Origin of the sequence: Kitasatospora sp. NPDC088351, assembly GCF_040685575.1 — a bacterium.
Taxonomy (GTDB): Bacteria; Actinomycetota; Actinomycetes; order Streptomycetales; family Streptomycetaceae; genus Kitasatospora.
On sequence record NZ_JBFBIL010000017.1, the window covers coordinates 1 to 115,343 of the forward strand.

98 protein-coding genes and 3 pseudogenes (1 of these 101 running past the window's edge) are annotated in these 115,343 nt (G+C 72.5%); 73 read left to right on the forward strand and 28 right to left on the reverse strand.

Annotation, left to right across the window (positions count from 1 at the left end; genetic code table 11):
• Window positions 1-749 (reverse strand): DDE-type integrase/transposase/recombinase (locus tag AB0P06_RS15035; RefSeq protein WP_363607691.1); only part of this gene is annotated, 749 nt, incomplete at its 3' end.
• A 188-nt stretch (window positions 750-937) separates the two neighbouring features.
• Between AB0P06_RS15035 and AB0P06_RS15040 the strand changes: the two genes are divergently transcribed.
• From AB0P06_RS15040 to AB0P06_RS15050, 3 genes are all read left to right on the forward strand, one after another.
• A complete protein-coding gene (locus AB0P06_RS15040) occupies window positions 938-2,449 on the forward strand; it encodes a hypothetical protein (protein ID WP_363607692.1) in 1,512 nt (503 codons plus the stop codon).
• Window positions 2,450-2,505: 56 nt separating this feature from the next.
• Window positions 2,506-3,165: a hypothetical protein gene (locus AB0P06_RS15045; protein ID WP_363607693.1), complete on the forward strand. Its 660-nt coding sequence runs from the start codon at window positions 2,506-2,508 to the stop codon at window positions 3,163-3,165.
• Between the two features lie 495 nt (window positions 3,166-3,660).
• The gene (locus AB0P06_RS15050) at window positions 3,661-3,819 is read left to right on the forward strand and encodes a hypothetical protein (protein ID WP_363607694.1); all 159 of its coding nucleotides are present in this window, start codon (window positions 3,661-3,663) and stop codon (window positions 3,817-3,819) included.
• Between the two features lie 43 nt (window positions 3,820-3,862).
• Here AB0P06_RS15050 and AB0P06_RS15055 read toward each other — a convergent pair whose 3' ends face one another.
• Window positions 3,863-4,291: a helix-turn-helix domain-containing protein gene (locus AB0P06_RS15055; RefSeq protein ID WP_363607794.1), complete on the reverse strand. Its 429-nt coding sequence runs from the start codon at window positions 4,289-4,291 to the stop codon at window positions 3,863-3,865.
• Between the two features lie 38 nt (window positions 4,292-4,329).
• Between AB0P06_RS15055 and AB0P06_RS15060 the strand changes: the two genes are divergently transcribed.
• From AB0P06_RS15060 to AB0P06_RS15080, 5 genes are all read left to right on the forward strand, one after another.
• Entirely contained in the window at window positions 4,330-5,154 is an 825-nt protein-coding gene (locus AB0P06_RS15060; protein WP_363607695.1) for an SAM-dependent methyltransferase, read from the forward strand.
• Between the two features lie 915 nt (window positions 5,155-6,069).
• Window positions 6,070-7,053, forward strand: a complete 984-nt coding sequence (locus tag AB0P06_RS15065) for a hypothetical protein (protein ID WP_363607696.1) — start codon at window positions 6,070-6,072, stop codon at window positions 7,051-7,053.
• Window positions 7,050-8,435, forward strand: a complete 1,386-nt coding sequence (locus tag AB0P06_RS15070) for a cytochrome P450 (RefSeq protein WP_363607697.1) — start codon at window positions 7,050-7,052, stop codon at window positions 8,433-8,435. Before AB0P06_RS15065 ends, AB0P06_RS15070 begins: the two co-directional genes overlap by 4 nt.
• Window positions 8,432-10,009 (forward strand): prenyltransferase, encoded by a 1,578-nt coding sequence (locus AB0P06_RS15075; protein ID WP_363607698.1) that lies wholly within the window; start codon window positions 8,432-8,434, stop codon window positions 10,007-10,009. Before AB0P06_RS15070 ends, AB0P06_RS15075 begins: the two co-directional genes overlap by 4 nt.
• A gap of 601 nt (window positions 10,010-10,610) precedes the next feature.
• Entirely contained in the window at window positions 10,611-10,937 is a 327-nt protein-coding gene (locus tag AB0P06_RS15080; RefSeq protein ID WP_363607699.1) for a putative quinol monooxygenase, read from the forward strand.
• A 290-nt stretch (window positions 10,938-11,227) separates the two neighbouring features.
• Here AB0P06_RS15080 and AB0P06_RS15085 read toward each other — a convergent pair whose 3' ends face one another.
• On the reverse strand, window positions 11,228-11,518 hold the full coding sequence (locus AB0P06_RS15085; protein ID WP_363607795.1) for a DUF2716 domain-containing protein: 291 nt from the start codon (window positions 11,516-11,518) through the stop codon (window positions 11,228-11,230).
• A gap of 177 nt (window positions 11,519-11,695) precedes the next feature.
• On the opposite strand from AB0P06_RS15085, the gene AB0P06_RS15090 reads away from it, so the two are divergent.
• The 24 genes from AB0P06_RS15090 (at window position 11,696) to AB0P06_RS15205 (ending at window position 45,693) form a co-directional block, all read left to right on the forward strand.
• The gene (locus AB0P06_RS15090; protein ID WP_363607796.1) at window positions 11,696-13,180 is read left to right on the forward strand and encodes a Dyp-type peroxidase; all 1,485 of its coding nucleotides are present in this window, start codon (window positions 11,696-11,698) and stop codon (window positions 13,178-13,180) included.
• Between the two features lie 16 nt (window positions 13,181-13,196).
• Window positions 13,197-15,308, forward strand: a complete 2,112-nt coding sequence (locus AB0P06_RS15095; RefSeq protein ID WP_363607700.1) for an FAD-dependent oxidoreductase — start codon at window positions 13,197-13,199, stop codon at window positions 15,306-15,308.
• Window positions 15,305-17,137 (forward strand): thiamine pyrophosphate-binding protein, encoded by a 1,833-nt coding sequence (locus AB0P06_RS15100; RefSeq protein ID WP_363607701.1) that lies wholly within the window; start codon window positions 15,305-15,307, stop codon window positions 17,135-17,137. Before AB0P06_RS15095 ends, AB0P06_RS15100 begins: the two co-directional genes overlap by 4 nt.
• A gap of 833 nt (window positions 17,138-17,970) precedes the next feature.
• Window positions 17,971-19,455, forward strand: coding sequence for a sugar transferase (locus AB0P06_RS15105; RefSeq protein WP_363607797.1), 1,485 nt, complete (start codon window positions 17,971-17,973; stop codon window positions 19,453-19,455).
• A gap of 73 nt (window positions 19,456-19,528) precedes the next feature.
• Window positions 19,529-20,845, forward strand: coding sequence for a nucleotide sugar dehydrogenase (locus AB0P06_RS15110; RefSeq protein WP_363607702.1), 1,317 nt, complete (start codon window positions 19,529-19,531; stop codon window positions 20,843-20,845).
• Window positions 20,835-22,115 carry a glycosyltransferase family 4 protein gene (locus AB0P06_RS15115; protein ID WP_363607703.1) on the forward strand — a complete coding sequence of 427 codons (1,281 nt, stop codon included), beginning with the start codon at window positions 20,835-20,837 and terminating at the stop codon, window positions 22,113-22,115. Before AB0P06_RS15110 ends, AB0P06_RS15115 begins: the two co-directional genes overlap by 11 nt.
• Window positions 22,112-23,500 carry a Wzz/FepE/Etk N-terminal domain-containing protein gene (locus AB0P06_RS15120; protein ID WP_363607704.1) on the forward strand — a complete coding sequence of 463 codons (1,389 nt, stop codon included), beginning with the start codon at window positions 22,112-22,114 and terminating at the stop codon, window positions 23,498-23,500. The genes AB0P06_RS15115 and AB0P06_RS15120 overlap by 4 nt, the downstream gene beginning before the upstream one ends.
• On the forward strand, window positions 23,497-25,017 hold the full coding sequence (locus tag AB0P06_RS15125) for a Wzz/FepE/Etk N-terminal domain-containing protein (RefSeq protein WP_363607705.1): 1,521 nt from the start codon (window positions 23,497-23,499) through the stop codon (window positions 25,015-25,017). The genes AB0P06_RS15120 and AB0P06_RS15125 overlap by 4 nt, the downstream gene beginning before the upstream one ends.
• Window positions 25,018-25,020: 3 nt before the next feature.
• Window positions 25,021-26,955 carry an asparagine synthase (glutamine-hydrolyzing) gene (gene asnB, locus AB0P06_RS15130; RefSeq protein ID WP_363607706.1) on the forward strand — a complete coding sequence of 645 codons (1,935 nt, stop codon included), beginning with the start codon at window positions 25,021-25,023 and terminating at the stop codon, window positions 26,953-26,955.
• A 28-nt stretch (window positions 26,956-26,983) separates the two neighbouring features.
• A complete protein-coding gene (locus AB0P06_RS15135; RefSeq protein WP_363607707.1) occupies window positions 26,984-29,200 on the forward strand; it encodes a bi-domain-containing oxidoreductase in 2,217 nt (738 codons plus the stop codon).
• Entirely contained in the window at window positions 29,197-31,146 is a 1,950-nt protein-coding gene (locus AB0P06_RS15140; RefSeq protein WP_363607708.1) for an alginate lyase family protein, read from the forward strand. Before AB0P06_RS15135 ends, AB0P06_RS15140 begins: the two co-directional genes overlap by 4 nt.
• 8 nt (window positions 31,147-31,154) lie before the next feature.
• A complete protein-coding gene (locus tag AB0P06_RS15145; RefSeq protein WP_363607709.1) occupies window positions 31,155-32,696 on the forward strand; it encodes a right-handed parallel beta-helix repeat-containing protein in 1,542 nt (513 codons plus the stop codon).
• A 1-nt stretch (window position 32,697) separates the two neighbouring features.
• The gene (locus tag AB0P06_RS15150; protein WP_363607710.1) at window positions 32,698-34,038 is read left to right on the forward strand and encodes an O-antigen ligase domain-containing protein; all 1,341 of its coding nucleotides are present in this window, start codon (window positions 32,698-32,700) and stop codon (window positions 34,036-34,038) included.
• A gap of 2 nt (window positions 34,039-34,040) precedes the next feature.
• A complete protein-coding gene (locus AB0P06_RS15155) occupies window positions 34,041-35,318 on the forward strand; it encodes a glycosyltransferase (protein WP_363607711.1) in 1,278 nt (425 codons plus the stop codon).
• Window positions 35,315-36,550, forward strand: a complete 1,236-nt coding sequence (locus tag AB0P06_RS15160; RefSeq protein ID WP_363607712.1) for a class I SAM-dependent methyltransferase — start codon at window positions 35,315-35,317, stop codon at window positions 36,548-36,550. The genes AB0P06_RS15155 and AB0P06_RS15160 overlap by 4 nt, the downstream gene beginning before the upstream one ends.
• A complete protein-coding gene (locus AB0P06_RS15165; RefSeq protein WP_363607713.1) occupies window positions 36,547-37,389 on the forward strand; it encodes a glucose-1-phosphate cytidylyltransferase in 843 nt (280 codons plus the stop codon). Before AB0P06_RS15160 ends, AB0P06_RS15165 begins: the two co-directional genes overlap by 4 nt.
• On the forward strand, window positions 37,386-38,033 hold the full coding sequence (locus tag AB0P06_RS15170; RefSeq protein ID WP_363607714.1) for a PIG-L deacetylase family protein: 648 nt from the start codon (window positions 37,386-37,388) through the stop codon (window positions 38,031-38,033). Before AB0P06_RS15165 ends, AB0P06_RS15170 begins: the two co-directional genes overlap by 4 nt.
• 3 nt (window positions 38,034-38,036) lie before the next feature.
• The gene (locus tag AB0P06_RS15175; protein ID WP_363607715.1) at window positions 38,037-39,062 is read left to right on the forward strand and encodes an SDR family oxidoreductase; all 1,026 of its coding nucleotides are present in this window, start codon (window positions 38,037-38,039) and stop codon (window positions 39,060-39,062) included.
• A complete protein-coding gene (locus AB0P06_RS15180) occupies window positions 39,050-40,333 on the forward strand; it encodes a DUF4910 domain-containing protein (protein WP_363607716.1) in 1,284 nt (427 codons plus the stop codon). The genes AB0P06_RS15175 and AB0P06_RS15180 overlap by 13 nt, the downstream gene beginning before the upstream one ends.
• Before the next feature lie 5 nt (window positions 40,334-40,338).
• Window positions 40,339-41,664 carry a hypothetical protein gene (locus AB0P06_RS15185; RefSeq protein ID WP_363607798.1) on the forward strand — a complete coding sequence of 442 codons (1,326 nt, stop codon included), beginning with the start codon at window positions 40,339-40,341 and terminating at the stop codon, window positions 41,662-41,664.
• The gene (locus AB0P06_RS15190) at window positions 41,661-42,608 is read left to right on the forward strand and encodes a glycosyltransferase family 2 protein (protein WP_363607717.1); all 948 of its coding nucleotides are present in this window, start codon (window positions 41,661-41,663) and stop codon (window positions 42,606-42,608) included. The genes AB0P06_RS15185 and AB0P06_RS15190 overlap by 4 nt, the downstream gene beginning before the upstream one ends.
• Window positions 42,605-43,816 (forward strand): polysaccharide pyruvyl transferase family protein, encoded by a 1,212-nt coding sequence (locus tag AB0P06_RS15195; protein WP_363607718.1) that lies wholly within the window; start codon window positions 42,605-42,607, stop codon window positions 43,814-43,816. The genes AB0P06_RS15190 and AB0P06_RS15195 overlap by 4 nt, the downstream gene beginning before the upstream one ends.
• Window positions 43,813-44,361, forward strand: a complete 549-nt coding sequence (locus AB0P06_RS15200; protein WP_363607719.1) for a dTDP-4-dehydrorhamnose 3,5-epimerase family protein — start codon at window positions 43,813-43,815, stop codon at window positions 44,359-44,361. Before AB0P06_RS15195 ends, AB0P06_RS15200 begins: the two co-directional genes overlap by 4 nt.
• 6 nt (window positions 44,362-44,367) lie before the next feature.
• On the forward strand, window positions 44,368-45,693 hold the full coding sequence (locus AB0P06_RS15205; protein ID WP_363607720.1) for a glutamate-1-semialdehyde 2,1-aminomutase: 1,326 nt from the start codon (window positions 44,368-44,370) through the stop codon (window positions 45,691-45,693).
• Between the two features lie 12 nt (window positions 45,694-45,705).
• Here the strand turns inward: AB0P06_RS15205 and AB0P06_RS15210 are convergent, their stop codons facing one another.
• Window positions 45,706-46,395, reverse strand: a complete 690-nt coding sequence (locus tag AB0P06_RS15210) for a phosphatase PAP2 family protein (protein WP_363607721.1) — start codon at window positions 46,393-46,395, stop codon at window positions 45,706-45,708.
• A gap of 427 nt (window positions 46,396-46,822) precedes the next feature.
• Here AB0P06_RS15210 and AB0P06_RS15215 point away from each other — a divergent pair, with 427 nt between their 5' ends.
• Window positions 46,823-46,954 carry a hypothetical protein gene (locus AB0P06_RS15215; RefSeq protein ID WP_363607722.1) on the forward strand — a complete coding sequence of 44 codons (132 nt, stop codon included), beginning with the start codon at window positions 46,823-46,825 and terminating at the stop codon, window positions 46,952-46,954.
• A gap of 256 nt (window positions 46,955-47,210) precedes the next feature.
• A complete protein-coding gene (locus AB0P06_RS15220; RefSeq protein WP_363607723.1) occupies window positions 47,211-47,996 on the forward strand; it encodes a 4'-phosphopantetheinyl transferase superfamily protein in 786 nt (261 codons plus the stop codon).
• A gap of 554 nt (window positions 47,997-48,550) precedes the next feature.
• On the opposite strand, the gene AB0P06_RS15225 is transcribed toward AB0P06_RS15220, so the two are convergent.
• A complete protein-coding gene (locus AB0P06_RS15225) occupies window positions 48,551-49,177 on the reverse strand; it encodes a hypothetical protein (protein ID WP_363607724.1) in 627 nt (208 codons plus the stop codon).
• A gap of 724 nt (window positions 49,178-49,901) precedes the next feature.
• Between AB0P06_RS15225 and AB0P06_RS15230 the strand changes: the two genes are divergently transcribed.
• Complete coding sequence (locus AB0P06_RS15230; RefSeq protein WP_363607725.1) at window positions 49,902-50,777, forward strand: methyltransferase domain-containing protein; 876 nt, start codon at window positions 49,902-49,904, stop codon at window positions 50,775-50,777.
• A 65-nt stretch (window positions 50,778-50,842) separates the two neighbouring features.
• The gene (locus AB0P06_RS15235) at window positions 50,843-53,317 is read left to right on the forward strand and encodes a LuxR family transcriptional regulator (RefSeq protein WP_363607726.1); all 2,475 of its coding nucleotides are present in this window, start codon (window positions 50,843-50,845) and stop codon (window positions 53,315-53,317) included.
• 86 nt (window positions 53,318-53,403) lie between these two features.
• Here the strand turns inward: AB0P06_RS15235 and AB0P06_RS15240 are convergent, their stop codons facing one another.
• Together AB0P06_RS15240 and AB0P06_RS15245 are read right to left on the reverse strand one after the other, a co-directional pair.
• A complete protein-coding gene (locus AB0P06_RS15240) occupies window positions 53,404-53,685 on the reverse strand; it encodes a phosphopantetheine-binding protein (protein ID WP_363607727.1) in 282 nt (93 codons plus the stop codon).
• 37 nt (window positions 53,686-53,722) lie between these two features.
• Window positions 53,723-54,754 (reverse strand): ketoacyl-ACP synthase III family protein, encoded by a 1,032-nt coding sequence (locus AB0P06_RS15245; RefSeq protein WP_363607728.1) that lies wholly within the window; start codon window positions 54,752-54,754, stop codon window positions 53,723-53,725.
• Between the two features lie 578 nt (window positions 54,755-55,332).
• On the opposite strand from AB0P06_RS15245, the gene AB0P06_RS15250 reads away from it, so the two are divergent.
• The 9 genes from AB0P06_RS15250 to AB0P06_RS15290 all read left to right on the forward strand — a co-directional run bounded on the left by AB0P06_RS15250 (window position 55,333) and on the right by AB0P06_RS15290 (window position 65,413).
• On the forward strand, window positions 55,333-56,091 hold the full coding sequence (locus AB0P06_RS15250) for a response regulator transcription factor (protein WP_363607729.1): 759 nt from the start codon (window positions 55,333-55,335) through the stop codon (window positions 56,089-56,091).
• A 324-nt stretch (window positions 56,092-56,415) separates the two neighbouring features.
• The gene (locus AB0P06_RS15255) at window positions 56,416-56,904 is read left to right on the forward strand and encodes a PhzA/PhzB family protein (protein ID WP_363607730.1); all 489 of its coding nucleotides are present in this window, start codon (window positions 56,416-56,418) and stop codon (window positions 56,902-56,904) included.
• Window positions 56,905-56,936: 32 nt separating this feature from the next.
• Window positions 56,937-58,112, forward strand: coding sequence for a 3-deoxy-7-phosphoheptulonate synthase (locus AB0P06_RS15260; RefSeq protein WP_363607731.1), 1,176 nt, complete (start codon window positions 56,937-56,939; stop codon window positions 58,110-58,112).
• Between the two features lie 54 nt (window positions 58,113-58,166).
• A complete protein-coding gene (locus AB0P06_RS15265; RefSeq protein ID WP_363607732.1) occupies window positions 58,167-58,790 on the forward strand; it encodes an isochorismatase family protein in 624 nt (207 codons plus the stop codon).
• Window positions 58,787-60,667, forward strand: coding sequence for an anthranilate synthase family protein (locus AB0P06_RS15270; protein WP_363607733.1), 1,881 nt, complete (start codon window positions 58,787-58,789; stop codon window positions 60,665-60,667). Before AB0P06_RS15265 ends, AB0P06_RS15270 begins: the two co-directional genes overlap by 4 nt.
• On the forward strand, window positions 60,664-61,527 hold the full coding sequence (locus AB0P06_RS15275; protein WP_363607734.1) for a PhzF family phenazine biosynthesis isomerase: 864 nt from the start codon (window positions 60,664-60,666) through the stop codon (window positions 61,525-61,527). The genes AB0P06_RS15270 and AB0P06_RS15275 overlap by 4 nt, the downstream gene beginning before the upstream one ends.
• 57 nt (window positions 61,528-61,584) lie before the next feature.
• The gene (gene phzG / locus AB0P06_RS15280) at window positions 61,585-62,232 is read left to right on the forward strand and encodes a phenazine biosynthesis FMN-dependent oxidase PhzG (RefSeq protein ID WP_363607735.1); all 648 of its coding nucleotides are present in this window, start codon (window positions 61,585-61,587) and stop codon (window positions 62,230-62,232) included.
• Window positions 62,233-62,360: 128 nt separating this feature from the next.
• Window positions 62,361-63,974: an amino acid adenylation domain-containing protein gene (locus AB0P06_RS15285; protein WP_363607736.1), complete on the forward strand. Its 1,614-nt coding sequence runs from the start codon at window positions 62,361-62,363 to the stop codon at window positions 63,972-63,974.
• A gap of 53 nt (window positions 63,975-64,027) precedes the next feature.
• A complete protein-coding gene (locus AB0P06_RS15290; RefSeq protein ID WP_363607737.1) occupies window positions 64,028-65,413 on the forward strand; it encodes an FAD-binding protein in 1,386 nt (461 codons plus the stop codon).
• 76 nt (window positions 65,414-65,489) lie between these two features.
• On the opposite strand, the gene AB0P06_RS15295 is transcribed toward AB0P06_RS15290, so the two are convergent.
• Entirely contained in the window at window positions 65,490-65,846 is a 357-nt protein-coding gene (locus AB0P06_RS15295; protein WP_363607738.1) for a hypothetical protein, read from the reverse strand.
• Window positions 65,847-66,034: 188 nt separating this feature from the next.
• Here AB0P06_RS15295 and AB0P06_RS15300 point away from each other — a divergent pair, with 188 nt between their 5' ends.
• From AB0P06_RS15300 to AB0P06_RS15360, 13 genes are all read left to right on the forward strand, one after another.
• Window positions 66,035-67,147, forward strand: a complete 1,113-nt coding sequence (locus tag AB0P06_RS15300) for a phenazine antibiotic biosynthesis protein (RefSeq protein WP_363607739.1) — start codon at window positions 66,035-66,037, stop codon at window positions 67,145-67,147.
• Window positions 67,147-68,559, forward strand: coding sequence for an aldehyde dehydrogenase family protein (locus tag AB0P06_RS15305; RefSeq protein ID WP_363607740.1), 1,413 nt, complete (start codon window positions 67,147-67,149; stop codon window positions 68,557-68,559). The genes AB0P06_RS15300 and AB0P06_RS15305 overlap by 1 nt, the downstream gene beginning before the upstream one ends.
• Before the next feature lie 279 nt (window positions 68,560-68,838).
• Entirely contained in the window at window positions 68,839-69,174 is a 336-nt protein-coding gene (locus tag AB0P06_RS15310; protein WP_363607741.1) for an acyl carrier protein, read from the forward strand.
• Window positions 69,167-71,956: a beta-ketoacyl synthase N-terminal-like domain-containing protein gene (locus tag AB0P06_RS15315; RefSeq protein ID WP_363607742.1), complete on the forward strand. Its 2,790-nt coding sequence runs from the start codon at window positions 69,167-69,169 to the stop codon at window positions 71,954-71,956. Before AB0P06_RS15310 ends, AB0P06_RS15315 begins: the two co-directional genes overlap by 8 nt.
• Window positions 71,953-72,747, forward strand: coding sequence for an alpha/beta fold hydrolase (locus tag AB0P06_RS15320; protein WP_363607743.1), 795 nt, complete (start codon window positions 71,953-71,955; stop codon window positions 72,745-72,747). The genes AB0P06_RS15315 and AB0P06_RS15320 overlap by 4 nt, the downstream gene beginning before the upstream one ends.
• 9 nt (window positions 72,748-72,756) lie before the next feature.
• Window positions 72,757-73,812, forward strand: a complete 1,056-nt coding sequence (locus AB0P06_RS15325) for an aldo/keto reductase (RefSeq protein WP_363607744.1) — start codon at window positions 72,757-72,759, stop codon at window positions 73,810-73,812.
• Window positions 73,813-73,862: 50 nt separating this feature from the next.
• Window positions 73,863-76,211 carry a type I polyketide synthase gene (locus tag AB0P06_RS15330; protein WP_363607745.1) on the forward strand — a complete coding sequence of 783 codons (2,349 nt, stop codon included), beginning with the start codon at window positions 73,863-73,865 and terminating at the stop codon, window positions 76,209-76,211.
• 72 nt (window positions 76,212-76,283) lie between these two features.
• A complete protein-coding gene (ccrA, locus tag AB0P06_RS15335) occupies window positions 76,284-77,528 on the forward strand; it encodes a crotonyl-CoA carboxylase/reductase (RefSeq protein WP_363607746.1) in 1,245 nt (414 codons plus the stop codon).
• A gap of 63 nt (window positions 77,529-77,591) precedes the next feature.
• The gene (locus tag AB0P06_RS15340) at window positions 77,592-79,328 is read left to right on the forward strand and encodes a fatty acyl-AMP ligase (RefSeq protein WP_363607747.1); all 1,737 of its coding nucleotides are present in this window, start codon (window positions 77,592-77,594) and stop codon (window positions 79,326-79,328) included.
• A 130-nt stretch (window positions 79,329-79,458) separates the two neighbouring features.
• On the forward strand, window positions 79,459-80,340 hold the full coding sequence (locus AB0P06_RS15345) for a LysR family transcriptional regulator (protein WP_363607748.1): 882 nt from the start codon (window positions 79,459-79,461) through the stop codon (window positions 80,338-80,340).
• A 61-nt stretch (window positions 80,341-80,401) separates the two neighbouring features.
• The gene (locus AB0P06_RS15350; protein ID WP_363607749.1) at window positions 80,402-81,727 is read left to right on the forward strand and encodes a cytochrome ubiquinol oxidase subunit I; all 1,326 of its coding nucleotides are present in this window, start codon (window positions 80,402-80,404) and stop codon (window positions 81,725-81,727) included.
• A 45-nt stretch (window positions 81,728-81,772) separates the two neighbouring features.
• Window positions 81,773-82,756 carry a cytochrome d ubiquinol oxidase subunit II gene (locus AB0P06_RS15355; protein WP_363607750.1) on the forward strand — a complete coding sequence of 328 codons (984 nt, stop codon included), beginning with the start codon at window positions 81,773-81,775 and terminating at the stop codon, window positions 82,754-82,756.
• 80 nt (window positions 82,757-82,836) lie between these two features.
• Entirely contained in the window at window positions 82,837-83,484 is a 648-nt protein-coding gene (locus AB0P06_RS15360) for a maleylpyruvate isomerase family mycothiol-dependent enzyme (RefSeq protein ID WP_363607751.1), read from the forward strand.
• A 78-nt stretch (window positions 83,485-83,562) separates the two neighbouring features.
• Here AB0P06_RS15360 and AB0P06_RS15365 read toward each other — a convergent pair whose 3' ends face one another.
• The gene (locus AB0P06_RS15365; protein WP_363607752.1) at window positions 83,563-84,396 is read right to left on the reverse strand and encodes a helix-turn-helix domain-containing protein; all 834 of its coding nucleotides are present in this window, start codon (window positions 84,394-84,396) and stop codon (window positions 83,563-83,565) included.
• 769 nt (window positions 84,397-85,165) lie between these two features.
• Here AB0P06_RS15365 and AB0P06_RS15370 point away from each other — a divergent pair.
• The 6 genes from AB0P06_RS15370 (at window position 85,166) to AB0P06_RS15395 (ending at window position 92,400) form a co-directional block, all read left to right on the forward strand.
• Window positions 85,166-86,461 carry a cation:proton antiporter gene (locus tag AB0P06_RS15370; protein WP_363607753.1) on the forward strand — a complete coding sequence of 432 codons (1,296 nt, stop codon included), beginning with the start codon at window positions 85,166-85,168 and terminating at the stop codon, window positions 86,459-86,461.
• A 60-nt stretch (window positions 86,462-86,521) separates the two neighbouring features.
• On the forward strand, window positions 86,522-86,845 hold the full coding sequence (locus AB0P06_RS15375; RefSeq protein WP_363607754.1) for a helix-turn-helix transcriptional regulator: 324 nt from the start codon (window positions 86,522-86,524) through the stop codon (window positions 86,843-86,845).
• Window positions 86,842-87,519 (forward strand): hypothetical protein, encoded by a 678-nt coding sequence (locus AB0P06_RS15380; protein ID WP_363607755.1) that lies wholly within the window; start codon window positions 86,842-86,844, stop codon window positions 87,517-87,519. Before AB0P06_RS15375 ends, AB0P06_RS15380 begins: the two co-directional genes overlap by 4 nt.
• Window positions 87,520-87,884: 365 nt before the next feature.
• Entirely contained in the window at window positions 87,885-90,119 is a 2,235-nt protein-coding gene (locus AB0P06_RS15385; protein WP_363607756.1) for an MMPL family transporter, read from the forward strand.
• Window positions 90,120-90,256: 137 nt separating this feature from the next.
• Window positions 90,257-91,927: a tryptophan 7-halogenase gene (locus tag AB0P06_RS15390; RefSeq protein ID WP_363607757.1), complete on the forward strand. Its 1,671-nt coding sequence runs from the start codon at window positions 90,257-90,259 to the stop codon at window positions 91,925-91,927.
• On the forward strand, window positions 91,924-92,400 hold the full coding sequence (locus tag AB0P06_RS15395) for an ester cyclase (RefSeq protein ID WP_363607758.1): 477 nt from the start codon (window positions 91,924-91,926) through the stop codon (window positions 92,398-92,400). The genes AB0P06_RS15390 and AB0P06_RS15395 overlap by 4 nt, the downstream gene beginning before the upstream one ends.
• On the opposite strand, the gene AB0P06_RS15400 is transcribed toward AB0P06_RS15395, so the two are convergent.
• Together AB0P06_RS15400 and AB0P06_RS15405 are read right to left on the reverse strand one after the other, a co-directional pair.
• Window positions 92,381-93,019 carry a response regulator transcription factor gene (locus AB0P06_RS15400; RefSeq protein WP_363607759.1) on the reverse strand — a complete coding sequence of 213 codons (639 nt, stop codon included), beginning with the start codon at window positions 93,017-93,019 and terminating at the stop codon, window positions 92,381-92,383. The genes AB0P06_RS15395 and AB0P06_RS15400 overlap by 20 nt on opposite strands.
• 293 nt (window positions 93,020-93,312) lie before the next feature.
• Window positions 93,313-94,509, reverse strand: coding sequence for an acyltransferase (locus AB0P06_RS15405; RefSeq protein ID WP_363607760.1), 1,197 nt, complete (start codon window positions 94,507-94,509; stop codon window positions 93,313-93,315).
• A 262-nt stretch (window positions 94,510-94,771) separates the two neighbouring features.
• Here AB0P06_RS15405 and AB0P06_RS15410 point away from each other — a divergent pair, with 262 nt between their 5' ends.
• Entirely contained in the window at window positions 94,772-95,539 is a 768-nt protein-coding gene (locus AB0P06_RS15410) for an SDR family oxidoreductase (protein WP_363607761.1), read from the forward strand.
• Window positions 95,536-95,985: a nitroreductase family deazaflavin-dependent oxidoreductase gene (locus AB0P06_RS15415; protein WP_363607762.1), complete on the forward strand. Its 450-nt coding sequence runs from the start codon at window positions 95,536-95,538 to the stop codon at window positions 95,983-95,985. The genes AB0P06_RS15410 and AB0P06_RS15415 overlap by 4 nt, the downstream gene beginning before the upstream one ends.
• A 176-nt stretch (window positions 95,986-96,161) precedes the next feature.
• Here AB0P06_RS15415 and AB0P06_RS15420 read toward each other — a convergent pair whose 3' ends face one another.
• The 14 genes and pseudogenes from AB0P06_RS15420 to AB0P06_RS15485 form a co-directional block, all read right to left on the reverse strand.
• Complete coding sequence (locus AB0P06_RS15420) at window positions 96,162-97,865, reverse strand: tryptophan 7-halogenase (protein ID WP_363607763.1); 1,704 nt, start codon at window positions 97,863-97,865, stop codon at window positions 96,162-96,164.
• Window positions 97,866-98,041: 176 nt separating this feature from the next.
• On the reverse strand, window positions 98,042-98,584 hold the full coding sequence (locus tag AB0P06_RS15425; RefSeq protein WP_363607764.1) for a cupin domain-containing protein: 543 nt from the start codon (window positions 98,582-98,584) through the stop codon (window positions 98,042-98,044).
• Between the two features lie 136 nt (window positions 98,585-98,720).
• Window positions 98,721-99,554 carry an SDR family oxidoreductase gene (locus AB0P06_RS15430; protein ID WP_363607765.1) on the reverse strand — a complete coding sequence of 278 codons (834 nt, stop codon included), beginning with the start codon at window positions 99,552-99,554 and terminating at the stop codon, window positions 98,721-98,723.
• Window positions 99,555-99,665: 111 nt separating this feature from the next.
• On the reverse strand, window positions 99,666-100,130 hold the full coding sequence (locus AB0P06_RS15435; RefSeq protein ID WP_363607766.1) for a DUF1772 domain-containing protein: 465 nt from the start codon (window positions 100,128-100,130) through the stop codon (window positions 99,666-99,668).
• 9 nt (window positions 100,131-100,139) lie between these two features.
• Entirely contained in the window at window positions 100,140-101,375 is a 1,236-nt protein-coding gene (locus tag AB0P06_RS15440) for an FAD-dependent monooxygenase (protein WP_363607767.1), read from the reverse strand.
• A gap of 14 nt (window positions 101,376-101,389) precedes the next feature.
• Entirely contained in the window at window positions 101,390-101,710 is a 321-nt protein-coding gene (locus tag AB0P06_RS15445; protein WP_363607768.1) for an antibiotic biosynthesis monooxygenase family protein, read from the reverse strand.
• Window positions 101,707-102,030, reverse strand: coding sequence for an antibiotic biosynthesis monooxygenase family protein (locus tag AB0P06_RS15450; protein WP_363607769.1), 324 nt, complete (start codon window positions 102,028-102,030; stop codon window positions 101,707-101,709). The genes AB0P06_RS15445 and AB0P06_RS15450 overlap by 4 nt, the downstream gene beginning before the upstream one ends.
• 20 nt (window positions 102,031-102,050) lie before the next feature.
• On the reverse strand, window positions 102,051-102,800 hold the full coding sequence (locus AB0P06_RS15455) for an SDR family NAD(P)-dependent oxidoreductase (protein WP_363607770.1): 750 nt from the start codon (window positions 102,798-102,800) through the stop codon (window positions 102,051-102,053).
• Window positions 102,797-103,276 (reverse strand): SRPBCC family protein, encoded by a 480-nt coding sequence (locus AB0P06_RS15460; protein WP_363607799.1) that lies wholly within the window; start codon window positions 103,274-103,276, stop codon window positions 102,797-102,799. Before AB0P06_RS15460 ends, AB0P06_RS15455 begins: the two co-directional genes overlap by 4 nt.
• Window positions 103,277-103,315: 39 nt before the next feature.
• A pseudogene (locus tag AB0P06_RS15465) lies at window positions 103,316-103,516 on the reverse strand (acyl carrier protein); the annotation flags it as partial.
• A 48-nt stretch (window positions 103,517-103,564) separates the two neighbouring features.
• Entirely contained in the window at window positions 103,565-104,815 is a 1,251-nt protein-coding gene (locus AB0P06_RS15470) for a beta-ketoacyl synthase N-terminal-like domain-containing protein (RefSeq protein WP_363607771.1), read from the reverse strand.
• On the reverse strand, window positions 104,808-106,085 hold the full coding sequence (locus tag AB0P06_RS15475; protein WP_363607772.1) for a beta-ketoacyl-[acyl-carrier-protein] synthase family protein: 1,278 nt from the start codon (window positions 106,083-106,085) through the stop codon (window positions 104,808-104,810). Before AB0P06_RS15475 ends, AB0P06_RS15470 begins: the two co-directional genes overlap by 8 nt.
• Window positions 106,082-106,471 (reverse strand): cupin domain-containing protein, encoded by a 390-nt coding sequence (locus AB0P06_RS15480; RefSeq protein WP_363607800.1) that lies wholly within the window; start codon window positions 106,469-106,471, stop codon window positions 106,082-106,084. The genes AB0P06_RS15475 and AB0P06_RS15480 overlap by 4 nt, the downstream gene beginning before the upstream one ends.
• Window positions 106,472-106,574: 103 nt before the next feature.
• Complete coding sequence (locus AB0P06_RS15485; protein ID WP_363607773.1) at window positions 106,575-106,901, reverse strand: TcmI family type II polyketide cyclase; 327 nt, start codon at window positions 106,899-106,901, stop codon at window positions 106,575-106,577.
• Window positions 106,902-107,383: 482 nt separating this feature from the next.
• On the opposite strand from AB0P06_RS15485, the gene AB0P06_RS15490 reads away from it, so the two are divergent.
• From AB0P06_RS15490 to AB0P06_RS15500, 3 genes are all read left to right on the forward strand, one after another.
• Window positions 107,384-107,866 (forward strand): flavin reductase family protein, encoded by a 483-nt coding sequence (locus AB0P06_RS15490; protein WP_363607774.1) that lies wholly within the window; start codon window positions 107,384-107,386, stop codon window positions 107,864-107,866.
• Window positions 107,863-108,705, forward strand: a complete 843-nt coding sequence (locus tag AB0P06_RS15495; protein WP_363607775.1) for an AfsR/SARP family transcriptional regulator — start codon at window positions 107,863-107,865, stop codon at window positions 108,703-108,705. The genes AB0P06_RS15490 and AB0P06_RS15495 overlap by 4 nt, the downstream gene beginning before the upstream one ends.
• A gap of 73 nt (window positions 108,706-108,778) precedes the next feature.
• Window positions 108,779-109,000, forward strand: coding sequence for a DUF6059 family protein (locus AB0P06_RS15500; RefSeq protein ID WP_363607776.1), 222 nt, complete (start codon window positions 108,779-108,781; stop codon window positions 108,998-109,000).
• Here AB0P06_RS15500 and AB0P06_RS15505 read toward each other — a convergent pair.
• Window positions 108,949-109,437 (reverse strand): DUF1772 domain-containing protein, encoded by a 489-nt coding sequence (locus tag AB0P06_RS15505; RefSeq protein ID WP_363607777.1) that lies wholly within the window; start codon window positions 109,435-109,437, stop codon window positions 108,949-108,951. The two genes, AB0P06_RS15500 and AB0P06_RS15505, sit on opposite strands and share 52 nt — an antisense overlap.
• Window positions 109,438-109,775: 338 nt before the next feature.
• Here AB0P06_RS15505 and AB0P06_RS15510 point away from each other — a divergent pair, with 338 nt between their 5' ends.
• Window positions 109,776-111,008, forward strand: coding sequence for a histidine kinase (locus tag AB0P06_RS15510; RefSeq protein WP_363607778.1), 1,233 nt, complete (start codon window positions 109,776-109,778; stop codon window positions 111,006-111,008).
• Window positions 110,996-111,658 carry a response regulator transcription factor gene (locus AB0P06_RS15515; RefSeq protein WP_363607779.1) on the forward strand — a complete coding sequence of 221 codons (663 nt, stop codon included), beginning with the start codon at window positions 110,996-110,998 and terminating at the stop codon, window positions 111,656-111,658. Before AB0P06_RS15510 ends, AB0P06_RS15515 begins: the two co-directional genes overlap by 13 nt.
• Window positions 111,659-111,821: 163 nt before the next feature.
• On the opposite strand, the gene AB0P06_RS15520 is transcribed toward AB0P06_RS15515, so the two are convergent.
• Complete coding sequence (locus AB0P06_RS15520; RefSeq protein ID WP_363607780.1) at window positions 111,822-112,031, reverse strand: hypothetical protein; 210 nt, start codon at window positions 112,029-112,031, stop codon at window positions 111,822-111,824.
• Window positions 112,032-112,246: 215 nt separating this feature from the next.
• Window positions 112,247-112,669 (reverse strand): annotated as a pseudogene (locus tag AB0P06_RS15525) (aldehyde dehydrogenase family protein); the annotation flags it as partial.
• A 45-nt stretch (window positions 112,670-112,714) separates the two neighbouring features.
• Between AB0P06_RS15525 and AB0P06_RS15530 the strand changes: the two are divergent.
• Together AB0P06_RS15530 and AB0P06_RS15535 are read left to right on the forward strand one after the other, a co-directional pair.
• Window positions 112,715-113,074: pseudogene (locus AB0P06_RS15530) on the forward strand (TetR/AcrR family transcriptional regulator); the annotation flags it as partial.
• Between the two features lie 226 nt (window positions 113,075-113,300).
• Window positions 113,301-115,343, forward strand: the 5' portion of a protein-coding gene (locus AB0P06_RS15535; RefSeq protein ID WP_363607781.1) for a hypothetical protein. It continues 594 nt past the right edge of the window; the window shows 2,043 of its 2,637 coding nt (coding positions 1-2,043); its start codon is at window positions 113,301-113,303; its stop codon lies beyond the right edge, outside the window.

Genomic DNA, 115,343 nt, shown 5'->3' on the forward strand with positions numbered 1-115,343 from the left:
GCGTGGGCCAGGGAGTCGAACCGCTCGGGGTAGTCGGACATGTACTTGGTGGTCTTGAACTGGGCCTCGCTGGAGGGGTTGTCGTTGGAGACCTTGGGTCGTGAGTGGCTTCGGGTGACGCCGAGGTCGGTCAGCAGCTGGGAGACCTTCTTGGAGGTCATCGAGGTGCCCCGGTCGGCGTGCACGGCCTCGGGGGCGATGCCGTTGCGCGCGATGGTCTCGCGGATCAGCTCCTCTGCCCGCTCGGCTGATTCGGCCGGTTCGACGGTGTGGCCGACGATGTAGCGGCTGAAGATGTCGATGATGACGTAGGCGTGGTACCAGATGCCCTTGCTGGGGCCGGCGGCTTCGGTGATGTCCCAGGTGAAGACCTGGGAGGGTCCGTCGGCGACGAGTTCGGGCACCGTCCTGGCCGGGTGGGCGGCCTGGCGGCGGCGCTCACCCGACGGCCCGTGTGCGCGCAGGATCCGGTACATGGTGGAGACCGAGCAGTGGTAGCGCCCGGTGTCCAGTTCGCGGGCCCAGATCTGCGCGGGCGCCAGCTCGGCGTACTCGGGGCTGTTCATCAACTCCAGGACCGCATCGCGTTCTTCTGCCGTCAGAGCCGACGGCTGAACCTGTGGCGGCCTGGGCTCGCGCACGGGCAGCGGCTTCAGCCTGCGGTAGTGGGTGGCCCGGGAGCGGCCGGTCAGCCGGCACGCGGCCGTGATGCCCAGCTCGTGTTCGAGGCCGGTGAACGCCTCGTCCACGACGGGATCCGCGGCGTGCGTCAGTCCGCGCTCTCGGAGATCATTTCCAAGAGCGCCGACGCTTTTCCCAGGACCTCCAGCGGCTTCAAGCGTCTGGACGAACTGCTTCCCGGTGCTGGCCGGCGGAAGGCTGGGCGGGCAAAGAATTCAGGGGACACTCCGCGGCGCGCACAGCAGGATGACGCACTGTGAATCCCGCGCTGCTCGGCCTCGCCGTGAACCCCGCCCTCCCGCCCGACCTGGTTGACCGGCTGATCGACGCTGCGGACGAGGAGCTCGCAAGTGAGCTGGCGCTGCGTCCGGACCTGGACCGCGATCAGGTCCGCGCGCTGGCAGCTCGATCTGTCACGGTTGCCGTCCAGCTCGCCTACGGCTGCCGGCTGCAGCCGGAGGATGTCGATCCGGTCTCCCAGCCGTTCGCCGCACTCGCCCTGCTCGACCAGGGGGTCGGCCTGCCACAGTGGGCCCGGCACTTTGCCGCAGATCCGTGCGTGGAACACCGGGAGAAGCTGGCCGCGTGTCCCGGGCTCCAGCCGGACGTGGCCCGAAGCCTCGCCGACGACCCCGGCACCCGGGTCGTCGCCGAACTCGCCCGATGGGCCCCGACGTACCTGGCCGCCGAACTCGCGTGCCATCCGCATGCAGAGGTCCGCCGCGCGGTCGCCGGCAATGAGGCGACGCCAGCGGAGCTGCTGGCGGCGCTGCTCACCGGCGAAGGCCTGCCTGCGGTGCGGTTCTGCCGAGTCTGCGACCAGGAGGAGGTGCCCTTCGTCCATGCGCCGGACTGCCCTCATGGCGATTGCGTGCTGTTGCCCGGGGACGCGTGTGATGGATCCCATCAGTCCGCCGTGCACGACATTCAGTGGCAGGCGCTGCACAACGCGGCCACCCCGGCGCCGGCCGTGGCCCGGTTCACCGACCACCCGTCGGCGCTGCTGCGTGAACTCGTCGCCGCACGCGAGGGTCTGCCGCGGCACGCCTACGCGCAACTGGCCGGGGACCCTGTGCCGTGGGTCCGCGCGGCACTGGCGAAGAACCCGTCGATCGACGAGGCCCTGGTCCGCAGGCTGGCCCAGGACCACGGCCACGACGTCCAGCGGTCCCTCGCACACCATCCGGGCCTGCCGCTGGACGTGTTGGCACAGCTCACCCGCTCCACCAAACTCGGCTCTCCGCTGCTCCCACGCATCGCTGCGGCCACGCTTGCGGAGGTTGTCGACCTCGCCACGGCCGCCGACCCGACCCGGCGCATGCTGGTCGCCCTGCGCCGGGACCTGCCGGACGCGATCCGCGACATGCTCGTCCGCGACTGCGACGCGAAGGTCCTCAAAGCAATCGCCCCGCACCCGGGTCTCACCGAGGACCAGCTGCTCGCCATGATCGACCGTCACGGTCTCCGCGTGGCCGCCAAGGCCGCCACGAACCCTGACGCGACCGCGCTCGTCCTGGAGGGACTGACCCGTCAGCCCGTCTCCGCGCGCAAGGCCTTTCGGGAGGTCGCCCGCCACCCGAACGCCTCGCTCGCGGCGCTTCTCGCATGTCTGGCGGACCCGCAGGCCCGCCGCGTCGCCGCCGCGCGTCCAGAGATCCCTTCCGCAGTCCTCGTCGGCCTTCTGGCCGACGAGGACTGGCAGGTCGTGACGGCGGCCGCCGCCAACCCTTCCCTCCCCGCTGATGTCATGACCGGGCTCCTGCCCTGAGGCGCAGACTGCTCTCGATCGTCCGGCTGTCGGCGGTGGCCTGTTCAATGACCGTCATGAACGTTCAGGAGCTCGTGACTGTGCTTCCCGACCCCGGTGTCCTGCGTGCCCGCTGCCGGGCGCTGGCGCTGCTCGACATCGTGCTCGACGGCTTCGCCCCGAGGCGCGGCTATGTCCCGGGCTGGCGTGCGGGCGTGGACCTGGCCACGATGGAGAACGGTTCCGGTGATCTGTACGGGATCGTCTTCGATCCGGCCGGGGTCTTTCTCTACGGCTTCGACCATGAATGCGACGCCACGCCGTGGCGGGAGTGGCCCAGGGCGCACTGGCCTGGGCTGCTGGAGGGCCTGCCCGCCGCGCTGGCGCACTACCCGGCTGATCCGGAGCTGCAGTTCGAGGGCTTCTTCGACGTGACGGTGTGTGCCTGGCGCGAGACGGGCGCGACCTCGTGGCAGTGCGGTCCTGTGGTTTTCGAGCCGGGGGAGTCCGATGGCGCCGGTTGGCTCTTCGGGGTGCTGACCGACGGCAGTGCCGAGGCCGTCTGCAGTGACGCGGAGGACTACTACGAACGGCCCGTCGACCGGCAGGCTGTCGACGCGCTCCTGGCGGGCGCCCCGCTGAACCCTCGGACGGTCGGTGCGCTCAATCCGGCGGCGGACTTCGAGGTGATGGCCGAGCGTGCCGGCCTACTCGGCTACGCGGTGGCGGATGCCTGAACGGGCGGCCGGCTGTGCCTCCTCTTGTCGGTGCTCGTGAGTAGGGTGCGACCCCAACGCGGCTTCACTGCAAGGAGGATCCTTGGGCGCGAAGACTGGTCTGCTGGTGTACGCCGACGGGGACGTGCCTCGTCGCCTGGGGCAGGTGGGTGGGGCGGACCTGGGGCGGACGGCCGCCATGATGCGGCGCCTGTACCCGGGTTGGGTGATCGAAGCGGCTGGCGGTTCGACCTTGTGGGACGGGGTCTACCCTCCGGACGATCGGGCCTACGCGGCTGTGAGCTGCTCTGGCCTTCTTGGGGTCCAGAATGTCACCGTAGGTCGGTAAGGGGCCAGATGGGGTCGGCCCCGGTGGGTGGGGTGCCGGGGCCGACTCTTCACTGCTCACCAACCCGCGGCGGTGGTCGCCGTTCAGTCCTGATCGGAGAACTCGTAGTTCTTTCGACGGTAGGGGCTGGAGATGGCGGCAAGGCGGCTCGGCGGTCAGATGTCGCCGTGCTCGCTCAGGCTCGGCTCGCCGTCCAGCCGTACCAGCCAGACCGCCTCCGACTGGAAGTGCAGGACCGCGTCACCGGGTACCTGGGCCAGTTCGTCCGCCGGGACCTGACCGTGCCCAAACCCCGTCTGTGCGCCCAGGGTTACTGGCGCCCCTGACCCCCGGCCGACCGGGCCGACGGTGCGCCGGGCCCGGGGTGCGTCAGGGCAGCAGCAGGGCGGCGAGTTCGTCGAGCAGTTCCACCGCCCGGCGCGCCCGCTGATCGTCCGGCACCGCCCGGGCGATCACCGGTTCCACCGGTTCGGCGACCCAGCCGTGGACGGCCTGGCGGGCCATCGCGGAGACGGTGAGCAGGGTGCGCCGGCCGTCCGACGGGTCGGCGGCCGCGTCCAGCAGCCCGCGTTCGCGCAGCCGCGCGACCGACCCGGAGACGTGGCTCTGCGCGAAGCCCGTCCGCACCCGGATCTCCTGGACGGAGCTGGCGGGGTGGCCGAACACGTCGGCGATCACCGCGACCTCGCCGGGGGTGAGGGTCTGCGAAGCCGGGTCGGTGACCATCTCCCGGCCGAGTTCGGTCAGCCGCTTGCCGAGTCTGAGAAGCCGTACGCCGTCCACCCCGAAAGAATACATCTTCACAGATGCATCGGTGCCGATGTAAGTTCTCGGCCATGACGCCCCAGACCCCCGAGGCCCTGAGCCCGGTGTCCCGCACCGCCCTGTCCGTCGCCCTGGTGCGGGCCTACGAGAGCGCCCGGCCCGAACCGCTGTTCACCGACCCCTACGCCGCCGCCTTCGTCGCCGCCGCCGGGATGCCGCTGCCCGACGGGCCCCACGGACCTCTCGCCAGGCGCCTGGTCGCCCAGGGCATCCTGCGCACCCGCTTCTACGACGACCGCCTCCTCGCCGCCGGAACCGGCCAGGTCGTGCTGCTCGCGGCCGGCCTGGACACCCGCGCCCACCGGCTCGCGTGGCCGTCCGGCACCCGACTGTTCGAACTCGACCTCGCCCCGGTGCTGGCCTTCAAGCAGCGGGTCCTGGACGGGCTCGGTGCCGCCCCCGCCTGCGAACGCGTCCCGCTGGCCGCCGACCTGGTCGACCCCGACTGGCCCGCCCTGCTCACCGCGGCCGGGTTCGACCCCGGGCGGCCCACCGCCTGGCTGGCCGAGGGCCTGCTGGTCTACCTGAGCGCCGACGAGGCGGCCGGCCTGCTCGCTGCCGTCGGCGCGCTCTCCGCCCCCGGCAGCCGCCTGCTGCTGGAACAGGGCCGCGACGTCACCGGCACCCCGCAGGACCCGGCGCTCGCCCACATCACCGCACTGTGGCGGGGCGGCCTCGGCCCCGGCACCCACGACTGGCTCGCCGCCCGCGGCTGGACCACCCACCTCACCTCCCTCGACCACCTCGCCACCACCCACGCCCGCCCCCTCCCGCCCGCCGCCGGCCCCGGCGCCCCCGGCTTCATCGAAGCCCACCGCACCGGGCCCGCCGCATGACGGCATAGCTCTGACCTGGCGTGATCCCTTGACCTGCGCTCAGATCGCCTACGGCTCCCTTCAGCGGCTCGCGGCCTTGTGGATCACGTTCGGCGGGGCAGGCGCCGACGGCCTGGGTGAACGTGCGGTTGCCGACAGGTCGACGGCTGTCACGCGGAGTCGCCGAGGGGAGCGGGTGGTCAGAGCCCTCCGTTGTCACCCTGGGTGATTGTCGAGGGGATGCGTCGTGTGTCCGGGCGGGTGGTCTCGGTGGCGGGTCAGGTGAGCCGGTCGCGGTGTCGGGCGGCGGTTTCGGGGACGAGGTGGGCGAAGCGTTCGCGGCCGTGGCCCTGGTGCTGTTCGGCCTGTTCGTCGTCCCGGTCCTCGCCTCGTCGGCATCGGCGTCCTCGTGGTCGGGGTCGTCGTATTCCTCGTGGAGGAGCTGGCAGGCGTGGATGCCGGTGAGGAGGTCTTCGAGGAGGTCGCGGGCGGGGCGTTTGGGGTCGAGGGGGTGAGGCGCAGGCCGGTGTCCTCGGGGTCGGTGTCCGGGCCGGTGTGTTCGGTGAGGTCGTCGTCGAGGTCTTCGAGGTGTTCGCGCACTTGAAGGACGCAGGCTGGCGCCGCGGGTCGTCGGCAGCACCCCCACCGCGCCTGGTCCCGGGCGCGATGGCACGCCGTCGCAGGCCGTCGGCCCCGCCATGTCCGCAGGGTTGCAGCAGTCGTCCCACCGTGCGACATGCGGGAGTCAGTCCCAGGAGGTCGGCCGTCACCGGAGCCCGCACCCGACCCGAAGGCCGCGAAGGGGCGGGGAAGCGGTGGAAGCGTGGGTGTGGCGGATGGGACGGCGGGTATCAATCGCGCGTCGGACAACGCAGTTTGATGCTGTGACACAACGGCGCGGGCCAAGGGAGTGAATGTGCGCGGCGAGGACGTCGGGTGACGGCGGCGAACGCGACGGGCCGTCCGGTGAGCGCCGGTGGCACCGGTCTCGCGGGGCCCGAAGTCGCTGTCGCCGCGTTCCTGCACCGTTGGGGCATGGTGCCCGAGGGCGAGGTGAGGGACCGTCTGCTGCGCACGGGGATCGGCGGCAGTGTGGCCCGGTGCTTTCCGGCGGCCGACGCGGACGGCAAGCGGATCATCACCGAGGCCTTCACCTGGTTCACGGCCTTCGACGACCTCCACGAGCCCGGGACCGGCCCCGGGGCTGCGGACACGGCCGCCGCGATCGCCGGCCTCGTCGCCGTCCTGGACCTGGACGGCGCCGGCGAGTCGCCTGCCGGCTGCGGCACCGGGCAGGGCGCGGCGGTCGCCGCGTTCGCGGCGGTGAGCGCCGAACTGCGCCGCCGGCTCACCCCTGCGCAGTTCGGCCGGCTGGCGGACGCGGTCCGCGGCTACCTCCTCGCCGTGCTGTGGGAGCACTCGGCCCGCGACGTCCGCGCGGCCGACTACCTCGCCATGCGGCGCCACCTGAGTTTCGCCCGTCTGCTCCCGCCGCTGCTCGAATGGACGACGGGCCGCGAACTCCCGGCCGGCCTGCACGACGCCCCGGTGACCCGCCGGCTGCTGACCGAGTTCTGCGACGTCGTCCTGATCCACAACGACCTCGTCTCCTTCGCCTGGGAACAGGCGCACCGGGGACGGGCCGAGGACCTGTCCAACCTGATCACGATCACCGCACGCGACACCGGGCGCCCGAACGCGGAAGCCGCCGCGGTCGTGCGAACGATGCTCGACACGGCGCTCGACCGGTACCGCGTACGGCGCGCCGCCGTGGCGGTCGGCGCCCCACAGGCCGGCGCCTACCTGGGCGCGCTGGACGACTTCCTCGCCGGGCTGCTCTCCAACGGTCTGCCGGGCCGCTACGGAACCGGGCCGGCGCCGCGCGCACCACTTTCCGGCGACGACGGGCGGCACGCATGAGCGGGGGCCCGGTACTGCCCCAAGTGCCCGGCGCGCTACCGCTCCTGGGACACACCGTCGCCCTCCTGCGCGCGCCGCTGGCGTTCCTGGAGCGGCTTCCGGCGTACGGCGAAGTGGTGGAGGTCCGCCTCGCCGGCCGCAGGATCGTCGTGGTGTGCGACCCGGAGCTGACCCGGACGATGCTGGTCCACGACCGGGTCTTCGACAAGGGCGGCCCGCTCTACCAGCGGCTGCGCGAGGCGGGCGGGCACGGTGTCGCCAGCTGCCCCGCGAGCGACCACCGCCGCCAGCGCCGCCTCGTCCAACCGGCGTTCCACCAGCCCCGACTGCCCGGCTACGCCCAGGTCATGACCGACCGCGTGGAGAAGGCTCTCGGCAGCTGGCGCAGCGGGCAGCGGATCGACCTCACCCAGGAGGCCCGGAAGATCACCGCCGGCGTGGTCATCGCCGCCTTCTTCGGCACCGGCCTGGACGAGGCCGCCCACGCCCGCCTGGCCGCCGACTTCACCGTCATGATGGCGGGCTTCTCCCGGCGCATCCTCATGCCCGAGGCGCTGTGCGCACTCCCCATCCCCGGAAACCTGCGCCACCGGAGAGCCACCGAACGCATCCGCCAGGAGCTGGGCCGGCTGATCGCCGACCAACGCAGCGCCGACACGGCCGCGGACGCCGCCCCGAACCTGCTGTCCCTGCTGCTGGCGGCCCGCGACCCCGACAGCGACGCCGACGCCTTCACCGACCACGAACTCGTCGACCAGGCCATCACCATGTACACCGCGGGCACCGAGACCACCGCGGGCGCGGTCTGCTGGGCGCTCCACCTCGCCGCCACCCACCCCGACGCCCAGGAGAAGCTGCGCACCGAGGCGCGCACCGTCCTCGGCGGACGCGCCGCGACCTGGGAGGACCTGCCCCGACTCGGCTACACCCGGCAGGTCCTCACCGAAGCGATCCGGATGTACCCGCCGGGCTGGTTCCTCACCCGGGAGACCACCGGCGCCACCGAACTCGGCGGACACCACCTGCCGGCCGGCACGACCGTCGCCTACAGCCCCTACCTGATCGGGCGCCTGCCCGCGCTCTACGAGGACCCCGGCCGCTTCGACCCCGACCGCTGGCAGGCAGGAGAACGGACTCCGCAGGCCCCGGCCACCGTCTTCGGCGGCGGCGCCCGCTCCTGCGTCGGCGACCGGTTCGCCATGGTCGAGGGCGTCCTGCTGCTCGCCTCCATGGTCGGCCGCTGGCACCTCGAACTCACCCCCGACAGCCTCGCACTGCCCCGGCTCCCGCAACTCACCCTCAACCCCGGCCGCATGAGGGCCACCGTCACCGTACCCAGCGGGATCGACACCCCGCCGCAGCGGCAGTGCCCGGCGTCATGAACCACACCGTCGCCAGGCCCGCCCTGCCCGGCCCCGGCGCCCTGCCCGGCCCCGGCGCCCTGCCCGGCCCCGGCGGAGCCGCGCAGCGCGCCGAGCGGGCGCGGCACCTCCTCGAACAGGTCGACGCCGACCCGTGGGGGCAGTTCACCCCGTCCGTCTACGAGACCGCACGCGTCCACGCCCACCTGCCCCGCCTGCCCGGCGCCGCGAAGAGAGTCGGATGGCTCCTCGACCAGCAGAGGGCCGACGGCCGGTGGGGCACCGGCTCCACCGGACACCAGGTGCTTCCGACCCTCAGCGCCACCGCCGCGCTGCTGTCCCACCTGCACGACGAGCCGCCACAAGGCCGGATCCCGGCAGCCGTCACCCGTGCCCTGGCCGCCCTGCGGCACATACCCGGCCACGGCGCACCACCGGACACCGCAGCCGTCGAACTCCTCGTCCCCGCCCTGCTGGCCGAGGTCAACCGGCTCCTCGACGCCCCGGCCACCGGCCGGTACCCCGCACTGCACCACTCACCCCGCCTCGGCCCGCTCTGCGGCCAACCCGCCGACCTTCCCACCGCGCTCACGCACCGGCTCCACCGGCTGCCGCAACTGCCCGTCAAATGGCACCACTGCTACGAGGCACTGGCCGCCCGGATCCCCGACCGCCTCGTCCCGCCGCCTCCCACCGGGCTGCTCGGCGCCTCGCCCGCCGCCACCGCCGCCTGGCTCGCCACCACACCCGCCTCCCCCTCCCACCGCCCGGCCGCAGCCGCCCTCGAAGCCACCGCGCACCGCTACCGCGGCCTGCTGCCCGAAACGGCCCCACTGGCGGCGTTCGAACGCCTCTGGGTCCTCTCCGCGTTCGCCAAGACCGGACTGCTGACCGGAGCCGAACACCTGGCCCGACGATGGCTCGAACCCCTCACCGAGCACGGCAGCGTGCGCGGCGCACCCGGACTCGCGCCGGACGCCGACGACACCGCCATGGCGCTCTTCGTCGCCGCCGAACTCGGCCTGCCACACGACCACGACGCGCTCGCCCCGTTCCGGACCGGCGACCACTTCGCCTGCTACCTCGGCGAGGACACCGGCTCCCTTTCCGCCAACGCCCACGCCCTGCTCGCGCTCGGCGCCTGCCTGCCCCACCACCCGGCCCACCGCGAGGCAGTCGCCGCACTGCGCACCTGGCTCACCTCCCAGCAGACCCCCGCCGGCCACTGGACCGACAAGTGGCACGCCTCACCCCTGTACGCGACCAGCCGCGCCGCCACCGCACTGGCCCGCCACGGCGGCCCCACCGCCCGCCCCGCACTGCGCCGCGCCGCCGAATGGGCGATGCGGACCCAGCACCCCGACGGCTCCTGGGGCATCTGGGGCCCCAGCGCCGAGGAAACCGCCTACGGCAGCCAGATCCTGCTCGCCGCCCCGACCACCCCCACCGAGCCCCTCACCCGCGCCCGCACCTACCTCGCCGACCACCTGACCGACGCCCCCGCGAACCCGCCCCTGTGGCAGGACAAGACCCTCTACACCCCCACAGCCGTCGTCGAGGCCGAGCTCCTCGCCACCCTCCACACACTTCCCTGAACAACCCCGGCCACCAGTTGGGCCGGACGGACACCCCGAACCCCACCGAGAGGAGCACCACGCCACCCGTCGCCACGCCGGGTACGGCGCGGGCACAGCGGCGATCCGACGTAGCCTGCGCCGACCTGACCCATCGTCAACCACCCCTCCGTCATCCCGTCGAGGACCGTGCTGATCGACATCGGGCGGTGACGGCGGCGGTCTCCCGGGATCGCAACCGGGGGACTTTCCCGGCGGCCGGCGGCCGGTGGCCTGTTGGCGGGCCGGCCGCGCCGGTGGACGGCGTCGCGGTGGCGCCGCTCGGTCGCCTCCAGCTCGGCGCGGGCCTCGGTGACCTGCCGGTGCCGAGGTTCGCCGCCTCGTCGGGCGTGGCGGCAGAGCGCGCGGGGCGGTGCGCGAAGCACGTCAGAACCACGCGGTGGTGATCGTGTACGAGTCCGGTCCGGTGGTGTCGGGGTCCACCGGCTGACCGGCCTGGGGCGCGTGTCGCCTCCCGTGTCGCAGACCACCCGTCTGACCTGCGACGATTGCCACCGTGCTCGCTGAGCAGCCTGCCCTTACCCGCACTGCCACGTGTGAACGTGGAGCGAAAGGAAGTCCCATGATCTTCATCACGGTCAAGTTCGCGGTCCGCCCCGAGCGCGCCGACGACTGGCTCGGCCTGGTCGACGACTTCACCCAGGCCACCCGCAACGAGCCCGGCAACCTCTTCTTCGAGTGGTCCCGCAGCGTCGACAACCCCGACGAGTTCGTCCTGGTCGAGGCGTTCCGCGACGGCGACGCGGGCAAGGAGCACGTGGAGTCCGCGCACTTCACCAAGGCCATGGACGACCTGTCGTACGCGGTGGCCACCAAGCCGCAGATCGTCTCGATCGAGATCCCCGGCATGGACGGCTGGGGGGAGATGGGCGAGATCACCCCCCGGTGACCTCCGAGGGCTGCTGTGCCCGAGGAGCGCAGGAGCCGGGGAGAGGAAGGGACCGTGTCGGTTGACCACGGGGAACGGCCGGTCGATCCGAGGATCGACCGGCCGTTCGGTGTCCGTGGACGCGGCTGAACGCCGATGGGGACAGCAGGCCTCACCTGCGGGGTGGTGCGGGAGACGCTGGAAACGTTCCGCTCGATCAGGTCCAGCAGGCGTCGGACGGCCTCGTCCGCGTCGGGCCGGTGGACGGCGACGATGCGGCTGTACGGGCAGGGGGAGGAGCCCAGTGGGCTTCACCCCGGACTATCGGTCTTCGGGAGATCCGGACGGAGCCCGTAACAGGTGTGCTGCCAGTCCAGTATCCGGAGCGACTCCCCTGGCTTGCTGCAGCCGGCGAGGCCGTCCCGCACGACGTCGACCAGACGGTCGAGCTTTCGGTAGCCGGGGTCGTCGTTCAGCTCGTCGAGACTCCACGTGATCGAAGGCGAGGGCTCCGTGATGCCCGGGAACTCGTAAATGCTGGGCCGGAAGTCGAACTTGGCATCGAAGCGGTCCCAGGTCCCGGCGTATTCGGGGTCGTACAGCCGGGCGGCGCCGGGTGACCCCGCCGAGGGGCTGACCTCCGTTTGACAGGTCCCGTCGGCGACAGCGAACCTACTCTAGGTATCCGATTCGTCACTTCTTGTGATCGATGGCGCCACACCGTCCGTGTGCGAATCCGCTGCCGCCCGCCACCTCACGCGAGGAGCCCCACCGTGACCATGACTCCCATCCGTCCCACGGCCGTCCCATCCGTCGAGCAGCTGCCCCAGCCGGAGCTGCGTGGGTCCACCGACATCCAGGGCAACATCCTGGCCGCGTTCAACAAGGACTTCACGGACTTCCGCTACCTGCACTTCCCTGACGCCGCCAGGGGCCGCGGCTGGCTCTCCGCGATCCTCAACACCGTCGCGACGACCAATGAGACGGAGGACTTCAACGAGCAGTTCTCGCTGGCCCGCCGGGCCTTCGGCCGCGACCCCGCGATCACGGCCGTCCGCTGCGGGGTCTCCCTCACCTTCGAGGGCCTCGTGACGGTCGCCAACAAGCCCGACCAGATCAAGAAGGACCTCAGCGCCTTCGCGTCGTTCTGCGCGGGCGCGGCCGCGCGGGCCCAGGATCTCGGGGACACCGGCGAGAGCGACCCCAAGACCTGGCTGTTCGGGGCCGGGACCGGCGACAAGGTCGTGCACGCGGTCCTCGTCGTCGCCGCGGACACCGAGGAACTGCTGAGGGAGAAGCTGAAGAACCTCGACACGGTCGAGCAGACCCACCAGATCACGCGCGTCCATGTCGACGAGGGCCGCACCCTGACGGGCGACCTGAAGGGCCACGAGCACTTCGGCTACAAGGACGGCATCTCCCAGCCCGGCGTCAAGGACTTCCACCGCGAGGACGCGGGCCGCAAGGGCTTCCGCGACAACCACGCCGGGACCGAGCTGATCGAACCCGGCGAGTTCGTCTTCGGCTACAAGAGCGAACAGGGCGACCGGAAGGCGCCGGCGTGGATGAAGAACGGCTCCCTCCAGGTGGTGCGCCGCCTTCGCCAGGACGTCGCCGGCTGGAACAAGGCCGTGGTGGACGGCGTCAAGGACTTCACCGGGAACATGGACGCCAACCGGCTCGGTGCCTGTCTGGTCGGCCGGGCCAAGGACGGCACACCGCTCGCCCCGCCGTGCAGCGCCGTGACCGGCCTCGGCTCGGACCGCAACGACTTCGACTACGTGAACGACGCCATCGGCCAGCACACCCCCTGGGCCGCGCACATCCGCCGCACCCATCCGCGCGCCTTCGCCGGCATCGTCGACAACAAGCCGAAGAGCCACCGCCTGATGCGCCGCGGCATCCCGTACGGCCCTGAGTTCAAGGGCGGCCCGGACGACGGCAAGGACCGCGGGCTGATGTTCGTCTGTTACGGCAGCTCGCTGGAGGAGCAGTTCGAACTGGTCCAGCAGCACTGGTCCAACTCCGACACGTTCCCCCCTGGGGAGAGCCGGCCCGACCAGGTGGTCGCCAACGGCTTCGACAAGGTCATCGGTCTCGCCGGCCAGGCCTCGATCGAGCTCGCGGACGGTACCTCCGGCACGGTCGACATGAAGCGCTTCGTCCGTACCACGGGCGCGCTCTACGCCTTCACCCCCTCGATCAGCACGCTGCGGCTGCTCGCCGAGGGCAAGGACCTCCCCGACAAGTCGATCGGCTCCTGAGCGGCGAGGAGAAGCCATGAGCGAGAACCCCACCGTCGAGGGCACGGCCAACGACCGCGCCCGCCGGCGAACCTGCCAGGAGCTGGCCCGCGAGCTGCTGCTGGTCGGTCCGGACGACAAGGACCTGAAACTGCGCTACCTCGACGTCCTGATCAAGGAGGGCGTCCCGAAGACCGACCAGCCCAAGGACGTGCTGATCGTCGGCGCCGGGATCGCCGGTCTGGTCGCCGGGAAGCTGCTCAAGGACGCCGGGCACAACGTCACCATCCTGGAGGCCAACGCCAGCCGGGTCGGCGGGCGGATCAAGACCTTCCGCTCCACCGGCGACGAGCAGGACGGCCCGTTCTACGACCCGGAGCAGTACGGGGAGGCCGGGGCGATGCGGCTGCCCAGCTTCCACCCGCTCACCCTGGCCCTGGTCGACAGCCTCGGCCTGCGCAGGCAGCTGTTCTACAACGTCGACGTCGACCCCGACACCGGCAACCAGAACGCGCCCGTCCCGCCGGTGGTCTACGAGTCCTTCGAGGACGACAAGGTCTGGAAGTACGGCGAGGACAGCCCGGACTTCCGCGAGCCGGTCAAGCGCTTCAACAGCTGGATCCGCACCAACCGGATCCAGGCCCGCCGCAGCGAGTACGCCGCCGACCCGAGCGGCATCAACGAGGGCTTCCACCTCACCGGCGACGAGGCGCGGATCACCGCCGCCGAGATGGTCAACCAGGCACTGGAGCCGGTCCGCGACTACTACTCGTACATTGAGAACGGCAAGCGGGTGCGCAAGCCGTTCGCCGAGTGGCTGGACGGCTGGGCCCGGGTGATCCGCGACTTCGACGGCTACTCGATGGGCCGCTTCCTGCGCGAGTACGCGGGCTTCAGCGACGAGGCCATCGAGGCGGTCGGCACGATCGAGAACATGACCTCGCGGCTGCACCTGTCCTTCTTCCACACCTTCCTGGGCCGCAGCGACATCAACCCGGACGCCACCTACTGGGAGATCGTCGGCGGCAGCTGGCAACTGCCCTACGCCCTCGCCGAGGACCTCCGGGACGAGCTCGAAATGGGCGAGCGGATGATCCGAATGGAGTACTGGGACCCGCGCCGCGACGGCGGGGCCGGCCAGGACGTCGGACCGAACGGGCCGCAGGTCGCCGTCCACACCGTGCCCGAGGGCAACCCGGAGGCCGAACCCACGGTCTGGAAGGGCGACTTCGCGATCGTCACCGTCCCGTTCTCCGCGCTGCGGTTCGTTCAGGTCGCACCCCCGTTCTCGTACAAGAAGCGCAGGGCGATCATCGAGACGCACTACGACCAGGCCACCAAGGTGCTGCTGGAATTCTCCCGCCGGTGGTGGGAGTTCACCGAGGCGGACTGGAAGGCCGAGCTCGACTCCATTGAGCCGGGCCTGTACGAGTACTACCAGCGGGCCGGCGAGGAGGACGCCGAGGCGGCCGTCGCGGCCGCGCACAACGGGCACCGGCCCCCGCCCAACCTGCCGAAGGTGCTGCTCGGCGCCCACCGGAGCGTGGACTCCAACCGGATCGGCCAGGACCAGTTGGAGGCCTACCGGCACACCCCGCTGCACCGGGCGAGCGTGCGCCCCGCCACCAACTGCATTGGTGGCGGCTCGACCACCGACAACCCGAACCGCTTCATGTACTACCCCTCGCACCCGGTGCCCGACAGCGACGGCGGCGGCGTGGTGCTGGCCAGCTACAGCTGGTCGGACGACGCGGTGCGCTGGGACTCGATGGAGGACTACGAGCGGTACGTCTACGCGCTGCGCAACCTCCAGTCGGTGCACGGCCGGCGGATCGAGGTGTTCTACACCGGCTACGGGAAGACCCAGAGCTGGCTGCGCGACCCGTACGCCTTCGGCGAGGCAGCCGTCTACACCCCGCACCAGATGACCAGCTTCCACCTCGACGTGGTCAAGCCGGAGGGCCCGGTGCACTTCGCCGGCGAGCACGTCTCGCTCAAGCACGCCTGGATCGAGGGCGCGGTGGAAACCGCCGTCCGGGCGGCCATCGCCGTGCACGAGGCGCCACCACCGCCACCCCCGGCGGAGCCGGAGATCCGGCCCGAGGCGCAGGTCCGCCGGGAACGCCGAGAGGAGATGCTGAGCAGATGAGCGGCGATGACGATTGGACAGTGGGCCGTTACCTGGCCACCAGGTTGGAGCAGTTGGGCATCCGGTACCTGTTCGGGGTGCCGGGCGACTTCCTCGGCCCGTTCCTGACGATCATGCACGCCACCACCGGGGTGCGCTGGATCGGAACCCCGACCGAGATGGGTGGCGGCTACGCCGCGGACGCCTACGCCCGGGTGCGGGCCGCCGACGCCGACCTGGACAAGGGTGAGCAGGGCATCGGCGCCGTCGCGGTGACCTACGGGGTGGGCGCGTTCAGCCTGCTCAACACGATCGGCGGCGCGTACGTCGAGGACGTGCCGCTGATCGCGATCAACGCGGCGCCCTCGTACGAACAGTGGCTCAACTACCAGGCGGTCGGCCTGCTCACCTCGCACATGAGCCGGCGCCGGGAGAGCAACCTGGACATCTACCGGCAGGTCACGGTGGACGCGCAGGTGCTCTCCAACCCGGGGCTCGCGCCCTGGCAGATCGACAGCGCGATCACCGCGTGCCTGACCGGGCGCAAGCCGGTCTACCTGGAGGTGATGGAGGACCTCTGGCACGCGCCGTGCGATCCTCCGCAGGGTGAACTCCGGGCTCGTGAGCGGACGTTCACCAAGCGGAATGAGGAGATGCTGGCCAAGGCGGTCACGGCGGCGGTGGAGCTGATCAGTGAGTTCGGCACGCCGATCGTCTGGGCCGGCGAGGAACTGGTCCGCCAGCGGCTGGAAGGCGAACTGCTGGAGTTCGTCCAGAGCACCCGGATGCAGTTCTGCACCACGGTCGGCGCGAAGTCCGTGGTCTCCGAACGGCATCCGCAGTTCGCCGGCGTCTACAACGGCAAGGCGAGCCTGCCGGAGATCCGGAAGACCTTCAAGAACGCCGGGTGCCGGATCGGACTGGGGACCTGGTCCACGTCCAAGAACCTCGGCGGCGAGCAGTCGATCGGCGATGACTGGATCGTGGCGGCCCGCGACGGCGTCAGCGTCGGCGCCAGGTACTTCCCCGAGGTCCAACTGGGGCGGTTCGTACCGGCGTTGCGCAACGCACTGGCGGGACAGACGTTCGCGGCCGACCACTTCGCGCTGGCGCACGCGGCGGGCCTGGACGTCCCGGCCAGCACGTCCGATTTCCTGGACTCGCTGAGCTCCGCCCGGTATCCGGCGGAGCTGACGTACGACAGCTTCTTCCAGCACGTCAACTTCTTCCTGGAGCACCAGGCCACCGGCGGGGACCCGCAGGCCCCCTCGCCGTTCACGGTGGTCTCGGACGCGGCGTTCGCGCTGCTCGGGTCCATGAACCTGCGGATCACCGAACGGGCCGGCTTCCTGGCGCAGAACAGCTGGCTGTCCATCGGCTACTCGGTCGGCGCGGCCACCGGCGTGGCGCTGGGCCGACAGCAGCCGATGAAGCGGCCGCTGGTGTTCGTCGGGGACGGCTCGTTCCAGGAGATCTGCCAGGAGCTGTCCACCCAGGTGCGCCACCACCTGCGGCCGGTGGTCTTCGTACTGGACAACGAGGGCTTCTACGGCATCGAGCAGATGCTGGTCAGCCCCTGCTACTACAAGGAGAAGCCGTCCGACGGGGCCGACTTCTACAACGTGCTGCACCCGTGGCGGTACGAGAAGCTGGCCGAGGTCTTCGGTACGGAAAAGGACCGGATGCACGGGTACGAGGTCACCACCCACGCCGAGCTCGATTCACTGCTGCTCGACATTGCCGATCCGGGCAACGACATCAACCACGCCCCGATCCTGGCCCGGGTCCGGCTCAGCCGGCACGACTACCCGCGGGCACTCCAGTACAAGATCGACGAGAAGTGCAAGTAACCGCCGTACGGCGCACCCGCCCCGGTCCGAGACCGGGGCCGGTGCGCGCCGCACCGCCCCCCCTACCTGCTCAAGACCCGGTGAACGCCGGCGCGGCTGTGCTGCCAGTCTGGATCCGACCCTTTGAAGACGGTCTCCAGTGTCTTGCGGATCTCGCCGGGGCCCGCGCCGCCAGGCGCGCATCCTCGCCGCGCGGCGCCGGCGGACAGGTGGCTTCGCCCATGCCCTGAGCGCGGCCCGGGCGGCAGTGGCGGGACGCCTCGGGATTGCCGGTGCCGGCAGCCCGGAGAGCTCCCGTCATCACAGGTCACAACGCGGGTCTTCGTCTTCAGGGCACCCGTCGGCAGTCATCGTTCGGTAGATCCACTTCAAATCTCGAGCACGCGTTTCACATATCCCCCTCTTTGGGCGGCCTCGATGCTCTAGATTGATTTTCGCCTCGCATGGTCGGACGCGAGGCGACAAATAATGATCTACAGGTCCGGTGCTGCGGACGGCCGGTAGTCGCGTCCCCGGCGGCAGACGTGGGGTGATCAATTCTTGGCGCCCGAGAGGGGGCTTTGAGTGTGGAGAGCAACCGTCGACGGTTTCCCGCGCATCTCGGGACTCTGGCAGGACATTCGGGTCCGCCGGCGCCTGGGCGGGATGTTCGAGTAGCGCTGCAATAGCCGGTTTGCCGTCCGCGGGGGGTGGGGCCTCCCGGGGGTAGGAACAGCGCGGCACGGGAGGCGGGGCCTCCCAAGGGGAGGAACAGTGCGGGAGGCGCGGGCCTCCCGGGGGGAGGAACCGTGTGGAGCGAACACGTCGAACCCACTGGTGACCTGGAGCGGGCTGTGGAGCAGGGGGAAGAGGAATTAGTCAGCCCGTTTCTATCGGCGCGGGGGCGCCCGATGAACGGGATAATCAGCCGGCCCGAGATCGACTGGGAGCAGCAGTACCGCCGTACTGTGATCATCAGCGATACCGTGGCCACCGCCTTCGTGGTAGCGGCGATAGGCGGCTTCTTCGGGGTTCGGGACGCGGCCAACTGGCACGAGAAGTGGGGAATTCTCGCCTTCGGCACCGAGCTGCTGGTGCTGGGAGCGCTCGCGATGACCCGGTCGTGGGCTCCGGCCGTGCTCGGCCAGGGCGCCGAGGAATTCCGCCGGCTCGGACGCTCACTGTTCACGGCGGCCGTCGTACTGGCGCTCGGCGGGATCGCCCTCACCTCGCGCAACATCAAGCTCTGGATCTTCGTCGCGATCCCGGCGATCACGCTCGTCACCATGACCGAGCGGTATCTGCTGCGCCTCTGGCTGCATAAACGGCGGAAGGAAGGACGGTGCCTGCGCCCGGTGCTCGCTGCCGGGAGCCCGGCCACCGTGCGCGACCTGATCACCCGGACCCGCAAGTTCCCGCACCTCGGCTGGCGGGTGGAGGCGGTGTGCACGCCGTACGCTCTCGGGGACAACGGTGGCCGACTGGACGGAGTGCCGGTCGTCGGCCGACTGACGGACGTCGCCAACCACGTCCGCCGCGACGGCTACCGTGTCGTTGCGATCACACCGGACCCGCACTGGTCACCGGACCGGCTGCAGCGGCTGGCCTGGAACCTCGAAAACGGCGATGCCGAGATGGTCGTGGCCCCCGTGCTGATGGAGGTGGCCGGCCCGCGGCTGCACGTCGACGCGGTGCTCGGGATCCCGATGCTGCGGGTCAGCATGCCGACCTTCACCGGGGGCCGCCGGGTGGTCAAGGAGGTCGTCGACCGGCTGGGCGCCGCGGCCCTGCTGATCCTGTTCGCGCCGCTGATGGTGCTCGTCGGGCTGCTCGTACTGGTGGACAGCCGGGGTGGGGCGTTCTTCCGACAGCACAGGGTCGGCAAGGACGGCCGCGAGTTCACCCTGGTCAAGTTTCGCACCATGGTCGCCGGGGCCGACCGGGCACGTGCCGGGCTGGCCGACCGCAACGAGGGCGCCGGCCTGCTGTTCAAGCTCCGCCGGGATCCGCGGGTGACCCGGGTGGGAGGAGTGCTGCGCCGGTACTCGATCGACGAGCTCCCGCAGCTTCTCAACGTGGTCACCGGCTCGATGTCGCTCGTCGGTCCGCGGCCTCCGCTACCGGAGGAGTCCGCCGCGTACGGCCCGGACATCCGGCGGCGGCTGCTCGTCAAGCCCGGGCTCACCGGCCTGTGGCAGATCAGCGGGCGCAGCGACCTGCCGTGGGAGGAGGCGGTCCGGCTGGACCTGCGGTACGTGGAGGACTGGTCGCTCGCCCTTGACGCGGTGATTCTGTGGAAGACGCTGCGTGCGGTGCTTCAGGGGCAGGGGGCCTACTGATGCGCGGGGGGCGTCGTCCGATCGGCGCGCGGATGGCCGGCCAGAAGGGCCTGCCCGAGGGGAGGAACGGGTCATGAGGGTCAGCGTCCTGGGGCTCGGCTACGTGGGCTGCGTGTCGGCCGCGTGCCTGGCCAGTCTGGGGCACGAGGTCATCGGGGTGGACGTGAACCAGGTGAAGGTCGACCTGGTCAACGACGGCAAGGCCCCGGTGGTCGAGGAGCGGATCGGCGAGCTCATCGCCGAGGTCGTGCGGGCCGGAGCGCTACGCGCCACCGCCGACGTCCGCGAGGCGATCACGGGCAGCGAGGTGTCGCTGGTCTGCGTGGGCACGCCGTCGGAGCCCAACGGCAGCCTGTGCACCACTTACCTGGAGCGGGTCACCGAGCAGATCGGTGCCGCGGTGGCCGAGCGGGGCGGGCGGCAGACCGTCGTGTTCCGCAGCACCATGCTCCCGGGCACCTGCCTGAACCTGCTGGTACCGATCCTGGAGAAGTACGCCGGCGGCACGGCCGGCGTGGACTTCGGGGTCGCGGTCAACCCGGAGTTCCTGCGCGAGGGCACGAGCGTGCGGGACTTCTTCGACCCGCCCAAGACCGTCATCGGTGAGCTCGACCCGGCGAGCGGCGACGTGGTCGCGGCGCTGTACGAGGGATTGCCCGGCGAGGTGTTCCGGGTGCCGGTCCCGACGGCCGAGGCGATCAAGTACGCGGACAACGCGTTCCACGGCCTCAAGATCGGCTTCGCGAACGAGCTGGGCGCGGTGTGCCAGGCGCTCGGGGTGGACTCGCACCAGGTGATGGACGTGTTCCTGGCCGACCGCAAGCTGAACATCAGCCCCGCCTACCTGCGGCCCGGCTTCGCCTTCGGCGGCTCCTGCCTGCCCAAGGACCTGCGCAGCCTGGTCCACGCGGCGCAGCGGGCCGACGTCTCGGTGCCCATCCTCTCCCACGTGCTGCCCTCCAACTCCGAACACCTGCAGCGCGCGGTGGAGTTGGTCGAGCGCACCGGCAGGCGTCGGGTGGGCCTGTTCGGTCTGTCCTTCAAGCCCGGCACCGACGACCTCCGCGAGAGCCCGCTCGTCGAGCTGGCGGAGAGGCTCTTCGGCAAGGGTTACGACCTGCGGATCTACGACCCCAACGTGAACCTCTCCCGGCTGCTCGGCGCGAACCGGGAGTACATCGAGACCCGGCTGCCGCACCTCGCGCAGCTGCTCGCGGAGTCCGTCGGCGAGGTGCTCGAGCACGCCGAGGTGTGCGTGGTCGGGACCAGGGATCCGGCCGTGCTGTCCGCGCTGCCCCATGGCGACGGCCCGGTGATCGTCGACCTCGTCCACCTTCCCGACGCCGAGGCGCGCCGGACCGAACGGGGGTACGTGGGCCTTGCCTGGTGACACATCGTTCGGTGACACGGTCAGTGGCGACGGGCCGGCCCGTCGCGCGCTGATCCTGGTGGAGAACCTGTCGGTGCCGTTCGACCGGCGGGTGTGGCAGGAGTGCACGACGCTGCGCGACGCGGGCTGGGAGGTGCACGTCATCTGTCCCCGGGGGAGCAAGCGGGACACGGAACCGGAAGCGGAGATCGACGGGGTGCGGATCCACCGCTATCCGTTGCGCGCGGCCACCGGAGGGCCGGCCGGCTACCTGCGTGAGTACGGGTCGGCGTTGTGGCACACGGTCCGGCTGGCCCGCAAGGTCGGCCCGGTCGACGTGGTCCACGCCTGCAACCCGCCCGACCTGCTGTTCCTGCCGGCACTGTGGCTGAAGCGGCGCGGCGCGCGGTTCGTGTTCGACCAGCACGACCTGGTACCCGAGCTGTACCTCTCCCGGTTCGACCGCGGCGAGGATCTGCTCTACCGCGCCGTGTGCGCGCTGGAACGGCTGACCTACCGGGCCGCGGACATCGTGCTCGCCACGAACGAGAGCTACCGGGACGTCGCGCTGCGCCGTGGCGGTCAACGGCCGGCGGACGTCTTCGTGGTGCGCAGCGCGCCCGACACCGACCGGTTCCAGCCGGTACCGCCCGAGCCGGAGCTGAAGCGCGGCAAGCCTCATCTGCTGTGCTACCTCGGCGTCATGGGCCCGCAGGACGGCGTCGACTACGCCTTGCGGGCCCTCGCGAAGCTGCGCGACGAGCTCGGGCGGACCGACTGGCACGCGGTGTTCGTCGGCGCCGGCGACGCCTTCGACGCGATGGTGGAGCTGTCCCGGCGGCTCGGGCTCTCCGAGCAGGTGCAGTTCACCGGGCGCGTTCCGGACGCCGATCTGGCGCGCTACCTGTCCACCGCGGACGTGTGCCTTTCTCCCGACCCGCGCAATCCGCTCAACGACGTGTCGACCATGAACAAGGTCCTGGAGTACATGGCGATGGGCCGGCCGATCGTCTCGTTCGACCTCCGGGAGGCCCGGGTCTCCGCCGGTGACGCCGCCGTCTACGCGCCCGCCAACGACGAGGCCGGGTTCGCCGGGCTCATCGCGCTGCTGCTGGACGATCCGGAGAAGCGGGCCTTGATGGGCAAGCTCGGCCAGGAGCGGATCAACGGGCCGCTCTCCTGGCGGAACTCCCAGCGATCGCTGCTCGCCGCCTACGCCGCCGCCTGTCGTGACCACGCTCCGGCGTCGGCGGGCGACCAGAACCGGCCAGGGGGAAGGCCGCGCCGTTGAGCGATGAAACGATACGCCTGGTCACGATCGGTCGGATCCTCCGTCGGCGCTGGCGGCTTCTCGCCGTCCTCGCCGTGGTGGGTGCGCTCGTCGGCTACGGCAGCTCCCTGCTGTTCCCGCCGAGTTACACGACGTCGGCATCGGTGCTGCTGCCTGGGGTGTGGCAGGAGCGCGAGCTGATGACCCAGGCGGAGATCGCGACCAGTTCGGTGGTGATCGACCGCGCGGCCGCCGCGCTCGGCTGGAAGGGCGTCGACGGCACCCAGCTGCGGGACCGGGTGAGCGCCACGGCCTCGGACGGGAACATCGTCAAGGTCTCGGGTACGGCCGAAACCCCGGAGCGCGCACAGCAGCTGTCCGATCAGATGGCCAAGCAGTTCGTCGCGTTCAGCGCGCGGATAGCGGGCGACGGCACCGACCCCGGAGCGGCGCAGCCCGAGGCGCTTCGGCAGATGGTGGTTCAGGCCAGCCGGCGCATCACCGAACTGGCCGATTCGGCCAATCCGGGGCAGACCGTGGAGAGCGTGCAGACCCGCACCGAACTCGCGAAGCTGCGCACCGCGCTGGAGGAGGCCGTCAAGAAGCTGGACCAGGTCGACCCGGCCTCCACCAAGGCCGCCATGGTCGTCATGGGGCCGGCGGCCCGGCCGACCGGCGCGGTGGCGCCGACGAGGATTCAACTCATCGTCGGCGGTGCGCTGTTGTTCTTCCTGGCCACGGTCATCGGCCATCTCACCGCCGCCCGGATGGGTCGCCGGCTGCGCACCGAACCGGAGATCGCCGCAGCGCTGGGCTCGGCGTTCCTCGGCACCGTCGACGTACCCGCCGACCTGCCCGGGCACCGGCCGGAAGGCCGTGGCCCGCGGGCCCGGATCCGCCGGCTGCTGGGCATCGACGTCCGGTGGGACCTGCCGGTCCCGCAGGCCTCCGGTGACGAGGCCAGCCGGCGGATCCGCTTCCAGCGGGTGTGCGCCCGCCTGCGGGACCGGCTGCCGTCCCCCCGGCGGCTGCTGGTCGTCGTCCCGGACGGCGACGAGCCGGCCCGCCTGGCCGCCGGGCAGCTCGCGGCCGAGGCGGGCGGCGATCCCTCCCCGAGCTCTTCGAGCAGGGGATACCCCATGCTGCGGGTGGTGGGGGTTTCGGTGTCCCGGCCGCTGGTGCCGGACCGTGACGACGAGTCCGGTGCCCTGGTCGTGCTCAGCGCGGGCAGCTGGACCGCGGCGGAGCTCGCCGGCATCGCCGGGGCGTGTGCGGACGCGAAGCACGAGGTCGTCGGCATCGTCCTCGCGGCCCCGGTCCGGGCCCGTACGACGCAACCCTCCGACCGTCAGGGCGCCACGCCGGCGCTCGCGGTCGGCGACGATGCGAGGAGAGGTTCGGAGTGACGACGAGCAGGACCGCGGAGTCGTCGGCCGCCCCTCCCCTGGTGGACCTCCAGTCGCTGGTGGTCGCGGTGCGCAGGCGCCGCCGCCTCTGGTGTTCCCTGGCCCTGATCGGGCTGCTGCTCGGCGCCGCCGCGGCCGTCCTGCAGCCCGCGCCGCCGAGCGCGGTGACAACGGTGCTGGTCGCGCATCAGGCGGACCAGCCGAACGACCCCGGAACGCTGATCCGCACCGACGCCGCCCTGCTGCACACCGTGGGGATCGCCGGCCAGGCCCTCCAGTCCCTCGGGTCCTCGGAGAAGCCGGAGGACTTCCTGAAGGACTACGGGGGCCTCGGCCTGACCAACAACCTGCTGCAGATCACCGTGACCGGACACAGCGACACGGAGGCGGTGGCCCGCGCCAAGGCGCTCGCCGAGGCGTTCGTCGCAAGCCACGTGAAGCGGATACAGCAGGCCGCGGACGCCGAGGCCAAGGCCCTGCTCGACGAGCGCGACCGGATGAAGGACGAACTCGCCCAGGTCAACAAGGCGATCGGGGACGGATCGCAGCAGAGCGGGCCGAAGACATCGGCGAACCTGGAGTCGCTCTACGCCAGCAGGGCCGATCTCACCTCGCGGATCACCGACTTCGGCCAGCGCGCCGCGGCGGCTGGGGCCGGCACGCCCCGGCTCGTCGCCGGCACCCAGATCGTGGACGCCCCGCACGCGGTGAAGCAGTCCCTGCCGAAGACCGCCGCGACCGACGCCGCCATCGGCCTCGTCCTCGGCCTCGTCCTCGGGCTCGCGGTGGCCTCGGTCGGCGCGGTGGTGGCGGACCGCCCGGTGCTGCGCCGGGAGATCGCGGCGGACCTCGGCGCCTCGGTCATCGCCGAGCTGCCCCACCGGCCGGCCGCCCGGTGGCAGCGCAAACGGACCCGGGAGGCCCGGGCCAGGCTCACCACGACCCTGGCCCGTACCGTACGCGGCTCCGAGGAGGCGGTGTCGCTGCTGGAACTGGGCTGTGCGCGCAACGCGAGCGCCATCGCCCTGGACCTCGCCGGGGCACTGGCAGCCGAGGGGCCGGTGGCCGTCGTGGACGGTCTGCCCGGCTCGCAGCTCGCCGGCCGCCGCCGCAAGGCCGGAGGCCCGACCGTGGTCGACGGCGGGGGCGCCGAGTCCGTACCGGGTGAGCAACACCGGCTCGGCGTCGGCTCGGTGGCACCCGGCACGGCGTGGACCGACCTTCGCCACCTCGGCACCCGGACGGTGCTCGTCGTGCGGGCCGGGCACGGCAGCGCCGCCTGGCTGCACACCGTGGCGCGCCAACTCGCGGACCAGCACATCGCGGTGATCGGGGTGGTGCTGATCGACCCCGATCCGCGTGACCGGACCGACGGCACGCTGTGGGACAGGACCGACATCGCGCCGAGCGGCCGCAACGAGCGGCCGGCCCGGCAGATCGGCACGGGCCGGCGGCGGACGGAACGACTACCGGTGTGGACCGCACGGGTCCCCGACAGCGACCAGGAGGCGAGGTAGGACATGTGTGGCATCGCAGGCACGTACCGATGGCCGGACGGGAAGGCCGTGACCGACCTGCTCACCGAGACCCTCGCCCACCGCGGTCCGGACGGGGCGGGCCGGTACAGCCACCCCGTCGGTGACGGCGAAGTGCACCTGGGGCACCGCCGGCTGGCCATCGTCGACCTGTCGGAGACCGGCGCCCAGCCGATGGTCTCGGACGGCCTCGTCCTGACGTACAACGGCGAGCTGTACAACGCGCCCGAGCTGCGCGCCGAACTGGCGGCCGCTGGAGTGCGCTTCCGTGGCACCTCCGACACCGAGGTGCTGCTGGAGGCCTGGCGGCGCTGGGGCACGGACTGCCTGCCCCGGCTGCGCGGCATGTTCGCGTTCGGGATCTTCGACGAGCGAACCGGTGAGCTGGTGCTCGCCCGCGACCAACTCGGCATCAAGCCGCTGTTCCTGGTGCGGCGCGGTGAGGGCCTGGTGTTCGCCTCCGAGCTCAAGGCGCTGGCCGCCGCCACCGGGGGCTCGCTGGAGGTGGACCACGCGGCGCTGGTGGCCTCGCTGCTGTACTACTGGGTGCCGGACACGCGGTGCGCGTTCCGCGAGGCGGAGAAGCTGCCGCCGGGCAGCTGGCTGCGGTGCCGGCCCGACGGCCGGGTGGAGCGCGGCCGGTTCTGGCACCTGCGCGACGTCGCCGCCGAGGGCCGGGAGCGGGCCCGGGCCGGCGAACTGCCGGACCTCGCCGCCATCGTCGAGGAGTCGACGAGGCGTCACCTGCTCTCCGACGTTCCCGTGGCGACCTTCCTCTCCGGCGGGCTGGACTCCAGCTACCTGACCGCGCTGGCGGCCCGCGACCACCCCGGGATCTCCGCCTACACGATCGGGTTCCGCGCCGAGGACGCCAGGTTCGAGGCGATGCCGGACGACCTGCGCTACGCCCGGCAGGTGGCCGAGCGGTTCGGCGTCGACCTGCACGAGATCGAGATCGCCCCGGACGTGCTCGACCTGCTGCCGCGGATGACGTACCACCTGGACGAGCCGATCGGCGACCCGGCCGCGATCAACACGTTCCTGATCTGCTCGGCCGCCCGGGAGGCCGGGGTCAAGGTGATGCTCTCGGGGATGGGGGCCGACGAGCTGTTCGCCGGCTACCGCAAGCACCTGGCCAACCTGATCGCGCTGCGTTACCAGCGCGTCCCGCGACCCCTGCGGCGCGGCCTGTCCGCGGCCGTGGACCGGCTGCCGGTCGCCACGGCCCGCCGGGGGTACCGGTCGGTGCGGTTCGCGAAGCGGTTCCTCTCCTTCGCCGATCTGCCGGAGGAGACCGCGTTCCGGCGCAGCTACACCATGTACGACCAGGAGGAACTGCTCGCCCTGGTGAATCCGGACCTGGCCGGGACGGTCCAGGACGTGCTGACCGAGCACGCGGACGTCTACCAGGACAACGACCTCGACGACTTCGTCAACCGGATGTGCCTGGGCGACGCGCGGATGTTCCTGCCGGGCCTGAACCTCGCGTACACGGACCGCTCCAGCATGGCCGCGTCGACCGAGGTGCGGGTGCCGTACGTGGACGTCGAGGTGGTCAAGGCGGCGTTCACCGTGCCCGGCGACCGCAAGATCGTCGGACGGCAGGGCAAGGCCGTCCTCAAGGAGGCGGCCACCTCGATCCTGCCCCGGGAGATCGTGTACCGGCCCAAGGGTCTGTTCAGCGCCCCGCTGCGGGCCTGGATGAGCCGGGACCTGGCACCGCTGGTGCGCGAGGTGGTGCACGACGGCGTGCTCGTCAACTCCGGTCTCCTGCGCCGCGACGCGCTCGCGCGCATGGTCGCCGAGGACGCCGCCGGGCAGCGGGACTTCTCCAAGCATCTGTGGCACGTGCTGACCCTCGAGTACTGGTACCGCGACGCGACCTCCGGGTCCGGCCGGAGCACTCGCCCGGCAGCGTAGAAGACGGCTTAGAAACAAGGGGACTTCGGTGAAACAGGTCGTGCAGAACTACAAGAGCGGCGAGCTGGCGGTGCTCGACGTGCCGGTGCCGGGGTGCAAGCCGGGCGGCGTGCTGGTCCGCACCGCCTACTCGCTGATATCCACCGGGACCGAGCTCATGAAGGTCTCCGAGGCCGGCATGTCGATGCTGGGCAAGGCCCGCTCCCGGCCGGACCAGGTGGCCAAGGTCATGCAGAGCGTGGCCACCAACGGGCTGCCCGCCACCTACCGCAAGGTGATGGGCAAGCTGGACTCCTACACGCCGCTGGGCTACTCGCTGTGCGGGGTGGTCGAGCAGGTCGGCGCCGGGATCGACGATGTGAAGGTCGGCGACCTGGTGGCCTGCGCCGGCAATGAGCACGCGCTGCACGCCGAGCTGAACTGGGTGCCGAAGAACCTCTACGCCCCGGTGCCGGACGGCCTCGCGTCGCGGCACGCCGCCTTCGGCACCGTCGGGTCCATCGCCCTGCAGGGCGTGCGCCAGGGCGAGCCGCAGCTCGGCGAGGTGGCGCTGGTCATCGGCCTCGGGCTGATCGGGCAGCTGGTGGTGCAGCTCCTCACCGCCGCGGGGGTGCGCGTCGTCGGGGCCGACCCCGACCCGGTGCGCTGCGAGCTGGCCGAGCGCCTGGGTGCCGTGGCCTGCGGCGATCCCGGGTCCGCGGCCGTGGAGACCGCCGTCGCCGAGCTGACCGACGGGCACGGCGTGGACCAGGTGTACCTGGCCGCCGGCGGCGGCAGCAACCAGCCCGTCGAGCTGGCCGCCCACCTGGCCCGGGACCGCGGCCGGGTCGTCGACATCGGCAAGTGCCGCCTGGACCTGCCGTGGAACGCGTACTACGAGAAGGAGTTGGACGTCCGGTTCTCCCGTTCGTACGGCCCCGGGCGCTACGACCCGTCGTACGAGCTGGAGGGGCGGGACTACCCGGTCGGCTACGTGCGCTGGACGGAGCGCCGCAACCTGGCCTGTTTCCTCGGCCTGATGGCCCGCGGCCGCGTCGACGTGGACCCCCTGGTCTCCCACATCGCCGACTTCGACGACGCCGTCGAGACGTACCGGCGCCTGAAGGACGGCGACCTGAAGGCCGTGGCCGTGCTGTTCCGGTACCCCGAAGCCGCGGGGGACGAGAAGGCGCAGGCCCCGGCGGTGGCGGTGCCCGCGGTGCGACGCGACGCCAGGACGGCCGCCCCGGCCCGGTCCGCGCCCGCCCGATCCGCGGGGGCGCCGGTGCGCCTCGCGTTCATCGGTGCGGGCAACTACGCGACGTCGATGCTGCTGCCGCACCTGGCTCAGCGCGAGGGCGTCTCGCTGTCCACGGTCGTCACCACGACGGCGCTGTCCGCGGCCAACGCGCAGCGCAAGTTCGGCTTCGCCCGGGCGACCACCGATCTCGACGCCGTGCTCGGGGACTCGTCCATCGACGCGGTGTTCGTGGTCACCCGGCACAGCTCGCACGCCGAACTGACCCGGCAGGCGCTGCTGGCCGGCAAGACGGTGTTCGTGGAGAAGCCGCTGGCCCTCACCGAGGACGAGCTGGCCGGTGTGCTCGCGGCGGTGGAGGAGTCCGGCAACGACCGGTTGCAGGTGGGCTTCAACCGCCGGTTCGCGCCGCTGCTGCGGGAGGCCAGGACCCGGTTCGGCACCCGGACCGGTCCGGCGAGCCTGCGCTACCTGGTCAACGCGGGCCGGCTGCAGCACGGCAGCTGGTACCTCCAACAGGGCACCGAGGGCTCGCGGTTCGCCGGCGAGGGCGGCCACTTCATCGACACGGCGAGCTGGCTGCTGGAGGCCGACCCGGTCTCGGTGTACGCGGTCGCCACGTCCGGCAACGAGGACCTGCAGGTCGTGCTGCGCTACCCGGACGGCTCCACCGCCACCCTCAGCTACGTCACCACCGGCGCGCCCGGCTTCCCCAAGGAGACGCTGGACCTCGTCGCGGACGGCAAGGTGCTGAAGCTCGACGACTTCGTCCGCGCCTCGGTGTATTTCGAGAACACGGTCGGCCGCAAGCGGTGGGTCAGCTCGCGGCTGCCCAAGGCCCGGGACAAGGGCCAGTCCGCCGAACTGGCCGCGTTCATCAAGGCCGTGCGGACCGGCGGGCCGATGCCGGTGCCGCTGGAGTCGCTGGTCGCCACCACGGCGGCCACCCTCGCCGTGCAGGCCGGCCTGGCCGGCGGCGCGCCGGTGGCGCTGGCGAGGTCGCTGTGACCATGAGCCCGGGGTGGTACCTGCGGCGGCTGTCCCGGATGGGACCGCGGGAGGTCGGCGGCCGGGTGGGCGACGCGGTGCGCAGGCGGCGGTGGCGGTCGGCGCCGCCGCAGGGCCCGAGCGTGGCCGGCGCCCGGTTCACCGCCGTCCTGCCCGCCGGGACGATCGCCGCAGTGCCACCGGACGCCGCGAAACGCCTCGTCGCCGAGGCGGACCGGCTGATGGACGGGCACGCCGAGTTCTTCGGGGTGGACCGCGACGACCTGGCCGCCCCGGACTGGTGGTCGGACCCGAAGACCGGGCGCCGGGCGCCGTCCGGCTACGCCTTCGACGTGCCGTACCGGAACGAGGACGCGGTCGGGGACATCAAGCAGATCTGGGAGCCGTCCCGGCACCAGTACCTGACCGTGCTCGCCGCCGCCTACGCGATCACCGGGAACGAGCGGTACGCCGAGCGCGTGGCCGAGCATCTGCGGTCGTGGTGGGCGGCCAACCCGCCGCTGCGCGGCGTGCACTGGATCAGCGGCATCGAGCTGGGCATCCGGCTGCTGTCCTGGGTGTGGATCCGCCGGCTGCTCGACGGCTGGCCGGGCGCGGCCGGGCTGTTCGAGGGCAACCCGGTGGCGCTGAACCAGATCTGGCACCACCAGCGCTGGCTGGCCGCCTTCCCCAGCCGGGGGTCCTCGGCGAACAACCACGTCATCGCCGAGGCCGCCGGGCAGTTCGCCGCGGCCTGCGCGTTCGGGTGGTTCCCCTCCTCGGCGCGCTGGCGAGCCGGCGCGCTGCGGTCGCTGGAGCGGCACCTGCGCGGCAACACCTTCCCTTCCGGCCTCAACCGCGAGCTGGCCACCGAGTACCACGGACTCGTCCTGGAGCTCGGCCTGGCCGCGCTCGCCGAGGCGGACGCCGCCGACGTGCCCGTCCCCGCGACCGTCCGGCTGGTGCTGCTGCGGATGACCGACGCGCTCGCGGCCGTCGTGGACAACCGGCTGCGGCCGCCGCGCCAGGGGGACGCGGACGACGGGCACGGTCTGGTCGTGGACGGCGCGGGCACCGACCGCTGGGCCTCGCTGCTGGCCACCGGCAACGCCGTGTTCGGCCGGCTCCCCTGGTGGCCGGCGGCGACCGGCACCGATGTGCGCACCCCGCTGCTGGCCGCGCTCCTGCGGCCGTACGGAACGAACGGAACCGTGACCCGCCCGGCGAGCCGGCCGGTCCACTTCCCCGACGCGGGGATGAGCATCCTGCGCGCCGGGGAGGAGATCTGGTGCCGCTGCGACGGCGGTCCGCACGGGTTCCTGTCCATCGCCGCGCACGGCCACGCGGACGCGCTGTCCGTGGAGGTCCGGCACGACGGGGTCGACGTGCTCGCCGACCCGGGGACGTTCTGCTACCACGGGCAGCCCGAGTGGCGGCGGTACTTCCGCTCGACCCTGGGCCACAACACCCTGGAGCTGGACGGCGCCGACCAGTCCGTCTCCGGCGGCCCGTTCCTGTGGATCAGGCACGCCCGCAGCCGCGTCCTGGTCGCGGACACCTCCGACCCGACCGTGGTCCGCTGGTGCGCCGAGCACGACGGCTACCAGCCCTCGGTGCACCGCCGCCGGGTCGAACTGACCGCCGCGAGCCGGGAGCTGCGAATCGTCGACGAGGTGCACGGCCCGGGCGGCACCGTACGCCTGGCCTTCCACCTCGGCCCGGCGATCGCCGCGGAGCTGACGGGCCGGCGGGCCGTGCTGACCTGGACCCGCGACGGCGAGGAGCGCTCCGCGGTACTCGACCTGCCGGGGCAGCTGTCCTGGCAGGCGCATCGCGGCGAGAGCGAGCCGCCGCTGGGCTGGTACTCCGCCGGCTTCGGACGCAAGGAACCCGCCACCACGCTGGTCGGCACCGGCTTCGCCGACGGCGCGCAGGGGTTCACCACCGTACTCGGGTTCCGCGGCTAGGGGGGCGGGTGGGGATCAAGAGGCGGCGGTGGGGGGCGTCGGCGGCGGCGCCGCTGACGCTGGCCCTGCTGGCGGCGACCGGCTGTACGAGCTCGTCGGACGCCCCGGCGGAGCCGACCGCCACGTCATCCGGGTCCGTGGCCGGGTCCGTGGCCGTGGCCCGGGTGTGCGCCAACCCCGCGGCCGGGCCGACGAGCGCGCCGGCGGGCGCGGTGACGGTCGACCCCGCGGTGGTCGGTGACCTGGCGGCGAAGACCGGGAGCAGCCCCCCGAACACCACGTTCTGGCTGCTCCCGGGCAGGCACACGCTCGAACCGGACCGCTACGCCCAGGTCATGGCCAAGGAGGGGGACACCTACCTCGGCGCGCCGGGCGCGGTGCTCGACGGCCGGAAGACCAACAACTACGCGTTCAGCGGTACCGCCCCCGACGTCACCATCCGCTATCTGACCGTGCAGGGCTTCGTCGCACCGCACGACGAGGGCGTGGTCAACCACGACATGGCCGACGGCTGGGTGATCGAGCACGCGACGATCCAGGACAACTCCGGCGCCGGGCTGATGGCCGGTGCCCGCCAGCAGGTCCGCGCCAGCTGCCTGCGCGACAACGGGCAGTACGGAATGAACGCGTACAAGACCGGCGACTCCATCAAGGGCCTGCTGGTCGAGGGCAACGAGGTCGTGGGCAACAACACCGACGACTGGGAGAAGCAGCAGCCGGGCTGCGGCTGCACCGGAGGCATCAAGTTCTGGGCCGTCAACGGCGCCGACATCCGCGGCAACTGGGTGCACGACAACCGCGGAACCGGGTTGTGGGCGGACAACGACAACAACGACTTCCGCTTCGAGGACAACGTGCTGGAGGCCAACGACGGTGCCGCGCTGATCTACGAGACCAGCTACAACGCCGTCATCCGGAACAACACGATCCGGCGGAACAACTGGGTCGAGGGCCGCCGGCACGCCGCGGACGGCGACGACTTCCCGCACGCGACCGTCTACGTGTCGGAGGCCGGCGGCGAACCACGGGTCCCGGCCCGCACGGACAGGATCGAGATCGACCACAATGTGCTGGAGGACAACTGGTCAGGGATCACCCTCTGGGAGAACGCCGACCGGTTCTGCAACAGCCCGGCCAACACCTCGACCGGCTACTGCACGTTGCTGGTGAAGGACACCCGACGCTGCGTGAAGCCGGCGATCGACACCGCACCGCTCTACGCCGACTGCCGGTGGAAGACCCAGCGGGTGGACATCCACGACAACCGCTTCGCCCTCGACACGTCCGTCGTCAAGTGCTCGGTGGAGTGCGGCCGCATGGCGGTGCTCTCCAACTACGGCACCTATCCGGACTGGTCGCCGTACAAGGGCAAGCGGGTGGCCGAGGCGATCACCCTCAAGCAGGACAACCGCTGGCACGACAACGTCTACCGCGGGCCGTGGAGCTTCATCGCCGACGACCCGGGCCGGCCGCTCGACTCCGCGCAGTGGCAGGGCATGCCGTACCAGCAGGACGCGGGCAGCACCTTCGCCGCACAGGCCGGTGGTTGAGGTGCGCGGGGACCGGACGCGCGGCGGGCCGACGGGCGGACCGAATCCGGCGACCGCGCGGCCCGGTGCCGAACACGGCCCTGACGGCACGCCGAAGGCCGTCTGGATCGTCTGGGCGCTGCTGGGCCTCAACACGCTCGGCTCCGCCGGGGCGAAGACCATCGTCACGCTGCCCCGCTCCCTCATCCAGATGGCCACCATGGGCTCGCTGGTCTCCGCGTTCGCGCTGGCGCTCGCGCTCAACCTCCGGCTGCGCGTCCGGGCCGGCGCCTTTCTGTTCCTGCTCACCATGCTGCTGGTGCCGAGCGTGATCTCCAGCCTGCATCTGGAGGTCGGGTTCGGTGCGCTGTTCCGCTGCGGCCGGCTGACGATCTTCATCAGCACGCTGTGGCTGATCAGCCGCTGGTGGGCCGACAGCCTGCTGTTCGTCCGGACCCACATCCGGATGTATTTCGCGGTGCTCGTGTCGGTGGCCGCCGGTCTGGTCATCTCACCGGGCACGGCCATGCCCGAGTACTACGGCGGGCGCCTGGTCGGCGCGTTGTGGCCGCTCACCCCGCCGCAGATCGGACAGTACTCCGCGGTGATCATCGGGCTCACCGTGCTGCTCCTGCTGGACGGCCGGACCACCGGGGCCGGCGCGGCGGTGATCATCGTGCCGTCCTTCGTCCTGCTCGCGATGACCCACACCAGGACGGCCACGATCGGCCTGCTCGTCGGGTTGGCGGTGGCGATCGGCTCGCTCATCCTGACCAGCGCCGCCGCCCGCCGGTTCTTCTCCTGGGCGGTGCTGTGCGCCACGGTGGCCGCGGTGGCGTTCGCCTCCGCGCTGCAGACGTGGTTCATGCGCGGACAGAGCAAGGAGAACTTCTCCAACCTCACCGGTCGGGCCAAGGTCTGGGACGCCCTGCTGACGGAGCCCCGGACGATCCCGGAGAAGGTGTTCGGCACAGGTCTGGGCGACAAGTCCTTCGGCGGGCTGCCGATCGACAACAGCTGGCTGGCCGTCTACAACGAACAGGGTCTGCTCGGCATCGCCGTCGTGGCGGCGATCCTCCTCGCGCTGGGCGGGGTCGCGTTGCTGCGCCCGCCGTCGCTGTCGAGGGCCTGCGCGATCTTCCTGATCACCTACGTCGCGATGTCGTCGTACACCGAGGCCGGGCTCGGCGACGCCTCTCCGTACCTGCTGCACCTGGCCCTGGCCGCCGCCCTGCTCGCGACACCCGCCGAGGCCGCGCCCTTGACGACATCCCTGACCACGTCCTTGACGACACCTTTGACAACGCCCGCAGTCCCGCGACGACGCATCCCGCGCCGGGACCGGAATCGGGAGGTGACCTGACCATGCACATCCTCGTGGTGCACAACCGCTACTCCTCGGCGCAGCCGAGCGGGGAGAACGAGGTCGTCGACCAGGAGGTGGGGCTGCTGCGCGAGGCCGGTCACCGGGTCGAGGTGTTCGAGCGGCGCAGCGACGACATCGCCGCCCGGTCCCTGCTGGGCAAGGCCGCGGTGCCGCTGCTGGTGCCGTGGAACCCGGCGGTCCGCGCGGAGCTCGCCGCCCGGCTGCGCACCGAGCGGCCGGACGTGGTGCACGTCCACAACGTCTTCCCGCTCCTGTCGCCCGCGGTGCTGGCCGCCTGCGCCGACGCCGGTGTGCCCGCCGTCGCCACGCTGCACAACTACACCCAGGTCTGCCCGCCGGGCACGCTGTGGCGGGACGGCCGGCTGTGCACCGAGTGCGTCGGGTCGGCGGCGACGCTGCCCGCCGTCCGGCACGGCTGCTACCGGAACTCCCGGCTGGCGACGGTGCCGCTCGCGGTCAGCCTGTCGGTCAACCGGCGGCGGTGGTGGTCCGGCGTGGAGCGGTTCTTCTGCATCTCCGCGGCGCAGCGTGACGTCCTGGTGCGGTCCGGCGTGCCGTCCGAGCGGCTGGCGGTGAAGCACAACTTCGTACCCGACCCGGGCGCCCGCCGGGCGGGCGACGGCGAGCAGCTGCTCTTCCTCGGCCGGCTCGCGGAGGCCAAGGGCGTGCGGCTGCTCATGGCCGCGTGGGACGAGATCGCCGCAGGCGGCGGTGTGGGCGTGCCGCTCGTGCTCGCCGGCTCGGGGCCACTGCGGCAAGAGGTGACCGCCTGGGCGGCGGGCCGGGACGACGTGCGGTACGTCGGCCTGTACGACCGGGCCCAGTGCGAGCAGGCCGTCGCGCGGTCGGTCGCCGTGGTGGCTCCCTCGATGTCCCTGGAGACGTTCGGCCTGGTGATCGCGGAGGCGATGGCGGCGGGGGTCCCGGCCGTCGCCGCCGGTCACGGTGCCTTCGTCGAACTCGTCGAGGACGGGGTGACCGGGCTGCTGCACCAGCCGGGCGAGCCCGCCTCGCTCGCGTCCTGCCTGCGCCGGATCACGGCCGGGCCGGCCCGCAACCGGGAGATGGGCCAGGCGGCCCGGCGCCGATACGAGCAGAACTTCAGCCCGGCCGTCGGGCTGGAGCGCCTGGTGGAGGAGTACCGCACCGCGATCGCGGGTCGGTCCGGCGGCGCGGACGGCGCGCCGCCGGCAGGAAACGGAAACGCTGGCTCGCGGCGGGGCACCCGCGCGAGCAGGAATGGGGGCAGTAGATGACACGATGCCGACTCTGCGGCTCGGCGGCGATGGCGAGCGTCGTCGATCTCGGGGCGACCCCGCCGTGCGAGAGCTTTCTCGCCGCGGACCGACTGGACCGGCCGGAGCCGGCGTACCCGCTGCACCTGCGGGTCTGCACCGACTGCTGGCTCGCGCAGATCCCTCCGCTGATCACACCGGAGGAGACGTTCACGCAGTACGCGTACTTCTCCTCCTACTCGACCTCCTGGGTGGAGCACGCACGCACGTTCGTCGCCGATGCCGTACAGCGGCTGGATCTCGGCCCCGACGCCTTCGTGGTCGAGGTCGCGAGCAACGACGGGTACCTGCTCAGGCACGTGGTGGACCGGGGGATCCGCTGCCTCGGCATCGAACCGTCGGTGAACGTCGGCGCCGCGGCGCGGGACGCGGGTGTGCCCACGCTCACGGAGTTCCTGGACCCGGCCACCGGCTCGGCCGTCCGCGCCGAGCACGGCCCGGCGGACCTGGTCGTGGCCAACAACGTGTACGCGCACATCCCCGACGTGGTCGGGTTCACCCGGGGGCTGCGCGCCCTGGTCGCCGACGACGGCTGGGTCTCCATCGAGGTGCAGCACCTGCTGACCCTGATCGAGGAGAACCAGTACGACACGATCTACCACGAGCACTTCCAGTACTACACGGTCGCGTCCGCGACCCGGGCGCTGGCGAGCGGCGGACTCGCGCTCGTGGACGTCGAGCTGCTGCCCACGCACGGCGGCTCCATCCGGCTGTGGGCCCGGCCGGCCGAGGCGGCCGGCGAGCCGACCCGGCGGGTGGCCGACGTGCTGGACCGGGAGAAGGCCGCCGGGCTGCAGGAGCTGTCCGGGTACACCGAGTTCTCCGCCCGGGTGGCCAAGGTGCGCCGGGACCTCCTGCGGTTCCTCATCGAGGCGGCCGAGCGCGGCGAGACGGTCGTCGGCTACGGCGCCCCGGGCAAGGGCAACACCCTGCTCAACCACTGCGGCATCCGGCCCGACCTGCTCCCGTACACGGTCGACCGCAACCCCTACAAGCACGGCAGGTTCACCCCGGGCACCCGCATCCCGATCCTGCCGCCGGAGCAGATCAGCACCGACCGGCCGGACTACGTCCTCGTCCTCCCGTGGAACCTGCGGGCCGAGCTGGTCGAGCAGTTGTCCTTCGTGCACGCCTGGGGCGGCCGGCTGGTCTTTCCCATCCCGGAACTGAGCATTGTCGAGGTGAAGCCATGAAGGTCGTACTGTTCTGCGGCGGTTATGGGCTGCGGATGCGCAGCGGAGCCTCCGACGACGTGCCCAAGCCGATGGCGATGGTCGGTCCGCGGCCGCTGATCTGGCACGTCATGCGCTACTACGCGTACTTCGGGCACACGGAGTTCATCCTGTGTCTCGGGTACGGGGCCCACCACATCAAGAACTTCTTCCTCAACTACGAGGAGACGACGTCCAACGACTTCGTGCTGCGCAACGGGCAGACCGAGCTGCTGTCCACCGACATCGCCTCCTGGACCATCACGTTCGCGCAGACCGGCATCGAGTCGCCGATCGGAGAGCGGCTGCGCCGGGTGCGGCACCACCTGGACGGCGACGAGATGTTCCTCGCCAACTACGCCGACGTGCTCACCGACGCCCCGCTGCCGGAGATGATCGACCGGTTCGCCCGGCGCGACGCCGGTGCGTCGATGATGGTGGTGCCGCCGCAGTCCTCGTTCCACTGCGTGGACCTGGGCGAGGACGGCCTGGTGGGGGGCATCACCGCGGTGAGTGAACTGCCGCTGTGGGAGAACGGCGGCTACTTCGTGCTCCGCCAGGAGGTCTTCGACCACATCCCGGAGAACGGGGACCTGGTCGCCGACGGATGTACCCAACTGGCCAAGCGCGGCCGGCTGGTGGCACACCAGCACCGCGGCTTCTGGAAGCCGACCGACACCGTGAAGGAGCGGGCCGCGCTCGACGCCGCCTACGCCCGGGGCGACCGCCCGTGGGCCGTGTGGGAACGGGACGGCGCGGGGGCGGGCGCGACCGGCGGCGGGGACGGCGGCGGGGACGGCACCGGGGCGGGGACCGCGTGATCCGGCTCGGGGCCGGGCACCTGGACCGGATCGTCGCGGTAGGGGCGCACTGCGACGACATCGCCATCGGCGCCGGCGGCACGCTGCTGACGATGTGCCTCGCGCGGCCGGGCGTCCGTGTCGACGCGCTGGTGCTCTCCGGCGGTGGCAGCGAGCGGGAGCAGGAGGAGCGGGCCGCGCTCGCCGCCTTCTGCCCGGGTGCCGAACTGCGCCTGACCGTGCTCGAACTGCCGGACGGCCGGCTGCCCGCGCACTGGGACGAGGCCAAGGCCGCGGTCGAGGAGCTGCGCGCGCGGACCGAGCCGGACCTGGTCCTCGCACCGCGTACCGACGACGCGCACCAGGATCACCGCGGCCTGGCGAAGCTGGTGACCACCGGGTTCCGCGACCACCTCGTGCTCGGCTACGAGATCGTCAAGTGGGACGGCGACCTCGGCCGCCCGGCGGCGTACCAGCCGCTGTCGCCGGAGACCGCCGAACAGAAGGTGCGGCTGTTGCAGGAGCACTACCCCTCGCAACGGCACCGGCCCTGGTACGACCGGGAGGCCTTCCTCGGGCTGGCGCGGATCCGCGGCATCGAATGCCACGCGCGCTACGCCGAGGCGTTCGCCGTCACCAAACTCACTCTCAATCTGGGGGGATGAACCATGCGTGTACTGCTGACCGGACACCAGGGCTACCTGGGCACCGTGATGGCCCCGGTCCTCGCGGCCGCCGGGCACGAAGTCGTCGGCCTGGACGCCGGCCTGTTCGCGGACTGCGTCCTCGGCCCGCCGCCCGCGGACCCGCCGGGGCAGCGGGTGGACCTGCGCGACGTCACGGCCGACCACGTGGCCGGGGTGGACGCCGTGATCCACCTGGCCGCGCTGTCCAACGACCCGCTGGGCTCGCTGGCGCCGGACCTCACCTACGACATCAACCACCACGCCTCCGTACGGCTGGCCCGACTGGCCCGCGACGCCGGAGTGCGGCGCTTCCTGTACGCGTCCACCTGCTCGGTCTACGGCGCCGCCGGCGGCGACGACCTGGTGGCCGAGGACGCCCCGCTGCGCCCGGTGACGCCGTACGCGGAGTCCAAGGTGCGGGTGGAGGACGACCTGCACGCGCTGGCCGACGGCGACTTCAGCCCGGTGTTCATGCGCAACGCCACCGCCTTCGGCTACTCGCCCCGGCTGCGCGCCGACATCGTGCTGAACAACCTGGTGGGCCACGCGCTCCTGTCCGGCGAGGTGCTGGTGCTCTCCGACGGCACCCCCTGGCGCCCGCTGGTGCACGCCGCCGACATCGCCCGGGCCTTCGCGGCCGCGCTGATCGCGCCGCGCGAAGCGGTGCACGACCGGGCGTTCAACATCGGCAGCGAGACCAACAACGTCACGGTCGCCGAGATCGCCGGGCAGGTCGCCGAGGCGGTGCCCGGCTCGCGGGTGGTGATCACCGGGGAGGCCGGTGCCGATCCGCGGTCGTACCGGGTGGACTTCTCCCGGTTCCGCGCCGCCGTACCCGGCTTCGACTGCGAGTGGACGGTGAAGCGGGGAGCGCTCGAACTCGCCGACGCCTACCGGAAGTTCGGGCTGACCCGGGAGGGCTTCGAGCGGCGCTTCACCCGGCTGGCCGTGCTGCGCGCGGCGTCCGACGCCGGCACCGTCGACGACACCCTGCGGTGGCGCCGGTGACCACGGTCGGCGAACAGATGCACGCGCTGGTGGAGCGGCTGTACCCGCTGTGCCGGAGCATCACCGGCGACGGTGTGCGCGCCACCCTGGAGATCGTCGGCGAGTACGTCCCGCTGCAGGTGCACGAGGTGCCGACCGGGACGCAGGTGCTCGACTGGACGGTGCCGCAGGAGTGGAACATCCGGGACGCGTACATCGCCGACACCGCCGGCAACCGGGTCGTCGACTTCGCCGCGTCCAGCCTGCACGTGCTCGGCTACAGCGTGCCGGTGGCGGCGACCATGCCGCTGACCGAGCTGCGCGGACACCTGCACACCCTGCCGGACCACCCGACCTGGGTGCCGTACCGCACCAGCTACTACACGCCGGAATGGGGGTTCTGCCTGGCCCAGGAGACCTTGGACGCGCTGCCGGACGGGGAGTACGAGGTGCGCATCGACTCCACCCTCACGGACGGCCACCTCACCTACGCCGAGCACGTCGTCCCCGGGCAGGTCCCCGACGAGGTGATCGTCTCCTGCCACGTCTGCCACCCGTCGCTGGCCAACGACAACCTGGCGGGCATCGCGGTGGCGACGTTCCTGGCGCGGGCGCTGGCGGAGCGGACGCCGTGGTACACCTACCGGTTCCTGTTCGCGCCCGGCACCATCGGGGCGATCACCTGGCTGGCCCGCAACGCGGAGCGGATGGAGCAGGTCAAGCACGGGCTGGTGCTGGCCTGCGCCGGCGACCCGGGCCGGCTGACGTACAAACAGAGCAGGCGCGGCGACGCGGAGATCGACCGGGTGATGCGGCACGTCCTGCTCGCGTCCGAACGCCCGCACCGCGTCACCGAGTTCACTCCGTACGGCTACGACGAGCGACAGTTCTGCTCGCCCGGGTTCGATCTCGGCGTCGGCTCGCTCAGCCGGACCCCGTACGCCGGGTACCCCGAGTACCACACCTCGGCGGACAACCCGGACTTCGTCTCCCCGGAGGCGATGGCGGACACGCTCGCCGTCTGCCGCGAGGCATTCGGCGTTCTCGACCGCAACCGGCGGTACCTCAACCTCAGCCCCTACGGCGAACCACAGCTGGGCCGGCGCGGGTTGTACGACTCGCTCGGCGGCCGCAGCGACGCGAAGCAGGCCCAGCTGGCCATGCTCTGGGTGCTCAGCCTCTCCGACGGCGAGCACAGTCTGCTGGACGTCTCCGAGCGGTCCGGGCTGCCGTTCGACACGGTCGCCGTCGCGGCCGGCGCCCTGCGGGGCGCCGGGCTGATCAAGGCATGACGCCGATGACCACCGAGGGGGTGAAGACGACGACACCGGCGACAGCCACATCGGCGGAGGCGCCCGGAGAAGCCCGGCGGACCGCCAAGCGGGCCGTCGTCGGCCGGCTGTCCTGGGGACTGGCCGACCAGGCGGCCTCCAGCATGACCAACTTCGCGGTGGGGATCTACGTGGCACGCTCGCTGGGGGTGACCGCGTTCGGCGTGTTCAGCCTGGCCTGGCTGGCCTACGGCCTGGTGCTCAACGTCGCCCGCGGGCTGGCGACCGACCCGCTCGTGGTGCGCTTCAGCGGTGTGCCGGACGCGCTCTGGCGCGCGGCGGTGGCCCGGTCGTCGGGTGCCGCGCTCGGCGTCGGTGCCGCCCTCGGCGCCGTGTGTCTGCTGGTCGGGCTCGGCCTCGGCGGCCGCGTGGGGCCCGCGTTCGCCTGCCTCGGCGTCGTCCTGCCGGCGCTGCTGCTGCAGGACGCCTGGCGGTTCGCGTTCTTCGCCGCCGGCACCGGGCAGAAGGCGTTCGCCAACGACCTCGTGCAGGGCGTCGCGCTCGTCCCGGCCATGGTCGTGGCGGCCCGCGTGGGCAGCGTGGCCGCCTTCCTGCTGGCCTGGGGCGCCTCCGCCGCGGTGGCCGCGGGGTACGGGTGTTTTCAGTCCGGCATCCGGCCCCGGGTGGCCCAGGCGCGCGGGTGGCTTCGCGAGCAGCGCGATCTCGGCTACCGGTACCTGGTCGAGAACGTCAGCCTCAGCGGCGCGAGCCAGCTGCGGGCGTACGGGCTCGGCGCGATCGTCGGGGTCGCCGCGGTGGGTGCGGTCCGGGGCGCCGAGCTCCTGCTCGGCCCGTTCCTCGCTCTGCTGATGGGGCTGTCGCTGGTCACCGTCCCGGAGGCGGCACGGGTGCTACGGCAGGCCCCGCACCGCCTCGGCCCGTTCTGCCTCCTGCTGGGCGGCGGGCAGGCCGCCGCCGCACTGCTCTGGGGCGGGGCGCTGCTGCTGATGCCGGACCGGCTCGGCGAGCTGGTGCTCGGCGGGGTCTGGCACTCCTCCGCGGCGCTCGTCATGCCGGTCACCCTCAGCGTCGCGGGCGCGGGCCTCGGCACCGGCGCGGCCGCCGGGCTGCGCGCGCTCGGCGCGGCCCGGCGCAGCCTGCGCTGTCAGCTGTTCGCCTCCGCCTGCTATGTCGGCGGCGGGCTCGGCGGGGCGGCCGTCGCCGGCACGGTCGGCTCGGCCTGGGGCGTCGCCGCCGCGACCGTCAGCGGCTCGGCCGTGTGGTGGCTGCAACTGCGGTCCGCCCTGCGCGAGCACCGCCGGAACCCCATCCCCGAAGTGAGGACGCCATGACCGCCCTTCCCCGGTTGAGCATCGGCCTGCCCGTCTACAACGGCGAGGAATACCTCGCCGAGTCGCTCGACGCCCTGCTCGGCCAGACCTACGAGGACTTCGAGCTGGTCATCTCCGACAACGCCTCGACCGACGCGACCCAGGACATCTGCCGCCGGTACGCCGCGCGGGACTCGCGCATCCGGTACCTCCGGCTGCCCCGGAACATCGGCGCCGCACCGAACCACAACCACGTGTTCACCGAGTGCCGTGGCGAGCTGTTCAAGTGGGCCTCGCACGACGACCTGTACGCCCGGGACCTGCTGCTGCGCTGCGTGGAGACGCTGGACGAGCGGCCGGACGTGATCCTCGCGCACGCCGACCAGGCGGTCGTCGACGGCGACGGCCAGGTGAAGGTCCCCTACGAGTACGGGCTCGCCACCGACTCGCCGCACGCGCCGGAGCGCTTCCGCAGCATGCTGTTCGAGCCCGGTGGCGACGACTTCTACGGGGTGATGCGGGCCGACGTGCTGCGCCGGGTGAAGCCGCTCGACAGCTACCACCACGCGGACCGCACGTTCGTCGCCGAGATCGGCCTGCGCGGGCCCTTCCACCAGGTGTCGGAGCTGCTGTACTTCCGCCGCGACCACCCCACCCGCGCCGAGCGGGCGAACCCTTCCAAACGCTCCCGGTGCGTCAACCTGGACCCGCGCCGGGCAGGCCCGCTGCACCCGACGCCCCGGCTGCTCGCCGAGTACGTCTGGGGCTTCGTCGCGGCGATCCGGCGGGCGCCGTTGTCCCCGGACGACCGGCGCGCGTGCTACCGCCACCTGGCCGCATGGATGGCCAGCCGGGTCCGGCCGGGCGCCGGCGAGCGGGTCGAGGACCGCGCCCCGGTCGACCCGGCCCTGCTCACGGTCTCCGTCGACGCCCTCGTGGCCGGACGTGAGGGGAGGCAGGTATGACGTCGGCGGACGGAACTCCGGTGCGCGTCGGGGTGTTCGGCCTGCTCGGCTCCGGCAACCTCGGCAACGACGGGTCGCTCGAGGCCGTGCTCGGCTACCTCCGCACCGAGCACCCGGCGGCGGTCGTGGACGCGCTGTGCGGCGGACCCGAGGTCGTCGCGACCCGGTACCGGATCCCCGCGACGCGGATGCACTGGTACCGCGGGGAGTACCGGACCGCATCGCGGGCGGGCGCGATCGCGGCGAAGGGCCTGGGCAAGCTCGTCGACGCCTTCCGCACCGCTGCCTGGGTGCGCCGGCACGACGTGGTGATCGTGCCGGGCATGGGCGTCCTGGAGGCCACGCTGCCGCTGCGGCCGTGGGGCTTCCCGTACTCGCTGTTCCTGCTCTGCGCGTCCGGCCGGCTGTTCGGCACCCGGGTGGCGCTGGTCTGCGTCGGCGCCGCCGCGATCGGCAACCGGCCCACCCGGGCCCTGGTGCGCTGGTCGGCGCGGCTGGCCGCGTACCGGTCGTACCGGGACGCCCCGTCCCGCGACGCGATGCGGGCGATGGGCGTGGACACCGCGCGGGACGAGGTCTACCCGGACCTCGCCTTCTCCCTGCCGACGCCGCCGGCGAGCGCGTCCCCGGGCCGGCCGGGCCCGGTCTGCGTCGGCGTCATGGCCTTCCACGGCGGCAACGACGACCGCGCCCGGGCCGAGGAGATCCACCGGCGCTACCTCGACGGGACGACCCGGTTCGTCCGCGCGCTGGTCGAGGACGGCAGGCCGGTCCGGCTGCTCATGGGCGACGAGGTCGACGTGCCGGTGGTCGCCGCGATCCTCGACGCGGTGGACTCTCCGCTGGTCACCGCCGCCGAGGCGGCCTCACTGGCCGACCTGATGAAGGAGGTGGCGGCTGCCGACACCGTGGTGGCGACCCGGTACCACAACCTGATCTGCGCGCTGAAGGTCGGCACGCCGACGCTCGCACTGAGCTACGCGGCGAAGAGCGACGCGCTCATGGCCCGGATGGGGCTGGGCGCGTACTGCCACCCGGCCCGCGAGGTCGACGCCGACCGGCTGATCGAGCAGTTCCGGGCGCTGGAGCAGCGATCGGGGGAGCTGCGGCGGACCCTCACCGAGCGGAACCTGACCGCCGTCCGGCGCCTTGAGGACCAGTTCACCGCCCTGACCAGGGCCCTCTTTCTGTCCAAGGACTCCTCATGAAGGTCACCGAAGTCCCGGCGATCGCCGGCGCGTTCTTGTTCACCCCGAGCCCGTACGCCGACGAGCGCGGCTTCTTCTGCCGCACCTTCGACGCCGAGGTGCTGCGCTCGGTGGGCATCGACCCCAACGCCTTCGTGCAGCACAGCGTCTCCCGCTCGGTGCGGGGCGTGCTGCGCGGCATGCACCTGCGCTCCGGCGCCGGGGAGGCCAAGATCGTGCGCTGCTCGCACGGGGAGGTGTTCGACGTGGTCGTGGACCTGCGCCCCGGCTCGCCGACCTACCGCAACGTGGCCACCTTCCAGCTCTCCGGCGAGACGCAGGCGAGCGTATACATCCCGGCGGGGTGCGCGCACGGCTTCCAGGCGCTTACCGACGCCGACATCTCGTACCGGATCGACCGCCCGCACGACCCGAGCGAGGACGTGACGATCGCCTTCGACGACCCGGAGCTCGCCATCGCCTGGCCGCTGCCGGCCATATCGATGTCCAAGCGGGACTGGGAGGCGCCGAGCCTCGCCGAGGTCCTGCGTTCTGAGGAGAACTGAGCCCCCATGGCCGTTGACGACTTCCAGCTCCCCAAGTCCCGGGCGGCGAACGAGTGGCTGCACGTCCTGATCCCCGGCGGCGCACACACCTACGCCAAGGGCGACGACCAGTACCCGGAGAACCTCGCCCCGGTCATCAGCCACGGCCGCGGCGCCCACGTCTGGGACGTGGACGGCAACCGCTACGTCGAGTACGGCTCCGGCCTGCGCTCCGTCAGCCTCGGCCACGCCCACCCGCGGGTGACCGAAGCCGTCCGCCGCGAACTCGACCGGGGCAGCAACTTCGCCCGGCCGTCCATCCTCGAACTCGACGCCGCCGAACGCTTCCTGGCCACCGTGCCCACCGCCGAGATGGTCAAGTTCGCCAAGAACGGCTCCGACGTCACCACCGCCGCCGTACGCCTCGCCCGCGCCGTCACCGGCCGCACCCGGGTGGCGATCTGCGCCGACCACCCGTTCTTCTCCGTCGACGACTGGTTCATCGGCACCACCCCGATGAACGCCGGCATCCCGGAGGCGATCACCGACCTCACCGTCTCCTTCCCGTACGGGGACCTCGCGGCCACCGAGGAACTGCTCACCCGCCACCGGGGCGAGGTCGCCTGCCTGATCCTCGAACCCGCCGGCCACGCCGAGCCGCCGCCCGGGTACCTCGCCGGCCTGCGCGAGCTGGCCGACCGGCACGGCTGCGTACTGATCTTCGATGAGATGATCACCGGCTTCCGCTGGTCCGAGGCGGGCGCCCAGGGCCTGTACGGCGTCGTCCCCGACCTCTCCACGTTCGGCAAGGCGCTGGGCAACGGGTTCGCCGTCTCCGCGTTGGCCGGGCGCCGCGACCTGATGGAGCGGGGCGGGCTGCGTCACTCCGGCGACCGGGTGTTCCTGCTGTCCACCACGCACGGTGCGGAAACGCACTCGCTGGCCGCCGCGATGGCGGTGCAGACCACCTACGCCGAGGAGGGCATCACCGCTCGGCTGCACGCCCTCGGCGAGCGGCTGGCCGCCGGTGTCCGCGAGGCCGCCGCCCGCGCGGGCGTCGGCGACCACCTCGTCGTCCGGGGCCGGGCCAGCAACCTGGTCTTCGCCACCCTCGACGAGAACCGGCAGCCGTCGCAGCAGTACCGCACCCTGTTCCTGCGCCGGCTCCTCGCGGGCGGAGTGCTGGCCCCGTCGTTCGTGGTGAGCAGCGCGCTCGGCGACGCCGACATCGACCGCACCGTCGACGTGGTGGCCGAGGCATGCGCCGTGTACCGGAAGGCACTGGACGCCGCCGACCCCACGCCCTGGCTGGCAGGGCGGCCGGTGAAGCCCGTATTCCGTCGCTTGGCGTGACGTGACGTGACGTCAGCGACGCTCCCGCCGACCGGCGTCGGCCAGCCGGTCGGCCGTCCGATCGACCAGCCACGCGGTCGCCGGTATCACCGCCAGCGCGGTACACCAGCCGCCGAGGGCGTCGGTCGGGTAGTGCGCGCCCAGAGCGACCTGCGCCCAGCCCATGGCGGCGCCGGCGACCAGCGCCGCGGCGAGCACGAGCAAGGTGCCGGCCGTCCTGCCGGGGCCGAGCCCGTCCCGGTCCCGGTCCCGGCGGCGAGTCGCGAGCATCGCCACCGCGAGGGCGAGCGCGGTGGCGAAGGCGGTGTGCCCGCTCGGGTAGGACAGGTACCCGCCGTGGATGGTGCGTCCCACCAGGTGCTTGAGCAGCGTCGCCGTCGCCACGGTCATGCCGACGCCGGCAACGATGAACACCGCCGCGCGAGGACGCCGAAGCAGCAGGCAGCCCGTCACGGTGGCCACGACCAGCGTCGCGGCTCCCACGGGTTCCCCCAAGGAGTCCGCGGCCAGAGCGACGTACCGCCACGGCGGCCCCACACCGTCCACCGCCGCCTGGATCCGCGCGTCCACCATGCCGGGCTCGCCCTCGTCGGCATACCGGATCCCGAGCACGGCGACCACCAGTGCGGCGAAGGCCGCGATCAGCCCGAGCCACACGCGCAGCGGTGGGGGCAGCACCGCGGCCGCCGGCCGGCCGGTCACCCGCCCACCGCGTCCGGTCGACCCGCGGGCACGACGGCGGGGCGTTGTCTCCGGACGACTCCGGTGGCCGTGGGTCCGGGCACGCCACGGCCCGTGTGTCCCGTCAGCACCCGGGCTCCCGCGGGCAGTTCGGAATTCGGGCACTGGTCGCCGACCGCTTCTGCGGCCCCGGCGAAAGCCCGCACTTCATCGCCGGACTCGTCCGCGTCGCGACCCCCTGCGCGGCGGCGGTCGAGCCCCGCGGGAACTGCCCGCTGCCGCCCTCCGTCATGGCCGGGATCGTCAGCCCGTACGAGCCGCGCGGCCGGACCGGGCAAGATGACAAACCCGCCAAGCACGAGTTGGGCCGGGCCGACTTCCAGGTCCGCTCCGGCCAGGCGATCCAACGAGAGCCCCCCCATCGTGTCCGACCCACCCTCCAGCGGCCATGAACTGCCCCGCGAACACCCGCTCCCGGTACGACTCCACCGGAGCCGTAAGCCTGTGCGGCCCCGAACTCGTGGGCCTGGCCATCACCCTGGCCAAGGGCATCGGGATCGGCCTCCACTTGTCAACCTAACCGACAATCCGGTCGCGGCAAACCGCAGACGGCGCCGTCCGCGACTCGCCGTCCGGAGCCGCGGGAGCCATGGGAGTGGATACCAACGGCTGGACCTGCTGGCTCGTCCGAACCGCCGACGGACCGGTCCTTCTCGACACCTTGCGCGCTATGTCGATCCAGCACGTGCAACCACCGGCACGGGAGCTTCCCCTGCGGGCCGCAGGTCACCGGCTGTCCGGCTACCGGACCGCGGAGGCCCACTCCAGGGTGGCGGATGGGGCAAGTCCCCCCTCGGGCACGGAATTTCTCCCCGGCCTTCGTCTACGACGAGGCCGAGCTCGCCGCCGCCGAGGCGTTCGGTCCCGACCGCGCGCGGGAGTTCCTCGCCGGGCGGTCCGCCGCCAAGGAGGCGGTGCTGAAGGCCCTCGGCACCGGCTTCACGGGCGGTATCCGCCCGCGTGACGTGGCCGTCCTGCGCGCGGACGGCGGCGTCGAGGGCGTTGCGCAGGCGTTTGATCCGGCCGATGGCCGGGATCAGGTCCGAATCCTCCATGCAGTTCGGTGGCACATCGACGGTGGATCGAGGCGAGGCTCTTCGAGTGAAAAACCGGAGCAAGGCCGCCTGATTGGCGGTTCCGCCGGCTGCCGGGGATCTCCATACCATACGTTCAAGTCCGGCGCTAACAGCGGCGGCGCTCGTGTACGGAGTTCATTCACACCTGCCACAGACCACAAAGCCAAGAGGAATAGTCATGCGCCTCACCCGCTGCGCTCTCGCTGCTTCAACGGTGGCGGCTTCCGCCTCGGCCTTTGGCCTGCCCCTCTTCTTCTCGGGCTGGATGTCCCAGGGTTCCGATGCCACGCAGGTCCGCATGGTCAGCGCCCTCGGCACCTCGCGGATCGAAGCCGAATCACCCCAGCCCCCCGTCACGAATCCGGGCCCGCAGGGATCAGTGCCCCCCTGTCACAGCTACGGCGGCCCCTACTGCGGCTGGGTGGGAACATACTGGGGCGGCTGCGACAGGGAGTGGGGCCTGAGCTTTGGATTCAAGAACCCTGACTTGATCTGCCTCCACGACCCCCGCCCGAGCCCCTCGGCCGCACCGAGCCCCTCGGCCACATCCAGCCCCTCGGACGAGCCCGGCCCCTCCGCCACACCCAGCCGCGCTCGGCCGAACCCGGCACCTCGGCCGAACCCGGCACCTCGGCCACACCCAAGCCCCTCGGCCAAGCCCGGCCCCTCCGCCGCGCCCGGTCCCTCGGCCGGCTCGGCCTCCGCCGCACCCGGTCCCCCGGCCGGCTCGGCCTCCGCCGGAAGCGGCAGTTCCTCTGTCGTACCCGGCCCCCCGGCGGGCTCGGCCTCCGCCGCACCCAGCCTCGCTGCCACACCCGGGCCCCCGGTCGGCCCGCCCTCCGTCACCCTCAGTCCCTTCGTCGCACCCGGCCTCCCGGCCGGCCCGCCCTCCGCCGGAAGCAGCAGTCCCTCCTGACCAGTCCTGCTGGAAGGGCCCCGATCTCCGCACCGGGGCCGGTCCGGCCGCCTCCCCGGAGGCCGGCCGTTCGTCATCGGTACGGCGGGGTGGCGGCTCATCAGGCTCCTGCTGCAACGTGATGTCAGGGACCAAAGGTGCTGTCGGTTCCTCTTCCGGTCGAGGATCGCGTGGCGGAACGACGTCGGCGAAGCCGTGCCGTAGCCAGCATTCCCAGAACCATCAGCAAACCGCCGGCCGCGATCCCGATGTGCTTCGCGCTCAAAAGACGGTCGCTCCTGCCGGATGCCGCAGTATCGCGCGGAAGAGGGCGGACGGTGCCCCCGGAGCCGGGAGTCTCCGGCTCGGGCCGGCCGTTTTGAGGGTTGTCCCCTCCCAGGGGCGACGGGGAGCCGGACGCGCCTCTTCCGTCGGTGGCTTCACCACCGTCTGGAAAGGCACGGTCACCGCGGTCGCCGTCGTCCTGGCCGTTGGTGCAGTGGGTGGCCGGGAAGGGGAAAGCTCGTTCGTGGCGGCCGAATGCCCTCACCACGAAGAGCGGGTGTTCCCTGAAAAAGTCACGGATCTTCCACTGGTACTGATTGCTGCTCTGGGTGGGGTAATCCACGTTCAGATACGTCGAAACAGTAAAGCTGTTCCATGGTGCGGCCGGCGACGACGATGAGGATGACGAGTCCCCCTGGATGACGATAGCCTCCGGCCCGTACCGGCCGTTGACCAGGATCGCCCTGAAGTTCTGGTCGATGAGCACGACACGGCGGGAACTGTGGCAGTCACGCCAGGGATTGTGGTGATGGTGGTCCCCGTCCCTGTCCTCGTCCCCGTCCCCGTCCTGGAGCCACGGGGAGCCGGACGCGTGCCGTGCAGACGCCTGCGCGGCGACGCCTGCCGACGGAGACGCAAGGGCGACAACCGCGCCCGCCAGCGATGCTGCAACCCAGGGACGAAGATTCATGCAATGACCTCCATGGGCGGCGGACGCAGGCGACCACCTGCTGAGCGGCGCATCCGAATCTCAGATGAAGTTAAGAGGAGTCGACTCGTCACATCGTGAACATCCTCGGGGAGCCGTACCCGTGTCACTCAGCCGCAGCAGTCTCGGGTGAAAGAGGGAGTCAAGGGGGCGCAGGTTCAAATCCTGTCGCCCCGACTTGCACAACTGCAGGTCTTAGGCCGTTTTCGCCGCCGACGAGAACGGCCTTTCCGGCGTCTCGTCGGCCTGGGAGCGGGGGACGGCCATGGGCTGGGCGGTGTTGAGGAGCAGAGCCGGTGACGGCGAAGGAGTGGAGCGCCCGCACGGTGGCGCTGAGCTGGGTCGATCCGGTGGGCGCGGACGGGCGGCCCGGGGTCATAACGATTCTTGATGGCGGGGAGTGGGGCTTGCTATTGGACAGGTGGCCGGAATCGTGTTGATATTGCCCGGAAAATGTGATGGGCGGCCAGGACGGCGGCCCGTCGAATTCGGGGAGGCTGGCATGGGAACCACTGAGAACACCGAAGAGATGTACAAGCTCTTCAACAAGGCGGCGAAGGTCTACGACCAGAGCGGTGTGGAGTTCTTCCGGCCCATCGGGCGTCGCCTCGTCGAGTTCTCGGGGATCTCCGCGGGGGCGTCGGTCCTCGACGTCGGTTCCGGCCGGGGGGCCGTGCTCTTCCCGGCGGCGGAGGCCGTCGGGGCGGGCGGCGAGGTGGTCGGCATCGACATCTCCGAGGAGATGGTCAAGTACGCGCAGGCGGACGCGGCGAACCTGGGGCTGCGGCACGTCGGCGTGCAGGTCATGAACGGGCAGCGGCCGGAGTTCGAGGCCGGGCGGTTCGACGCGGTCGTCGGCAGCTGCAGCCTCTTCATCTGGGTCAAGAGCGCCGACGACGTCCGGCCCTACCTGGAACTGCTGCGGGCCGGTGGGCGGTTCGCGACGGCCGCGCCGTCGTTCTTCTCGACCGCGCACGGCAAGTGGGCGCTGTTCCCGGAGGCCGTGAACGAGCTGCTGATGCCGTACATGCTGCTGTCGCTGAAGCAGAGCGGGGCGTACGACTCGCAGTTCGCCAACGCCGGCGCGAACTGGCTGATCACGGCGGAGTCGATCGAGAAGACCCTGGCGGACGCCGGGTTCGTCGACATCGAGGTGGTCGAGGAGGAACTGCCGGTCGTCGTGACGTCGGGCGAGCAGTGGGTCGAATTCACCTACACCACCGGAATGCGCGGAATGTGGGAGCGCATCGAGGAGAACGAGCGTCGTGAATTGATCGCCGAGGTTTCCCGGCGGCTGGACACGCTGCGGGACGAGCACGGCGTCATCAGCGTTCCGGTGCCGATCGTCTACATTCGGGCGAACGCCCCGAAGTCCTGATTCACGGCCTCCGGGAAATTCGCCGGAGGGAGCAGTGGGACGTCCGCGGTCTGCATGGGGGAGAAATGGCAGCAGTGGTCGAAGGTGAGTGGCCGGTCACCGCGAGGGAGGCGGAACTCGCGGAGATCGACGAGTGGACGGCCGCGGGGGTCGGTGTACTGCTGGTCGGCGAGCAGGGGGCGGGGAAGACCACGCTGCTGAACGCCGCGCTGGAGCAGGCCGGGGGCAACGGGGACCGGGTGGTGAGCGGCGACGCCGTGCGCGACCTGTTGAACGGTGGCACGGCGCCGGCCGCGCACCGCCGGGTCACCGTGGCGATCGACGACGTGCACCTGGTCGACCGGGTGACCCTGGAGCTGGTGTGCCGGCTGGTGGGCGGCGGCCGGGCGGTGCTGCTGGCCAGCACCGAGCCCGGGGCCGCGCTGCCCGACGCGCTGCGCCGTCTGCTGATCGGCAAACGGGTGCGCAGGCTCGCCGTGGACGCCCTCGACCGGTCGGGCGTCGTCCGGATGCTCACCGCCCGGCTCGGCGGGCCGGTGGCGGTCGACGCCGCGGCCCGTTTCTGGGACCTCACCCGCGGCAATCCGCTGATCCTCCGGGAGGTGGCGGACCAGGCGCTCGCCGAGGGAAGCCTCCGCCGGGTGGGGGGACGGTGGTGGTGGCCGGGTCTGCAGGGCACGCCCGACAGCCGGCTGGTCGATCTGGTGGACCTGCTCCTCGGCGAGCTGGACCCGGGCGAGCGCGAGCTCGTGAACATGCTGGCGTTCGCCGGGCCGCTGGAGGCCGGGCTGCCGGTCGTCGACGCGCTGCGGGAGGCGGCGGAGGCGCTGAACCACCGCGGCGTGCTGGTCGCCGAGCGGTCCCGCTCCCGGCTCTCCCTGCGGCTCGCGCACCCGTTCTGCGCGGCCGTGGTGGCGGCGAACCTGCCCGAGCTGACGGCCCGCCGGCTCAGGTCGGAGATCGCCGACGCGATCCTGGGCACCGGGGCCAGGCGTTCCGGCGACGCCGTCCGGATCGCCGCGCTGAGCCTCGGGACGAGGGCGTCGGCCGGGCCCGTGCGACTGCGCGAGGCGGCCGCCGGTGCGCTGCGCGCCGAGGACCACCCGCTCGCCGAGCGGCTGAGCCGGGCGGCGCTCGCCGCCGGTGCCGCTTCCGCAGCGTCCGGTGCCGCAGCGGGCGTCGACGCCGGGGCTGCCGTGCTCCTCGGCGAGGCGCTGGCCGGTCAGTCCCGCCACGTGGAGGCCGAGGCCTGCTTCGCGCGGGCCGCGCACTCCGCCGCCGTGCTGCGCCCGCGGGCCCTGAACATGGGCCTCGGCCTGGGGCGGCTCGCGGAGGCGGAGGCGGTCGCCGAGACGGACCTCGGGGCGCGGGCCCTGGTGCGGCTGCTCAAGGACCGGATCGGCGAGGCCCGGCAGCTGGCCGTGACGGCGGAGGGGGCCGGTGCGCTGCTCGCCCTCCTGCGCCACGAGTCGGGCGACGACGAGGGCACGCCGGCCGTCGGCCGGGGCCCGGCGCCGGACGTGGAGCACCTCTACGTGGCCGGACTGGTGGCCGCGCACACCGGGGGGCCGGCCGGGGCCCGGCCGGTGCTGGCGGAACTGCGCGCGGCCGCCGACGGCGGCGGCCGCCGCGGGCGCACCTACGCCCGGCTCCTGGAGGCGCACCTCCTGCGGGCCGAGGGCCGTGCGGCCGAGGCGGTCGAACTGCTCCGGGAGGCGGCCGCGTTCGGCGGGACCACTGACTGGCTCGCCACGCGGTCCCTGCGCCTGGCCCGGCTCGCCGGTGCGGTGGCCGAGTCGGGGGACGCGGCGGAGGCGGCCTCGCTGCTGGCGGAGGCCCGGGAGGCGCAGCGGGAGGAGTGCGCGTACCCGCTGATGGCGGATGCCGTGGAGCTGGAGGCCGCGCTGGTGACGGCGCGCCAGGGCGACCACGCGGCAGCGGCCGCGCGGGCGCTGGAGGTCGCCGGGCGGGCGCTGGCCGCGGGCCGGAACGCCCAGGCGCTCTCCGCGCTGCACCTGGCGGCCCGGACGGGTGCGGCGCCCCGGGCCGCGGCGATCCGGACACCGGCCGGTCCCGGCGGGTCGGCCGGTGGCGCGGTGGTCCTGCGCCACGTCCTCGCGCTCGCGGAGGGCGACGGCGCCGCCCTGGACGAGGTCTCGGGGCGGTTCGCCGCGTTGGGGCTGCTGCCGCTGGCGGCGGAGGCCGCCCATCAGGCGGCCGGGGCCCATCAGGCGGCCGGCAACCGCCGGGCGGCGCGGGCCGCGCAGGCCGCCGGGGCCGAACTGGTGGCGCGCGGTGGCGTCGAGCCGCCGGTGTGGGCGGTGCCGGCCGACCGTCGGGAGCAGGGGGCCGGGACGAGGCTGACCGCCCGGGAGCGGGAGGTCGCGGCGCTGGCCGTCTCCCGGCTGTCCAACCAGGAGATCGCCGACCGGCTGGTGCTCTCCGTCCGCACCGTGGAGAACCACCTGTACCACGCGTACGGGAAGCTCGGTGTCACCGCGCGCAAGGAACTCGCCACCGTTCTCGCAGAACCGGCCTGAGTCGCACGAACGGTACGAGCGGTCGGCAGGCGGTGGGCGGGTCCAGGGGGGCATCCCGGACCCGCCCACCACCGTGCGGGCGCGGGTCAGGCGGTGGAGGCCCTGGCCTGTTCCTCGGTGATCCGCGCGTTCCAGGCGGCGAACGTCGGGGTGTCGGTCAGCTCCCCGAAGGCCACGGGCAGGCCGGCCCGGCGCCACTTCGTGACCAGCCGCATCATCTCCAGTGACCCGAGGCCCAGTTGGATGAGGTTGTCGTCGTCCCCGACCTCGGTGGGGTCGATGCCGATCAGCTCGGCCAGCGCCGCGCGCAGGTCCTCGCCCGTCAGGACGGTGGCCGCGGCGTTCTTCCGGTTGGTGTTGTCGGTCATGGTGCTGGGTGTCGTCCTTCCGGCCTGGCGGCGTCGGTTACTCGGCGGGCTGGGCGGTGATCTCCAGAATGGCCACCCCGGCCTCGAAGCCGGGGCTGCCGGTGAAGAGCATCACCTTGTCGCCCGGACCGACCTGGCGGGTGCGCCACAGGTGCTCCAGGCCGATGAAGACGTCGGCGGCGCTGATGTGGCCGACCTTGCTGGTGTGTTCCCAGATCCCGCTGTCGAGGGTGAAGCCGATCGGGTCGAGGAACTGGTCGCGCAGCGCGTCCAGCGTGGCGCTCGGGTGGCAGACCCGCTTGATCTCGTCGACGGTGATGCCGGCGTCCTCCAGCGCCTGGTCGAGGGCCTTCTGCAGCACCTCGCCCGGGTGCTCCATGGGCGGGGTGTTGCCCTTGGCCCACTCCTCCATCCAGAACTTGACCCGGGCCTCGTAGTCCAGCTCCCGGCCCACGGTCACGGCCGGCGGGAAGATCGGCTCGCTGCCGCGGTGCAGCGCCTCCATCCCGGGGGCGGAGTGCGTGCCGACGGACAGCAGCTTGGCGATGCCGCCGGTGTTCGAGACGACCGCGGCCGCGGCGCCGTCGCCGAAGATGGACAGGCGCGAGGTGGTCCAGCGGTCGACCAGCGGCGCGGAGTAGTTGTCCGCGGCGGTGAGCAGGACCGCGGCGGTGCGCGGGTCGTGGGCGAGCCGGTGCGCGGAAAAGACGAGGGAGGAAAGCATTCCCTGACAACCCTGCTTGATTTCCAGCGCCGTGATCGGCGTGTTCAGGGTATTGGTGAGAATGTAGTGTGCGGGCGACCAGCCGTCGGGGCCCTGGTGGAACGCGGAACTGTGGAACAGCGCACCGAAGTCCTCGGCCGCGTGCCCCGAACGCCGAATTGCCTCCTTGGCCGCCAGGACGGCCATTTCGGGGGCCGACAGCGAATCGGAGACCGCGACGGACTCGAGGCCCGACGCCTCCCGGACGTCCGCACCGTACCAGCCGGCCGCCACGGCCTGCTCCGTCGTCACCAGGCCGGGCACGTAGGTGCCGAGGCTCGACAGGTAGACGTCCTCAAACTTCATGGTGGTTCCCTTCCGGCGCCCGTCGATCGGATGCGCATGGCCAGATCCGTGCTCTTCGGCTCCAAGCCGACCACGGCGCGCGGGCCGGCGCCTGAGTACCGGCTACTCAGATCGCGGGCGGCCCGCCGGGTCCTACGCAGGTGAGCGGGCCCGGCCGCAATCCGTCCCCCGGTATCCATCCGCTTTATGGGCGCTTAACCACCCGGACGGTAATTTGACGGGCAGTCAGCGGCCCCTGGGTAGGATGGCGATGTCCCGGTGTTGCTCCCCTGTGCCGCGGGGGTGCATCGTCCGGGCGGGCCGGACCGAGTGGCCCGACGGGAAGGCTGTGCCCGAAATTCCAGGTCGCTCCGCCCGCTGCAGGCGGATTGCGAGTCCTGTTGTATTCCGGTTCGCGGTACGGGGGAGAGTGTTTGCATGACATCTGATCGGCTGGGGTGCGGGTGCGGTTTTCCGGCACCCGGACAGAACCAGGAACAGAACCAGGAAGGGTTCTCGTGCGTGCGCGCCCCGATGGGTGCGCGGTCCGTCGCGCGGGCTGCCGAAGGGGGGCAGCCGTGGTCGCCCGTTCTGAGGTGATGGCTGGCCGTAACCTCGTGGCGGTGCCGTCGGTGGGGCAGGTGGACCGGGTCGCCCCGGACGCCGCGGTCCCGCGTCGGCCGGTGCGCAGTGCGCCGTCCGCCTGGCGGATCCTCGTGGTGGAGAACGACGACGAGGACGCGGAGCCCCTGACGGCGGGCCTGCGGCGGCACGGGCACCTGGTGGAGCGGGTGTCCGGCGGCATCCCGGCGCTCGGCGCGTACGAGGGCGTCGACGTGGTCCTGCTGGACCTCGAACTGCCGGACCTGGACGGACTGGAGGTCTGCCGGCAGATCCGCGCCGCGGGGGACACCGCGGTCATCGCCGTGACCGCGCGGGGGACGGAGCTGGACCGGGTCCTCGGACTGCAGGCCGGCGCCGACGACTACCTGGTCAAGCCGTACGGCTTCCAGGAGTTGCTGGCCCGGATGGAGGCGGTGATGCGGCGCGTCCGGAAGGCGGCCGCCGATCCGTCGGTGATCGTCCGCGGCCCGCTGCGGATCGACGCGGGGGCCCGCCAGGTGCGTCTGCACGGCCGGCGGATCGACGTCACCCGCAAGGAGTTCGACCTCCTGTACCTGCTGGCGGTCCAGCCCGACACGGTCGTCTCGCGCAAGACGATCATGCAGACCGTCTGGGGCGACGTCTGGTCCCGGCGCACCATCGACACCCACATCAGCAGCCTGCGGGGCAAGCTCGGGAGCAGTGACTGGATCCGCAACGTCCGCGGTGTCGGCTTCCAGCTCGGCTGGGCCTGAGCCTCGTCGCCCCTTCTGTGCGGCGTCCTTCCGAACCCCGCCGCGACCGCTTCACCTGTTCCACACGTTTTCGTCAACTCCACTGATGAGCTGCGGAGTTGAAACTCATCTGACATTTCCGGGCAACAACTTGAGGAACCTGCACTCAGTCTGACTCCGAGTTGGGCGCTCGTTCCTTGAACGCGTCGGAGCCACCCGGCAGGATCGGTGATGGCTCCGGCGCGACGACCGGGTGCCCCTCACCTCAGGTCGTCGGCCCCAGACACCGCCTCCTCCTTTTCCCGCCGGGAAATCGACACCCAGCGCACAGTTTGGAGTTCACCCATGTCCGAAACCGTTCAGCACAATGCCTTCGCCGACGATGCCGAGCTGCGCAGGATCAACCGGGCGACGGTGGAGACGTACATGACCTCCCTCGGCGAGGCCCGGCTGAAGCGCCACCTGCTCTTCACGGAGGACGGTGTCGGCGGCCTCTGGACCACTGACACCGGCGCCCCGATCGCCATCCGCGGCCGGGACCGGCTCGGTGAGCACGCCGTGTGGTCGCTGAAGACCTTCCCGGACTGGGAGTGGTACAACGTCCAGATCTTCGAGACCCAGGACCCCAACCGCTTCTGGGCGGAGTGCGACGGCCGCGGCAAGATCCTCTTCGCGGACTACCCCGAGGGTCACTACGAGAACCACTTCCTGCACTCCTTCGAGCTGGAGAACGGTCTGATCAAGCTGCAGCGGGAGTTCATGAACCCGTTCGAGCAGCTGCGCTCCCTGGGCATCCCCGTCCCGGAGATCAAGCGCGCCGGCATACCCACCTGATCGGTCGTCGCCCCGCCGCATAGGAGCATCCCGTGGACGAAGTCCTGCCCGACATCCGTCTCCGCAAGGCACTGCACCAACCCAGCTGGCCCGACCCGGCGCAGACCGAACGAGTGACGGAGACGCTGGCCGCCGGGCCGGCGCTGGTGCGCGCGCAGGACCTCGGCGTGCTGCGCGCCGCGCTCGCCCGGGTCGCGGCCGGCGAGGCCATGGTGGTCCAGGCCGGCGACTGCGCCGAGGACCCCGACGAGTGCACGGTCGCGGACGTGTCCCGCAAGGCGGCACTCCTCGACCTGCTCGCCGGAACGCTGCGCATGACCGCCCACAAGCCCGTCGTCCGGGTCGGCCGCATCGCGGGCCAGTTCGCCAAACCCCGCTCCAGCGCGACCGAGTCGGTGGGCGGCGCCCAGCTCCCCACCTTCCGGGGCCACATGGTCAACGGGCCCGAACCGGACCCCGAGGCCAGGCGGCCCGACCCGCTGCGCATGCTCACCTGCCACATGGCGGCGGGCGACATCGTGAAGCACCTGGGCTGGCGGGGGAACGCGCCGCTGCACGACGTCCTCGGCCCACCGGTGTGGACCAGCCACGAGGCGCTGCTCCTCGACTACGAGATCCCCATGCTGCGCCGGGGCGAGGACGGCACGCTGTTCCTCGGCTCCACGCACTGGCCGTGGATCGGCGAGCGCACCCGGCAGCCGGACGGCGCGCACGTCGCCCTGCTCGCCAAGGTGAGCAACCCGGTGAGCTGCAAGGTCGGCCCGTCGATGGAACCCGCCGAACTGGTGGCGCTGTGCGGGATCCTCGACCCGGACCGCACCCCGGGCCGGCTGACGCTCATCGCCCGGATGGGCGCCGAGCGGGTCACGGAGCGCCTTCCGCGGCTGGTCGAGGCCGTCCGCGCGGCCGGGCACCCGGTGATCTGGCTGACCGACCCGATGCACGGCAACACGGTCGCGGCGCCGGACGGCAACAAGACCCGCCACGTGGACACCGTCTCGCGCGAGGTCCGGCGCTTCCAGCGGGCCGTCACCGGGGCCAGCGGTGTGCCCGGCGGGCTGCACCTGGAGACCACCCCCAACGACGTCACCGAGTGCGTCTCGTGCCAGGCGGACCTCGACCGCGTCGGCGACAAGTACACGACGTTCTGCGACCCGCGGCTCAATCCGCGGCAGGCCGTCGCCGTCGTGTCCACCTGGAGCGTCTGATCCCCAGACGCGTCGTACCCCGCTCGATCCGAGTCAGGCGTGAGAAGGAAGCAAATGGTCGGGATTCCTCCCATCGAGCCCTACACGTTGCCGACCGCGGGCGACCTGCCCGCCAACACCGCCCAGTGGACCCCAGATCCCGATCGTGCCGTGCTGCTCGTCCATGACATGCAGCGCTTCTTCCTGGCACCCTTCCCGGGCAGCGTCCGCGACCCCCTGGTGAGACACGCGGCGGCGCTGCGCGAGCGCGCCGCCGAACTCGGCGTCCCCGTGGCGTACACCGCCCAGCCGGGCAGCATGACCCCCGAGGAGCGCGGCCTGCTGGCCGACTTCTGGGGTCCCGGCATGCGGGGCGACCTCGCGGACCGTGCCGTCGTCGACGACCTGGCGCCCCGGGACGGCGACTGGCAGCTGACCAAGTGGCGCTACAGCGCCTTCCACCGGTCGGACCTCCTGGAGCGCATGCGGGCGGCCGGCCGCGACCAGCTGATCCTCTGCGGCGTCTACGCCCACGTCGGCGTGCTGATGACGGCGGTCGAGGCCTTCACCCAGGACATCCAGGCGTTCCTCGTCGCGGACGCCGTCGCCGACTTCAACGAGGACTTCCACCGGATGGCGCTCGACTACGCGGCCGGGCGCTGCGCGATGGTGGTCACGGCCAAGGAGGTCTTCGCATGACCGCGGCGACCGGTGACCTGCTCGACCGCGTCCTGAACGGTCGGGCCGGGGCCTTCGCCCTGCTGTACCGGCCGGAGGCGGCCGGCCCCGGCGTCCTCGACGTGCTGACCGGCGACGTCACGACCCCCGCGACGCTCGCCGGGATCCCGCTGCCGGACGCCGCCCGGACGGCCGGGGCGCACCACGAGGTCCTCGCGGTCGTGCCGTACCGGCAGATCACCGAGCGCGGCTTCGTGGCGACCGACGACGGCGCGCCCCTGGTCGCGCTGAGCGTCACCGGACAGGAGCGGATCCCGCTGGCGGAGGCACTGCGCCGGATCCCGCAGGTGCCGACCGAACTGGCCGACGCCCACTTCGACGTGGACGACGAGGCCTACCAGGACATCGTCCGCAGGGTCGTCGACGACGTGATCGGCGCCGGCGAGGGGGCCAACTTCGTCGTCAAGCGGTCCTTCGTCGCCACCATCACCGACTACCGGCCGGCCAGCGCCCTGGCGTTCTTCTCCCGGCTCGTCCAGCGCGAGGTCGGCGCGTACTGGACGTTCCTGATCCACACCGGGGAGCGCACGCTCGTGGGCGCCTCGCCCGAACGGCATGTCAGCCTCGACGCCGGCACCGCCGTGATGAACCCGATCAGCGGCACCTACCGCTACCCGTCGACCGGCCCGACGCTGCCGGACGTCCTCGACTTCCTCGCCGACCGCAAGGAGACCGAGGAGCTGTACATGGTCGTCGACGAGGAACTCAAGATGATGGCCCGGATCTGCGAGGAGGGCGGCCGGGTCAACGGGCCGTACCTCAAGGAGATGGCCCACCTCGCGCACACCGAGTACTTCATCGAGGGCCGCACCGCGCACGACGTGCGCGACATCCTGCGCGAGACCATGTTCGCCCCCACGGTGACCGGCTCCCCGCTGGAGAGCGCCTGCCGGGTGATCGACACGTACGAGCCCGGCGGGCGCGGCTACTACAGCGGCGTCGCGGCGCTGGTGGGGCGCGACGAGCACGGCCGCCGGGCGATGGACTCGGCGATCCTCATCCGCACCGCGGACATCGACGCGTCCGGCCGGGTCGAGATCGGCGTCGGCGCCACGCTGGTGCGCCACTCCGACCCCGCCCGCGAGGCCGCGGAGGGCCGGGCCAAGGCGTCCGCGCTGGTGAGCGCGCTGGAGTCCGGCCGGGCCGGCGGCTTCGCCGACCACCCCGAGGTCCGCGCCGCCCTGGAGCGGCGCAACGACCCGATCGCCGGGTTCTGGATGCGCGGGGCCGGGGACGGGCTGCCGGCACACACCGGGCCGGCCGGCCGCCGGGTTCTGGTCGTCGACGCCGAGGACACCTTCACCTTCATGATCGCCGGCCTGCTGCGCGCCCAGGGTCTGGAGGTCACGGTCCGCCGGTTCGACGAGGAATACGCCTTCGAGGAGTACGACCTCGTCGTGATGGGCCCGGGGCCGGGCGACCCGGGTGACACGGCCCACCCCCGGATCGGCCATCTGCACGCCGCGGTGCGCACCCTGCTCGCCGAGCGACGGCCCTTCGTCGCGGTCTGCCTGAGCCACCAGGTGCTCAGTCTCGCGCTCGGCTTCGAGATATCCCGGCTGCCCGCCCCCAACCAGGGGCTGCAGAAGGAGATCGACTACTTCGGGGCCGTCGAACGGGTGGGCTTCTACAACACCTTCGCCGCGGTGAGCGACGACGACAAGCGCGAGGTGGAGGGCGTCGGCGTGATCGAGGTCAGCCGGGACCGGGGGACGGGGGAGGTGTTCGGGCTGCGCGGTCCGCACTTCATGACCATGCAGTTCCACGCCGAGTCCGTGCTCACCCAGAACGGCCCTCGCATCCTGGCCGGCGCCTTCCGGAACGTTTTCGGCACATGACGAAGGAACAGCGGGAGATCTCCATGCACAGTTACGTGGTTGTCGACGCCTTCTCGACCGAGGTGCTCAAGGGCAATCCGGTCGCCGTCTACTTCGGGGCGGACGACCTGACGGAAAGTCGGATGCAGTCGATCGCCAGGGAGATGAACCTCTCCGAGACCACCTTCGTGCTCGCGCCCGAGCAGGGTGGCGACGCGCGCATCCGGATCTTCACCCCGGTCAACGAACTGCCCTTCGCCGGGCACCCGTTGCTCGGCACCGCCATCGCGATCGGCAACCGGGGGCCGCTGGACCAGCTCAAGCTGGAGACGGCCAGGGCGATCGTCCCCTTCGAGCTGGTCCGCACGAACGGCGTGGTCACCGGCGCCTGGATGCAGCAGCCCATCCCGGAGTGGGAGCCCTTCGACCGGCGCGAGGAACTGCTGGCCGCCCTCGGCGTGCAGGACCCCGCGCTGCCGGTGGAGATCTACCGCAACGGGCCGCGTCACGTGCTGGTCGGCCTGAGCAGCGTGGCGGAACTCTCCGCCCTGCACCCCGACCACCGGGCGCTGGGCGCGTTCGAGGACATGGCGGCCAACTGTTTCGCCGGTTCCGGTACGCAGTGGCGCAGCCGGATGTTCTCGCCCGCGTACGGGGTCGTCGAGGACGCGGCCACCGGCTCCGCGGCCGGTCCCATCGCGATCCACCTGGCGCGGCACGGCTTGGTCGAGTACGGGCGGCGCATCGTCATCACGCAGGGCGTCGAGATGGGCCGGCCCTCGCCCATGCACGCGCTCGCCGAGGGCAGCGGCGAGCGGGTCGCCCGGGTCGAGGTCGGCGGCGAGGGTGTCATCGCGCTCGAAGGCGTGCTGCACCTGTGACGCGCCCGAAGGCGAGCGGTCCATCCCCCCGGTAGTCCAGACACCCCGGAGAGACGTATGAGCAGCACCAGGTCGGAGAGCATGACCGGGACCGTCGAGGTCCGCTTCCCCGAGTACGCGCAGCCGCCGGCCGAGCCGGTGGGCCTGCTGCGCGGCTGGCTCGCCGATGCGGTGGGCAACGGGGTCCGCGAGCCGCTGGCCCTGGCGCTGGCCACCGCGGACGCGGCCGGCCGGGCGTCGACCCGGATCGTGGTGATCAACAAGGTGACCGACCGCGGGTTCGTGTTCATCACCCACGCGGGCAGCCGCAAGGGCCGGGACCTGGCGGTCAACCCGTGGGCGTCGGGTGTCCTGTACTGGCGGGAGACCAGTCAGCAGATCATGGTCGACGGGCCGGTCGTGCGGCTGTCCGACGCGGAGGCGGACGCCCTGTGGCGCGCCCGCCCGGTGTTCACCCACGCCATGTCGACCGCCTCCCGGCAGAGCGAACCGGTGAGCGGCCCCGACGAGGTCGAGGCGCTGCGCAAGCGGGCCCTGGAACTGGCGGAGAGCGGCACGCCGCTGCCCCGCCCGGAGGGCTTCGCCGGTTACGAACTGCGCTTCGACAGCGTGGAGTTCTGGGCCAACGGGTCCGACCGGCTGCACGAGCGGCTGCGCTACGACCGGGACGGCGAGGGGTGGCGGGCCGGCCGTCTCCAGCCCTGACCCGGCACCCGGCCCGACACCTGACCCGGCCCGCAGCACCAGCGGTACCCGCAGCAGCCGCGGAATCCGCAGCACCCGCCCGACCCGCCGAACCCGCCGAACCCGTCGAAGTGGAACGCGAGTACACCATGCAGTCAGCCGCCCCCCTCCTGCACTCCGGCTTCCGGGCCTCCGCCCGGCGCGTCCCGGAGCACCCCGCGCTGCTCCTGCGCGGACGGACCTGGACCTACCGGGAACTCGACGGCATCGCCCGCCAGTGGGCCGCGGCGATCACGCGGTCGGCGGCGCGGCCGCGGCGCGTGGCCATCCTCGGCCACCGCAGCATCGTCACGTACGCCGGCTTCCTGGCCGCCCTGTACGCCGGGGCGACCGTGGTCCCGCTGAACAAGAAGTACCCCGTCGCCCGCAACCGCGACATCCTGGAGCGCGCCGAGGCCGATGTCGTGCTGGCCGACGCGGGCTCCCTCGCCGGGCTCGGCCCGCTCCTCGACGGCCTGGCCGGCGCCCCCGCGGTGGTGCTGCCGGAGAGCGACGAGGTGCCCGGGAACGTCCCCGCGGCGGTCCGGGTCCTCACCCGCGCCGACGTGGCGGCCTGCGTCCCGTCGGGCGGGCCCGTGGCGGTCGCCCCCGAGGACGGCGCGTACCTGCTCTTCACGTCCGGCACCACGGGCCGTCCCAAGGGCGTGCCGGTCTCGCACGCCAACGTGGCCGCGTTCCTGCACGCCAACACCGAGCGGTACGGCTTCACCGAGCAGGACCGGTTCACCAACACCTTCGACCAGACCTTCGACCTGTCGGTCTTCGACCTGTTCATGGCCTGGGGGAGCGGCGGCTGCCTGGTCCCCATGGACACCTTCGACCTGATGACGCCGCTGGACTTCGTCCGCACCCACGGCATCACCGTCTGGTTCTCGGTCCCCTCGGTCGCGGTGCTCCAGCACCGTCGCGGCGCGCTGGTGCCGGACAGCCTGCCGTCGCTGCGCTGGAGCCTGTTCTGCGGCGAGGCGCTGCCCGCCGCGACGGCGCAGGTCTGGGGGGAGGCGGCGTCCGGGTCCGTCGTGGAGAACCTGTACGGGCCGACCGAGGCGACCATCGCGTGCCTGGTGCACCGCTGGGACCCGCGGACCTCGCCGGCCGGGGTGGTCAACGGCGTCGTCCCGATCGGCTCCCCCTACCCGGGCACGGCCGCCGCGGTGTTCGCCGAGGACGGCAGCCCGGTGCCCGACGGCGGGACCGGTGAACTCTGCCTCTCCGGGGACCAGGTCTTCGAGGGCTACCTGAACGCGCCCGAGCAGACCGCGGGCGCCTTCCACCTCGCCCCGCCGGCGGACGGCGGTCCCGGCCGCCGCTGGTACCGCACCGGCGACCTCGTCCGCCGCGCGGAGAACGGCGAGTTCGGCTACGTCGGCCGGCTGGACACCCAGGTCAAGATCCTCGGCCACCGCATCGAGACGGGCGAGGTCGAGGCGCACCTGCTCCGGCAGGAGAACGTCGAGCAGGCCGTCGTCCTCGCGGTGCCGGGCGAGGAGGAGGGCGTGACGGTGCTCACCGGGATCCTGGTGGGCAAGGACCTCGACGTCTACGACGTGGACGAGGAACTGCGCCGGACCCTGCCCCCGTACATGATCCCGCTCTTCTACCACCTGCTGGACGGCTTCCCGCTGAACGACAACGGGAAGGTCGACCGCAAGGCGCTGCGCCACCGGGTCGTCTCCGGGGAACTGGAGCCGATCCTCCCGTGAGCGGGTGTCCGACGCCCTCCAGGAACGCGTCCGAACAGGAAGGAACGCCGTAGATGAACGACCCTGCCGCGGTCGCCGCGCTGCGCGACCGCGTACGCGGTGAGGTGCTGCTGCCGGGCGACGACGGATTCGCCGCCCGGTGCGCGGGATTCCAGACCGCCTACCGGCACCGCCCGTCCGTGCTGGTCCGCGCCGCCGACCCCGGGGACGTGGCGGCGGCCGTGGCGTACGCCGGTGCGCGGGAACTGCCGGTGGCGGTCCAGGCGACCGGGCACGGCCTCTCGGTCCCCACCGACGGCGGCGTGCTGATCAGCACCGCGAAGCTGTCGCAGGTCACGATCGACGCCCCGGCCCGCACGGCGCGGATCGGGGCGGGCACCCGCTTCGCCGCCGTCGTCGACGCGGCGGCCCGCTACGGCCTGGCCCCGCTCAACGGCTCCGCCCCCGGGGTCGGCGTGGTCGGGTACGTGCTGGGCGGCGGACTCGGGCTGCTGTCCCGGGAGTTCGGCTACGCGGCCGACCGGGTGCGGTCGATCGACCTGGTCACCGCCGACGCCCGTTCCCGGCGGGTCACCGCGGACAGCGACCCCGAGCTGTTCTGGGCGCTGCGCGGGGCCGGCGCCAACTTCGGCGTGGTCACCGGCATGGAGATCGACCTGGTCCCGGTCAGCCGGCTGTACGGCGGGGAGCTGGTCTTCGACCTCGCCCGCACCCCGGACCTGCTCGCCGGCTACCTCCGCTGGACGCAGACGCTCCCGGAGGAGCTGACCTCCTCGGTGTCGCTGCTCGACTGCCCCGATCTGCCGTTCTTCCCCGCGGCGGTGCGCGGCCGGTTCGTGGCCCACGTGCGCATCGCGTACACCGGGGACTCCCGGACCGGCGAGCGGCTGGTCGCCCCGCTGCGCGCGCTCGGCCCCCGGCTGGCGGACACCGTCGCGGAAATGCCGTACACCGAGTGCGGCACGATCTACAACGACCCGCCGCAACCGCACGCCTACCGGGGCGACAACGTCCTGCTGCGCGCCTTCGGTCCGCAACAGGCCGCCGAGGTGACGGAGTTGGTCGGGCCGGGGGCCGCCGTGCCGTGCGTGCTCGACGTCCGTCACCTGGGCGGGGCGCTCGGCCGGCCGGCCGAGGTGCCCAACGCGGTGGGGCACCGTTCGGCCCGCTACCTGCTGCGCGTGCTGACGCCCCTGATGGGCGCCGGGCCGGAGGAGGCGCGCGGCGCCACCGACAAGGTGCTGGGGGCGCTCGCCGCCGAGTCCGTCGGCGGCCGGTTCCAGAGCCTGGTGTACGGCGGGTGCGCGGACGGCGCTCCGGCCGTGCCGGCGACGGACTTCTGGGAGCCGGCCGACCACCGCCGGCTGGCCGCGCTGAAGGCCTGGACCGATCCGGCCAACCTGTTCCGTTTCAACCGCAACATCGAGCCCGCGGGCTGAACGGCGCGACGGCCGGAACGGCACACCGCGGTGTTGTGCGGCGCCCCGGAATTCCGGGGCGCCGCTCCGTCGTGTCCTATTCCGCGGGAACGGCGGGAACGAGCCCGTCCAGGGCGGGGCCGAGCCCGGCCAGCGAATCCAGGGAATGCACTCCTTCGACGGTTGCCTCCACGTCGAACCAGGCCCGGAAATCCACCGGGTGGCCGATGAGTTCGGCGGGGCTGCGGGGAAGTTCCGCGCTGCGCGCGGCCTCCTCCGACTCCCACAGCAGAAGGGCGCCCCAGCGGCCCGTCGACGGATCCGACAGCCAGATCTTCAGGAGCAGGCCGGGAATGTCCGTCCAGTGTTCCGACTCCGCGCGGATGAAATCGCGGAGCGTGCCGGCGTTCTGCCGGGAATCGGTGACGTCCCACCACGCAATCATCGCCTTCATTGCGTCAGTCTAGGCTCGGCGGCCGTCGCCGGGGAACGGACTGCCCGTCAAATTCGTGGACGGACAGTCGAATTGAGTAGTGACTACTCAGGCGGCGGCGGCCGGCCGGTGATCGAATGGGGGACGTTCGTCAAGTCGGCGGGGCCCGATGCGGGAGGCCGGCCGGCTCTGTGATGCCGCCTGTTGACATGGGAGGACGAGTGGCACCAACCGATCTGTCGATCCTGGACCTGCCGTACGACGCGGATCCGGACCCCGACGCACTCGTGCGGGCGGCGATGGAGTGGCACTTCGGCCCGGAGACCGGCTCGCCGTTCTGGCTGAAGCGGGCCGGGACCCTCGACTTCGACCCCCGGTCGGACGTCAAGTCCCACGCCGACCTGGCGCTCTTCCCCAACGTCGCGAACGAGCTGAGGGACGTGCCCGCGGCCGACCTGGTGCCGCGCGGCTACGGCGGGAACCCCGACGTCGTCGGCGTCTTCGAGAGCGGGGGCACCACCGGCGCGCCCAAGCGGGTGGTCTGCCCGGCCGACTGGCTGGAGAAGCTGGTCGCCTGGAGCAACGCCAACCTCGACGTGCACGGCTTCCCGCGCGGCGTCGACTGGCTGGGGATCACCCCGTCCGGTCCGCACGTCGTCGGGGAGATCTTCCGGCGCTCGGCCCGCACCCACGGCCGGTACGCCTTCCAGGTCGACCTCGACCCCCGGTGGGTCAAGCGCCTGATCGCGGAGGGCCGGGGCGGCCAGGCGGACGCCTACGCGGGACACGTCATCGACCAGGCCGCGCACGTCCTGCGCACCCAGGACATCGGGGTGATGACGGTGACCCCGCCCCTGCTGGAGCGCATCGCCCAGCGCGAGGAACTCGTCGAGCTGATCAACCGGAAGGTGAAGGCCATCCGCTGGGGCGGCACCCAGATGGACCCCGACACGGAGGCCCTGTACCGGACCGAGATCTTCCCCGAAGCCACCCTCTACGGGCACTACGGCAGCACGATGATCCTCGGCATCGCCGGTCAGCGCCACGGCACGCCGCTGGGCGAACCGTGCGTCTTCGACACCTTCTCGCCGTACATCACCTTCGAGGTGGTGGACCCCGCCACCCGGCGGCCGGTGGCGTACGGGGAGCGCGGCCAGGTCGTGATGCACCACGTCAGCAAGGCCCTGCTGCTGCCCAACAACCTCGAACGCGACACCGCGATCAGGGTGGCGGCGCCCGAGGGCCGGATCGGCGACTCGGCGGCCGGCATCGCCCCGGTCGCCCGCTTCGACGACGAGGTCGTCATCGAGGGGGTCTACTGATGACCGCCGGGCCGCAGCAGCCGGCGGACCGGGACGGACCGGACGGGCCCGCGATCCCCGTGCTGGACGCGCTGGGCCCGGCCGGCCCGTACCGCGCCCACAACCGCCAGGAGATCACCGATGTGACCGGCGCGGTCATGGCCGAACTGAGCCTGGTGCCCGCGCTCTACGTCAACCGGACGATGAAGGCCCTGCACGCCGCGACCCCGCTGCCCGCCGCCGAGCGGGCGAGTGCGCTGGCCCGCGCCGCCGAACTGTTCCGCACGGCGACCCTGGGCGGGCTGACGGTGCGGGAGTACGAGGCCGCCGTCAGCCGGGTCTCCGGCCTGCCGGTCAACGTCGTCCGGACCGCGACCGCGACCTGCGCCGACCGGGTCGCGAGCTCCTACCGCAGCGTCCAGTCGGCCAGACCCACCGGGGCGGTGCCCGACTGGCGCGACCCGCTGGTCCGCACCTCGCAGGCGGTGTGGACCCGGCGCGGCGAGGTCCTCGCCGTGCACGTCCCCGGCAACCACCCCGGCACGCACGGGTTCTGGCCGGAGGCGCTGGCGCTCGGCTACCGGGTCGCGGTCCGCCCCGCCGCCCGCGAGCCGTTCACCGCGCACCGCCTGGTCCTCGCCCTGCGCGAGGCCGGGTTCGGCGCCGACAGCGTCGTCCTGCTGCCCTGCGGCCACGAGGAGGCCGACGCCGTCGTGCGGGGCGCCGACCTCGCCTACGGCGGGGACGAGGTCATCCGGCAGTACGCCGACGAGCCCGGGGTGCTCTCCCTGCAGCCGGGCCGCTCGAAGATCCTGCTGACCGCGGACACGGACTGGCGCGACCACCTCGACATGATCGTCGACTCGGCGACCCGGCACGCCGGCAGCGGCTGCGTCAACGTCACCGCCGTCCTGGTCGAGGGCGACCCGGCCCCGCTCGCGGGCGCGATCGCCGAGCGGCTGGCCGCCCTGCCCAGCCTCCCGCCGCACGACGAGAAGGCCGTCCTGCCCGTGCAGAACCTCAAGTCGGCGCGGACGCTGGAGAAGTTCGTGCTGGACCGGGCGCGGGGCACCCGGGCCTGGCTCGGCGGCACCGGGTTCGTCGACGACCTCGGGGACGGCAGCGCCGTGCTGCGCCCGGCCGTGCACCAGGTCGACTCCGCCTCCGCCTCCCAGCTCGGCGCCGAGGTGCCCTTTCCCTGCGTGTGGGTCGGTCCGTGGAGCCGTGCGGACGACATCGAGCCGCTGCGCGACACGCTGGTCCTCACCGTCGTCACCGGGGACGAGGAGCTGGTGCAGGCCCTGATCGACGAACCGACGATCAGCAACGTGCACGTCGGGAGCCACGCCACGCACTGGCACCGGCCCGGTCTGCCGCACGACGGCTACCTGGGCGAGTTCCTGATGCGGAGCAAGACCGTGGTCCGGGTCTGAGCGGGGCCGCCGGCGGCCGGTAACGGCAGGCAGTACCGGCGGGCGGCACCGCCCCACGAACACCGGCAGCACAACCCGGCCCCGGAATTGCCTTCCGGAAACCGGACCGGGTTGTGCTGCTGTTTCATGCCCATTGCCATAAACGACAGTTCTGCCCGGCCGGGAAGGTAGTTATTGGACACCTTCCGGGGGGACGGCAGATGATTTTGCGGAGCCGCCGAACCGGCGACCCGAAGGGGGAGGAGTGGAGTGCACGCATCCCGAGCGAATCCACCGGAAATGGATTTCACGGCCGTCGTCGCCGAGATCTGGTGCGAGGTCCTGCAGGTCCCCGAGGTGGGCCACGACGAGAGCTTCTTCGATCTCGGTGGACACTCCCTGCTGCTCCAGATGGTTCGTGAGCAGGTCGTCCGGCGCACCGGCCAGGACATCGAACTCGTCGAGTTCTTCACGCACCCGACCGTGCGGTCCCTCGCCCGCCGCCTGAAGGAGGGCGGGGCCGCCGCACCCGCCGAGGGCCGCCGCCGCCCGGCCGGCCGGCTGAACCGCCTGGGAAACCGGCGGGCCCAGCTGGGCGGACAGGCACCCGACCCCGACGGAGAATTCGGTGAGTGACATCGGAACCCCGGAAGACACCAGCGGATTCATCGCCGTGATCGGAATGGCCGGCCGCTTTCCCGGCGCCGCCGACACCGACGAATTCTGGGCCAATCTCGTGGCCGGCCGGGACACCGTCACCCGCGACGCCCCCCAGGTCGTTCCGGGCGGCGCGCCCGACGGCGGCGACCTCACCTACGTGCCGTCCCGCGGCCGGCTGGACGGCGCCGAGTGGTTCGACGCCGACTACTTCGGCTACTCCGCCAGGGAGGCGTTCCTCCTCGACCCGCAGCACCGGGTCTTCCTGGAGTGCGCGGTCGCGGCCCTGGAGGACGCCGGCGCGGACCCCGACCGCTTCCCCGGCACCGTCGGCGTCTACGGCGGCTGCACCGAGACCCGCTACGCGGAGGCGCTCGCCGCCCAGAGCGACCGGCTCGGCGGAGTCACCGAGGACGACATCGTCCTCGGCACCGCCCCGGACTTCCTGGTCGCCCGCACCGCCGAGCGCCTCGGCCTGCGGGGCCCGGCCGTCGCCGTGCAATCGGCCTGCGCCACCGCCCTGGTGGCCGTCCACACGGCCGGACGCGGCCTGCTCGCCGGCGACTGCGACCTGGCCCTGGCGGGCGGCGTCGCCGTGCACGTGCCCCCGAAGAAGATCACCTGGACCGGACCGGACGGTACCCTGGCGCCCGACGGCGTCTGCCGCGCCTTCGACGCGAAGGGCGAGGGCACCGTCGCCGGCAACGCCGTCGGCGTGGTCGTCCTCAAGCGCCTGGCCGACGCGCTGGCCGACGGCGACCACATCCGCGCGGTCGTCCGCGGCTCGGCCGTGACCAACGACGGCGCCGGGCGGATCGGTTTCACCGCGCCCACCGTCGCGGGCCAGGCCGCCGCCGTCCGGGAGGCACTGCTCACCGCGGGCACCGACGCCCGCACCGTCACCTACGTCGAGGCCCACGGCACCGCCACCCCGATCGGCGATCCGATCGAGGTGACCGCCCTCACCCGGGCGTTCCGGGCCGACACCGACGAGCGGGGCTTCTGCGCCATCGGCTCGGTGAAGACCAACATCGGGCACGCCGACGCGGCGGCCGGCGCCGCGGGCCTCATCAAGACGGTCCTGGCGCTCGGCCACCGGCAGATCCCGCCGAGCCTGCACTTCACCGAACCCAACCCGCAGATCGACTTCGAGAGCGGCCCGTTCCGGGTCGCCACCGAACTCGGCACCTGGGCGCCGGGCGACCTCCCCCGGCGCGCCGGGGTCAGCTCCTTCGCGGTCGGCGGCGTCAACGCCCACCTGGTGCTGGAGGAGGCGCCCGAGCGGCCGGTCCGCGCGTCCGAGCGGCGAGCCCACCTGCTGGTGCACTCCGCCCGCACCGCCCCGGCGCTGGGCGTCCGGCTGGCCCGGTTCGACGCGCACCTGGCCGGCCCCGCGGCGCCCGCGCCCGCCGACGCCGCCTGGACCCTCCAGACCGGCCGGCGCGAGCACGGGCACCGGGCGTTCACCGTCCTCGGCGACGGCCGGGAGCGGACGACGGTCCACTCGACCGGAGCGCCGCGGCAACGGCCCGTGGTGTTCCTCTTCCCCGGGCGGATCGGACCGGCGGAGGCCTGGCGGCTGCACCTCACCGAACCGGCCTTCCGGGAGGCGTTCGACAGCGTCCTGGACGGCGTCGACGAGCAGCTCGTCCGCGCGGTGCGGGAGACCGCCCGCGGCCTGGCCCTGCCGCGCGACCCGGTGGTGCGCGACACCTACGTGTTCGCCCTCGAGTACGCCCTGGCCGCGCTCTGGCAGCGCTGGGGCATCCGGCCGGGCGCGGTCCTCGGCACCGGCACCGGTTCGCTGGTCGCGGCCGTCGTCGCGGGTGTCCTCCCGGTGGCCGGCGCGGTGCGGCTGATCGCCGAACCGGCCCGCTCCGGCGGGACCGAGGAGGACCTGCGCGCGCTGCTCGACGCGCTGGACCCGCGGCCGCAGCGGATCCCCGTCGTCCTCGGCGACGGCAGCTGGAACGACCCCGGGACACCGGTCACGGCCGGCCGCTGGGCGGCGGAACTGCGCACCGCCGCCGACCCGGACGCCGCGCTGGACACGCTCCTCGCCGACCCCGAGCGCGTTCTCCTCCAGGTGGGCGCGGGTTCGAGCCTGGTCGAGACCGCCCGCCGCAAGCCCCGGTGCACCCCCGGGCACCTCCTGCTCGCCGGGCTGGCCGGCCCCGACGACGGCGGTGACGCGCTGGCGGTCCTCTACGACGCGCTGGGCCGGCTGTGGCTGTCCGGCGCCCGGGTCTCCTGGGCGGGCGTGCACGAGGGCGAGCGGCGGGCCAAGGTCCCGCTGCCCGGCTACCCCTTCGAGCGGCTTCCGTACCTGGTGCGCCACCCGGACGAGGAGTCCCGGACGGCCGGCGGGAACGGCGCCGTCGCCACCGCCAGCGTCACCGGCACCGGCACCGGCACCGGCGTCGCGGAGACCCGGACGGCGGACGAGGAGCCCGCCGTCACGAGCACCGCCCCCGCCGACGGCAGCCGGCCGGAGTCCGCCGACGACACCCCCCTCGGCGTGGTGCTGCGGCTGTTCGGCGACGCCCTCGGACTGCCCGACCTGGAACCGGACGAGAGCTTCTTCGAACTCGGCGGCGACTCCCTCATCGCCGTCAAACTCCTCGCCCGGCTCAAGGAGATCTACCCGGTCGAGATCAGGATGAGCGCCCTGTTCGCGTCCGCGACGGCGGCCGACCTGGCCGCACTGATCGAGCAGCAACTGGCCGCCCCGCACCAGGACACCGAGGAGGAGTCGGCATGACCGGCACCGGAACCGCGACCGGCGGCGGCCCCGCACCCGAGGCCACCACCCCGGCCGACCTGCAGGCCCGCTGGCTCTCCGGCCGCAGGCCCAGGACGGAGACCACGCTCGACCTGTACTGCTTCGCCCACGCGGGCGGCTCGGCGGGGGAGTTCGTCCGCTGGGGCGGCGCCCTGCCCGGCATCCGGGTCTGGGCGGTCAAGCTGCCCGGCCGCGCCCCCCGGCAGGACGAGGCCCCGTACACGCGGATCGGCGACCTGGTCCGCGACCTCGTCGAGCAGGCCGACTTCGGCCGACGGGACTTCGCCTTCTTCGGGCACAGCCTGGGCGCGCTGATCGCCTTCGAGACCACCCGGGCCCTGCGCCGGGCCGGACGGCGCCTGCCCCGCGCCCTGCTGCTGTCCTCCATGCAGCCGCCGCCCCTCCCGGAACGCCGGAACATCCGGGACCTGCCGGACGACGAACTGCTCGCCGCGATCGAGGAACGCTGGGGCGCGCTGCCGATGGTCGTCCACGAGGAATCCGACCTCAAGCGGCTCGCGCTGCGCTACCTGCGCGCGGACGCCGAACTCGCCGACTCCCACGAGTACGTCGCCGAGGAGCCGCTGGACATCCCGATCACGGCCTTCGTCGGCGACCAGGAGGACCCCGGCCAGCTCGCCTGGGCCCCGCACACCCGGAACGCCTTCGCCGCGCACGTCCTGCCCGGCGGTCACTTCTACTTCCGCGACCCGCAGTCGCAGGCCGAACTGCTGCGCATCGTCAACGACGCGCTGACCACGGAGAATTAGGGGACAGCCATGCACTACACCACCTTCGGCCGCGCCACCGGCCTGCGGGTCTCCGAGTACGCGCTCGGCACGGCGAACTTCGGCACCCTGTGGGGCGGCGGCGCCAGCCGCGAGGAGGCCCGCAAGATCTTCGACCGCTTCGCGGAGGCCGGCGGCACCTTCCTCGACTCGGCCGACAACTACCAGATCGGCGAGTCCGAGAAGCTGCTCGGCGAGTTCCTCGGCGCCGACCGCGACCACTTCGTGGTCAGCACCAAGTTCACCCTGGGCGCCGGCCGGCCCCGGATCTCCAACACCGGCAACAGCGCCAAGAACATCCGCAGTTCGGTCGAGGCCAGTCTCCGGCGCCTCGGCACCGACTACATCGACGTGTACTGGGCCCACCTGCCCGACTCGGTCACCCCGGTCGAGGAGATCCTGGGCGCCCTCGACGGCCTCGTCCGGTCCGGCAAGATCCTCTACGCGGGCTTCTCCAACTTCCCGGCCTGGCGGATCTCCCGCGCCGTCACCCTCGCCGAACTGCGCGGACTGCCCCGCCTGGTGGGCATCCAGCTGGAGTACAGCCTCGCCGAGCGCGGCGCCGAGCGTGAACTGCTCCCGATGGCCGAGGCCCTGGGCCTGGGCGCCACCCTGTGGGCACCGCTCGGCGGCGGCCTGCTCACCGGCAAGTACCGGCAGAGCCGGAGCGGCCGGCTGACCGACTGGGACGGCCAGGCCATCCGGGTCGAGGACTCCGAGCAGCGCACCGCCGTCCTGGACGCCGTGCTCGCCGTCGCGGAGGAGACCGGCGCCCCCGCCGGGCAGGTCGCCATGGCCTGGCTGCGCGCCCGGTCGGCCCGGTCGGCCACCGCGATGGTGCCCGTCATCGGCCCGCGCACCGCCGAGCAGCTGGAGGACTACCTCGCCGCGCTCGAACTCACCCTCGAAGACGCCCAGTTCGAGCGTCTGGAGCAGGCCGGCGGGTTCCGGCCCGGCCAGCCCTACGAGCTGATCGCCAACCACCAGGACGCCGCGCTGGGCCGCGAGGGCGACCGCTTCGTCCGCCCGACCGTTCCCGTGGCCTGACCGGGCCGCACGAGCACGCACTCTCAACCGGAAAGGGAACGGCGGACCCCATGACAGACCTCGCACCGGGCGACCACGACGTCGACCCCGACGCCCACATCGCCGTCGTCGGCCTGGCGGCGCGCATCGGGCAGGCCGACGGCCTCGACGCCTTCCGCGGGTGCCGGTCCGCCGGCCCGGCGGACCCGACCGCCGGACCGCTGGCCGACCCCTACGCGTTCGACCACCGATTCTTCGGCATCTCACCGCGCGAGTCGGCGATCCTCGACCCGCAGCAGCGCCTCCTGCTGGAGTGCGCCCAGCACGCCCTGGAGGACGCCGCGCACGACCCGGCCAGGGACGAGGCGGTCGTCGGCATCTACGCGGGCGGCGCCACCACCACCCACGCGGCGCGGCTGCGCGGCCGGCCCGCCGGGGCGCCCCCGATCGACGACCGGCAGATCCGGGCCGCCACCGGGGCCGACTTCCTCGCCTCGCGGGTCGCCTACAAGCTGGGGCTGACCGGCCCCGCCGTCTCCGTGCAGGCGGCCGGGGCGACCGCCCCGGTCGCCGTGCACACCGCCGTCCAGGCGCTGCTCGGCGGCGAGTGCGACCTCGCCCTGGCCGGGTCGGTCGGCGTGCTCGGCCCCGAGGGCGCCGAGCCGGGCGGCGGCTGCGCGGTGGCCGTGCTGAAGCCGCTCCGGGCCGCGCTGGACGACGGCGACCGGATCTACGCGGTGGTCCGCGGCACCGCCGTCGGCACCACGGGGCCGGGCGAGTCCGCGGCGGAGGGCCGCGCCCGGATCGTCCGGGACGCCCTCGCGGTGAGCGGCGTCGCCGCGGACACCGTCGCCGAACAGGACACCGCCCCGGGGAGAGGCGTCACCGACACCGCGCCCGCCGCGGCCGCCTTCGTACGGGCCGTCCTCGCGGTGCACGACGGGCCCGGCCGGCGGGCGGACGACACCGGGCCGCGCCGCGCGTCGGCCGGCGGTTCCGGCCCCTTCGGAACGCACGCCCACGTGATCGTCGAGCAGCCGCCCGCGGCGCCGCGGACCGGACCGGCCGCCCCCGACGCGGACGGCTGGCAGCTGCTCCCGTACTCGGCGAAGTCCGCGACCGCGCTGGCCGCCGTCGCGGCGCGGCTCGGCCGCCACCTGGAACGGGCCGCGGACGGCGCGGCGCTCCAGGACGCGGCGTGGACCCTGCAGACCGGCCGGACCAGGTACGCCCACCGGGGCTTCGTGGTGGCCCGCGACCCCGCCGGGGCCGCCGCCGCGCTCGCCGGGGTCAAGGTCAAGGACAAGGACCGGCCCCGCGGGTCGGCCGCGGACGACCCGCCGCCGGTGGTCTTCACCTTCCCCGGGCACGGCGGCCAGCACGCCGGCATGGCCCGCGGGCTCTACCGCCTCGACCCGTACTTCCGGGCCGATCTGGACGCGTGCGTGGCGCACGTCCTGGACGCCTCCGGCATCGACCTCGGCGTCGTCTACGACCCGGTGGGGGAGGCCGCCGAGGAAGCCGCACGGCAGGCCGTCGCGGACGGCCGGATCGCCCAACTCGCGGTCTTCGTCCTGGAGTACGCCCTCGCCAGGGCCTTCGTCCGGTGGGGCGTGCGCCCCGCGGCGGTCGTCGGCCACAGCCTCGGCGGCTACGCCGCCGCGTGCACCGCCGGGGTGTTCTCCTTCCCCGACGCCGTCCGGATGGTCCTCAAGCGCACCGAACTGCTGCTGACCCTGGCGCCCGGCGCGATGGCGGCCGTCCGGCTGCCGGAGGCCGAACTGCTGCCGCTGCTCCCCGAGGGCGTCGGGATCGCCGTGATCAGCGGCCCCGACCAGGTGACCGTCTCGGGGCCGCGCGAGCCGGTCGAGCGGTTCGTCGAGGAGCACGCGGCCAAGGGCCTGGAGACGCGCCTGCTGAAGGTGCCGGGAGCCGGCCACTCCTCGCTGGTCGACGCGGTGCTCGACGAGTACGAGGAGTTCCTCGCCGGCATCACCTTCCACCGCCCGGCGATCCGGGTGGTCTCCGACACCACCGGGACCTGGGCCGACCCGGACGAGATCCGCACGCCCGGCTACTGGTGCCGGCACATGCGCCACGCCGTCCGCTACCACGACGTCCTGGAGACGCTGAACGCCCTGCCGGGCTGCGCCCTCGTCGAGGTCGGACCGGGCACCACGCTCACGTCGCTGGCCCGGCGCCATGCCGAACTCCGCTGGAACCACCCGATCCTGCAGGGCCTGCCGCACCCGACCGACGAGACGCCCGACCCCGAGATCCTGCTGTCGACGCTGGGCGCGCTGTGGGCCGCCGGCGTCGAGATCGACTGGCCGGGACTGCACCCGCGGCGCACCCCCCGCCGGACCTCGCTGCCGGGCTACCCGTACGAACGCTCCGCGTTCCCCGTGCCCGCGGTCTGACCGCGCACCTCCCGGCACCCCGGCGTTCCGTTCGACCGTCATCCGTTCCACGACCACAGGAGAGCAGTGTCCATGGGGAAGAGCCTCTACGAGCTGGGTGAGATGCCGCCGCTCGGCTCCGTTCCGGAGAAGATGTACGCGTCCGTGATCCGCCGGAGCCGCTTCGGCGAGCCGCTGAAGTCCTTCGCCACCGAGGTCGTCGACACCCCGAAGCCGGGGCGCGGCCAGGTCCTCGTCTGGGTGATGGCGGCGGGCATCAACTACAACAACGTCTGGGCCGGCCTCGGCTACCCGCTGGACGTCATCGGCGCCCGGCAGAAGCGCGGCGAGCCCGAGGACTTCCACATCGGCGGCTCCGAGGGCTCGGGCGTGGTCTTCGCCGTCGGCGACGGCGTGGCCGGGGTCTCCGTGGGGGACCAGGTCGTGCTCTCCGGCGGCCAGTGGGACGAGACCTCGGAGGACATCCGCCTCGGCGGGGACCCGACCTTCTCGTCCACCCTGCAGGCCTGGGGGTACGAGTCCAACTTCGGCACCTTCGCCCAGTTCGCGCTCGTCGACGACTACCAGTGCCACCCGAAGCCCGCGAACCTCACCTGGGAGGCCGCGGCCGCGTTCATCCTCACCGGCTCGACCGCCTACCGCCAGCTGTTCGGCTGGGCGCCCAACACGGTCAGGCCGGGCGACCCGGTGCTGATCTGGGGCGGTGCCGGCGGGCTCGGGTCGATGGCCATCCAGCTGGTCCGCAACGCGGGCGGGCTGCCCGTCGCGGTGGTCTCCAGCGAGGAGCGCGCCGAGTACTGCCGCGGCCTCGGCGCGGTCGGCACGGTCGACCGCCGCCAGTTCTCCCACTGGGGCCGGATGCCCGACCTGAACGACCCGGCCGCGTTCGGCGCCTGGATGGGGGAGCTGCGCCGCTTCGGCCGGGCCTACTGGGAGGCCCTCGGCGACCGCCGGGCGCCGAAGGTCGTCCTGGAGCACAGCGGCCAGGACACCATCCCCACCTCCATGTACCTGTGCGACACCGGCGGCATGGTCACCATCTGCGGTGGCACCTCCGGCTACGCCGCCGACGTCGACCTGCGGTTCCTGTGGATGCGCCAGAAGCGCCTGCAGGGCTCGCACGGCTTCAACCCGGCCCAGTGCCGGGCGGTGATCCACCTCGTCGCCTCCGGGCAGCTCGACCCCTGCCTCTCCGGGCTGTTCAGCCTGCCGGAGATCGGCGAGGCCCACCAGCTGATGCACGAGAACCGCCAGCCCCCCGGCAACATGGCGGCGCTGATCAACGCGCCGCGCGCGGGGCTCACCGACCTCGCCTGAGCGGCCCTTCGAGGATGTCCGCCTGCCACCCTTGATGAACGGACGGCAATGAGCACTGATTCCATGACAGAGCGCACTCCGCTGCCGCTGCCCGCACTGCTGGCCGGGCGGGCGGACGAGATGCCCGACACCGTCGCCTACGTGTACCTGCGCAACGGCGAGGAGGTCGGCGAGGAGGTCACCTACGGGCAACTGCACCGCGAGGTGCTGGCCAGGGCCGGCGCCCTCGCCGGGCTGGCCGGCGAGCGCCGCAGTGCCGTGCTGATGTACCCCAACGGGCTGGAGTTCATCAGGGCCTGGCTGGCCTGCACCGCGGCCGGCCTGATGGGGGCCCCGGTCCAGGTGCCGACCCGCCACCACGCGGTGCAGCGCCTGCGGACCATCGCCGACGACGCCCGCACGACGCTGGTGCTGACCACCCGTGAGGTCCGCGACCAGGTGCTCACCGACTTCGCCGGGCTGCCCGAACTGGAGGGCCTGGAGATCGTCGCCACCGACGAGCTGCCGGTGCCGGCCGCCGGGACCGCACTGCCCGTGCCGGCGCTGTCGGACGTGGCCCTGCTGCAGTACACCTCCGGCTCCACCGGAACGCCCAAGGGCGTGATGGTCACGCACGCCAACTTCTGGTTCAACGCCGGGGAGACGGACCAGCTGTGGCCGCTGGAGGACGACGGCTCCGTCGTCTCCTGGCTGCCGTTCTTCCACGACATGGGCCTGCTGCTGGGCATCGTGCTGCCGCTGTGGGCGGGCCGGCCCTCGTACCTGATGGGGCCGGAGGCCTTCATCCGCCGCCCCGGCCGCTGGCTGGAGGCGCTGTCCCGGTTCGGCGGCACGCACTCCTCGGCCCCGAACTTCGCCTACGACCTGTGCGTGCGCAGCGACAGCGTGCGCGGTTCGATCGACCTCTCGCGCTGGCGGATGGCCGCCAACGGCGCCGAGCCGGTCCGTGAGCACACGCTGCGGGACTTCGCCGGCAAGTACGCCGCCAGCGGCCTGGAGAGCGCCGCCCTCGCACCGAGCTACGGCCTCGCGGAGCACACCCTGAAGGTCAGCGGCAGCGGGCCGGGCATCGAGCCGGCGCCGCTGGTGCTGGACGCGCGGGCGCTGGGCCGGGGCAAGGTGGTCCCGGTCGCCGGCGAGCCGGAGGCCGTCACCGGGACCAGCACGATCATGAGCGTCGGCCGTACGGTCGGCGACACCCGGGTGCGGATCGTCGACCCGCACACCCTCCGCGAGGCGGCACCCGACGAGGTCGGCGAGATCTGGGTGACCGGTCCGTGCGTGGCGGCCGGCTACTTCGGGCGCGAGGAGGAGAGCGAGCGGACCTTCCGGGCGCGGATATCCGGAGCCGGGGCGGACGGGCCGTTCCTGCGCACCGGCGACATGGGGTTCGTGCACGGCGGGGACCTCTTCGTCACCGGCCGCCTGAAGGACCTGATCATCGTCAAGGGCCGCAACCACTACCCGCAGGACCTGGAGCACACCGTCGAGGGCAGCCACCCGCTGCTGCGGCCGGCCTCCGCCGCCGCGTTCCCGGTGGACGACGGCCGGGAGGAGTCCGTGGTCGTCGTGGTCGAGGGCGACAGCCGGGTGGGCCGGTACGCGAGCGCGGAGGAGGTGACCACCGCCGTGCGGGAGGCGTTGCGCCGCAACCACCGGATCGACGTCGCCGACGTGGTGCTGATCCGCCGCGGGACGCTGCCGAAGACCACCAGCGGAAAGGTGCGCCGCCGGCCCTGCCGGGAGCAGTACCTGACCGGGACCCTCAACCGGCTCGAAGCCCCGGCGGCGAAGTCTTGACCCGGATTTGACCCTTTGCTCACGGGGGTCTGACATTTCTTCACGCCGCTGTGGAGGTTCGCTGTTCCGCCGTTCGCCGGGTGTCCCAATTGCCGACTCTTCGAGGGTGGTTGACCGGTACGATCAATCCATGGAATTGCGTCAGCTGGAGTACCTCGTGGCGGTGGCCGAAGAAGCCAGCTTTACGAAAGCGGCCGCGCGCGTTTTCGTGACCCAGCCCTGTGTGAGTGCGCAGATCAGACGGCTGGAAGGGGAGTTGGGCAAGGACCTGATAGACCGGAGCGGTCGGACGGTCCAACTGACGGGTGTGGGCGCGGCGGTGCTGCCGCACGCGCGTGCGGCACTGGCCGCCGTCGACAGCGTGCGGGACGCGGTGGAGAACGTCACCGGCGTCGTGCGCGGACAGGTGGCGCTGGGCTCCGTCGCGTCCTCGCTGTCCCTGCGGCTTCCCGATCTGGTCGCGGACTTCAGCGAGAAGTACCCCGCCGTGGAGATCTCCCTGAGTGAGGGGAGCACGGAACACCTGGTCGAGGCCGTGCGGGCGGGCCGGATCGACGTCGCGATCATCGGTGTCGGCGTCGATCCGCCGGCCGGGCTGGAAACCCTGGTCATCGCCGACGAACTGCTGGTCGGGGCGGTCGGTCACGCCCACCCGCTCGCCGGGCGCGGCAGCATCACCGTGGACGAGGTGGAATCCCACACGCTGATGTGCCTGCCCGTCGGCAGCGCCGTGCGCGCGGCCTCCGACGCGACCTGGGCGGCGGCGGGCGTCAAACCCCGGGTGGCCTTCGAGGCCAGCGATCCCCGGGTGCTCGCCCAGCTCGCCTCCCGGGGCATCGGCATGGCGATCCTGCCGGAGCGGTTCGTGCTCTCCCAGCCGGAGCTGCTGCACCCGGTGCGGATCTCCAGCATGCACCTGCGGGGCGGTCTCGCCCTGGCCTGGCGGGCCGGCGGCCGGATGAGCCCGGCGGCCAAGGCCCTCGCGAAACAGGCGCGCACCCAGCTCGGCTAGCCCGCGCCGCCGGCCCTTCGCCGACCGTTCCCGATCCTCCCACCCGACCGGAAGACGCCCCGTGAACGCAATCGACCTCGCGCGACTCCAGTTCGCCGTCACGGCGACCCTGCACTTCCTGTTCGTCGCGATGACCCTCGGACTGGTCACCGTGGTCGCCCTGACGCAGACCCGGGCGGTGCGCACCACCGACCCCGTCCTGCGCGCCACCCGGATGCGGCGGGTGCGTTTCTGGGGCGGCCTCTACGTCGTCAACTACGCGCTCGGCATCGTCAGCGGGCTGGCCCAGGAGTTCCAGTTCGGCATGAACTGGTCCGGCCTGTCGCACGTCGTGGGAAACGTCGTCGGCGCCCCGCTGGCGATCGAGACGGTCGTCGCGTTCTTCCTCGAATCGACCTTCCTCGGGCTCTGGGCCTTCGGCTTCGCCCGGGTGCCGCCGCGGGCCCACCTCGCGCTGATCTGGGGCGTCGCCCTCACCGCGTACGCCTCCACGTTCTGGGTGATGGTGGTCAACGGCTTCATGCAGAACCCCGTCGGCTACGAGATGCGCGACGGCGTCGCCCGGGTCACCGACTGGGGCGCCCTGCTCACCAACGGGGCGACCTGGTACGCGGTGGTGCACATCGCCGGTGCCGTGGCCCTGATCGCCGGGCTGTTCATGGCCACCGTCAGCGCCTACCACCTGCGCCGCGACCGGGACACCGAGTTCTTCCGCCCGACGCTGCTCCAGGGCTCGTACCTCGCGGGCGGCGGCGCGCTCGTCACCGTGGTGGCGGGGTTCGTGCACCTGGGGGCGCTCAAGGACTACCAGCCGGAGAAGTACGCCGTCGTGATGGGGCAGAGCGGCGCCGAACTCGACGCGGTCCGCGCCGGGGCACAGGCCCGGTACGGCGCCGGCGACTGGATGCCGCCCGCCTGGGTGGGCGGAGCGGCCGTGCTCATGCTCCTCATCGGTGTCCTGCTGGCCTTCCTGGTCTGGATCCCGGCCACGGCCGGCCGTGGCCGGGCGGGCGGGACGCCACCGGCCCGGCGGTTCGGGCTGCGGCTCCCCGCCTTCCTGCTGCCGCTCGGCTTCCTGGCCCTGATCTGCGGCTGGCTCAGCCGGGAGGTCGGCCGGCAGCCCTGGATGGTCACCGGCGAACTGACGGTCCGGGACGCGGTCGCGGACGTCCCCGTCAGCGGGATGCTCGCCTCCCTGGTCGTCTTCACGCTCGTGCTCACCACCCTCGCCGTCGTCGACTGGGCGCTGATGGTCCGCTTCGCCAGGCTCGGACCGGACGTGGGACTGCTCGGCGACACGGACCTCTTCCCGGACGCCGAAGAGCGCGGGGCGCCGCGGGAGGACGGCCGGGGCGCACCCCCGGCGGACGTCCGCCCCTCCTACTGACCCATGCCATGAACGCACACATGTCCAGCTGATGGGGAATCAACGGTGGATGTCTTTTGGTACGCCCTGGTCGGGCTCCTCCTCGCCGGTTACCTGGCTCTGGAGAGCATCGACTTCGGCATCGGGATGCTGATGCCGTTCGCCGACACGGAAGCCGGCCGCGTCCGGATGCGGCGCGCGATCGTCCCCCGTTTCCTCGCGAACGAGGTGTGGCTGGTCGCCTTCGGCGGGCTCCTCTTCGGAGCCCTGCCCGTGGCGGAGGGCGAACTGCTGCGCGCGCTGCGGCTGCCCTTCCTCGCCGTGCTCTGCGCCTGGTTCCTGCGCGACGGCGCGCTGTGGTTCCGCCCGGCGTACGAGGGCGCCCGCTGGCGACGCACCTGGGACATCGTGCTGTCGGCCGCCAGCCTGGTCCTCGCGGCCGGCTGGGGCGCGGTGCTGGGCATGCTGGTCCGGGGACTCTCGGTCGGGCCGGACGGGCACTCGGTGGCGGCCGCGGCCGATCTGGTCCACCCCTTCACGCTGCTCTGCGCCGCCCTGGCGGTGGCCGGCTGCCTGCGCCAGGGCCTGCTCTGCGCCGCCCGCAGCCTGCCGGAGGGGAACCCGGTGCGGGTCGGGTTCGGCCGGCTGACCCGGGTGCTGACCCCGGTTCTCCTGCTGCTGCCCCTGCTCGTCGTGGTGGCCGCCGCGGTGGTCACCGACGCCCCCGTGGCGGTGGGCGTCGTCGGGGTGCTCACCGCCGCGGCCGTGTACGCCTCCGACCGGGTCCAGGCGACCGGGCGCACCGGAGCGGCGCTGCTGCTGGGCGCCGCGCCGCTGGTGGCCCTGCCCGTCCTGGTCGGCGCGGTCAACGGCACCACGGTGCTGGCCACCCACTCGGGCCAGGGCGGACTGGAGCTGTCCCGGGCGATCGCCGACTCCGGCTCCCTGACGCTGCTGGCCGCGATCGTGCTCCCGGCCCTCGTCCCGGTGACCCTCGGCCAGTTCTGGTTCTGGCGGGTTTTCACCGGGACCGGAATGCAACCGAGGTGACCTGCGGTCATAACCGCAGGCCCTGGGTGCGATAACGGAATGTTATTGGCTCCTCCCCGGCCGGTCGGTAAAATGGGGCCATGAGCAACGTGTCACACGGGCATCCGGAATCCGAGATCCGCGCGGCGATCGCGGCCGAGCGCAGGGAACTCGCCGCCGTATTCGACGAGCTGCCCGCGGAGACATGGGACGAGCCGTCGCTGTGCACCGGCTGGCGGGTCCGGGAAGTCGTCGCCCACATGTCGTTCGGATTCCGCTACTCCGTTCCCCGGATGGCCAAGGAGCTCGTCCTGGCCGGCGGCAGCCTGAACCGCATGACCGACCGCTGCGCGCGCAAGGACGCGGCCGAGTTCTCCACCGACCGGCTCGCGGCCTTCCTGCGGGACAACGCCACCCACCCGTGGAAGCCCCCGGTCGGCGGTTTCGCCGCCGCGCTCGGCCACGACGTCGTGCACGGACTCGACATCACGGTGCCCATCGGTCTCGACCGGAAGCTCCCCGAGGACCGGCTCCGCATCCTGCTGGACGCCGTCGACCCCAAGGCGTTCAAGTTCTTCGGCGCTCAGCTCGACGGCGTCCGGCTGAGCGCGGACGACCTCGACTGGAGCTTCGGCAGCGGATCGCAGGTCACCGGCGCCGCCCAGGACCTGCTGCTCCTCACCTTCGGCCGCAAGGTGCCGAAGGGCCGGCTCCGGGGTGCCGCGGCGGACCGCTTCACCCTGGGCTGAGGTCCGCCCAGCTCCGCACGGCGCGCCCGAGGGCCGCCCGGCTGTCCGCCGGGCGGCCCTCGCGCTTCCCCGGTCCGTTCACTCCGCGCCGCGGCAGGCCGGCCGCCCGCTCCGGCGGATCGGCTGCGGGCCGTAGAACGCCGCGGCGGGGTGCGGTAACCGGCCGCGGGACCGCACCGGCCGGCCGGGCCGCGAGCCGATGCCGGGGAGAGCGAGCAGGACCGGCGGACGGGTCCAGTCCTCCTGCTGGAGCACGACGTCGATGCGGGTGCGGGCGCCGGCGCAGATGTCCACCGGACCGACCGTACCCACCAGCAGCGGGGAGTCGCCCCACTGCTCGGCCGAGGTCCGCGCCCCGAGCGTCACCGCGTGCAGGTGCCAGGTGCCGGGCGGCACGTTCTTCACCCGGAAGGGCCCAGTTCCGTCGAGCTTCGTCCAGGCCGCGGGCTGCCCCTGGAGGATCGGGCTGTCGAACAGGCCGATGTACAGCGGCGAGCGCGACGTCCCGAGCACATGGGCGGTGCCCGCCACGGATCCCAGCGGGCCGCGCTCGACGGGGCTGGGGGCGATGCCGGGGTCCTCGTCCGTGTCGTGCCGGCCGATCCGCCGGTACTGGGTGGGGGAGACGCCCACCGAGGTCGTGAAACGGCGGGAGAACGTGCTGGGACTGCTGTAGCCCACCCGTGCGGAAATCTCTGCCACATTCAGGGAACTGTGCACCAGGAGGGATTTCGCCTCGTGCAGCCGAACGGCGCTCAGAAAGCGCCCTGGAGTTACTCCGGTGGCTCGCTGGAAAACCCTGATCAAATAGAATTTGCTCACCATTACCGATCGGGCCAGATCGTCCAGGACGAGTGGCTCGTGGTAATTCTGGCGAATGATCGTGACGGCGCGGCGCGCATGGTGCTCCATTCTCCGCACTCCCTGATCCGGTCGACGACGATGAGAAACGGGCGTGCGGCCGCTGTGGCGCCGTTCCGGTGTCCCGCAGAGACTGGAACGGCAGCAGGAAAGCGCGCCCGTACGAGAACAGAGTGATGTTCAGCGGAGGGTGCTGCCGGGGGAGCGGGGCGTCGCGCGGACGGGCCGCGCACCTGACACACCCGGAGGTGTCGGCGGCTCGTGCGGGCAGTCGGCCCGGAGGAGGACTCCGGCCGTGGGCGGCGATGCTGACTGTGCGGAAGACTCTTCGTGCGACGGTCCGTGCCGGAGCCGGCCCCGCCCGGGTCTGTGTTCACCTGCAGACACTCAGCAACCCCCCGTTGCAGTCTGTTACGGCGGCTTTGAGCCTTGCATACGGATCCGCTTCGAGGCAACCGACAAAACGTCGGCGGCGGATACGCAGGTCACGTGATTTATGGAAAGTTTGCCGGGGGGGTCGGCGCCGGGCGCCGGATGGGCAATCTGGGCGATGACACCGCCGCGGAGCGAACCGCAGGCTGGGAGCGCCGACGGAGCGTGTGACCCCCCGTCGGGAAACGCCGCGCAGCCGCCGCGTGCCGTCGATGGCACCTTCCCCGAACCGGGACGCGCGCTGCGGGGCCGCGATTCGTCGCGCGCCCCTTTCACGACGTGGCCGCACCGGCACGTCGAACGAACACCCCCGCGCCCCGCGGCACGGGTGGCGCTCGGTCAACGCCTTTTCCGTCGACGCCCGGCCGAATCGAGGACCGTACCGATCATGACGACCCATCAAGTTGAGCTGCTGTTCCTGGACTTAGGTCTCATCCTGCTGCTCGCCCGCGGTCTGGGCGCGCTGGCCGGCCGTCTCGGCCAGCCGCCCGTGGTCGGCGAGATCCTGGCCGGCATCCTGCTCGGACCGACGCTGTTCGGCAGCCTGGTCGCCGACCGGCTCTTCCCCGCCGACGTGCGGCCCCTGCTGGGGGCGCTGGCGAACATCGGCGTCGCCCTGTTCATGTTCGTCGTCGGGCTGGAACTCGAACACCGTTTCCTGCGCGGCCGGGTGAGGATCACCGTCGGCGCCGCGACGGGCTCGACCCTGGTGCCGTTCGCCCTCGGCATCCCGCTCGCCTTCTTCCTGCTGCGCAACCACCCGACCGAGCAGCGGGCCGCGTTCGTGGTGTTCATCGGTCTGTCCGTGTCGGTGACCGCGTTCCCGGTGCTCGCCCGCATCCTGGTCGGCCGGGGCATGTCCCGCCTCGCGATCGGCGGCCTCGCACTGGCCACCGCCGCGGTCGTCGACGTCGCCGCCTGGTCCGCGCTGGCCGGGGTGCAGGCCGTCGTCGGCGGCGCCGGCGGCTACTGGCAGGTCTCCCTGCTCGTCCCGTTCACGGTGCTCCTGCTGACCCTGCGGCCCCTGCTGCGGCGGGTGCTCACCCACGGCGCCCCCGGGAAGGGGCTCACCCCGACGGGCATGGCCGTCGTGATGGTCGGCATCTTCCTGTCCGGAACGGCGACCGAGGCGATGGGGATGCACTACATCTTCGGCGCCTTCCTGTTCGGTGCGCTGATGCCCCGCGAGGGGACGGAGGCGACGCGCGAGGAACTCTGCGAGCGCACGGGCGAGATCACCTCGCTGCTGCTCCCCGTCTACTTCGTGGTCGCGGGCCTGAAGGTCGATCTGCGCGGGGTGGGCCTCGAAGGGCTGACCGAGCTGGCCGTCATCCTCCTCGTCGCCATCGGCGGCAAGTTCGGCGGGACGTACCTGGGTGCCTGCTCGCAGGGACTCACCGCGGAGGACTCGGGGACCCTGGCGGCGCTGATGAACACCCGGGGCCTCACCGAACTCGTGATCCTCGGCGTCGGACTGCAACTCGGCCTGCTGGACGGCCCGCTGTACTCGCTGATGGTCGTCATGGCGCTGGTGACCACCGCCATGACCGGGCCGGTCCTGAACCTGATCGAGGCCAGGAGCGCCCGCCGGGCGCCGGCCGTGGTGCCGGGCCCCGGCGCCGGGGGTGGCGCGGTCGAGGAGGACATGGCCACGGCCGGACGGCAGGGCCGTGCGTCCGGCTGAACGATTGCGGCTCGAATCAGCCGTGTTCCGGCCGGGCCCCGATGTGTAGGGTGGGGAAGCGTGAAGGCGGAGACCCTGAGAGGCAATCTGGAAGGCATGCTGCTGTCGGTGCTGGAGCCCGGGGCGCAGCACGGCTACGCGGTGATCGAGGAGCTCCGGCGGCGTAGCGGCGACGCCATCAACCTCCCGACCGGGACGGTCTATCCGGCGCTGCACCGGCTGGAGGCCGCCGGGCTGGTCGACAGCGAGTGGATCACCCACAACGGCCGTCGCCGGCGGAACTACTTCCTCACGACGGCGGGCCGCCGGGCACTGGCCGACAAACGGACGGCGTGGCGGGAGGTCTCCTCCGTGATCTCGGTCGTCCTGGGCGGGCAGCCGTGACGCACGCGGCCGTGCTGCAGAGCTTCACCGACCATGTGGCGGAGCACCTGGTCGGGCCGGACTCGCGCCGTTCGGCCATCGTCGACGAGATACTCGACGGCCTCCAGTGCGCGGCGGAGGGCAATCTGGACGTCTGCGACGACCTGGAGGAGGCGGCGCAGCGCGCCGTCCTGGAGTGGGGCGCGCCGTCCGAGGTCGCCCGTGCCTACAACGACGCCACGCTGCGCATCAGTGCCAACCGGCTGTCGCTGCAGGCGGTCTGTGCCCTGCCGCTGCTGGCGGTGGCCTGGGGTTCGGCGCTGCTCGGCGGGCCGGCCGGCCCCTGGCCGCAGCATCCGCCGCTGCTGCTGGTGGGGCTGGCGGTGGTGGGTTTCGGCTGCGTGCTGTCACTGGCGGGCGGGCTCTCCGGCATCCGCAAGGGCATCGGTTTCGAGGCGGCGGCCGCTCCGCGGGACCAGGTGGTCGCCACCGGTACGCTCGCGGCCCTGATCGGGCTGCTCTGCGTGCTGGGCGCGCTGACCCTGTTGCTGGTCAACCGGGGTGTGAGTCATCCGGAGTCGCTGGACTGGCCCAAGGTCGTCCTGCCGGCGACGCTGACGCTGCTGGCCGCCGGGTACTTCGGGACGGCCCTGAAGCGCTTCCTCTCCGTCCTGCGCGGGGCGGATCCCGTGTAGCGCCGTCTCCTGTCCGGCCCCGGCCGCCGACACGGCGGTTTCCGGGGGGACGTTGCACCACGTGGTCGGTCGTCCGGGCCGCGATGAGTTCACGCAGGCGCCCGGCCGGGGTCTCCCGGCCGGGCGTTTCGCGTTGGCGGCCCCGGTCCCCTCACCCGGCCCTCGGGCCGGTCGTTGTGCCACTCGCGGCCGGTCGCCCACCAGGGGACCGGTGCGTTCCGGGGCCGTTCCGTCGTGTGCCAACTCGCGACCGGATCGGTTCATTTGATATTGCGTCACCGGTTGTGGCCGGGCTATGGTCTCCTCCTACATGCGTAGCGTAGCTACACAGTAGCGTCCCTACAGGAGGGGTTACCTTGGAGCGCATGACGCGGTGGGTGCTCGCCCATCGGCTGTCAGTCGTCCTGGTCTGGGTGGTGCTCACCCTGGCCGGTGGTGCCATGTCGGGCAGCACGATCGACAAGCTTTCGTTCGAGTCCCGGCTCCCGGACAAGCACTCCCAGGAGGCGAACGACGCCCTGGCCCAGCGCTTCTCGCAGACCGGCGGCAAGAACGCCCCGCTGCTGCTCGTCGTGACCGTGCCCGACGGCTCGACGGTCGACAGCGGCGGTGTCCGCGAGCAGTGGGGCGACCTGATCGCCAAGGTCACCCCGAAGGGCGGCCGCAGCGTCTCGTTCGCCGGTCCCGGCGGCGAGTCCCTGGTCTCCCAGGACAAGCGCACCACGGTCGCGCTGGTCTACCCGCCGGCCAACCGCTCCAACGCCCCCTACGAGCAGTCGCTCCCGGCGATCAAGACGGCGGTCGAGAGCGCGAGGATCGGCGGCGCCCCGGTCGAACTGACCGGCCAGCCGGTCCTCTCCGGCCGCGACAGCGGAGGCCAGCGCAGCCCGATCTACGAGACCTTGATCGGGGCCCTCGGCGCCCTGGTCGTGCTGGCCCTGGTCTTCGCCAGCGGCCTCGCCGTGGTGCCGCTGCTGATGGCCATGGTCGCCATCCCGACGACGTTCCTGCTGGTGCGCGGTATCACCGGGATCACCGACGTCTCCTTCATCGTCCAGTACCTGGTGGCGCTGATCGGCCTGGGCATCGCGATCGACTACGCGCTCCTGATCGTCACCCGCTGGCGGGAGGAGCGGCAGAAGCCCGGATCCGACGGTTCCTCGCCCGAGGAGCGCCGGGAGGCGGTCGTCCGGGCCGTCTCCAGCGCGGGCCACGCGGTGGTGCTCAGCGGCGCCACGGTGGCGATCTCGCTCGCCGCGCTGGTGGTCCTGCCGGTCCCGTTCCTGCGCAGCGTCGGCTACGCGGGCCTGCTGATCCCGCTGGTCAGCGTCGGCGTCGCGATCACCCTGCTGCCCGTCCTGCTATACGCCTGGGGCGACAAGCTCGACCGGCCGCGCCGGGTGCACCGTCCGGACAGCCGGCTGTGGGGCCGGATCGCGGGCTTCACCACCCGCCGTCCCGCGCTGTGCGCGGTGCTCAGCGGCGCGGTGCTGCTGGCCCTCGCCGCCCCCGTGCTCGCCCTGCGCCTGGGCCAGCCGGCCACCGTGACGCTCGCCCAGGGCGGCAAGCCCGCCGCGGCCTACCAGCGGATCGTCGACGCCGGCTTCGGCGAGGGCATCGCCCGCCCGCTGGAGGTCGTCGTCGACGCGGGCGGCTCGGACGCCGTGCAGGGCAGGCTCGCCGCGCTCGAAGGCGTCGCGGGCTCGGCCGCCCCGGCGGACTGGGCGCGCGGCGGACAGCGCGTCATCGACGTGTGGACCAAGGCCGACCCGTCCAGCAGCACCGGCCGGGACACGGTCACCAAGGTCATGGACCTCGCGGAGGACACCCCGGGCACCCTGGTCGGCGGTGGCCCCGCCACGGACGTGGACTTCATCGACGGGGTCTACGGCTCCCTCGGGCTGATCCTGGTCTTCGTCGCCCTGCTCACCTTCGTGGTGCTCGCCCGGACGCTGCGCTCGGTGGTCCTGCCGATCAAGGCGCTGATCCTCAACGCGCTGTCCACCTGCGCGGCGTACGGCGTGGTCGTCCTGATCTGGCAGAAGGGCTACGGCAGCGAGCTGCTGTTCGACACCCCGGCGATCGGGGCGGTGACCATCTGGGTCCCGATGGCGGTCTTCGCCTTCCTCTTCGGGCTGTCCATGGACTACGAGGTGTTCATCCTCCACCGCATCCGCGAGACCCACCTGGAGCTGAGTGCCAAGGGCGTGCGCGACACCGTGGTGCCGTCCGTCGTGACGGGCATCAGCCGCACGGGCCGGCTGGTCACCTCCGCGGCGTTCATCCTCTTCCTGGCCTTCACCGCACTGGCCAGCATTCCGATCACCGATGTGAAGGTGTTCGCCACCGCTCTGGCGGCGGGCATCATCATCGACGCCACCGTGGTCCGGGGTCTGCTCACCCCGGCTCTGGTCACCCTCCTCGGGCGGTCCAACTGGTGGTTCCCACGCTCCTTGGGCCGGCTGCTCGTCACTACCCCCGAACGGGTACCCGCCCCGAGGAACCGCCCCGCCGTTGACGACGCGGCAGGGGAAGCGGGACGGACGGACGGCTCGTCCGCCGCTCCCGCCACGCAGGCCGGCCCGCAGAACCGCGCCTGACGGTGCAGGCCACCGCGCCACGGCGCGGTGGCCTGCACGCGCTTTCTCACCGCTTCACCTGAGTGCGCAAGGCTGGTGGCGCGGGCGCCGACGGCAACGCGGCGCCCCCGACCGGACGAGTGCGAAGGGAACCGACAGTGTCGATACAGAGCCCCAGCCACGATGTGGTGATCCTGGGATCGGGAATCGCCGGATCCACCCTCGGCGCGGTGCTGGCCCGCAGCGGGGCGAAGGTGCTGATCGCCGACGCGGGCACCCACCCCCGCTTCGCGGTGGGCGAGTCCATGATCCCTCAACTCGTCGCCTGGCTCCAGGTGCTGGCCGAACGCTACGACATCCCCGAGTTCGAGGCCCTCACCGACGCCACGACCATCAACCAGCAGGTGAGCAACACCTTCGGCCGCAAGCAGCACTTCGGCTTCATGCTGCACCGGCCGGGCCAGGAGCCGGACCCGACCGAGGCGCACCAGTTCGTCATCCCCGACGCGCTGACCTCGGCGAGCCACCTGTTCCGCCAGGACAGCGACGCCTACCTGCTGCGGGTCGCCGTCGGGTACGGCTGCGACACCCGTCAGCAGTGGCGCGCGGAGAAGATCGACTTCGACGACGACGGCGTCACCGTGACGGGCACCGACGGGCACCTGGTCCGGGCGCGCTACCTGGTGGACGCGAGCGGCTTCCGCTCGCCGCTGGCCGACCACCTGGGCCTGCGCGAGCAGCCGGCCCGGTTCCGGCACCACTCCCGCTCGCTGTTCACGCACATGATCGGCGTCAAGCGGTTCGACGACGTGCTGGAGGTGCCCGAGCAGGACCGGCCGCCGGTGCCCTGGCACAACGGCACCATGCACCACCTCTTCGAGCGGGGCTGGTTCTGGATCATCCCGTTCGACAACCACGAGCTCTCCCGGAACCCGCTGTGCAGCGTGGGCGTCACCTTCGACCCGCGGCTGTACCCCAAGCCGGAGGGCATCGGCGCGGAAGAGGAGTTCGAGCTGCTGCTGAGCCGCTTCCCGGCGGTGGCGCGGCAGTTCGAGGGGGCCAGGAAGGTCCGGGAGTGGGTGTCCACGGGCCGGCTGCAGTACTCCTCCAACAAGACCGTGGGACAGCGGTGGTGCCTGATGTCGCACGCCGCGGGCTTCCTCGACCCGCTCTACTCCCGGGGCATGTCCAACACCTTCGAGATCATCCACGCGCTCGCCCCGCGGCTGCTCGCCGCACTCGCGGACGACGACTTCGACGAGGAGCGCTTCCGCTACGTCGAGGAGCTCGAACAGGGCCTGCTCGACCACAACGACACCCTCGTCAACTGCTCGTTCATCTCCTTTTCCCACTTCCGGCTCTGGGACGCCGTCTTCCGTGTCTGGGGGAGCGGCAACACACCCGGCACGCTGCGGATCAACAACGCGCTGCGCAAGTACCGCGCCGACCGCGACGCGCGCGTCTTCGACGAGCTGGAGAAGGTGCCGCACGTCGGCCTCTGGTGGCCCGACAACGACGATTTCAAGGCCCTTCTGGACGGTACGGCGAGGGCCTGCGAGCAGTACGAGGCGAAGGAGATCGACGGGGACCGGGCGGCGGACATCATCATGGGACTCGTCAGGGGTTCCGAGGCGGTCCACCCGGGATTCGGCTGGAAGGACGAGAACCGGCGGTTCATGCACCCGGACCGCGGCCAGATCGTGGAGTTCCTGCAGTGGGCGGCCGGATCGCCGGTGCCGGCGCTGAGCACCATCGGCCGCGAGAGCCTCGGCGCCCTGCGCGCGGCCGGTGCCGGGTCGGCCCCCCTCCCCGCGGAGGGAGGCCGGTGAGCACCGTGGCCCCGGAGGGGGTGGCGAGCGTCCAGGAGGCGAACAAGGCCCTCGCCCGCCGCTGGTTCGACCAGGGCTGGAGTCGCGGGGAGCTGGACGTGGCGGACCTGATCTTCGCCCCGGAGTTCCGGCTGGGCGGCCGGCCGGTGGGCCCCGAGGGCCCCCGGGAGAGCGTCCGGCTGCGGCGCGCGGCGTTCGCCGGGCTCACCGTCGAGGTCGGGCTGCAGGTGGCCGAGGGCCCGTGGGTGGCGAGCTGGTACACGACCCGGGGCACGCACGTGGGGGAGTTCGCCGGCGTTCCGCCCACCGGGCGGGCGATCTCCTCGGAAGGAATCCAGCTGTGGCGGGTGGAGAACGGGCTCGTCGTCGAGGACCGGAATGTCTTCGACGTGCAGCGGGTCCTTTCCCAGCTGCGGGCGCAGGACCGGGACACCCCGGGCCCGGCGCCTTTCGCTACCGGTCCGCGTGAATGATCCTGTTCTCGTAGGCGAAGATGACGGCGTGCACGCGGTTGCGCAAATGGAGTTTCTCCATCGCGTTCCGGATGTGCGATTTCACGGTGCTCTGGCTGAGCTTCAGCTCCGCCGAGATCTCGGCATTGCTGAATCCCTGGGCCACGAGGTGGAAGACCTGGAGCTCCCGCTCGGTCAGCGTTTCCAGCGGGGAATCCCCGGACTCCTCCCGGGCCCGGGGGATCAGCAGGGAGCGGCCGGTGGCCGTGATGCGGACCGCGGCGGCGACCTCCTCGGACGTGCTCGCGCAGGACAGCACGCCGTGGACACCGGCCTGCAGCACGTGGTCCGCCGCCGCGTCCACGTCGTCGACCAGGACGAGCGCCTTGGCCGCGGGCAGCGGCGACCGGGTCCTGGACAGTGCGCCCACGATGTCCAGGGCCCGGCCCGCATGCTTGTGCGTGCTCACCACCACCACATCGGGTCGCAGCTCCCGGTACCGTTCGACGGCGCTCTCGCGGTCGTGCGCCGTACCGACCACCGTCAAATCGGGACAGTTGTCCAGAATGGTGCGCAGGCCGGCCAGCGAGATGGGGTGCGAGTCGACGACGAGGATGCTGAGGCGGGGCGCCACCGGCATGTTTCTCCCCCTGGGATCATGGTTACGCGGTGGCAGTATGGTTCCACAGCGGGATCGCATCCATACAGTGATCCGGACAGTACGGTCCGGTGGACCCCGGCCGGCCCTCCACGGGCCGCGGGTCCCCGGGGCCGGTGGCCGGGCCGGACGGGGACCAGGGGCGTGACGAACACCCGCTCCCGGACTGCTGGTCGGTCCGGGAGCGGGTGCTCGTCGCTTCCTGGTGTCGGGTGCCTGGTGCCGGGTGCCCGGCCGGAACGGGGCCGGGCACCGTCAGGTCCGTCGGGCGGCCGTCACCGTCCGCCGCGGCCGCCGCCGATCCGGGCGCGCAGCCACCGCTCCACGGGGCGCTCGTAGAACTGGTACAGCAGCGCACAGGCGGCCAGGGTGATCGCGAGGGCGAGGACCGCCCACCCCGCATTCGACCAGCTCGCCTTCACCGGGCGCATGTAGTACTCCATGACGCCGTTCTTGTCGAAAAGCGAGGAGGAAATCTCGAAGAGCACCGTGAAGTGCAGGAGGTAGAAGGCGTACGACCATTCTCCGAGTTTCACCATGGGCCGCGTGCCGAGCCACGAAGTGCCGCCCGAGATCTCCTTTCCGGCGACCGCCACGATCAGCAGGGCGAACAGCGGAGCGGTGACCTGGGGAAGGGCGTCGTAGACGACGAAGAGACGCCAGGTCTCCTCGCGCAGCAGCCACAGGACGACGTAGCCGGCGGCGACCAGGGCGGCGGCCGGCGCGACGCCGATCGGGGAACGCCAGCCCTTGCGCACGGCGGCCGCGGCGACCACGCCGAGCAGGAACTCCCAGACCCGGGCGACCGGCGAGAAGGTGCCGAGGAGCAGGCCGTTCACCCCGGTGAACTTCGGCCGCGCCTGGGGCGGGTAGGCGTCCCACAGCCAGATCCTCAGGCCCCAGCCCACCACCAGCAGCAGGACGGCCGCGACGCCGAGCCAGCGCAGCGACCGCCGCGCCAGGGGCCTGGCGACGAACGGGAAGAGCGCGTAGAAGAACGCCTCGCAGGCGAGGGACCAGGCCACCGGGTTCGCGCTGTCCAGGATGTGGCCGGGCACCCAGGCCTGGTACAGCAGGACGGCGGAGAGCGCGGTCACCTTCAGGGTGTCGGCGTGGTCCGGCCGGGCGTCGGGCAGCTGGAGCAGCAGCGGGACCAGCACGGCCACCAGCAGCACCGGCCAGATGCGGGCGAACCGGCGGCCGTAGAACGGGCCGACCCGGTCGCCGGCCGTCCACGTCCAGGTCAGGACGAAGCCGGAGAGGACGAAGAAGAACGTCACGCCGGAGGAGCCGAGGGACAGCAGCGGCTTGGCGTCCGGCAGCGGCAGCAGGGTGCCGACGTGCGACAGGAAGACGGCGAGGGCCGCGATCCAGCGCAGGCCGGTGAGGGAGTTCAGCCGGGCGGCCGGACCGGCGCCGGGGGCGGAGGGCGCGGGGAGCGGTGATTTCCGCTCTTGCGCGGAGGATCTCATGGAAACGACACCAGCCATTTCGACGGGGACGGGGCCGGGTGCGGCCGGCGGTCTTCTGAGGTCGGGAAATCGTGCGGCAGCATTGCACCACCGGCCGATGAAACCGGGGTTAAGCAGGTATAAATCGGTGCCGCGGGGCTTCTTCGGGTATTCCGTTCACTGGCCCGTCCGCCGGGGCCTAGGTTAATGTGTTCGAGCGTGTCCGGTCGAATTTTTCAGGAATTGGGGGAACAGCATGCGGCGATTTCCTTATGCCTCGGCCATGGTGACCGGGGCGTCGGGCGGGATCGGTGAGGGGTTCGCCAGGCTCCTGGCGCGGGAGGGCGTCGACCTCGTCCTCGTGGCGCGGCGGGGCGAACTCCTCGAACGGCTCGCGAGCGACCTGCGGGCCGCCCACGGGGTGACCGTGGAGGTGCTCCGGCTCGACCTCACCGACGAGAGTCAGCTCGCGCTCGCCGAGCAGCGGCTCACCGATCCCGAGCGGCCGGTGGAGCTGCTGGTGAACAACGCGGGGTCGAGCGGCTCGGGGTACTTCGCGGAGCTGCCGGCGGAGCGCGAGCTGCACACGGCGGTGCTCAACGCGGTCGTCCCGCTGAGGCTGTCCCATGCCTGCCTGCCGGGCATGATCGCCCGCGGCTCCGGCGGGATCGTGAACGTCTCCTCGCTGGTCGCCGTCCTGCCCAAGCCGCGCTCGGCGACGTACGCCGCCTCCAAGGCCTTCCTCTCCTCGCTGAGCGAGAGCCTGGCCATGGAGGTCGCCCGCCACGGCGTCCACATCACCACCGTGCACACCGGCCTGACCCGCTCCGGGTTCCACGAGGCGGCCGGGGTGTCGACCGACGCGCTGCCCGGCATCAAGTGGCTGACGGCCGATCAGGTCGCCCGGGCGGGCCTGGACGCGGTGGCGGCCGGGCGGACGTCCACGGTGCCGGGCCTGGCGTACCGCGTCCGGCTGCCCCTGATGCGGGCGATGCCGCGGTCCGTGGTCCGGGCCATCACGCGGCGCGTCCACGAGCGGCGGGCGGCATGACCGCGCGGCGCCGGATCTCCCCCCGGCACCGGGTCCGCAACAAGGCCGTGGTCCTCCTCCACCGGCTGGGGCTGCCCTTCGGGCCCATGTACCTGCTCACCGTCCCCGGCCGCCGGAGCGGCCTGCCGCGGACCAACCCGGTCGCCCCGGTGGTGGTCGACGGCGTTCGCCACCTTCTCCAGGCGTACCCGGAGTCCGACTGGGTCAGGAACGCCCGCGCGGCGGGCCACGGGACGCTGACCCGGGGCCGGCGCTCGCAGCGGGTGGACCTGGTCGAGCTGCCGGTGGCGGAGCGGGGCCGTGTGCTGCGGGAGTTCCCGCGGCAGGTCCCGCGGGGCGTGGGCGCGTTCGTGCGCAACGGGCTGGTCGAGTCCGGCTCCCCGGAGCACTTCGAGGCGGCCGCGGAGCGCTGCCCGGTGTTCCGCGTCACGCCCCGGACGTCCTGAGGCCGCGGCCCGCGGCGCACCCGCGGGCCGCGCACCCGCGGGCCGCGCACAGCACCGAGCGGCCGGCTCCCACACCTTCGTGGGAGCCGGCCGCTCGTGTCGGCCGCTCGTGCCGGCCGGGCGCACTGCCCGGAGCGCGGAACGCCCGGCCGCCGACGGCCGTTCCGCGTGCCGGGTCAGTGCGGCAGCGCCTTCTCGACGTCCGCCTCGGTCGGCAGCGGCGCACCGTGCACGTCGACGCCGGTGGTCAGGTAGCGCAGCTCGTCGGGACCGTCGTTGCGCAGCCAGCCGGCCATCCGCCGCAGGTCGTCGGGCATCGGGTAGACGAACCGGCACTCGGGGTCGCGCAGGCCCAGGTGGTCCAGCACGACCGGCGCCTCGACCACCGTCTTCAGCAGCTCGGCCCCGGCGTCGGCGGCGGTCCGCTCCCCGCGGTCGACCGCGTCGCAGATCCGCACCATCTCGTCGAACAGGGCCTTGTAGCCCGGGGACCCGGGAACGGGCAGCCCGGGGTACGCGGCCTTCTCCATCGCGCGGAGCACGCCGTCGTCGCCGGACTCCTCGAAGCGTTCGGTGAACCGGTCGAAGCGCAGATTGATCGGCACCTCGGCGGCGCACCAGACGCGGTACACGGCGTTCCACAGCGTGTGGTCCTGGAAGGAGACGAAGGAGCTGTTGACGAGCTCGTCGTTGTGCCGGATCAGGCCCTGCTGGAGTTCGTCGACGTAGCGGAAGCGCTCCTCGTCGAAGTCGTTGTCGGAGAGCGCCTCGAGGAGCCGCCAGGCGAGCGAGTTGATCACCTCACCGGTGTTGGTGAGACCGCGGGAGTACAGCGGGTCGAGGAAGCCGGCCGCGTGGGACATCAGGAACCAGCGGTGACCCACCGTCCGGGTCGAGGTGTACTGGATCCGGTCGGCCGACACCCACGGCCGCACCGTCCGCGCGTCCGCGAACAGGCGCTCCACCGCGGGGAAGCGTGCCGCGAAGGCGCGGAACTCCTCCTCCGGGGTCACGTCGCGGTTCCGCGGGTACTTCCGCTCGTCGAGCGTGAGCCCCACGCTGACCAGAGGGTTCTTCGAGCCGGGAGAGTTGTTGAACGGGATCGACCAGAACCAGCCGCGGTCGAAGAGGTGGTGCATGGTGCCCTCGACCCACGGGATCGGCGGCGCGTCCTCGGGCCCCACGCGCAGGCACTCGTCGGTCGGCCGGACCCCCAGCATGTGGGTGAACATCGAGCGGGAGTGGTGCTTGAGCGCCTCCGGCGGACGGCGCAGGTCCAGCTTCGCGGCGAGCGGCGAGCGGAAACCGCTGGCGTCCACCAGGCAGCGGCCCTCGTACCGCTCGCCGCCCCGGCCGACCACGGCGACGTGGTCCTCGGCGAGTTCCACGTCCTCGACGTGGAACGCCTGCCGGGCGTCGCAGCCGTAGCGGATGGCCGTGTGGAAGAGGTACGCGTCGGTGTCCTGACGGAACAGATGACCGGTCTGCAGGGCCTTGGACGGCGGGCTGAACTGCAGGAACTCGGCCGGGTCCGGCTCCTTGCCCTCCTCGTGCCGGATGAAGCCGAAGTGCCGCTTGGTGCCGGACGTCGGCGAGATGTCGTCGCGGATGCCGTCGGAGGAGGTGAGCGACTCCAGCTCGGGAACGCCGTAGCGCCGGGCGAGCAGCCGGAACACCTTGAGGGTGTAGAGCGTCGTCGACTCGCCGACGGCGAACCGCGGGTGGACGCCGCCGTCGAGGAGCAGGACGGAGACGCCCTGCTTGGCGAGGATGGCGCCGAGGGTCGAACCGGCGATGCCGGAACCCAGAATGATCACGTCGTGGCGCGGCGGCGCGGCGAGCCGCAGGCCGGCGCGGTTGCCGGAGGGTTGTCCGGGCATGGTGTCCTCCTGGTCGGACTGAGGCAGGTGGGCGGCGCCACAGGTGCGCCGGAGCGGAACGGGGTCGGCCGGGACAGCGCGAATGGCGCGCTGCCCCGGCCGGGGCCCGGCGGGCCGTTCGGCGGACGGACGTCCGGTGGTGGAAGGGCGCGGGCCCCGCCCCCGGGCCGGGTGGGTCAGCCGCGGGGCCGCGCGTCGGCCGGGGCGCCGTGCAGGCCGTGCCGGACGGCCTGCGGACCCTTCAGGTCGCCGCGGGCGCCGGGCGGCGGCATGAATCCGCGCATCTCGTTCTCGTTGGCGAGCTGCTGCATCTTCTCCCAGTCCGGCATGCCGCCGCCCGAGACGAGCTTCGACAGCCCGATGAAGAAGTTCTCCACCCCGCCGGGGGTCGCGATGACCAGCAACTGGCCGGGCTCGTCACCCACGTTGAGGAAGCGGTGCGGCACGGCGCGCGGGCCGAAGATCACGGTCCCCTCGCCGATCCGCTCGGTGACCCCGCCGACCTCGAACTCGTAGGTGCCCTTGTTGACGAAGAACGCCTCGTCGGCGGTCTCGTGGACGTGCAGCGGCGGACCGCTGCCCGGCTGGGTGGAGATCTGGTAGAAGCTGTACAGACCGCCGGTGTCCTCCTTGCGGAGCAGGAACCGGCCCTCCTCGCCGAACCAGCAGACGGGCTCGACCTCGTCCCGGTTGACGACTTTCCGTTCGGGCTTCGACAAGGTTCATTCCTTTCGGTCGGATCGTCCGGAGGCGGACGGCAGCCGTGGTGACAGGCAATCAGTGGTTGCAAAGAGGGTGATAAAGAGCGGGAAAACCCGGTGCTGGGGTGTGGCCGGGTGCCGGCCGGCCGGGGCGTCAGGCGAGTGACGTGCCGCCGTCCGCGACCAGGCAGCTGCCGGTGAGGTACGCGGCGCGCTCGGAGGCGAGGAACGCGACGACCTCGGCGATGTCCTCCGGGGTGCCGTTGCGCCGCAGCGCGGCCCGCTCGGCGGCCGCCCGGCGCTGCTCCTCGGGGATGAAGCGGGCGAGTTCGGTGAGCACGAGGTTCGGCTCCACCGCGTTGACCCGCACCCCGTGCGGGCCCACCTCCAGTGCCAGGGTGCGCACGGCGGCCTCCACGCCCGCCTTGGCCACGGTCAGCGGCAGGAACCGGGGTGCCGGCCGCTTGGCGAGCGCCGCCCCGACCGCCACCACCGAGCCGCCGCCCCGGGCGACCATGCCGGGGAGCACGGCCCGCGCGGTCAGGAACAGCGCCTTGAGCTGCTGGCTGACCACGTGCTCCAGGTCCTCCCAGGAGAGGTCCGCCGCGGGGGCGATGCGCGCCTCGTGGGCGCCCAGCCCGGCGGCGTTGAGCACCAGGACCTCGATCGGGCCGAGCGCGGTCGTGACGGCCCCGACCAGGGCGGTCACCCCGGCGGGGTCGGTGACGTCGCCCTGGACGGCCACCGCCTCACCGCCGTCCCGCCGGATCGCGGACACCAGGTCCTCGGCCCGGTCCGCGCTCTTGTGGTAGTTGACCGCGACCCGCGCCCCGCGGGCCGCCAGCAGCCGGGCGGTGGCCGCGCCGATGCCGCGGGAGGCACCGGTGACCAGGGCGACCCGGCCCGCGAACTCCGGGGTTCCGGGTGTCCGGCCGGCGGCCCCGGGGGCGGGTGCGTGCGGTTCGTGCTCCTCGTGTGCCGGATTCACCGGATCAGCTCCTCGGATCGGGAACGGGTCCTCGGTCCACCGAGGACGAAGGTCGGATCAGGGAAGGCGAAGTGCCCTCCAGGGAAGGGGAGTTCGGTTCAGGGGTCGGGTTCAGCCGAGCACCAGCCAGGTGCCGCCGAGCGCGATGCCGAACGCCAGGCCGGCGAAGACGGTGCGCAGCAGATTGGCGCGCGCCCACCGGGTGCGCAGGGCGTCCCAGCCGTCGGGGATCTCGCCGGCCGCGGCCCAGCCGTCGATCCGCCGGTTCATCCGCACGTTGCGCAGCTCCGACACCAGGGCGACCCCGGCCACCGAGGCCAGCGCCGCCGCGAAGGCGGCCTTCGCGGCGGCCCCCGGCGCCAGCACGGTGAGCCCGAGGCCGGCGGCCAGGGCCACCTTGTTGACGGTCGGCATCAGCGGGTCGAACCCCGGGTCCAGCAGCCGGTGCACGTCGGACCAGGTCTGCCGCGGCAGCCGCAGCAGCATCGGGACGATGGCGCGTTCCACCGCGAGCAGGGCGCCCGCGAGGATCCCCGTGCACAGGACCAGGACGACGGCCAGAATGGTGACCAGCATCGGGCCGGTTCACCCCGCCCCGTGGCCGAGCGGCTCGGCCGTCCGCAGCGGGGCCCGCTCCAGCCGGTCGTCCAGCATCAGCGAGTAGCTCTGGCCGCGCGCGACCGAGTCGAAGAACGCGTACATCGCCGCGTCGCGCAGCCGGCACAGCGGGCCGCTGTGGGCGAGCCCCAGCGCGCCGATGCGCCACGAGGTCGTCACCATGTCCGCCGCCCGCGCGCGACGGGCGGACTCGAACGCGCGCAGGGTGGCGGGCACGGCGTCCGGCTCGCACCGGCCCAGCAGGTCGGCGAGCACCACACCGCTCTCGATGGCCTGACCGGCGCCCTGGCTGAGGTTGAGCGTCATCGGATGGGCCGCGTCGCCGGTGAGCACCACCCGGCCCTTGCTCCACCCGCCGGCCGGCGGCCGGTCGTGGATCGGCACCGGCAGGATCGCCTCCTCGTCGGTCGAGGCGATGATCCGGCCGACCGGGTTTGGCCAGTTCCGGTACGCGGCCGCCAGCCCGGCCCCCCGCGAGAGGCGCAGGGTGTCGATCCCGGCGGTCGCGCGGTCGCTGGTGATGGCGTCCCAGTAGACCTCCTCCTCGTTCAGCCGGCAGTACAGGAAGCGCAGCCCGCCCTTGCCCCACATGTTGAAGAACGTGCCGGTGGGCACCAGCGACTCGCCCGGCAGCCGGGTGATGGCCTGGCAGGCCGTGTAGCCGGCGTACCGCGGCGGCGGCTCGAAGCCGTTGCGCAGCGTGGCGCGCACGGTGGAGCGGAGTCCGTCCGCGCCGATCAGCACGTCGCCGCGGGCCGTGGACCCGTCGTCGAAGTGGGCGGTGACGCCGTCGGCGTCCTCGGTAAAGCCGGTGAACCGGCGGCCGAGGTGGATCCGCTCCTCGCCGACCGCCTCGGTCAGCACCGTGTGCAGCGTGGACCGCCGCAGCGCGCAGGCCGGCGCGCCGATCCGCTCCGTCGGGCCGTCCAGCCGCCACCGGGCGAGTCGCCGGCCGGAGTCGGAACGGAACTCGTGGAAGCGCATGCGCACCGCGTCGGCGGCGACGGCCTCGTCCAGCCCGATCCGGCGCAGCGCCAGGAAGGCGTTGTGCCAGAGCATGAAGCCGCCGCCGGTCAGCAGCCGTCCCGGCGTGGGGCGAGCCTCGAACACCTCGCAGGCGATGCCCTGCCGCAGCAGCCCCGCCGCCGTGGTGAGCCCGCCGATGCCGGCCCCGATCACCAGGGCCTTTCGGATGGTCGCCATGGGCCGTGGTCCGCTCAGCCCTGCGACGGCACGCTGTCGAGGCGGGCCCGCAGGTCGAAGATCCGCCGCTCGATCTCGCCCTTGCTCCAGTACGGGAACATCGGGGCCGCGGTCTCGCGGTGGGTCGGGGCGTCCTCCCAGGTGCGGAACGCCTCCTCGCTCTCCCACTCGGCGAGCAGGATGTAACGGCCGGGCTGCTCGGCGTCGCGCAGCAACTCGTCGCGCAGGTGGCCGGGGGTGCCCTTGACCGCGGCGGTGACCTGCCGGTACGCCTCCTCGAAGGCCGCCTGGTCGTTCTCCTCGACCCGGGCGGAAACCATGATGCGAACGGTCACGACGGACCACCTTTCATCGGTGTGGTGCCCGGCACGTGCTCGACCACGTCGAGCACGTGCTTGCGGGCTGATTCACGGAACTGCTCCAGCCTGGCGCTGAGTTGCTCCCTCGCCGGGCCGTTCTGGAAGGCCTCCAGAGCGGCCCGGTCGGCCCAGTCGGCCATCACCAGGTAGGTGCGGGGGGTGCGCGGGTCCCGGGCCAGCGACTGGGCGACGGAGCCCGGCAGTAGCGCGGCGGCCCGTGCGGTCTCCAGCCAGGCGGCGCGGAACTCCTCCTCGCGGCCCTCCCGGACCGTCATCTCCAACACGGCGCGGATCACGGCGTGCGGTCTCCTTCGGGTCAGATGCCGCCGTCGACGTCGAGCGTGGCGCCGGTGACGTAGCGGGCGGCGTCGGAGACGAGGAACAGCACCGCGTCGGCGATCTCCGCCGGCCGGCCGAGCCGGCGCAGCGAGATCCGCTGCTCGTACGCGGCCCGCCCCTCGGCGCTGACCGCCTTCATCTGGTCCGTCTCGACCAGCCCGGAGGCGATGCAGTTGACGCGCACGCCCCGCGGACCCAGCTCCTTGGCCAGCGCCCGGGTCAGGCCCATCACCCCGGCCTTGGACGCCACGTAGTGGGCGGCGCCCGGCATGCCGTGGTGCGCCACGGCGGAGCTGATGTTGACGATCGAGGCGGTCTCCGCGAGGTGCGGCAGCGCCCCGCGGATGACGTGGTACGTGCCGGACAGGTTGGTGTCGAGGATGCGGTGCCACTCGTCGGGACCGAGGTCCGTCAGCGGCAGGTGGCTGATGACGCCCGCGTTGTTCACGACGGCGTCGATCGCCCCGTACCGCTCGTGCGCCTCGGCCGCCAGCCGGGCGGCGTGCTCGTGGTCGGCGACGTCGGCGCGCACCAGGGTCCCCCGGGCGCCCAGTTCCGCCAGTTCGGCGCGGAGCGACTCGACCTGCTCGCTCTCGTTGACGTAGCAGGCCGTCACCGCGGCGCCCTGGGCGGCCAGGGCGAGCACGGTGGCCCGCCCGATGCCCCGGGCGCCACCGGTCACCAGGGCGTGCCGGCCCTTGAGGCCGAAGCCGAGGGCGGCGGTCATCGGGCCACCGCCGTTCCGGCGCCGGCGCGGGCGGCGGCCTCCACGCGCTCCTTGATGAGCGCCAGCTGGACCTTGGAGTTCTCGTTGATGCGCGCGGTCATCGCGGCGTCGTCCACCGGGGCGTCCGGCTTCATGCGGAACTCCTGTACCCAGCGCAGCTCCACGCCGGCGCCGGTCTGCTCGTACGTCCAGTGGATGTTCATGAAGGCGAACGGGCCGGTCTCGACCCGGCGCGCCCGGACGCTGCGGTTCTCGCGGTCCATGACGCGTTCGGAGACCCAGCTCCAGACCTTGCCGTCGGGCTCCGGGTGGAGGGCGAGGCGGAACCGCACCGTGTTGCCGTGCCGCTCCAGGACGTCCGCGACGGCGTACTCGCTGAACAGGTCCGGCCAGCCGGCCACGTCGTTGGTGATGTCCCAGACCAGGTCGAACGGCGCGTCGATCACGATGCCGTTCTCGGTGCGCGCCGCGGCCAGCCGCAGCTGCTCGTTGACCAGGCCGCAGATGCCGGGGAGCTGGGTGAGGCCCTCGGCGTCCAGGCGGATGTCGTAGCGGTTCTCGACCTCGGTGAGGATGTTGATCAGACCCAGCGAGTCGATGCCCAGGTCGTCGATCGTCACGGCGGGGTCGTCCGTCTGCAGGCTCTCCAGCGGGACGCCGGTGCACTGTTCGACGATGGTCAGGAACGCGTCGTACTCAAGGGGTACTGCGGTCATCGGGGTGGGATCCTTTCGGCATCGCGGGGTGGTAGGTGGGGTGCGCCGTCACGGGGCGAGGGCCCGGACGACGAGGGCGGAGTTGAAACCGCCGTGGCCGCGGGCGACGACCAGGGCCGTGCGCAGCCGCGCCGGCCGGGGCTCCACCACGAGGTCGAGGCCGTACGCGGCGTCCGCGACGACGGCCGGCCCGGTCGGCGGGATCACCTGGTCGCGCAGGGCGAGCAGCGCGGTGACGACGTCGAGCGGCCCGCCGCCGGCGTACAGCCGGCCGTAGCGCGCCTTGGGCGCGGTCACCGGCACTCCGCGCGGCCCGAACACCTCGGCCAGGCAGGCGGCCTCGATCCGGTCGCGCTCGGGCGTGCCGTCGGCGTCGGCGAGGACGAGGTCGACGTCCTCCGGCCGGACCCGGGCGTCGGCGAGGGCGAGCAGCACGGCCCGGCGCAGTGCGACCGGGGTGCCGGCCTCCGGCGTGCCGGGGGCCGGGTCGAAGGTGGCCGCGTGACCGGCGATCTCGCCGTACGGGGCCTCGACACCGCGGGCGCGGGCGCCCTGCTCGTCCTCCAGGACCAGGATCGCCCCGCCCTCGCCGGCCACGTGACCGGGGGAGGCCGCGTCGAACGGCAGGTAGGCGCGCTCCGGGTCGGCGCCGGGGCTCAGCCCCCCGGACGTGGTCTGGCAGGTCAGCGCATAGGGGCTCAGCGGTGCCTCGGTGCCGCCGGTCAGGACGAGCCTGGCGTCGCCGTGCAGGAGCGCGCGGCGGGCCTGCGCGATGGCGTCCAGGCCGCCGGCCTGCTCGGCCACGGCGACCCCGCAGGGGCCCTTCATGCCGTGCCGGATGGACAGTTGGCCGGTGGTGGCGGCGTAGAACCAGGCGATCGACTGGTACGGCCCGACGTGCCGCGGTCCCTTCGACCACAGGGCCTCGATCTCGCGCTGGCCGAAGGCGTTGCCGCCGGAGGAGGAGGCGGTGATGACCCCGAGGTCGTACGGGGAGAACTCCTCCGGCCGCACCCCGGCGTCGGCCAGGGCCTCGTCGGCCGCCAGCAGCGCGAACTGGCTCCAGCGGTCGGTCTGCACCGCCAGCCGGGGGTCGACACCGGGCAGGTTGCCGTCCCCGAAGACCTCGCCGACGGTGCGCACGGGGAAGCCGGCCGCGTCGAAGTGCGTCACCGGGCCGAGGCCGTTGCGGCCCTCCAGCACGCCCTCCCAGAACTCCTTCGTCCCGAAGCCGTTCGGCGCCACCGCGGAGATGCCGGTGACCACCGCGCGGCGTGTGGTCGTCGCCGTGTCAGTCATGACGTGCCCCCTTCCCCGGCGCGGTGAGCACCATCGCCGTCTGGAACCCGCCGAATCCGCTGCCCACGCTGAGCACCGTGTCGGTCCGTTGCTCACGGGCCGTCAGAGGTACGTAATCGAGCCCGAGTTCGGGATCCGGGTGCGCGAGGTTGGCGGTGGGCGGGACGGTGTCCTTCTCGATGGCGAGGGCGCAGGCCGCGACCTCCAGGGCGCCGATCGCCCCCAGGGAGTGACCCACCATCGACTTGATCGAGCTCACCGGCACCCGGTACGCGTGCTCGCCGAGCGAGACCTTCAGCGCGGCCGTCTCGTGCCGGTCGTTCTGCCGGGTGCCGGAGCCGTGGGCGTTGACGTAGTCCACCGCGTCGGCCGGTACCCGGGCGCGGTCCAGTGCCACCCGGACCGCCTCGGCCAGTTCCTTGCCGTCCGGGCGCAGACCGGTCATGTGGAAGGCGTTGCTGCGCTGCGCGTAGCCCGCGACCTCGCAGTACACGCGCGCCCCGCGGCGTCGTGCGGACTCCTCGTCCTCCAGGACCAGGACGGCCGCGCCCTCGCCGAGCACGAAGCCGTCACGGTCGCGGTCGAAGGGCCGCGAGGCGTGCTCGGGGTCCTCGTTGTTGGGCGAGGTCGCCCTGATCGCGTCGAAGCAGGCGACGGTGATCGGCGAGATGGGCGCGTCGGTGGCCCCGGCCAGCACGACGTCCGCCGAGCCGTCCTCGATGAACTGCGCGCCCTGGGCCACCGAGTCGAGGCCCGAGGTGCAGCCCGTCGACAGCACCCGGACCGGGCCCTGCGCGCCGGCCGTCCACGCCACCTCGGCGGCGAGCGTGCCGGGCACCAGCGCCCCGTAGAGGTACGGGTACGGGTTCGACGCGTCCACGACCCAGCTGCTGCCTCGGTCGCTGACCCGGACGTACTGCTGCTCCAGCGTGATGGTGGCGCCCACGGCGCTGCCGATCGACACTCCGATGCGGTGCGGCGGCACCCCGTCGGTCCCGGCCCCGCTGTCCGCCAGCGCCTCCCGCGCGGCGACCACGGCGAACTGCGCCGCGCGGTCCATGCGCAGGACCTCCTCGGCGGTGAGCCCGGCGGCCGCGGCGTCGAAGTCGCACTCCGCGGCGATCCGGGAGCGGTAGGCCGAGGCGTCGAAGTGGGAGATGGCGCGGGTGGCCGTCCGGCCGTCGGTCAGCAGCTGCCAGAACGCCTTGGTCCCGACACCGCCCGGGGCCACCACGCCGATCCCGGTGACGACGGCCCTGCGCCGGGTCACGCCGGCTCCTGGCCCGGCAGGGGCTCGGTGTCGACGTGGCCGAGTTCCGGACGGGGCGCCAGCGGGCCCAGCTGGAAGACCATGAACGCCGGTTCCGTGCCGTGGTTCTCCAGCCGGTGACGGACGTTGATCTGCAGGTGCAGCGCCTCGCCCGCGGCGAGCGGGACCGGCTCCCCGTCGATCCTCGTCAGCAGCTCGCCGCTGACGAGGTACAGGAACTCCTCGGAGTACGGGTGGTAGTGCTCGGTGACGACCTCGCCGGGCAGCAGGGTGAGCACCCCCATGAAGCCCGCGGTGGCCTCTGCGGTGGCCGGGCTGAGCAGCGTCCGCAGATCGCCGCCCCGTCGCCGGTTGGACTCCACGTCCTTCGCCGCGATCCTGGTCATTCGTGCGCTGGCCACGCCAGCCTCCTCTCGTCATCCCGCACCCTCGGTGCGGGCCCCCCTACCGGTGACGCCTCGTCGCCGGGCCATTCGGGCACGATGGGTCTCAGCCCTGCGCGCGCCAGGTGTAGAACTCGTGGGCCATGGCGTCCTGAGGGCCGCGCCAGGTCTCCGGGTCGTACGCCGTGATGTGGGGCCTCAGCCGCTCGCTGACATCGACGAACAGTTCGTGGCCCTTCATTTCGGAGATGGGGCCGCGGACGTCGTCGTCGGATGCCATGTAGTGCAGGTAAAGATCGTGGAAGCGGAACAGCCTGCGTTCCGCCACGCCGATCAGATGGGGAAGTTCGCCGGCATCGGATTCGGCGAATATGCGTTTCACGTCGGCTTCGGCGGACGGCCTCATGCGAGCCACGATGAGAGTGCTGCGCATTCTGTTCCCTTCCGTTCCTGGGCCGGTCGCTCGGTGACCGGTGAAAACAGGATCACTCGGTGCGATAAAATTCGGATGAGGGCCCGCAAAAGCTCTCGCCGGAAAGTCGGAAGACCCTGGGGAGGCCGGGCGCCGGCCGCGGTCGCGGCGCCGGCCGACCGGCGGACCGCCTGCCCCCGGTCTCCCAGATTGCCCAGTCGGCGCGGTCGACCTCGCCCGCAGCACCTGCTTGAACCCGCCTTGACCTGCGCTTGTGCGCGCCGACACGGTGCTCTGGTAGGGGCGGTCCGGCCTAAAGTACGCCCCGCCTCGTCCTTTGGGCTGTAGGTGGTACCAACATCGCCTCGTTAGGGTCGGACACCTGCGCCGCCCGTTCCCAGCGTTCGTCGTTGCGCTGATGTGAGGTGCGTGCGGTATTCACCTAGGGGGAACACGTGGACAGTTTGACCGTATTCGACACAGGTGGAAGAGACACCGCGCCCGTGGACGGGCGCGTGCTCCGGGAGGTGTGCGGCCGTTATCCGACCGGCGTCGCCGTGATCACCTGCGAGGTGGCCGGCGGAGAGGAGCCGGTGGGGCTGACGGTGAATTCCTTCACCTCGGTCTCGCTCGACCCCGCCCTGGTGCTTTTCTGCGTGCACCGGGACTCGCGGGTCCTCTCGGTCGTCGAAAAGGTCGGCGCCTTCGCCGTCAACATCCTGGCGGCGGACCAGGCGGACTTGTGCCGGGCCTTCGCCCGCCGTGACACCGCGGACTTCGGCGGTCTGCGGCACGGCCCCGGCGTGACCGGCTCCCCGGTCCTGGCCGACGCGCTGGCCTTCCTCGACTGCCGGCTGCACGCGATGTTCCCCGGCGGGGACCACGTCATCGTGGTGGGCCGGGTCGTCCACCTCGGCCTGCTCCGCGAGGACCAGCCGCTGACCTTCTTCCGCAGCGCGCACCCGCGGCTGGAGGTGCTGGGATGACGGTCGTCATGGACAAGCAGCCGACCTACGGCCTGCCGGACATCACCCGCCGCGGGGTCGCCCTGTGCCTGCTCGGGCCGCTGGAGGTCGTCGTCGACTCCGTCGAAGTTCCGCTGCCCCAGCGGAAGTTGAGGCAGCTGCTGGCCACCCTGCTGATCCGGCCGAACGCTACGGTGTCCAACGAGGCGCTCATCCGCGAACTGTGGGGCGACCGCCCGCCGACCACCGCGCTCGCCGCGCTCCGCGTGTACGTCTCGCAGCTGCGCAAGTTCCTGATCCGGCACGACCTCGACGGCCGCTGGTGCACCCTGCGCACCCGGGCGCCCGGCTACCAGCTCCAGGTCAACGAGGGCATCCTCGACACCGTCTGCTTCGACCGGCTGTGCGCGCTGGCCGCGGAGTCGGCGGCGGCGGGGCACCACGAACTCGCGTCGAAGCAGTACCGGGAAGCCCTGGACCTCCGCCGGGGCCCGACGCTGGAGGGGCTGCGGGACAGCTCGGCCCTCTCCGGCACCGCCCTGCAGTACGACGAGGTGTGGATGAGCGCGCTCAAGCGGCGGATCGACCTGGACCTGCAGCTCGGCCGCCACCTGGAACTGATCGGCGAGCTCAGCCGGCTGGTGGCGGAGAACCCGCTGAGCGAGGGGTTCTGCGCCCGGCTCATGACGGTGCTCCACCGCAGCGGCCGCAGCGGTGACGCCCTGGCCTCCTACCGCTGCACCCGGGCCCACCTCATCGAGGAGCTCGGCATCGAACCGGGGCTGGAGCTGCGCATGGCCCACCAGGCCGTGCTCGCCGACGACGAGATGCTCCCCGTGCCGATGAGGGCGTCCGCCTAGTCGGGAACAGTGTCCGGTCACGGGAAAAGCCGGGCTTTATCCGAGCTTTTCCGTGACCGGACACGATGTTTGCATGCGTTGGTCCTTGAGGAATCTGCTGCGTCTTTGCGGGAATGCCGTCATCACCTACGGCCAGTGCCAGATCGCCGTTTCCGTCCCACAGCTGGAGGAGCCGGCCCCGGGGCATCCCGAGCGCACGCTCCGGGGCCGGCCGCTGACGGAGACGGAGAAGGCCCTCGACCGTCAGCTGGACGGCGTCGCGGAGCGGGTCGGGCCGGGCCTGGGACTGTTCTGAGCGACTACGAGCAGGACGAAGGCGGCCACCGCGGTGATGGTGCGCGTCCGGTTGAACAGGTCCCAGCGGTGCAGGATCTCGGCGTAGTCGGCCGGCGGCGAGGTGACCGCCCAGACCTTGATCCGGGCGTTGATCGGGACGTTGCCGAACCGGGTGACCAGGAAGGAGATCCCGGTCAGTGCCGTCGCGCCGGCCGCCAGTAACCGGTCGCGGCCGCGCGTCTGCAGGGCCAGGGCCAGCGACCCGAGGGACGCGACCCCCATCGCGGTCAGCATCACCGGGGAGTTCATCTTCATGAGTTCGGCGTGGAACGACAGACGCATGTCCAGCGGCACTTCCCAGAAGGTCGGCCCCAGATTGACCGCACCGTAGCCGAACGCGCCGGCGAGCAGTCCGGTGGCGGTGACCGCCACGGCTTTCGTTGTGCGAACGCGCATCGTTCTTTCCCTCATCGAGTGATCGGGTTCTTGCTGCCGCCAGCAGCGTAGACCGGCCGGGCACGGGTCCCGGCAGCACGATCCGCCCCGGCGGCACCCGGCGCGCGGGCGGTGGCCGCGGATCGTGGCAACTGAATCACCGTCGGATTATCGCTACTGATGGCCGCCTGAGGAGCTTGGCAGGTCGCTGCCCGACCATCGGTGAACCTCCGGGCGAGCACGCCCATCGACTGGGGTGACAGGGGCACCGCACGGTGCACGACCGGTTCGTTACGGTGGACGCGTCGTCACGGCGCGGCCGCCGCCGCGACACGCCCCGTCCTCAGGAGGCCCAGCCGGTGTCAGAGTTCGAGCTCCAGACGGACACCGAGGAGACGTCGGGACTCGCGGCGGCCGTCCGGGACGCCCGGGACGCCAGTGCTTTCCTGTACGCGGGCCTTCCGGTGGCGCTGGTCTGCTTCCTCGGCTGTTTCGCCGTGCCGGCCGCGCTGTTCTTCACCCTGTTCGTGATCGGTGCGCCCGCCTGGCCGGAGGTGGTGCGGGCCCTGCGCCGGCTGGCGGGTCACGAACGGATGCGCGCCGGGGCCTTCCTGGGTGCCGCGGTTCCGGAGCAGTACCTGCCGCTGGACGGCTCGCTGCCGGACCGGTTCCGGCTGGCGATGACCGATCCCGGCACCTGGCGCGACGCCCGCTGGCTGCCCGTGCAGACCGTGGGCGTGATCGTACTGAGCCTGCTGACCCTGGTGCTGTGGCCGGTCGGCCTGCTGGTCGACGGCGTGCGGCTGGGCCTGGCCGTCGGGGCGGCGGGGCGGCGGGGTGTCCCGTCGCGGGCCGAACCGGTGGTGCTCAACCTGCACGTGTTCCTGGCTGAGCGTCAGGCAAGCTGGACGGCGAGGCTGTTGTGCCCCTCCGAGTCGGCCCGGCTGGCCGGGCGGGTGGCCGAGCTGTCGGAGAGCCGGGCCGGTGCCGTCGAGGCGCACAGCGCCGAACTGCGGCGCATCGAGCGGGATCTGCACGACGGCGTTCAGGCGCAGCTGGTCGCCCTGTCGCTGCGGATCGGGCTGGCCAGGCAGCAGTTGGCGAAGGACCCGGAGGCGGCCAGGGCGCGGCTGGACGAGGCGCAGGAGGGCGTCGAGCGGGTCCTGGCCGATCTGCGGCAGGTCGTCCGGACGGTCTATCCGCCGGTACTGACGGACCGTGGACTCGCCGGAGCCGTCCGGGCGCTGGCCGCCGCTTCACCGATTCCGGTGGAACTCCGGATCAGCGCCATGGAGAACGGCCACCGGCTGCCGGCGTCGGTGGAGGCGGCGGCCTACTTCGTGATCGCCGAGGGGCTGACCAACATCCGCAAGCACAGCCGGGCGACCAGGTCCTCGATACGCTTCCACCGCGGCGGCGGACAGTTGACCATCACGGTGACCGACGACGGTCGCGGAGGCGCCGACGAACACGGCGGCTCCGGCCTGGTCGGCATCCGCCGCAGGGTGGCCGCGCTCGACGGCACGGCGACCCTCACCAGCCCTGTCGGGGGGCCCACGGAGCTGAAGGTGGAGCTGCCATGCGGATCGTGATCGCGGAGGACAACGCCCTGCTGCGGGAGGGGATGGTCCTGCTGCTGAGCAGCAACGGCCACGAGGTGCCCGCGGCGGTCGGCGCGGGCCCGGAGATCCTGCCCGCGCTGCGCGGGCACCGGCCCGATCTGGCCGTCCTCGACGTCCGGCTGCCGCCGTCGTTCCGCGACGAGGGGCTGCGCGCGGCGATCGCCGCTCGGCGCGAACTGCCGGACCTGCCGGTCCTGGTGCTGTCCCAGTACGTCGAGGAGACCTACGCGGCCGAGCTGCTGGCCCATGGCGCCAACGGGGTGGGGTACCTGCTCAAGGACCGGGTGGGGCGGGTGGAGCAGTTCCTGGAGGCGGTGGCGACGGTCGCCGCCGGCGGCACCGTGCTCGACCCGGAGGTGGTCACCCAGTTGCTCAGCCGACAGGTCGCGGCCCGGCCGCTGCGCAGTCTGAGCCCGCGCGAGCACGAGGTACTGGGGCTGATGGCGCAGGGCAAGGCCAACAGCGCGATCTCGGAGCAACTGGTGATCACCGAGCGGGCGGTGAGCAAGCACATCCGGAGCATCTTCGACAAGCTCGAACTGCCGCCGGAGGGCGGCAGCGTGCACCGCCGGGTACTCGCCGTACTGACCTTCCTGGGGCGCGACGTCCAGGAGTCGTAGCGGCCCGGAACACGGCGGAACCGGGTGCCAGGGGCGGTCGGCCGCTTCGTGGGCGGTGGTTCCGCCCACGACAGCCTCCCGCTCGTGGGTGGCGGGACGTCAGCCCGCCATGTCACCGACGCTGGTGCGGGCGGACGGGACGGCCTCGGCCGCGGTCGGGACGTCAGTTCTCACCGTTGCTCGCCTTTCGCCGGCGGGCGATGCCCCAGACCAGGGCGATCGCGTCCAGGGCGAACCCGGCGACCATGACGGTGGTGTGGGTGCTGCCCGTCACCCCGTGGGAGACCACGGAGGTCAGCACGGCACCGGTGAGGAAGACCACCAGCGGAAGGACCACCCAGCCCGATCCGGGCTTTCCGGTTGAACCGGCCATGAGAAGACTCCTCGAAACCTCTGGAAGACGCGGCCGCGACCGCGCCGCCGTACGTCTCGAGTCTGGCCGACCGCAGCGGTCCGGAAAGTACACCGCACACCCGAAGGGGGGTGTTGCCTGCACTACTCTTCCGGGTTCCGGGCGGAGCCGGCCCGACCCGGCCGAGCGTCCGGCCGGTGCCGCTCCGCCCCGGCTTGAAGGGTTTCCGGTCCCGGCAGGCCGATGGACTGGTACTCGGTGTAGGCGCCCAGGCCCACCGGGCCGTACTCGCGGCCGAGGCCACTGGCCTTGAACCCGCCGAACGGGGCGCGCATGTCCCTGGGGGCGCCGTTGACGGTGAAGGTGCCGGTGCGGACGCGGCGGGCGACGTCGAGCCCGTGGTCGGGGTCGGCGGTCCACACGCCGCCGGCCAGTCCGTAGGCGGAGTCGTTCGCGAGGGCGACGGCCTCGTCCTCGGTGTCGAACGCGATCACCGACAGGACCGGGCCGGAGATCTCCTCCCGGGCGATCCTCATGCTGCTGGTGACGTCGGCGAAGAGGGTGGGGCGTACGTAGAAGCCCTTCTCCAGACCGGGGTCGTCCGGTGCGCCGGGGCCGCCGAGGACCGGGCGGGCGCCCTCGGCGACGCGGACGGCGACACGGACGGCACCGGCGCGACCTCGACGGCGCGCGCCTTCGCGGACGCCTACGCCGCCTCTCTCACCGCCCGCCCGGTGCTGTGCGAACTCGCGAGCGTGCTGGCCGGCGTGCTGGAACGCACGGTGTCCGTGGAGACGGTGCGCGACTACAAGCGGCGGGCGCTCGCGAACAACGACCGCCTCGCCGGCATCGTCCACACCCGCCTGCCCGGGCTCGACCCGTCGGCGGCGAAGGAACTGGCCTCGGCGACGATCGTCCTGATCGCCGGCCTGTGGCCGCTCGCCCACCCCGGCCCGACCGTCGTGGCCGCGGTGGAGGACCCGGCCCTGCTCGCCGCCCACGTCGACTTCACCGCCCGCTACAGCCGCATGATCGAACTGCTGGCGGCCTCGCTGTCGGCCTGAGCCGCACGAGACGGGGTGCCCGGCGGCGTGCGGCAGGAAGGTGCCGAGCCGCTCCAGGCCGCCCTCCCGGCCGACCGGAGACCCGTCCGCGTCATCGGCCGAACGCCCGAACCGCCCGATGGGCTTCTTGTGATGCTCGATCGATTGCTGACAGGATCTCAATTCGACCTGCCGCACCAGGGTATGTTGACGAAGCGGCCTCAGGGCGGCATGCGGAGGAGGCGGAATGGCACGGGTGAACCTGCGGGCCGCGTTCATGAGCGGCCTCTCGTCCACCGTCACGGCACAACAGGTCTTCACCAACCGGGTCGACGAGGTGGCCGCCTTCACCAGGTCGCTGGAGGGGCTCCGCCGGATCCTGGACGAGGCCGAGGTCTCGCCGGTCGTGGACCGGGCGCAGGGGCGCCGCAACGTCCTGACGCTCTACGGGGTGGGCGGCATAGGCAAGACGACGCTCTCCCACGAGCTGGAGCGCCGGCTGCTCGCCGACGCGGCGGCCGAGGAACGCGACGATGTCGTGGCCGTGCGCGTCGACGTCTCCGAGGACGGCGCCTGCGACATCGAGAGCCTGCTGCTGCGCCTGCGGGCCGGGCTGGGGCAACTGGGCAGCCGGTGGCCGGCCTTCGACCTGGCACTGGCCTCCTACTGGGCCCGCGCCCATCCGGGGGAGACGCTCCAGGACTTCCTGGACTCCTCCCCGGTGCTGCGGCGCGCCTCCCGGAGCATCGGCCTGGGTGACCAGATCGCGGAGGCCGTGCGACAGGTCGACCCCGCCGGGCTCGGCGGCCTCACAGGGCTGGCGCACCGGGCGGCCCTGGCCACCTACCGCGCCGTCCGGGACCGCGTGCGCGAAGGACGCCTGCTCTCCGACTGCGAGCTGTTCGCCGAACTGGTCGAGGCCGACGCCGACTACGAGACGCTCTCGTACTTCCCCTACCTCCTGGCCTGGGACCTGGAACACCAGACCCGCCGGGGCCGGCCCGCCCGGCGGCCCACGGTGTGCGTGTTCCTCGACACGTTCGAGGTGGTCAACGGCCGGGCCGACCGCACGGTGGAGCGCCTGATCCAGCGGTGCGTCTACCTGATGCCCAACGTGCTCTTCGTGATCACCGGCCGCAACCGCGTCGACTGGGCCGATGAGGGGGTGGGCGGGGAACTGGACTTCACGGGGCCGCAGTGCTGGCCGCACCTTCACTTCAGCAACAACACGGCCGAGCCCCGGCAGCACCTCGTCGGCTACCTCTCGGACTCCGACGCCGACAGTTACCTCAGCGAGGCGCTCACCCAGGACGGCGAGCCCGTGATGCCGGCGGCCGTCCGTGAGCGCATCATCGCCGGCGGCCAGGGCCTGCCGCTGTACCTGGACCTGTCGGTGTCCCACTTCGCCGCGCTGCTCGCCCGCGGTGGGCAGCCGTCGGTCGCGGACTTCGGCGGCTCGTTCACCGCCGTGGCCACCCGGTCGATCCGGGACCTGCCCCGGGACGAACGCGACCTGGTCCGTACCGCGGCGCTCACCGACCGGGTCGGCGCCGAACTGCTGCGGGCCGGACAGCCCGGTGTCTCCGACGGGAGCGTGGCCCGGTTCCTGCGCCGGCCGTTCCTGACGCACGACGACGCCTACGCCCTGCCGTACGCCCTGCACGCGGCGCTGCGCCGTGCCATCGGCGAAGCCGACCGGACGCTCCGGGACGGCTGGTCCGACCGCGACCGCAGGGAGGTCGCCGCCCGGTTGCTGACCTGGCTGGGCGAGCGCCTCGGGCCGTCCGGCGGCCGGGTCGCCGTCGCCCAGGCCCTCGAATCCGGGCTCAAGCTCTCGGCGGCGCACGGGGTCTTCGAGGACTGGATGGCGCGGGCCACGCAACGCCTCGTCGAGGCCGGGCAGTGGTCGGAGCTGGGCGCCGGGCTCACCCCCGGTGTCTCCGGGGCGCCGGAGTACCGCGCCGTCCTCGCCGCGATACGGGGAGTCCAGCTGCGCCGTACGGGCCGCGCCGCGGAGGCGGTCGAACTGCTCGGCGGCGCGGGGGAGGGCGTGCCGCCCGGCAGCCCGACGGCGCAGCTGGTACGCATCCACCTCGCCCATGCCCTGCGCAACCACGGCGACTACACGGAAGCGGCGGAGATCTACCGCGCGCTGGTGGGCGGCGAGTTCGACACCGCGGCCCGGTACTGGCTCTGCGACTTCGACTACCTCAACGGGCGCTTCGCCGCCGCCCTCGGGTCCCTGCGGGAGCAGCGCAGCCGGGGGCCGGAGGACGAGGGCGAACGGCTC

Excerpts from the sequence above, each read along its gene's own strand:
- AB0P06_RS15415 (WP_363607762.1), top strand. The coding sequence starts at position 95,536 with ATGACCGCGCGGCGCCGGATCTCCCCCCGGCACCGGGTCCGCAACAAG.
- AB0P06_RS15160 (WP_363607712.1), top strand. The coding sequence starts at position 35,315 with ATGACACGATGCCGACTCTGCGGCTCGGCGGCGATGGCGAGCGTCGTC.
- AB0P06_RS15110 (WP_363607702.1), top strand. The coding sequence starts at position 19,529 with ATGAGGGTCAGCGTCCTGGGGCTCGGCTACGTGGGCTGCGTGTCGGCC.
- AB0P06_RS15340 (WP_363607747.1), top strand. The coding sequence starts at position 77,592 with ATGACAGAGCGCACTCCGCTGCCGCTGCCCGCACTGCTGGCCGGGCGG.
- AB0P06_RS15370 (WP_363607753.1), top strand. The coding sequence starts at position 85,166 with ATGACGACCCATCAAGTTGAGCTGCTGTTCCTGGACTTAGGTCTCATC.
- AB0P06_RS15070 (WP_363607697.1), top strand. The coding sequence starts at position 7,050 with ATGAGCGGGGGCCCGGTACTGCCCCAAGTGCCCGGCGCGCTACCGCTC.
- AB0P06_RS15045 (WP_363607693.1), top strand. The coding sequence starts at position 2,506 with ATGAACGTTCAGGAGCTCGTGACTGTGCTTCCCGACCCCGGTGTCCTG.
- AB0P06_RS15240 (WP_363607727.1), bottom strand. The coding sequence starts at position 53,685 with ATGACCGACAACACCAACCGGAAGAACGCCGCGGCCACCGTCCTGACG.
- AB0P06_RS15270 (WP_363607733.1), top strand. The coding sequence starts at position 58,787 with ATGACCGCGGCGACCGGTGACCTGCTCGACCGCGTCCTGAACGGTCGG.
- AB0P06_RS15075 (WP_363607698.1), top strand. The coding sequence starts at position 8,432 with ATGAACCACACCGTCGCCAGGCCCGCCCTGCCCGGCCCCGGCGCCCTG.
- AB0P06_RS15285 (WP_363607736.1), top strand. The coding sequence starts at position 62,361 with ATGCAGTCAGCCGCCCCCCTCCTGCACTCCGGCTTCCGGGCCTCCGCC.
- AB0P06_RS15440 (WP_363607767.1), bottom strand. The coding sequence starts at position 101,375 with ATGGCGACCATCCGAAAGGCCCTGGTGATCGGGGCCGGCATCGGCGGG.
- AB0P06_RS15190 (WP_363607717.1), top strand. The coding sequence starts at position 41,661 with ATGACCGCCCTTCCCCGGTTGAGCATCGGCCTGCCCGTCTACAACGGC.
- AB0P06_RS15245 (WP_363607728.1), bottom strand. The coding sequence starts at position 54,754 with ATGAAGTTTGAGGACGTCTACCTGTCGAGCCTCGGCACCTACGTGCCC.
- AB0P06_RS15305 (WP_363607740.1), top strand. The coding sequence starts at position 67,147 with ATGACCGCCGGGCCGCAGCAGCCGGCGGACCGGGACGGACCGGACGGG.
- AB0P06_RS15275 (WP_363607734.1), top strand. The coding sequence starts at position 60,664 with ATGACGAAGGAACAGCGGGAGATCTCCATGCACAGTTACGTGGTTGTC.
- AB0P06_RS15410 (WP_363607761.1), top strand. The coding sequence starts at position 94,772 with ATGGTGACCGGGGCGTCGGGCGGGATCGGTGAGGGGTTCGCCAGGCTC.
- AB0P06_RS15200 (WP_363607719.1), top strand. The coding sequence starts at position 43,813 with ATGAAGGTCACCGAAGTCCCGGCGATCGCCGGCGCGTTCTTGTTCACC.
- AB0P06_RS15500 (WP_363607776.1), top strand. The coding sequence starts at position 108,779 with ATGCGTTGGTCCTTGAGGAATCTGCTGCGTCTTTGCGGGAATGCCGTC.
- AB0P06_RS15470 (WP_363607771.1), bottom strand. The coding sequence starts at position 104,815 with ATGACTGACACGGCGACGACCACACGCCGCGCGGTGGTCACCGGCATC.
- AB0P06_RS15060 (WP_363607695.1), top strand. The coding sequence starts at position 4,330 with ATGACGCCCCAGACCCCCGAGGCCCTGAGCCCGGTGTCCCGCACCGCC.
- AB0P06_RS15505 (WP_363607777.1), bottom strand. The coding sequence starts at position 109,437 with ATGCGCGTTCGCACAACGAAAGCCGTGGCGGTCACCGCCACCGGACTG.
- AB0P06_RS15195 (WP_363607718.1), top strand. The coding sequence starts at position 42,605 with ATGACGTCGGCGGACGGAACTCCGGTGCGCGTCGGGGTGTTCGGCCTG.
- AB0P06_RS15325 (WP_363607744.1), top strand. The coding sequence starts at position 72,757 with ATGCACTACACCACCTTCGGCCGCGCCACCGGCCTGCGGGTCTCCGAG.
- AB0P06_RS15300 (WP_363607739.1), top strand. The coding sequence starts at position 66,035 with ATGGGAGGACGAGTGGCACCAACCGATCTGTCGATCCTGGACCTGCCG.
- AB0P06_RS15420 (WP_363607763.1), bottom strand. The coding sequence starts at position 97,865 with ATGCCCGGACAACCCTCCGGCAACCGCGCCGGCCTGCGGCTCGCCGCG.
- AB0P06_RS15455 (WP_363607770.1), bottom strand. The coding sequence starts at position 102,800 with ATGACCGCCGCCCTCGGCTTCGGCCTCAAGGGCCGGCACGCCCTGGTG.
- AB0P06_RS15295 (WP_363607738.1), bottom strand. The coding sequence starts at position 65,846 with ATGAAGGCGATGATTGCGTGGTGGGACGTCACCGATTCCCGGCAGAAC.
- AB0P06_RS15235 (WP_363607726.1), top strand. The coding sequence starts at position 50,843 with ATGGCAGCAGTGGTCGAAGGTGAGTGGCCGGTCACCGCGAGGGAGGCG.
- AB0P06_RS15435 (WP_363607766.1), bottom strand. The coding sequence starts at position 100,130 with ATGCTGGTCACCATTCTGGCCGTCGTCCTGGTCCTGTGCACGGGGATC.
- AB0P06_RS15345 (WP_363607748.1), top strand. The coding sequence starts at position 79,459 with ATGGAATTGCGTCAGCTGGAGTACCTCGTGGCGGTGGCCGAAGAAGCC.
- AB0P06_RS15175 (WP_363607715.1), top strand. The coding sequence starts at position 38,037 with ATGCGTGTACTGCTGACCGGACACCAGGGCTACCTGGGCACCGTGATG.
- AB0P06_RS15320 (WP_363607743.1), top strand. The coding sequence starts at position 71,953 with ATGACCGGCACCGGAACCGCGACCGGCGGCGGCCCCGCACCCGAGGCC.
- AB0P06_RS15215 (WP_363607722.1), top strand. The coding sequence starts at position 46,823 with ATGAACTGCCCCGCGAACACCCGCTCCCGGTACGACTCCACCGGAGCC.
- AB0P06_RS15515 (WP_363607779.1), top strand. The coding sequence starts at position 110,996 with ATGCGGATCGTGATCGCGGAGGACAACGCCCTGCTGCGGGAGGGGATG.
- AB0P06_RS15255 (WP_363607730.1), top strand. The coding sequence starts at position 56,416 with ATGTCCGAAACCGTTCAGCACAATGCCTTCGCCGACGATGCCGAGCTG.
- AB0P06_RS15495 (WP_363607775.1), top strand. The coding sequence starts at position 107,863 with ATGACGGTCGTCATGGACAAGCAGCCGACCTACGGCCTGCCGGACATC.
- AB0P06_RS15155 (WP_363607711.1), top strand. The coding sequence starts at position 34,041 with ATGCACATCCTCGTGGTGCACAACCGCTACTCCTCGGCGCAGCCGAGC.
- AB0P06_RS15360 (WP_363607751.1), top strand. The coding sequence starts at position 82,837 with ATGAGCAACGTGTCACACGGGCATCCGGAATCCGAGATCCGCGCGGCG.
- AB0P06_RS15405 (WP_363607760.1), bottom strand. The coding sequence starts at position 94,509 with ATGAGATCCTCCGCGCAAGAGCGGAAATCACCGCTCCCCGCGCCCTCC.
- AB0P06_RS15100 (WP_363607701.1), top strand. The coding sequence starts at position 15,305 with ATGAGCGGCGATGACGATTGGACAGTGGGCCGTTACCTGGCCACCAGG.
- AB0P06_RS15090 (WP_363607796.1), top strand. The coding sequence starts at position 11,696 with ATGACTCCCATCCGTCCCACGGCCGTCCCATCCGTCGAGCAGCTGCCC.
- AB0P06_RS15330 (WP_363607745.1), top strand. The coding sequence starts at position 73,863 with ATGACAGACCTCGCACCGGGCGACCACGACGTCGACCCCGACGCCCAC.
- AB0P06_RS15365 (WP_363607752.1), bottom strand. The coding sequence starts at position 84,396 with ATGGAGCACCATGCGCGCCGCGCCGTCACGATCATTCGCCAGAATTAC.
- AB0P06_RS15290 (WP_363607737.1), top strand. The coding sequence starts at position 64,028 with ATGAACGACCCTGCCGCGGTCGCCGCGCTGCGCGACCGCGTACGCGGT.
- AB0P06_RS15220 (WP_363607723.1), top strand. The coding sequence starts at position 47,211 with ATGGGGCAAGTCCCCCCTCGGGCACGGAATTTCTCCCCGGCCTTCGTC.
- ccrA (WP_363607746.1), top strand. The coding sequence starts at position 76,284 with ATGGGGAAGAGCCTCTACGAGCTGGGTGAGATGCCGCCGCTCGGCTCC.
- AB0P06_RS15205 (WP_363607720.1), top strand. The coding sequence starts at position 44,368 with ATGGCCGTTGACGACTTCCAGCTCCCCAAGTCCCGGGCGGCGAACGAG.
- AB0P06_RS15250 (WP_363607729.1), top strand. The coding sequence starts at position 55,333 with ATGGCTGGCCGTAACCTCGTGGCGGTGCCGTCGGTGGGGCAGGTGGAC.
- AB0P06_RS15165 (WP_363607713.1), top strand. The coding sequence starts at position 36,547 with ATGAAGGTCGTACTGTTCTGCGGCGGTTATGGGCTGCGGATGCGCAGC.
- AB0P06_RS15385 (WP_363607756.1), top strand. The coding sequence starts at position 87,885 with ATGACGCGGTGGGTGCTCGCCCATCGGCTGTCAGTCGTCCTGGTCTGG.
- asnB (WP_363607706.1), top strand. The coding sequence starts at position 25,021 with ATGTGTGGCATCGCAGGCACGTACCGATGGCCGGACGGGAAGGCCGTG.
- AB0P06_RS15055 (WP_363607794.1), bottom strand. The coding sequence starts at position 4,291 with ATGTATTCTTTCGGGGTGGACGGCGTACGGCTTCTCAGACTCGGCAAG.
- AB0P06_RS15520 (WP_363607780.1), bottom strand. The coding sequence starts at position 112,031 with ATGGCCGGTTCAACCGGAAAGCCCGGATCGGGCTGGGTGGTCCTTCCG.
- AB0P06_RS15310 (WP_363607741.1), top strand. The coding sequence starts at position 68,839 with ATGGATTTCACGGCCGTCGTCGCCGAGATCTGGTGCGAGGTCCTGCAG.
- AB0P06_RS15185 (WP_363607798.1), top strand. The coding sequence starts at position 40,339 with ATGACCACCGAGGGGGTGAAGACGACGACACCGGCGACAGCCACATCG.
- AB0P06_RS15230 (WP_363607725.1), top strand. The coding sequence starts at position 49,902 with ATGGGAACCACTGAGAACACCGAAGAGATGTACAAGCTCTTCAACAAG.
- AB0P06_RS15080 (WP_363607699.1), top strand. The coding sequence starts at position 10,611 with ATGATCTTCATCACGGTCAAGTTCGCGGTCCGCCCCGAGCGCGCCGAC.
- AB0P06_RS15480 (WP_363607800.1), bottom strand. The coding sequence starts at position 106,471 with ATGACCAGGATCGCGGCGAAGGACGTGGAGTCCAACCGGCGACGGGGC.
- AB0P06_RS15265 (WP_363607732.1), top strand. The coding sequence starts at position 58,167 with ATGGTCGGGATTCCTCCCATCGAGCCCTACACGTTGCCGACCGCGGGC.
- AB0P06_RS15485 (WP_363607773.1), bottom strand. The coding sequence starts at position 106,901 with ATGCGCAGCACTCTCATCGTGGCTCGCATGAGGCCGTCCGCCGAAGCC.
- AB0P06_RS15095 (WP_363607700.1), top strand. The coding sequence starts at position 13,197 with ATGAGCGAGAACCCCACCGTCGAGGGCACGGCCAACGACCGCGCCCGC.
- phzG (WP_363607735.1), top strand. The coding sequence starts at position 61,585 with ATGAGCAGCACCAGGTCGGAGAGCATGACCGGGACCGTCGAGGTCCGC.
- AB0P06_RS15400 (WP_363607759.1), bottom strand. The coding sequence starts at position 93,019 with ATGCCGGTGGCGCCCCGCCTCAGCATCCTCGTCGTCGACTCGCACCCC.